Source organism: Pseudorhodobacter turbinis (assembly GCF_005234135.1).
In the GTDB taxonomy this organism is placed as follows: domain Bacteria; phylum Pseudomonadota; class Alphaproteobacteria; order Rhodobacterales; family Rhodobacteraceae; genus Pseudorhodobacter; species Pseudorhodobacter turbinis.
In genome coordinates this window covers 1,952,561-2,067,029 of the sequence record NZ_CP039964.1, presented here as the reverse complement: position 1 = coordinate 2,067,029, position 114,469 = coordinate 1,952,561, and the positions used below count along the sequence as shown (strand labels likewise).

108 protein-coding genes, 1 tRNA gene and 3 pseudogenes (2 of these 112 cut by a window edge) are annotated in these 114,469 nt (G+C 59.0%); 56 read left to right on the top strand and 56 right to left on the bottom strand.

Going from position 1 to position 114,469, the window contains the following annotated elements; all coding sequences use genetic code 11:
* Positions 1 to 497 carry the 5' portion of a tRNA (N6-isopentenyl adenosine(37)-C2)-methylthiotransferase MiaB gene (gene miaB / locus EOK75_RS09940; RefSeq protein WP_137193822.1) on the bottom strand. It extends 811 nt beyond the left edge of the window, so the window shows 497 of its 1,308 coding nt (coding positions 1-497); the start codon lies at positions 495 to 497; its stop codon lies off the left edge, out of view.
* Between the two features lie 147 nt (positions 498 to 644).
* On the opposite strand from miaB, the gene EOK75_RS09935 reads away from it, so the two are divergent.
* The 3 genes and pseudogenes from EOK75_RS09935 (at position 645) to EOK75_RS09925 (ending at position 4,320) form a co-directional block, all read left to right on the top strand.
* A complete protein-coding gene (locus EOK75_RS09935; protein ID WP_137193821.1) occupies positions 645 to 1,514 on the top strand; it encodes a hypothetical protein in 870 nt (289 codons plus the stop codon).
* Positions 1,515 to 2,138: 624 nt separating this feature from the next.
* On the top strand, positions 2,139 to 3,026 hold the full coding sequence (locus EOK75_RS09930) for a tyrosine-type recombinase/integrase (protein ID WP_137193820.1): 888 nt from the start codon (positions 2,139 to 2,141) through the stop codon (positions 3,024 to 3,026).
* A 12-nt stretch (positions 3,027 to 3,038) separates the two neighbouring features.
* Positions 3,039 to 4,320, top strand: a pseudogene (locus EOK75_RS09925) (IS91 family transposase).
* A gap of 429 nt (positions 4,321 to 4,749) precedes the next feature.
* Here EOK75_RS09925 and EOK75_RS09920 read toward each other — a convergent pair.
* A pseudogene (locus EOK75_RS09920) lies at positions 4,750 to 5,128 on the bottom strand (IS3 family transposase); the annotation flags it as partial.
* A gap of 149 nt (positions 5,129 to 5,277) precedes the next feature.
* On the opposite strand from EOK75_RS09920, the pseudogene EOK75_RS09915 reads away from it, so the two are divergent.
* Positions 5,278 to 5,599, top strand: a pseudogene (locus EOK75_RS09915) (hypothetical protein); the annotation flags it as partial.
* A gap of 68 nt (positions 5,600 to 5,667) precedes the next feature.
* On the opposite strand, the gene EOK75_RS09910 reads toward EOK75_RS09915, so the two are convergent.
* On the bottom strand, positions 5,668 to 5,892 hold the full coding sequence (locus tag EOK75_RS09910) for a hypothetical protein (RefSeq protein WP_137193819.1): 225 nt from the start codon (positions 5,890 to 5,892) through the stop codon (positions 5,668 to 5,670).
* A gap of 112 nt (positions 5,893 to 6,004) precedes the next feature.
* Between EOK75_RS09910 and arfB the strand changes: the two genes are divergently transcribed.
* From arfB to EOK75_RS09885, 5 genes are all read left to right on the top strand, one after another.
* Positions 6,005 to 6,427 (top strand): alternative ribosome rescue aminoacyl-tRNA hydrolase ArfB, encoded by a 423-nt coding sequence (gene arfB, locus EOK75_RS09905; RefSeq protein WP_137193818.1) that lies wholly within the window; start codon positions 6,005 to 6,007, stop codon positions 6,425 to 6,427.
* Positions 6,424 to 7,689, top strand: a complete 1,266-nt coding sequence (locus tag EOK75_RS09900) for an aspartate aminotransferase family protein (RefSeq protein WP_137193817.1) — start codon at positions 6,424 to 6,426, stop codon at positions 7,687 to 7,689. Before arfB ends, EOK75_RS09900 begins: the two co-directional genes overlap by 4 nt.
* The gene (locus EOK75_RS09895; protein ID WP_137193816.1) at positions 7,686 to 8,624 is read left to right on the top strand and encodes a phosphotransferase enzyme family protein; all 939 of its coding nucleotides are present in this window, start codon (positions 7,686 to 7,688) and stop codon (positions 8,622 to 8,624) included. The genes EOK75_RS09900 and EOK75_RS09895 overlap by 4 nt, the downstream gene beginning before the upstream one ends.
* The gene (locus EOK75_RS09890; protein WP_137193815.1) at positions 8,621 to 9,076 is read left to right on the top strand and encodes an NUDIX hydrolase; all 456 of its coding nucleotides are present in this window, start codon (positions 8,621 to 8,623) and stop codon (positions 9,074 to 9,076) included. Before EOK75_RS09895 ends, EOK75_RS09890 begins: the two co-directional genes overlap by 4 nt.
* Before the next feature lie 72 nt (positions 9,077 to 9,148).
* Entirely contained in the window at positions 9,149 to 10,621 is a 1,473-nt protein-coding gene (locus EOK75_RS09885) for an inorganic phosphate transporter (protein WP_137193814.1), read from the top strand.
* A gap of 6 nt (positions 10,622 to 10,627) precedes the next feature.
* On the opposite strand, the gene pncB is transcribed toward EOK75_RS09885, so the two are convergent.
* Positions 10,628 to 11,920 (bottom strand): nicotinate phosphoribosyltransferase, encoded by a 1,293-nt coding sequence (pncB, locus tag EOK75_RS09880; protein ID WP_137193813.1) that lies wholly within the window; start codon positions 11,918 to 11,920, stop codon positions 10,628 to 10,630.
* Positions 11,921 to 12,034: 114 nt separating this feature from the next.
* On the opposite strand from pncB, the gene argC reads away from it, so the two are divergent.
* A complete protein-coding gene (gene argC, locus EOK75_RS09875; protein WP_137193812.1) occupies positions 12,035 to 12,937 on the top strand; it encodes an N-acetyl-gamma-glutamyl-phosphate reductase in 903 nt (300 codons plus the stop codon).
* Between the two features lie 6 nt (positions 12,938 to 12,943).
* On the opposite strand, the gene pncA is transcribed toward argC, so the two are convergent.
* Positions 12,944 to 13,540, bottom strand: a complete 597-nt coding sequence (gene pncA / locus EOK75_RS09870) for a bifunctional nicotinamidase/pyrazinamidase (protein ID WP_137193811.1) — start codon at positions 13,538 to 13,540, stop codon at positions 12,944 to 12,946.
* Positions 13,541 to 13,606: 66 nt separating this feature from the next.
* Between pncA and trhO the strand changes: the two genes are divergently transcribed.
* From trhO to EOK75_RS09805, 13 genes are all read left to right on the top strand, one after another.
* Positions 13,607 to 14,512, top strand: a complete 906-nt coding sequence (gene trhO / locus EOK75_RS09865) for an oxygen-dependent tRNA uridine(34) hydroxylase TrhO (protein ID WP_137193810.1) — start codon at positions 13,607 to 13,609, stop codon at positions 14,510 to 14,512.
* A gap of 119 nt (positions 14,513 to 14,631) precedes the next feature.
* Positions 14,632 to 15,072, top strand: a complete 441-nt coding sequence (locus EOK75_RS09860) for a c-type cytochrome (RefSeq protein ID WP_137193809.1) — start codon at positions 14,632 to 14,634, stop codon at positions 15,070 to 15,072.
* 123 nt (positions 15,073 to 15,195) lie between these two features.
* A complete protein-coding gene (locus tag EOK75_RS09855) occupies positions 15,196 to 15,960 on the top strand; it encodes an NYN domain-containing protein (RefSeq protein WP_137193808.1) in 765 nt (254 codons plus the stop codon).
* 96 nt (positions 15,961 to 16,056) lie between these two features.
* Positions 16,057 to 17,040: an acetyl-CoA carboxylase, carboxyltransferase subunit beta gene (accD, locus tag EOK75_RS09850; protein WP_137193807.1), complete on the top strand. Its 984-nt coding sequence runs from the start codon at positions 16,057 to 16,059 to the stop codon at positions 17,038 to 17,040.
* A complete protein-coding gene (locus EOK75_RS09845; RefSeq protein WP_137193806.1) occupies positions 17,037 to 18,302 on the top strand; it encodes a bifunctional folylpolyglutamate synthase/dihydrofolate synthase in 1,266 nt (421 codons plus the stop codon). The genes accD and EOK75_RS09845 overlap by 4 nt, the downstream gene beginning before the upstream one ends.
* A gap of 196 nt (positions 18,303 to 18,498) precedes the next feature.
* Positions 18,499 to 21,354, top strand: a complete 2,856-nt coding sequence (locus tag EOK75_RS09840; RefSeq protein ID WP_137193805.1) for a monovalent cation/H+ antiporter subunit A — start codon at positions 18,499 to 18,501, stop codon at positions 21,352 to 21,354.
* Between the two features lies 1 nt (position 21,355).
* Entirely contained in the window at positions 21,356 to 21,715 is a 360-nt protein-coding gene (locus EOK75_RS09835) for a Na+/H+ antiporter subunit C (protein WP_137193804.1), read from the top strand.
* On the top strand, positions 21,712 to 23,226 hold the full coding sequence (locus tag EOK75_RS09830) for a monovalent cation/H+ antiporter subunit D (RefSeq protein ID WP_137193803.1): 1,515 nt from the start codon (positions 21,712 to 21,714) through the stop codon (positions 23,224 to 23,226). Before EOK75_RS09835 ends, EOK75_RS09830 begins: the two co-directional genes overlap by 4 nt.
* A gap of 4 nt (positions 23,227 to 23,230) precedes the next feature.
* A complete protein-coding gene (locus EOK75_RS09825) occupies positions 23,231 to 23,722 on the top strand; it encodes a Na+/H+ antiporter subunit E (RefSeq protein WP_137193802.1) in 492 nt (163 codons plus the stop codon).
* Entirely contained in the window at positions 23,719 to 23,988 is a 270-nt protein-coding gene (locus tag EOK75_RS09820) for a K+/H+ antiporter subunit F (RefSeq protein WP_137193801.1), read from the top strand. The genes EOK75_RS09825 and EOK75_RS09820 overlap by 4 nt, the downstream gene beginning before the upstream one ends.
* A gap of 10 nt (positions 23,989 to 23,998) precedes the next feature.
* Positions 23,999 to 24,397 carry a Na+/H+ antiporter subunit G gene (locus EOK75_RS09815; RefSeq protein ID WP_137193800.1) on the top strand — a complete coding sequence of 133 codons (399 nt, stop codon included), beginning with the start codon at positions 23,999 to 24,001 and terminating at the stop codon, positions 24,395 to 24,397.
* A 63-nt stretch (positions 24,398 to 24,460) separates the two neighbouring features.
* Complete coding sequence (deoC, locus tag EOK75_RS09810) at positions 24,461 to 25,450, top strand: deoxyribose-phosphate aldolase (protein WP_137193799.1); 990 nt, start codon at positions 24,461 to 24,463, stop codon at positions 25,448 to 25,450.
* 4 nt (positions 25,451 to 25,454) lie between these two features.
* The gene (locus EOK75_RS09805) at positions 25,455 to 27,779 is read left to right on the top strand and encodes an aldehyde dehydrogenase family protein (protein WP_137193798.1); all 2,325 of its coding nucleotides are present in this window, start codon (positions 25,455 to 25,457) and stop codon (positions 27,777 to 27,779) included.
* A gap of 1 nt (position 27,780) precedes the next feature.
* On the opposite strand, the gene ccoS is transcribed toward EOK75_RS09805, so the two are convergent.
* The 9 genes from ccoS to ccoN all read right to left on the bottom strand — a co-directional run bounded on the left by ccoS (position 27,781) and on the right by ccoN (position 36,358).
* Positions 27,781 to 27,939 carry a cbb3-type cytochrome oxidase assembly protein CcoS gene (gene ccoS, locus EOK75_RS09800; RefSeq protein WP_137193797.1) on the bottom strand — a complete coding sequence of 53 codons (159 nt, stop codon included), beginning with the start codon at positions 27,937 to 27,939 and terminating at the stop codon, positions 27,781 to 27,783.
* Positions 27,940 to 27,943: 4 nt separating this feature from the next.
* Positions 27,944 to 30,136: a heavy metal translocating P-type ATPase gene (locus EOK75_RS09795; RefSeq protein WP_137193796.1), complete on the bottom strand. Its 2,193-nt coding sequence runs from the start codon at positions 30,134 to 30,136 to the stop codon at positions 27,944 to 27,946.
* Between the two features lie 2 nt (positions 30,137 to 30,138).
* Complete coding sequence (locus EOK75_RS09790) at positions 30,139 to 30,612, bottom strand: FixH family protein (protein WP_137193795.1); 474 nt, start codon at positions 30,610 to 30,612, stop codon at positions 30,139 to 30,141.
* Between the two features lies 1 nt (position 30,613).
* A complete protein-coding gene (gene ccoG / locus EOK75_RS09785; RefSeq protein WP_137193794.1) occupies positions 30,614 to 32,044 on the bottom strand; it encodes a cytochrome c oxidase accessory protein CcoG in 1,431 nt (476 codons plus the stop codon).
* 219 nt (positions 32,045 to 32,263) lie between these two features.
* On the bottom strand, positions 32,264 to 32,863 hold the full coding sequence (locus EOK75_RS09780; RefSeq protein ID WP_137193793.1) for a uracil-DNA glycosylase family protein: 600 nt from the start codon (positions 32,861 to 32,863) through the stop codon (positions 32,264 to 32,266).
* A gap of 67 nt (positions 32,864 to 32,930) precedes the next feature.
* Complete coding sequence (gene ccoP / locus EOK75_RS09775) at positions 32,931 to 33,809, bottom strand: cytochrome-c oxidase, cbb3-type subunit III (protein WP_137193792.1); 879 nt, start codon at positions 33,807 to 33,809, stop codon at positions 32,931 to 32,933.
* Positions 33,806 to 34,006, bottom strand: a complete 201-nt coding sequence (locus tag EOK75_RS09770) for a cbb3-type cytochrome c oxidase subunit 3 (protein WP_137193791.1) — start codon at positions 34,004 to 34,006, stop codon at positions 33,806 to 33,808. Before EOK75_RS09770 ends, ccoP begins: the two co-directional genes overlap by 4 nt.
* 12 nt (positions 34,007 to 34,018) lie before the next feature.
* Positions 34,019 to 34,744 carry a cytochrome-c oxidase, cbb3-type subunit II gene (gene ccoO, locus EOK75_RS09765; protein ID WP_137193790.1) on the bottom strand — a complete coding sequence of 242 codons (726 nt, stop codon included), beginning with the start codon at positions 34,742 to 34,744 and terminating at the stop codon, positions 34,019 to 34,021.
* Positions 34,745 to 34,756: 12 nt separating this feature from the next.
* Entirely contained in the window at positions 34,757 to 36,358 is a 1,602-nt protein-coding gene (ccoN, locus tag EOK75_RS09760) for a cytochrome-c oxidase, cbb3-type subunit I (RefSeq protein WP_137193789.1), read from the bottom strand.
* 197 nt (positions 36,359 to 36,555) lie between these two features.
* Here ccoN and EOK75_RS09755 point away from each other — a divergent pair, with 197 nt between their 5' ends.
* Positions 36,556 to 37,404, top strand: coding sequence for a universal stress protein (locus tag EOK75_RS09755; protein WP_137193788.1), 849 nt, complete (start codon positions 36,556 to 36,558; stop codon positions 37,402 to 37,404).
* 74 nt (positions 37,405 to 37,478) lie between these two features.
* On the opposite strand, the gene EOK75_RS09750 is transcribed toward EOK75_RS09755, so the two are convergent.
* From EOK75_RS09750 to EOK75_RS09715, 8 genes are all read right to left on the bottom strand, one after another.
* Positions 37,479 to 38,288: a PRC-barrel domain-containing protein gene (locus tag EOK75_RS09750; protein ID WP_137193787.1), complete on the bottom strand. Its 810-nt coding sequence runs from the start codon at positions 38,286 to 38,288 to the stop codon at positions 37,479 to 37,481.
* Between the two features lie 108 nt (positions 38,289 to 38,396).
* A complete protein-coding gene (locus EOK75_RS09745; protein WP_137193786.1) occupies positions 38,397 to 38,876 on the bottom strand; it encodes an RNA pyrophosphohydrolase in 480 nt (159 codons plus the stop codon).
* Between the two features lie 46 nt (positions 38,877 to 38,922).
* The gene (locus EOK75_RS09740) at positions 38,923 to 40,260 is read right to left on the bottom strand and encodes a S41 family peptidase (protein ID WP_137193785.1); all 1,338 of its coding nucleotides are present in this window, start codon (positions 40,258 to 40,260) and stop codon (positions 38,923 to 38,925) included.
* Between the two features lie 8 nt (positions 40,261 to 40,268).
* Positions 40,269 to 41,393 (bottom strand): murein hydrolase activator EnvC family protein, encoded by a 1,125-nt coding sequence (locus tag EOK75_RS09735; protein WP_137193784.1) that lies wholly within the window; start codon positions 41,391 to 41,393, stop codon positions 40,269 to 40,271.
* Entirely contained in the window at positions 41,390 to 42,904 is a 1,515-nt protein-coding gene (gene gpmI / locus EOK75_RS09730) for a 2,3-bisphosphoglycerate-independent phosphoglycerate mutase (protein WP_137193783.1), read from the bottom strand. The genes EOK75_RS09735 and gpmI overlap by 4 nt, the downstream gene beginning before the upstream one ends.
* A gap of 64 nt (positions 42,905 to 42,968) precedes the next feature.
* Positions 42,969 to 43,439, bottom strand: coding sequence for a 23S rRNA (pseudouridine(1915)-N(3))-methyltransferase RlmH (gene rlmH, locus EOK75_RS09725; protein WP_137193782.1), 471 nt, complete (start codon positions 43,437 to 43,439; stop codon positions 42,969 to 42,971).
* On the bottom strand, positions 43,439 to 43,825 hold the full coding sequence (gene rsfS, locus EOK75_RS09720; protein ID WP_137193781.1) for a ribosome silencing factor: 387 nt from the start codon (positions 43,823 to 43,825) through the stop codon (positions 43,439 to 43,441). Before rsfS ends, rlmH begins: the two co-directional genes overlap by 1 nt.
* A 270-nt stretch (positions 43,826 to 44,095) precedes the next feature.
* Positions 44,096 to 45,427 carry a mechanosensitive ion channel family protein gene (locus tag EOK75_RS09715; protein WP_137193780.1) on the bottom strand — a complete coding sequence of 444 codons (1,332 nt, stop codon included), beginning with the start codon at positions 45,425 to 45,427 and terminating at the stop codon, positions 44,096 to 44,098.
* A 321-nt stretch (positions 45,428 to 45,748) separates the two neighbouring features.
* On the opposite strand from EOK75_RS09715, the gene EOK75_RS09710 reads away from it, so the two are divergent.
* From EOK75_RS09710 to EOK75_RS09680, 7 genes are all read left to right on the top strand, one after another.
* A complete protein-coding gene (locus EOK75_RS09710; protein ID WP_137193779.1) occupies positions 45,749 to 46,957 on the top strand; it encodes an ABC transporter substrate-binding protein in 1,209 nt (402 codons plus the stop codon).
* Between the two features lie 63 nt (positions 46,958 to 47,020).
* Positions 47,021 to 47,875, top strand: a complete 855-nt coding sequence (locus EOK75_RS09705; RefSeq protein ID WP_137193778.1) for a branched-chain amino acid ABC transporter permease — start codon at positions 47,021 to 47,023, stop codon at positions 47,873 to 47,875.
* A gap of 3 nt (positions 47,876 to 47,878) precedes the next feature.
* Positions 47,879 to 48,874, top strand: a complete 996-nt coding sequence (locus EOK75_RS09700; protein ID WP_240793957.1) for a branched-chain amino acid ABC transporter permease — start codon at positions 47,879 to 47,881, stop codon at positions 48,872 to 48,874.
* A 4-nt stretch (positions 48,875 to 48,878) separates the two neighbouring features.
* Complete coding sequence (locus EOK75_RS09695; RefSeq protein WP_137193776.1) at positions 48,879 to 49,658, top strand: ABC transporter ATP-binding protein; 780 nt, start codon at positions 48,879 to 48,881, stop codon at positions 49,656 to 49,658.
* Positions 49,655 to 50,359, top strand: coding sequence for an ABC transporter ATP-binding protein (locus tag EOK75_RS09690; RefSeq protein ID WP_137193775.1), 705 nt, complete (start codon positions 49,655 to 49,657; stop codon positions 50,357 to 50,359). The genes EOK75_RS09695 and EOK75_RS09690 overlap by 4 nt, the downstream gene beginning before the upstream one ends.
* A gap of 36 nt (positions 50,360 to 50,395) precedes the next feature.
* A complete protein-coding gene (locus tag EOK75_RS09685) occupies positions 50,396 to 51,883 on the top strand; it encodes a M81 family metallopeptidase (RefSeq protein WP_137193774.1) in 1,488 nt (495 codons plus the stop codon).
* Positions 51,880 to 52,650, top strand: a complete 771-nt coding sequence (locus tag EOK75_RS09680) for a FadR/GntR family transcriptional regulator (protein WP_240793956.1) — start codon at positions 51,880 to 51,882, stop codon at positions 52,648 to 52,650. Before EOK75_RS09685 ends, EOK75_RS09680 begins: the two co-directional genes overlap by 4 nt.
* Positions 52,651 to 52,660: 10 nt before the next feature.
* Here EOK75_RS09680 and EOK75_RS09675 read toward each other — a convergent pair whose 3' ends face one another.
* Positions 52,661 to 54,457: an SLC13 family permease gene (locus tag EOK75_RS09675; RefSeq protein ID WP_137193773.1), complete on the bottom strand. Its 1,797-nt coding sequence runs from the start codon at positions 54,455 to 54,457 to the stop codon at positions 52,661 to 52,663.
* Between the two features lie 289 nt (positions 54,458 to 54,746).
* Here EOK75_RS09675 and EOK75_RS09670 point away from each other — a divergent pair, with 289 nt between their 5' ends.
* The 7 genes from EOK75_RS09670 to EOK75_RS09640 all read left to right on the top strand — a co-directional run bounded on the left by EOK75_RS09670 (position 54,747) and on the right by EOK75_RS09640 (position 62,004).
* Complete coding sequence (locus EOK75_RS09670) at positions 54,747 to 56,363, top strand: peptide ABC transporter substrate-binding protein (RefSeq protein ID WP_137193772.1); 1,617 nt, start codon at positions 54,747 to 54,749, stop codon at positions 56,361 to 56,363.
* Positions 56,364 to 56,424: 61 nt separating this feature from the next.
* A complete protein-coding gene (gene oppB / locus EOK75_RS09665) occupies positions 56,425 to 57,348 on the top strand; it encodes an oligopeptide ABC transporter permease OppB (protein WP_137193771.1) in 924 nt (307 codons plus the stop codon).
* 13 nt (positions 57,349 to 57,361) lie between these two features.
* Positions 57,362 to 58,279 carry an ABC transporter permease subunit gene (locus tag EOK75_RS09660; protein ID WP_137193770.1) on the top strand — a complete coding sequence of 306 codons (918 nt, stop codon included), beginning with the start codon at positions 57,362 to 57,364 and terminating at the stop codon, positions 58,277 to 58,279.
* Positions 58,279 to 59,244: an oligopeptide/dipeptide ABC transporter ATP-binding protein gene (locus tag EOK75_RS09655; RefSeq protein ID WP_137193769.1), complete on the top strand. Its 966-nt coding sequence runs from the start codon at positions 58,279 to 58,281 to the stop codon at positions 59,242 to 59,244. Before EOK75_RS09660 ends, EOK75_RS09655 begins: the two co-directional genes overlap by 1 nt.
* Complete coding sequence (locus tag EOK75_RS09650; RefSeq protein ID WP_137193768.1) at positions 59,241 to 60,242, top strand: oligopeptide/dipeptide ABC transporter ATP-binding protein; 1,002 nt, start codon at positions 59,241 to 59,243, stop codon at positions 60,240 to 60,242. The genes EOK75_RS09655 and EOK75_RS09650 overlap by 4 nt, the downstream gene beginning before the upstream one ends.
* Positions 60,243 to 60,478: 236 nt before the next feature.
* Positions 60,479 to 61,411: a M8 family metallopeptidase gene (locus EOK75_RS09645; RefSeq protein WP_137193767.1), complete on the top strand. Its 933-nt coding sequence runs from the start codon at positions 60,479 to 60,481 to the stop codon at positions 61,409 to 61,411.
* A 71-nt stretch (positions 61,412 to 61,482) separates the two neighbouring features.
* Positions 61,483 to 62,004, top strand: coding sequence for a hypothetical protein (locus tag EOK75_RS09640; RefSeq protein ID WP_137193766.1), 522 nt, complete (start codon positions 61,483 to 61,485; stop codon positions 62,002 to 62,004).
* 4 nt (positions 62,005 to 62,008) lie between these two features.
* Here EOK75_RS09640 and EOK75_RS09635 read toward each other — a convergent pair whose 3' ends face one another.
* The 4 genes from EOK75_RS09635 to EOK75_RS09620 form a co-directional block, all read right to left on the bottom strand.
* The gene (locus EOK75_RS09635; RefSeq protein WP_137193765.1) at positions 62,009 to 63,325 is read right to left on the bottom strand and encodes a TRAP transporter large permease; all 1,317 of its coding nucleotides are present in this window, start codon (positions 63,323 to 63,325) and stop codon (positions 62,009 to 62,011) included.
* Positions 63,318 to 63,788, bottom strand: a complete 471-nt coding sequence (locus EOK75_RS09630; protein ID WP_137193764.1) for a TRAP transporter small permease — start codon at positions 63,786 to 63,788, stop codon at positions 63,318 to 63,320. The genes EOK75_RS09635 and EOK75_RS09630 overlap by 8 nt, the downstream gene beginning before the upstream one ends.
* A gap of 53 nt (positions 63,789 to 63,841) precedes the next feature.
* Positions 63,842 to 64,840 carry a DctP family TRAP transporter solute-binding subunit gene (locus EOK75_RS09625; protein WP_137193763.1) on the bottom strand — a complete coding sequence of 333 codons (999 nt, stop codon included), beginning with the start codon at positions 64,838 to 64,840 and terminating at the stop codon, positions 63,842 to 63,844.
* Between the two features lie 93 nt (positions 64,841 to 64,933).
* Complete coding sequence (locus EOK75_RS09620) at positions 64,934 to 65,461, bottom strand: DUF4304 domain-containing protein (RefSeq protein WP_137193762.1); 528 nt, start codon at positions 65,459 to 65,461, stop codon at positions 64,934 to 64,936.
* A gap of 209 nt (positions 65,462 to 65,670) precedes the next feature.
* Here EOK75_RS09620 and EOK75_RS09615 point away from each other — a divergent pair, with 209 nt between their 5' ends.
* A complete protein-coding gene (locus EOK75_RS09615) occupies positions 65,671 to 66,630 on the top strand; it encodes an acetyl-CoA carboxylase carboxyltransferase subunit alpha (protein WP_137193761.1) in 960 nt (319 codons plus the stop codon).
* A gap of 91 nt (positions 66,631 to 66,721) precedes the next feature.
* On the opposite strand, the gene leuB is transcribed toward EOK75_RS09615, so the two are convergent.
* The 9 genes from leuB to EOK75_RS09570 all read right to left on the bottom strand — a co-directional run bounded on the left by leuB (position 66,722) and on the right by EOK75_RS09570 (position 77,847).
* Positions 66,722 to 67,831, bottom strand: a complete 1,110-nt coding sequence (gene leuB, locus EOK75_RS09610; protein WP_137193760.1) for a 3-isopropylmalate dehydrogenase — start codon at positions 67,829 to 67,831, stop codon at positions 66,722 to 66,724.
* Positions 67,832 to 67,893: 62 nt separating this feature from the next.
* The gene (locus EOK75_RS09605; protein WP_420821928.1) at positions 67,894 to 68,931 is read right to left on the bottom strand and encodes an endonuclease/exonuclease/phosphatase family protein; all 1,038 of its coding nucleotides are present in this window, start codon (positions 68,929 to 68,931) and stop codon (positions 67,894 to 67,896) included.
* 209 nt (positions 68,932 to 69,140) lie between these two features.
* Entirely contained in the window at positions 69,141 to 69,746 is a 606-nt protein-coding gene (gene leuD / locus EOK75_RS09600; protein ID WP_137193758.1) for a 3-isopropylmalate dehydratase small subunit, read from the bottom strand.
* On the bottom strand, positions 69,746 to 71,149 hold the full coding sequence (leuC, locus tag EOK75_RS09595) for a 3-isopropylmalate dehydratase large subunit (protein ID WP_137193757.1): 1,404 nt from the start codon (positions 71,147 to 71,149) through the stop codon (positions 69,746 to 69,748). Before leuC ends, leuD begins: the two co-directional genes overlap by 1 nt.
* A gap of 230 nt (positions 71,150 to 71,379) precedes the next feature.
* Complete coding sequence (locus EOK75_RS09590) at positions 71,380 to 73,368, bottom strand: AsmA family protein (RefSeq protein ID WP_137193756.1); 1,989 nt, start codon at positions 73,366 to 73,368, stop codon at positions 71,380 to 71,382.
* A 69-nt stretch (positions 73,369 to 73,437) separates the two neighbouring features.
* Entirely contained in the window at positions 73,438 to 74,808 is a 1,371-nt protein-coding gene (gene rimO, locus EOK75_RS09585) for a 30S ribosomal protein S12 methylthiotransferase RimO (protein ID WP_137193755.1), read from the bottom strand.
* Positions 74,809 to 74,934: 126 nt separating this feature from the next.
* Positions 74,935 to 75,711 (bottom strand): ATP-binding cassette domain-containing protein, encoded by a 777-nt coding sequence (locus EOK75_RS09580; protein WP_137193754.1) that lies wholly within the window; start codon positions 75,709 to 75,711, stop codon positions 74,935 to 74,937.
* Positions 75,711 to 76,823 carry an ABC transporter permease gene (locus EOK75_RS09575; protein ID WP_137193753.1) on the bottom strand — a complete coding sequence of 371 codons (1,113 nt, stop codon included), beginning with the start codon at positions 76,821 to 76,823 and terminating at the stop codon, positions 75,711 to 75,713. Before EOK75_RS09575 ends, EOK75_RS09580 begins: the two co-directional genes overlap by 1 nt.
* A gap of 73 nt (positions 76,824 to 76,896) precedes the next feature.
* A complete protein-coding gene (locus tag EOK75_RS09570; protein ID WP_137193752.1) occupies positions 76,897 to 77,847 on the bottom strand; it encodes a sugar ABC transporter substrate-binding protein in 951 nt (316 codons plus the stop codon).
* Between the two features lie 187 nt (positions 77,848 to 78,034).
* Here EOK75_RS09570 and EOK75_RS09565 point away from each other — a divergent pair, with 187 nt between their 5' ends.
* Positions 78,035 to 79,033: a LacI family DNA-binding transcriptional regulator gene (locus tag EOK75_RS09565; protein ID WP_137193751.1), complete on the top strand. Its 999-nt coding sequence runs from the start codon at positions 78,035 to 78,037 to the stop codon at positions 79,031 to 79,033.
* Positions 79,034 to 79,036: 3 nt separating this feature from the next.
* Here the strand turns inward: EOK75_RS09565 and EOK75_RS09560 are convergent, their stop codons facing one another.
* The 3 genes from EOK75_RS09560 to EOK75_RS09550 are packed head-to-tail and all read right to left on the bottom strand — an operon-like array spanning position 79,037 to position 82,188.
* Positions 79,037 to 80,170 carry a Gfo/Idh/MocA family protein gene (locus EOK75_RS09560; RefSeq protein WP_137193750.1) on the bottom strand — a complete coding sequence of 378 codons (1,134 nt, stop codon included), beginning with the start codon at positions 80,168 to 80,170 and terminating at the stop codon, positions 79,037 to 79,039.
* 10 nt (positions 80,171 to 80,180) lie between these two features.
* Positions 80,181 to 81,071 carry a TIM barrel protein gene (locus tag EOK75_RS09555; RefSeq protein ID WP_137193749.1) on the bottom strand — a complete coding sequence of 297 codons (891 nt, stop codon included), beginning with the start codon at positions 81,069 to 81,071 and terminating at the stop codon, positions 80,181 to 80,183.
* Between the two features lie 19 nt (positions 81,072 to 81,090).
* Positions 81,091 to 82,188 carry a Gfo/Idh/MocA family protein gene (locus EOK75_RS09550; RefSeq protein WP_137193748.1) on the bottom strand — a complete coding sequence of 366 codons (1,098 nt, stop codon included), beginning with the start codon at positions 82,186 to 82,188 and terminating at the stop codon, positions 81,091 to 81,093.
* A gap of 98 nt (positions 82,189 to 82,286) precedes the next feature.
* Here EOK75_RS09550 and iolD point away from each other — a divergent pair, with 98 nt between their 5' ends.
* From iolD to iolG, 5 genes are read left to right on the top strand one after another with little or no spacing between them, the layout of a single operon-like run.
* Positions 82,287 to 84,152 (top strand): 3D-(3,5/4)-trihydroxycyclohexane-1,2-dione acylhydrolase (decyclizing), encoded by a 1,866-nt coding sequence (iolD, locus tag EOK75_RS09545; RefSeq protein ID WP_137193747.1) that lies wholly within the window; start codon positions 82,287 to 82,289, stop codon positions 84,150 to 84,152.
* A complete protein-coding gene (iolC, locus tag EOK75_RS09540; RefSeq protein WP_137193746.1) occupies positions 84,153 to 85,133 on the top strand; it encodes a 5-dehydro-2-deoxygluconokinase in 981 nt (326 codons plus the stop codon). It abuts the gene before it with no gap.
* A gap of 11 nt (positions 85,134 to 85,144) precedes the next feature.
* Positions 85,145 to 85,984: a 5-deoxy-glucuronate isomerase gene (locus EOK75_RS09535; RefSeq protein WP_137193745.1), complete on the top strand. Its 840-nt coding sequence runs from the start codon at positions 85,145 to 85,147 to the stop codon at positions 85,982 to 85,984.
* Positions 85,981 to 86,823 carry a class II fructose-bisphosphate aldolase gene (locus tag EOK75_RS09530; protein ID WP_137193744.1) on the top strand — a complete coding sequence of 281 codons (843 nt, stop codon included), beginning with the start codon at positions 85,981 to 85,983 and terminating at the stop codon, positions 86,821 to 86,823. The genes EOK75_RS09535 and EOK75_RS09530 overlap by 4 nt, the downstream gene beginning before the upstream one ends.
* A gap of 3 nt (positions 86,824 to 86,826) precedes the next feature.
* A complete protein-coding gene (gene iolG, locus EOK75_RS09525; protein ID WP_137193743.1) occupies positions 86,827 to 87,813 on the top strand; it encodes an inositol 2-dehydrogenase in 987 nt (328 codons plus the stop codon).
* A gap of 1 nt (position 87,814) precedes the next feature.
* On the opposite strand, the gene EOK75_RS09520 is transcribed toward iolG, so the two are convergent.
* Positions 87,815 to 88,486: a DUF2161 domain-containing phosphodiesterase gene (locus tag EOK75_RS09520; protein WP_137193742.1), complete on the bottom strand. Its 672-nt coding sequence runs from the start codon at positions 88,484 to 88,486 to the stop codon at positions 87,815 to 87,817.
* Positions 88,487 to 88,495: 9 nt separating this feature from the next.
* The gene (gene irr, locus EOK75_RS09515; protein ID WP_137193741.1) at positions 88,496 to 88,912 is read right to left on the bottom strand and encodes a Fur family transcriptional regulator Irr; all 417 of its coding nucleotides are present in this window, start codon (positions 88,910 to 88,912) and stop codon (positions 88,496 to 88,498) included.
* A gap of 154 nt (positions 88,913 to 89,066) precedes the next feature.
* On the opposite strand from irr, the gene fabA reads away from it, so the two are divergent.
* The 3 genes from fabA to EOK75_RS09500 are packed head-to-tail and all read left to right on the top strand — an operon-like array spanning position 89,067 to position 91,644.
* Positions 89,067 to 89,576, top strand: a complete 510-nt coding sequence (fabA, locus tag EOK75_RS09510; RefSeq protein ID WP_050527466.1) for a bifunctional 3-hydroxydecanoyl-ACP dehydratase/trans-2-decenoyl-ACP isomerase — start codon at positions 89,067 to 89,069, stop codon at positions 89,574 to 89,576.
* Positions 89,577 to 89,622: 46 nt separating this feature from the next.
* Positions 89,623 to 90,849, top strand: a complete 1,227-nt coding sequence (gene fabB, locus EOK75_RS09505) for a beta-ketoacyl-ACP synthase I (protein WP_137193740.1) — start codon at positions 89,623 to 89,625, stop codon at positions 90,847 to 90,849.
* 3 nt (positions 90,850 to 90,852) lie between these two features.
* Entirely contained in the window at positions 90,853 to 91,644 is a 792-nt protein-coding gene (locus EOK75_RS09500; protein WP_137193739.1) for an enoyl-ACP reductase FabI, read from the top strand.
* A 50-nt stretch (positions 91,645 to 91,694) separates the two neighbouring features.
* On the opposite strand, the gene EOK75_RS09495 is transcribed toward EOK75_RS09500, so the two are convergent.
* Both EOK75_RS09495 and EOK75_RS09490 read right to left on the bottom strand, forming a co-directional pair.
* Positions 91,695 to 91,768, bottom strand: a tRNA-Gly gene (locus EOK75_RS09495).
* A 108-nt stretch (positions 91,769 to 91,876) separates the two neighbouring features.
* Positions 91,877 to 93,394, bottom strand: coding sequence for a bifunctional metallophosphatase/5'-nucleotidase (locus EOK75_RS09490; protein ID WP_137193738.1), 1,518 nt, complete (start codon positions 93,392 to 93,394; stop codon positions 91,877 to 91,879).
* Positions 93,395 to 93,500: 106 nt separating this feature from the next.
* Between EOK75_RS09490 and EOK75_RS09485 the strand changes: the two genes are divergently transcribed.
* Positions 93,501 to 93,857, top strand: coding sequence for a DUF952 domain-containing protein (locus EOK75_RS09485; protein WP_137193737.1), 357 nt, complete (start codon positions 93,501 to 93,503; stop codon positions 93,855 to 93,857).
* Complete coding sequence (locus EOK75_RS09480; protein ID WP_137193736.1) at positions 93,854 to 94,912, top strand: quinone-dependent dihydroorotate dehydrogenase; 1,059 nt, start codon at positions 93,854 to 93,856, stop codon at positions 94,910 to 94,912. Before EOK75_RS09485 ends, EOK75_RS09480 begins: the two co-directional genes overlap by 4 nt.
* Here EOK75_RS09480 and EOK75_RS09475 read toward each other — a convergent pair.
* The 4 genes from EOK75_RS09475 to ccrA form a co-directional block, all read right to left on the bottom strand.
* The gene (locus EOK75_RS09475; RefSeq protein ID WP_137193735.1) at positions 94,909 to 95,145 is read right to left on the bottom strand and encodes an Lrp/AsnC ligand binding domain-containing protein; all 237 of its coding nucleotides are present in this window, start codon (positions 95,143 to 95,145) and stop codon (positions 94,909 to 94,911) included. The two genes, EOK75_RS09480 and EOK75_RS09475, sit on opposite strands and share 4 nt — an antisense overlap.
* A 30-nt stretch (positions 95,146 to 95,175) precedes the next feature.
* Positions 95,176 to 96,699 carry an ATP-dependent DNA helicase gene (locus EOK75_RS09470; RefSeq protein ID WP_137193734.1) on the bottom strand — a complete coding sequence of 508 codons (1,524 nt, stop codon included), beginning with the start codon at positions 96,697 to 96,699 and terminating at the stop codon, positions 95,176 to 95,178.
* 78 nt (positions 96,700 to 96,777) lie between these two features.
* A complete protein-coding gene (locus EOK75_RS09465) occupies positions 96,778 to 96,978 on the bottom strand; it encodes a hypothetical protein (protein ID WP_050527460.1) in 201 nt (66 codons plus the stop codon).
* A 174-nt stretch (positions 96,979 to 97,152) separates the two neighbouring features.
* Positions 97,153 to 98,445: a crotonyl-CoA carboxylase/reductase gene (ccrA, locus tag EOK75_RS09460; RefSeq protein ID WP_137193733.1), complete on the bottom strand. Its 1,293-nt coding sequence runs from the start codon at positions 98,443 to 98,445 to the stop codon at positions 97,153 to 97,155.
* Positions 98,446 to 98,791: 346 nt separating this feature from the next.
* Here ccrA and EOK75_RS09455 point away from each other — a divergent pair, with 346 nt between their 5' ends.
* A complete protein-coding gene (locus EOK75_RS09455; protein ID WP_137193732.1) occupies positions 98,792 to 100,759 on the top strand; it encodes a protein meaA in 1,968 nt (655 codons plus the stop codon).
* 34 nt (positions 100,760 to 100,793) lie between these two features.
* On the opposite strand, the gene lpdA is transcribed toward EOK75_RS09455, so the two are convergent.
* From lpdA to mdh, 9 genes are all read right to left on the bottom strand, one after another.
* Positions 100,794 to 102,179, bottom strand: a complete 1,386-nt coding sequence (lpdA, locus tag EOK75_RS09450) for a dihydrolipoyl dehydrogenase (RefSeq protein ID WP_137193731.1) — start codon at positions 102,177 to 102,179, stop codon at positions 100,794 to 100,796.
* Between the two features lie 74 nt (positions 102,180 to 102,253).
* Positions 102,254 to 102,649, bottom strand: coding sequence for an MAPEG family protein (locus tag EOK75_RS09445; RefSeq protein ID WP_137193730.1), 396 nt, complete (start codon positions 102,647 to 102,649; stop codon positions 102,254 to 102,256).
* A complete protein-coding gene (locus tag EOK75_RS09440; RefSeq protein ID WP_168199203.1) occupies positions 102,646 to 103,071 on the bottom strand; it encodes a hypothetical protein in 426 nt (141 codons plus the stop codon). Before EOK75_RS09440 ends, EOK75_RS09445 begins: the two co-directional genes overlap by 4 nt.
* Before the next feature lie 97 nt (positions 103,072 to 103,168).
* On the bottom strand, positions 103,169 to 104,671 hold the full coding sequence (gene odhB, locus EOK75_RS09435; protein ID WP_137193728.1) for a 2-oxoglutarate dehydrogenase complex dihydrolipoyllysine-residue succinyltransferase: 1,503 nt from the start codon (positions 104,669 to 104,671) through the stop codon (positions 103,169 to 103,171).
* 5 nt (positions 104,672 to 104,676) lie between these two features.
* Positions 104,677 to 107,637 (bottom strand): 2-oxoglutarate dehydrogenase E1 component, encoded by a 2,961-nt coding sequence (locus tag EOK75_RS09430; protein ID WP_137193727.1) that lies wholly within the window; start codon positions 107,635 to 107,637, stop codon positions 104,677 to 104,679.
* A gap of 95 nt (positions 107,638 to 107,732) precedes the next feature.
* Entirely contained in the window at positions 107,733 to 108,617 is an 885-nt protein-coding gene (sucD, locus tag EOK75_RS09425; RefSeq protein WP_137193726.1) for a succinate--CoA ligase subunit alpha, read from the bottom strand.
* 73 nt (positions 108,618 to 108,690) lie between these two features.
* Positions 108,691 to 108,984 carry a hypothetical protein gene (locus EOK75_RS09420; RefSeq protein ID WP_137193725.1) on the bottom strand — a complete coding sequence of 98 codons (294 nt, stop codon included), beginning with the start codon at positions 108,982 to 108,984 and terminating at the stop codon, positions 108,691 to 108,693.
* A 104-nt stretch (positions 108,985 to 109,088) separates the two neighbouring features.
* On the bottom strand, positions 109,089 to 110,282 hold the full coding sequence (gene sucC / locus EOK75_RS09415; RefSeq protein WP_137193724.1) for an ADP-forming succinate--CoA ligase subunit beta: 1,194 nt from the start codon (positions 110,280 to 110,282) through the stop codon (positions 109,089 to 109,091).
* Positions 110,283 to 110,524: 242 nt separating this feature from the next.
* Entirely contained in the window at positions 110,525 to 111,487 is a 963-nt protein-coding gene (gene mdh / locus EOK75_RS09410) for a malate dehydrogenase (RefSeq protein WP_137193723.1), read from the bottom strand.
* 154 nt (positions 111,488 to 111,641) lie between these two features.
* Between mdh and EOK75_RS09405 the strand changes: the two genes are divergently transcribed.
* The 5 genes from EOK75_RS09405 to EOK75_RS09385 all read left to right on the top strand — a co-directional run.
* Positions 111,642 to 112,382 (top strand): sulfite exporter TauE/SafE family protein, encoded by a 741-nt coding sequence (locus tag EOK75_RS09405; RefSeq protein WP_137194356.1) that lies wholly within the window; start codon positions 111,642 to 111,644, stop codon positions 112,380 to 112,382.
* 291 nt (positions 112,383 to 112,673) lie between these two features.
* Entirely contained in the window at positions 112,674 to 113,528 is an 855-nt protein-coding gene (locus EOK75_RS09400; protein ID WP_137193722.1) for an HpcH/HpaI aldolase/citrate lyase family protein, read from the top strand.
* A gap of 10 nt (positions 113,529 to 113,538) precedes the next feature.
* The gene (locus EOK75_RS09395) at positions 113,539 to 114,081 is read left to right on the top strand and encodes an NnrU family protein (protein WP_137193721.1); all 543 of its coding nucleotides are present in this window, start codon (positions 113,539 to 113,541) and stop codon (positions 114,079 to 114,081) included.
* Between the two features lie 4 nt (positions 114,082 to 114,085).
* Positions 114,086 to 114,289 carry a DUF1737 domain-containing protein gene (locus EOK75_RS09390; protein ID WP_137193720.1) on the top strand — a complete coding sequence of 68 codons (204 nt, stop codon included), beginning with the start codon at positions 114,086 to 114,088 and terminating at the stop codon, positions 114,287 to 114,289.
* 24 nt (positions 114,290 to 114,313) lie between these two features.
* A protein-coding gene (locus EOK75_RS09385; RefSeq protein ID WP_137193719.1) for a MaoC family dehydratase crosses the window boundary here: on the top strand, positions 114,314 to 114,469 show its 5' end (the start). 873 nt of this gene lie beyond the right edge of the window; 156 of the gene's 1,029 nt are visible here — the first part of the coding sequence; its start codon is at positions 114,314 to 114,316; its stop codon lies beyond the right edge, outside the window.

Sequence of the window (114,469 nt, the reverse complement as noted above, 5' to 3'; positions counted from 1 at the left end):
ACACAAAAGGCGCAAAACTTGTCACAGCCTTCCTGTACCGTCAGAAATGCCGTCGGTCCGCGCATGGCTTTGCGTTCGGGCAAATGGTCAAACTTGTCCTCGGGCGGAAATTCGGTATCGATCGCACGCTCGCCCTTTTGGATCTTGGCCTCCATCTGCGGCAAACGGTGATAGCTTTGCGGCCCGACGACCAGATCCACCAGCGGCATCCGGCGCAAAATCTCGGCGCCCTCGGCCTGGGCCACACAGCCTGCCACCGCGATTTTAAGGTTCGGATTTGCCTCTTTGGCAGGGCGCAAACGGCCCAGATCGGAAAACAGCTTCTCGGATGCCTTTTCACGAATATGGCAGGTGTTGATCATCACCATATCCGCGCCCTCGGCCGTGTCGGTCTGTACATAACCCGACGCGCCAAGGCTTTCGGCCATGCGCTCACTGTCATAGACATTCATCTGACAGCCATAGGTTTTGATAAACAGCTTTTTCGGCTCGGTCATGGGGGGCACCTTTTGCAAACGCGCCCTTTTACACCGCACAGGCCCCAGCCGCAACGCCATGTGCACAGGGCTTGCCTTTCCGGGCGGCTAGCCCGTACCTTCACGCGAAAGGATAGCCGTCTTTGCAGGCAGGAAACCGGGGACAATATGCGACACGAAAATCTGGCGTCCTATATTGGCAAGAACTATCAAGCCCTTGCCAGGGGGCCAACTGCCGTCATCCTTGCCGATGATCCGGTAGAGCTAGACAGCACCCTGCGCCATCTGCTGAAAATCGGTTTTCACAACGTTGTGTTGCTTGCCGATCCGCAGATCCCGACACCTCCTGCACTAGAGGATGCCGTTCAGCGCGTTGACTACGACAGCTTTCAACCCCAAGCCCTGCAAAACGCCGTGAACCAGTTGATAGAGCCTGCATCCGGCGCCTGGCTCTATTACGGCTATAATGCGGAATATCTGTTCTATCCGTTCTGCGAGTCGCGCAACGTCCACGATCTGCTGGCCTTCCACACCCAAGAGCGGCGCGATGCATTCCTGTCCTATGTGGTTGATCTTTACGCAAAGGATCTGACGGCCCACCCCAACGCCGTCTCGACAGAGGAGGCGATGCTGGACAAATCCGGCTATTATGCCTTGGCCCGCCCCAACCCCGACAATCACAATTACCCCCGTGAGCGGCAGTTGGATTTCTTTGGCGGCCTGCGGTGGCGGTTTGAGGAGCATATCCCCGAACAACGCCGCAAGATTGACCGCATCGCCCTGTTCCGCGCCAAAGCAGGGCTACATCTGCGCGAAAACTACACCCTCTCGGACGAGGAATTTAACACCTACGCCTGCCCGTGGCACAATAATATCACCACAGCCATCGCGTCCTTCCGTACCGCAAAGGCGCTGAAATCAAACCCGGGGTCGCGCTATGATATCCAGGACTTCACATGGCATAATTCCACAAAGTTTCAATGGCACAGCCAACAGCTGATGGATCTTGGGCTGATGGAACCGGGGCAATGGTTCTAAGGCTTCACCGATGTAAGTGTGCTTCGGCCAACGTAACCAGATAGCGTTCGATTAAACGTTAAAAGGAAGACGCGAACAGGGCTATCGTCAGTAAGGCGAGCATCGCCATGCCGTTTGATGGTCTCCACGACTTCTACTCGCTGATCGAACGCACCCCGGTGCGGAGATGCTTCACTTTCTGCAACAGGAGGTCCCGACGGCCACCCATGTCGATCCTTGGCAGGTAGAGACGATCACGCCTGACGCGCAAACGGTTGCGCTGCTTGTGTGCCGCAGGCAGGCAAGTCCTGCGTCCTCGCGACGCGCGATGTGCGTGCGTTGAAGCGCGGCGGCACTATCATCTGCGTTGCTCCAGCGGAACGCCAAACGCGTGAGATCACCCGCAAGGTGCAAGCATAGGCGAGTGCCAATCGCAGAGTAAAAAGAGACCAACTCGCGGCGTAAAACTGGCCCCTTGAGGTATCAGTTTTACAATATCAACACGCCCGGCCCAAGGACGAAGCCGCTCCGCGGCACTGGTGCTTGCCGCTGATGGCGTGAGACACCCATAGCGCTGCGCATTTTGTGATCTGGCTGACCTGCCTGACGATTGGGGTCTTCTCAATCATCAGACAGGAGGTTTCCATGACAGAGGAGAGAGTAACCCCGCTGCGCCAGCGGATGATCGAAGACATGCGCATCCGTGGGATGGGCGACAAGGCACAGAAGTCGCACATTCGGGCGATCAAGGATTTCGCCGCATTCTTGGGCCATGCGCCGGACACCGCAACGCCGGAGGAACTGCGCGCATATCAGCTCCACATGTCGGATACCGGGGTGACCCCGTCGACCTTCAACACGCGCATCGTGGCGCTGCGGTTCTTTTTCGGGATGACCTGCGGGCGCGAAGAGATGAAGCGCTACATGCAATTTCGCGCCGAGCCGCGGAAGTTGCCTGTGGTGTTCAGCGTCGAGGAGGTGTCCGACATCCTGATGGCAGCACCCGGGCCGGGGCTGAAGTATCGCGCGGCCCTCAGCATTTCCTATGGTGCCGGACTCAGGGCTGCCGAGGTCTGCAACCTCAAGATCGGCGATATCGACAGCGACCGGATGCTGATCCATGTCGAGTTGGGCAAGGGTCAGAAGGGCCGCAAGGTGATGCTGTCGCCAGGCTTACTGGAGTTGCTACGCGCTTGGTGGCGCGAGGCGCGGCCCGAGGGCTGGCTGTTCCCCGGCAAGCCAAAGATCAACCCGATCTCACCGCGCCAACTGAACCGCGCCTTCACCTCTGCCAAGCATATGGCCGGAGTCAAAAAAACCGCCACCTTGCACACGTTACGGCACAGCTTCGCCACCCACCTTTTGGAGGCCAACACCGATGTGCGTGTGATCCAGGTGCTGCTCGGCCACGCCAAACTGACGACCACGGCGCGATATACCCATGTGGCCACAAAGACGATCCGCGACACGGTCAGCCCCTACGAGATGCTGGCCAAGTTGCAGGACCAGACGGTGAAGCGAAGTCTGGAGTGACCGGACGCCGGGGTGTCCCGGCCCAAGCTGGAGATCGCTGACATCTTTCGACGATACGGTCCTGCGTGGCGGCAGGCCAATGCGGGGCACGTCAGCCTCTCCCAGCTCAAGGTGATGTCAGCGATTGAAGCCTGCCGAACCGAGGAACTCGGCGGGCATATAGCCGGTTGCACCAAGTGCGGGCACCATCACATCGCCTACAATTCCTGCAAGATACCATTGCCCGGCAGGCGATTGCGAAGCAATCTGCCGAGAGGGGGCACTGCCCCAAATGCCAGGGGCCAGCGGCGCGCGACTGGATGGAGGCCCGCGCCGAGGACCTGTTGCCGGTGGAATACTTCCACGTAGTCTTCACGTTACCGGCTGAGATCGCGCAGATCGCTTATTGGAACAAGAAAGCGGTCTATGGCCTGCTGTTCAAAGCCTCGGCAGAAACGGTGATGACCATCGCCGCCGATCCCAAACGTATGGGCGCGCGGGTGGGCATGACCAGCGTGTTGCACACTTGGGGCTCGGCACTGACCCATCATCCGCACATCCATATGATCGTCCCCGGTGGCGGCCTGTCGCCCGATGGCACAAAGTGGGTCGCCTGCCGCCCCGGGTTCTTTTTGCATGTGCGGGTTCTGTCGCGGCTGTTCCGACGCCTGTTTCTGGACGGGCTGATGGATTTGCACCGGGCCGGGCAACTGGTCTTCTTCGGTGATCTGGCCGGATTGTCGGCGGCAAAGGCTTTCACCACCTGGCTCGCCCCATTTCGCAAATCCGAATGGGTGATCTATGCCAAACCGCCCTTCGGCGGGCCGGAGGCGGTTCTGGCCTACCTGAGCCGCTATACGCACAGGGTAGCGATCTCGAACGCCCGACGGGTCAGCGCGGAGGCCGATACCGTGGCTTTCCGCTGGAAGGACTATCGCGTCAAATCCGGCGATCGCCAAAAGGTCATGCGGCTGACCACGCCCGAGTTCATCCGCCGCTTCCTGATCCATGTCCTGCCCCCCTCTCGGGTCATTGCCACGCAATGCCCTGCCGGGCAACGGACGGCTTCCACCGCATCCGGCATTACGGTCTGCTGGCCAGTTCGACCCGCAAGGCCAACATCACAAAAGTCCGTGCCTTGCTCTGCGTTCAGCGCCCAGAACGGGCCACTGCGTCAGGGCCCGACGCAGAGATCATACCACTCACCCTGCGCGAACCGTGCCCCTGCTGCGGCGGACCCATGCGCATCATCGAGGTCTTCCGTCGCGGGCAAAAACCAATGTCGCGCGCGCCACCACGGGAGTGGGCGGCATGACACACCGTCTATCAAATGCCAGACAACACCGGCTGCACCCCGCAGACCCGGCTCAGCCCGTATGCGCTTATCGCTCCTCAGCGCGAAAACTGACCGCAGGCACGGCAATATGCACAGCAATACCAGCATATTCGACTAATTTAGTGACAGTCTCAGCCGTCATGCGCACCTTCAGCCGAACCCCTGACAAAGCCGTCGCCCCGACCGTCGGCATACTTTCCCCATAGGTCTATCCAAGACCCCCGCGGCTTCCTCCTTGGGAGGTTTTCCAACGCGGGTCGTGGTCGCGCCTGTCCCCAACGTTCCGCCGCGACCCGCATCAGAAAACCTTCACCTGAGCGGGCACTGGCCCACCCTTAGCAATGCCGCAGTGCGGCCTATCAGACCGGACATTCGTTCTTATGGCAAAAACAGCAGGCATAGGCATTCATCTGTTAACCGGTAGGCGATTTTATCGCCGTTAGGACATTTTAGGATCGCTTTTCTGGTGAGCTGGGTGCCGTTCCCCGAGACAATACAGGCTGGTTTTCCATAGAGCCGACCAGTGCATCCAGCGCGCGTGCCCCAGAAATCCTGCTATCAGGCATAGGTTTTCGCGGCAGCAATCATCGTTCACAGCCAGAATGCGGAACCTCCGGCAGGCCCCCGCTGGTTTAGCCGGAGTGGCACAGGTATTGGTGTGCGGCTCCCACCTGCGCCTTTGCGGCCACGCCTGCGCCGAACAGACAGTCCTGCCTTAGCGGTAAATGCGTTAAAGCTTCTTGTCGTTCATAATCATGCCCTTGCGCTCCAGCATCACGCCAATGCGCCCCCTCTCGCCGATTGCGACGCAATCACCTGCCGGGCAACGGATTATCTGCGCATCGGTAAAACGGCTTTTCCTCATTCGTCTGCTCCTTCAGTGCTGGGCTAACTCTACATCAAATTGAGGGAAATTCCGGGGGGAGGCAGGGCACAGATCTGCCGGGGCAAACTGGCCTAGATCAGGAGATCGGCTGTGTCACTGCCCCCTCTCACGGTTTGCAGGCAAACCGTGAGAGGGCAGCGGACGGCGCATGTAACACTCGCAAATGCTATGATGCCATTATCGCTCGCAACGCTCATCCCGTCTTCTCGCCGCGCAAAAACGCCAAGCCCTAGAAGCCTGACACACCCGGTGCAAGGGACAGAAGCTATACGCTCGTGCGACTTCGATAGGCGGGTCGCCGAGGTCCAGATCCATGCGGCCATCCTCAATGGCTTCACCGCTCTTGGTATTCCCCGTGCTGTTACCCTAGGTATATTTCCGTCAGGGGTAAGGGGAAGTCAAACCCAAACCGGATGTACGCAACAAAGTCGGTCTGCTGCCTAAAGCGGCGGGTGCAGGGCGGCATAATCTTTGGCCTGTCTGCCACAATCAGGGGGGAGACCACCTTTGAAGACGGCCACGCACAGCAGCACAATTTCCCCGATTGTGATGCGCTGCGCATGCCCGCCGATCACCCTGCGCATATTGGAAAACGGCACGAAAATTCCCGGGATCGGATAGCCGGGAACAGCCCCCGCACTAGCCAATGCAATCTTTGCGCTCACGGAACAGCGTATCCGCAGCCTGCCGCTAAACAAATCAATCAATTTCGCGTAACCCCCCTTTGGTTTCACGTCCCCCCCTTCCCCCCGCTGCAATTTCGGGTAGGGTCTGCGCATGCTGCGTATAAACGAAAATATCACCCTTGCGGATTGGGAGCTGTCTGAAAGCTTCTCACGCTCTTCCGGGCCGGGGGGACAGAATGTGAACAAGGTCGAAACCGCGGTAGAACTGCGGTTCGAGGCAGAGCGATCCCCCAACCTGCCCGGCCCTGTCAAGACACGGCTGAAACGGCTGGCGGGGCGACGCTGGACCAATGAGGGGGCCATCGTGATCCGCGCCGAGGAAACCCGCAGCCAGATCCGCAACCGCGAAATCGCGCGCGAGCGGCTGGTTGAAATGATCCGCGCCGCCCTTCATGCCCCCAAGCGGCGCATCCCGACAAAACCCACGCTTGGCAGCCAACGCCGCCGCCTCGTGGCGAAATCTGTCCGTGGCACGGTTAAATCCCTGCGCGGCAAAGTGGAGCCTGACGAATGACCGAGACCCTGACCGACCGCCGCGCCCGCCTGATGGGGCCGAATGTCCCGACCTTTTACCGCAACCCCGTGCATATCGTGCGGGGCGAAGGGGTTTGGCTGTGGGATAAGGACGGCAAGCGCTATCTCGATTGCTATAACAATGTGCCCCATGTCGGCCATTGTCACCCCGCGGTGGTCAAAGCAATCGCCGATCAGGCCGCCATTTTGAACACTCACACCCGCTATCACCATGATCTTGTGCTGGATTATATCGAGGCGCTGACCGCCCGTTTGGGCCATGACATTTCACAATGTATCATGACCTGCACAGGGTCCGAGGCCAATGACATCGCCCTGCGGATGGCGCAGGCCGTGACCGGCAAGATCGGGATCATCGCGACCGACAACACCTATCATGGCAACACAACCGCCACATCTGCGCTGTCGTCGCGCCGCCCGCCAATCGGGGGCTATCCCGCCCATGTCCGGCTGGTGCCCGCCCCTGACAGCCTGCGCAGCCCTGACCCGGATGGCAGCATCTTTGCCGGTCACATCAAAGCTGCGATTGAAGATCTGAACGCCTCGGGCATCGGGTTTTCCGGCATGATGCTTTGCCCCGCCTTCGCCAATGAGGGCATCCCCAGCGTCGCCCCCGGCTTTTTCGCCAAAGCCGAGGCGGTGATCCGCGAAGCAGGTGGTTTGATCCTATGTGATGAGGTCCAGCCCGGTTTTGGCCGGATGGGCAGCCATTTCTGGGGGCATGAGTGGCTTGGGCTTACCCCCGATGTCGTGACCTGCGGCAAGCCGATGGCAAACGGGCATCCGGCGGCGGCGGTGCTGGCGCGCCCCGACGTGATGGCTGCTTTCCGCAATGCTTTTGGCTATTTCAACACGTTTGGCGGCAATCCGGTATCGGCGGCGGCCTGTCTGGCCACGTTGAAGGTGATTGACGACGAAGGCTTGCAGGAAAATGCCGCGAAAACCTCGGCCTATGTGATGGACCGCCTGCGCGCATTGCGCCACCCGCTTTTGGCCGAGGTGCGCGGTGTCGGGCTGTTCTTTGGCGCGGAATTCGTGCTGGATGAAAACAACACCCCCGCCACCGCTTTTGTCGAGGATCTGGTAGAGGTGATGGTCGCCAAGGGCTTCATCCTCAACCGGATCGGCCGCGCGGGGAATACCCTGAAAATCCGCCCGCCGCTGCCCTTCGGGATTGAACATGCCGACCTGCTGGTTGATGCGCTGACCGAGGCGTTGGCAACGACAAAGGTGCCCGCATGACCATCACAAACCTGGCCGCCGAGGCTGCCGCCCATTGGCAAGGCACCCCGCAAAACCTGATCTGCGACCGCGAAAACGCGGTGTTTCGCATGACCCTGCCGGATGGCAGTTTGGCCGCCCTGCGCCTGCACCGGATGGGGTATCAGACCGCCGCCGCGATCCGGTCGGAGCTGTGGTTTTGCGGAGCGCTGGCCGATAAGGACCTGCCCGTGCCGCGCGTTCTGACGGCGAAAGATGGCGCACAACTGGTCACGCTTTCGAACGGCCGGATGGCCTCGGCGGTGGAATGGCTGGCCGGATCGCCACTTGGATATGCAGCCGTGCCGCTGGCCGGAAGTCCGGATGATCAGGCCAAACAGCATTACAGCCTTGGCCGCTTGCTGGCCCAAATTCATGACGCAGCGGAAACCCTGACCCTGCCCGCAAATTTCGCCCGTCCCGCGTGGGATCTGGACGGTTTGACCGGCGAGACCCCCTTTTGGGGCCGGTTCTGGGAACACCCCGCCCTACACGATGATGAGCGTGACGAAATGCAAAAAACCCGCGACTTCCTGCGCGCCGCCTTGCAAGACCATGCCGCCAATACCCCGCTGATGCCGGTTCATGCCGATGTCTTGCGCGAAAATATTCTGGTGGACGGCACCGCCATGTCGATCATCGATTTTGACGACAGCGGCCTTGGCTTTCCGCTTTATGATCTTGGCACCGTGATGTCGCAAAACATGTATGAGCCTGCGATGCCAACGCTGCACATGGCGCTGATCGAGGGGTATCAGACCCTTCGTCCGGCTGATCCCCGGATCGTGGACCTTTTCACACTGGCGCGCTCTCTTGCCTCGGTGGGCTGGACAGTGCCCCGGCTTGAGGCGAATGATCCGATCATGCGCAGCCATATCGAACGCGCCTTGATGTACGCCCGGCAGATGATCCAATGAACTCCTTTTTACGCCTGACAGCCAGCCTGTTTTACCGCCCGCCGATTCTCCAGATGGCGGCGCTCTGCCTGCGCGGAACGGGGGAAGACACCGAAGTGTTGCTTATTCGCAGCCTTGACAGCAGACGCTGGATCTTGCCCAAAGGCTGGCCCATGCGCGGCAAGACCCTGGCCGAAGCCGCCGCGATCGAAGCCTGGGAAGAGGCCGGCGTGACCGGCGAGGTAGAGCCCGACTCCATCGGCAGTTTCGCCAGTTTCAAACGCCGCGCCAACGGGTTGCGCCAACGCAGCACCATAGAGGTATTCGTGCTGCATGTGGCCGATGTCGCCAAGGATTTCCCCGAGGCCGATATGCGCGAGTCCCGCTGGTTTCCTGTAACGGAGGCCATGGAAAAGCTGAAAGAGCCGGAGTTGAACGGGCTGATCACTGACTACCTTTCGCGGCCACGTTGAACTTCGTTGTTATCGGCGCAAAAAACCGATAGCAGGCGCGTCAATATATATTCCAAATGACAGGCTGCCAGAATGTCCGACCGCCCGGTGAACCAGTGGAAGACGCTCGACAAGGACCTTAACCGGATCTCGCATCTGGAACGGGCAAACCAATATGTCGCCCGCCCGCTTGTGGCGCCTGGAATGGCATTGGCCTTTATCGTGATCGTGGCGGTGATCGCAGCATTGCTGACAGGGGAATCCTCGGACCGGCTGGTGGTCATCGTGGCGGCGGTATTCGGGGCCTATATGGCGCTTAATATCGGGGCCAATGATGTTGCCAATAATATGGGGCCGGCCGTGGGTGCGAATGCGCTTACGATGGGCGGCGCCATTATCATCGCGGCGGTTTTTGAGACGGCTGGCGCATTGCTTGCAGGCGGGGATGTGGTTTCGACCATCTCGGGCGGGATCGTGGCCCCCGAAAGCCTTGCCGACCGCGAGACCTTTATCTGGGCGATGATGGCGGCCCTGCTTTCGGCGGCTTTGTGGATCAACCTTGCGACATGGCTGGGCGCGCCGGTTTCAACCACACATTCCGTCGTGGGCGGCGTTATGGGCGCGGGGGTTGCGGCAGCCGGGCTTGCGGCGGTCAACTGGCCGACGATGGCACAAATCGCGGCAAGCTGGGTGATCTCTCCAGTGCTTGGCGGCGCGGTTGCGGCCATGTTCCTCGCCTTTATCAAGGCACGACTGGAAGATGCCGAAGATAAAATCGCCGCTGCGCGCTTTTGGGTGCCGATCCTGATTGCTATTATGGCGGGCGCGTTTGCCGCCTATCTGTCGATCAAGGGCCTGAAAAAGATCATGTCGATCAACATGCCCGTCGCCTTGCTGATCGGGCTTGGCGTGGCCGTTTTGACACAAATGATCACCAAGCCGATGATCCGCCGCCAATCCGAGGGGCTGGAAAACCGCAAGAAATCACTGAAAAAACTGTTCGGGGTTCCGCTGGTCGTCTCGGCCGCGCTGCTGTCCTTTGCGCATGGCGCGAATGATGTGGCCAATGCGGTCGGCCCATTGGCAGCGATTGTCCATGCGGTGCAGGATTTTGACGCCGCCAGCAAAGTGCAAATCCCGCTGTGGGTTATGATCGTGGGCGCGGCGGGGCTTTCGTTCGGGCTGATGCTGTTTGGACCGAAACTGATCCGTATGGTGGGCAGCCAGATCACCAAGCTTAATCCGATGCGGGCCTATTGTGTGGCGCTTTCGGCCGCGATCACGGTCATCGTTGCCTCTGGTCTGGGGCTGCCGGTCAGCTCCACCCATATTGCTGTTGGTGCGATCTTTGGGGTCGGATTTTACCGCGAGTGGCATGCCGAACGCCGTGCGCGCCGCCTTGGCATCCTCAAGGGTAAACCCGTCGCCCCCGAGGAGCGCAGCCGCCGCAAACTGGTGCGGCGGTCGCATTTCCTGACCATCATCGCCGCTTGGGTGATCACGGTTCCGGCGACCGCGCTGCTGTCTGCGGGCGTGTTCTTCGGCCTGTCGTTTTTGGCGCTGTAGGGCGGGTTAAACCACCACGTCCATTGCGGATTGTTCTCCCACACCGAACACCCGCTTGTAGCGCGCGATTTCATCTGCCGGACCCATCGCCTTGTTCGGGTTGTCCGACAGCTTGACCGTCGGGTGGCCATTGGCCGAAACCGCCTTGCACACAAGGCTGAACGGCAGCAGCGCATCATCGGCCACCAGCCCGCGAAAATCGTTGGTCAGCATGGTGCCCCAACCAAAGGAAACCTTAACCCGGCCTGAAAACTGCCGGTGCAGGGTTTCGATCACATCCACATCCAGCCCGTCCGAGAAAATCACCAGCTTTTTACGCGGGTCCTCACCCTGCGATTCCCACCATTTGATCGCGTTTTCCGCACCTGTCGCCGGATCGCCACTGTCGATCCTGATCCCCGTCCATGTTGCCAGCCAGTCCGGCGCATGGGCCAAAAAGCCTTCGGTCCCATAGGTATCGGGCAGCATGATGCGCAGATTGCCCTCATGTTCCTCATGCCAATCGGCCAGAACTTGGTAAGGGGCTTGGGCAAGGGCTTCATCATTTTCTGCCAAAGCGCTGTAAATCATCGGCAGCTCATGGGCATTGGTGCCGATCGCCTCTACCTCGCGGCGCATCGCGATCAGGCAATTGGAGGTGCCGGTAAAAGCATCGCCCAAACCCTCTTGCATCGCCTGCACACAACGGTCCTGCCACAGGAAAGAGTGACGCCGACGGGTGCCGAAATCCGCGATCTTCAGCCCCTCAATAGTGCGCAGCCGCTGGATTTTCTCCCATAGCTTGGTCATGGCGCGGGCGTAAAGCACCTGCAATTCAAACCGCCCCATATCGCCCAGAACCGCACGGCCACGCAGTTCCATTATCACGGCAAGTGCTGGGATTTCCCACATCATCACCTCGGGCCATTTGCCCTCAAACGTCAGCTCGTACTGGCCATCGCGTTTTTCAAGGTGATAGGGCGGCAGCTGCAACCCCTCGAACCATTCAAGGAAATCGGGACGAAACATCTGGCGTTTGCCGTAAAACGTGTTGCCGCGCAGCCAAGTGCTTTCCCCACGCGACAGGCGCAGGGTACGGATATGGTCAAGTTGTTCGCGTAGCTCCCCCTCATCCACGATATCGGCGAGGCGGATGGATTTGGTGCGGTTGATCAGGCTGAAGGTGACATTCGTATCGGGTTTGTTGCGAAACACCGACTGGCACATCAACAGCTTGTAGAAATCCGTATCGATAAGCGACCGCACAATCGGGTCAATCTTCCATCTGTGGTTATAGACCCGCGCCGCAATATCAACCATGTTCCACCCCTGTTACCTCGGCTGCCGTTAAATCAAGCCCTTGGCCCCTTGTCCAGCTTGGCGAACCCTTCGGCAGGGTGTAATAGGGGCGTTCACTGACAAAGGGAGTGTGCAATGGCTGCGAAGGTCTTTATCGATGGCGAGGTTGGAACCACCGGGCTGCAAATCCGTGACCGTCTGGTCGGGCGCGCGGATATCGCCCTGATTTCCCTGCCCGAGGACCGGCGCAAGGATGCGGGCGCGCGGGCCGAGGCCTTTGCGCAGGCGGATCTTGCGATCCTTTGCCTGCCCGATGACGCCGCGATTGAGGCGGCCGCAATCTGTGCCACCCTGCCCACACGCCTGATCGATGCCAGCACCGCACACCGCGTGAACCCCGATTGGGTCTTTGGCTTTGCCGAGATGGCTGCAGGACAACGCGCCGCGATTGCGGGTGCCAAACGGGTTTCCAACCCCGGATGCTATTCCACCTGTGCTATCGCGCTTTTGCGCCCCTTGGTGGAGGCGGGGCTTGTGTCCGGCGAGGCCGATCTGTCGATCTTTGGCATTTCCGGCTATTCGGGCGGCGGCAAGGCGATGATTGCCGAGTTCGAGAAAGGCGAGGCCAACGGAGCCTTCCTTTACGCCACCGGCCAGAAACACAAACATATGCCCGAGGTGATGGCCTACGGCAAACTGTCCCGCGCGCCGGTCTTTGTACCTGCGGTGGGGCAATATGCCCAAGGGATGATCGTGCAAATCCCGGTTTTTGATGTCGATGCGGGTGCCGTTCACGCAGCCCTGCAAGCGCATTACGCGGGCAGCCAGTTTATCTCTGTGCGGCCATTGGATCAGGTGCAGCCCCGCGAAAACCCGCAAGCCCTGAACAACACCAACAAGCTGGAGCTGTCGGTGCTGGGCGATAGCGGCCATGTCGTGGTCTCCGCGATACTGGACAACCTTGGCAAAGGGGCCTCGGGCGCGGCGGTGCAAAACCTCAACATCATGCTGGGGCTGGATGAAGGCGCGGGGCTTTAGGCCCCGTTACGCCAGCACCACCCCCGCCCCGCGCATTTTCTCAACCATCGCATCCAGCGATCCATCAAGATCAATGGCGCGGCACAGGTCCATCCGCACGGTCACGCCAAAGCCCAGCTTGGCCGCATCCAGCGCCGAAAATGCCACGCAAAAATCAGTGGCCAAACCCGCCAGCACCAGATCGGTGACCCCACGGCTGCGCAGATACCCCTCCAACCCCGTTGGCGTTTTCTGGTCATTCTCAAAAAACGCGGAATAGCTGTCGATCAGCGCACGAAAGCCCTTGCGGATCACCATATCGGCGCGGTCACTGTTCAGATCGCCATGAAAAGCCGCGCCCTGCGTCCCTTGCACACAATGGCGTGGCCAAAGAACCTGCGGACCGTAAGGCATTTCCACCATGCTGAAAGGCGCCGCCCCTTGGTGGTTATCGGCAAAAGAGGAATGATCCACCGGATGCCAATCTTGGGTCAGGACCACCGCCCCAAACCCCTCCATCACCTCATTGATCCCCGCCACAATCGCATCGCCCTCTGTCACGGCCAAGGCGCCACCGGGGCAAAAGTCATTCTGTACATCGATCACGATCAGCGCGTTTGTCATGGTAATCCCTTCCCTGCGTCATCTGGCACCTTGCCTTTTTAGCCGTCACACGGCAAGACATGGCGCATGTTTACCATTGCAGCACTCTATCACTTCACCCGTTTTCCCGACCATGCGGCGCTTCAGCAGCCGCTCTTGGCACTTGGCCGCGAGCATGGCATCCGTGGCTCGCTTCTATTGGCAGCCGAGGGGATCAACGGCACAATCGCAGGGGATCGCGCCGGAATTGACGCGATGCTTGCCCATATCCGCGCCCTCCCCGGCTGCGCCGAGCTGGAGCATAAGGAAAGCTGGTCCGAGGTTCAGCCCTTTGGCCGCTTCAAGGTCCGCCTCAAGCGCGAGATCGTAACGATGGGCCAGCCCGACATCGACCCGCGCGCGCAGGTTGGTCACTACCTGAACCCCGAGGAATGGAACGAATTGATCGCCGCACCCGATGTGGCGGTGATCGACACGCGCAATGATTACGAGGTCGGCATCGGCACCTTTGAAGGGGCGATCGACCCGGAAACCAAATCCTTCCGTGAGTTTCCCGCATGGTGGGAGGCGAATAAGGATCGTTTCCACAACAAGCGCATCGCGATGTTTTGCACCGGCGGAATTCGCTGTGAAAAATCAACGAATTACTTGATCGGGCAAGGGATAGAAGATGTCTATCACCTGAAAGGCGGCATCCTGAAGTATCTTGAGGAAATGCCCCCCGAGGAAAGCCGGTGGAACGGTGAGTGCTATGTTTTCGACAACCGCGTTTCGGTCGGTCACGGGCTGGTTCCCGGCCCCTATTCCAATTGCCACGCCTGCCGCCGACCGCTTGCCCCCGAGGACCTGACGCACAGGGCCTATGAAGAAGGCGTGTCCTGCCATCAGTGCATTAACGAGCATACGGATGCCGACCGTGAACGGTTCCGCGAACGCCAAAAGCAAATCGCCCTTTCGCACGCACGTGGTGAACGGCATTTGGCCGACGGCTAGTCCATAGCCCTCGCCGCTATGACATTGGCGTGACAATTTGGCATTAAGTCGTGTTCACGGCTATTCTGACAGAATGTCGCAGCTATACTGCCTCTCAGAAACGAAAAGGAGCGACAAATATGCGATTCGTAGCCAAAGCCTTAATCCTCGGCCTGACCCTGACCGCAGGTGCCGCCATCGCCAAAGAAGGCGTCGAGAATCCAACTGTCAAAGCGCGGATGGATGTGATGGGCATTGTCGGGGCAAACACCAAGGTTCTGGGCGATATGGCCCAAGGCAAAGCCGCCTTTGATGCAAGCGCCGCATCGGCTGCACAGGCCGCTCTTGCCGCCGCCGCCGCCGAAATCCCCGCCGTGTTCGAGGAAGAGGCCGACGACCCTGTGTCCGAGGCCCGTCCCGACATCTGGATGAACATGGAAGGCTTTGTTGAAAAGGCAGAGGCACTGGAAACGGCTGCGAACGCAATGGATGTCTCCTCGGTCGAAGGGGTCCAGGCTGGCATGGGCGCGATCGGTGGATCTTGCAAATCATGCCACAGCGATTTCCGCGCCAAGAAATAAGCCTTTGAGGCGATAAAAGGGGGCTGGCACCGTTTGGCGTCGGCCCTTTTTGCTGTGCTCCCCCCTGTCTAATCCATGCGGGCCTTGATAGGGTTGCCACAACTGCGAAAGGATCTTTTTTCCATGACCAACATGCGTGCCCCCCGTCTTGCGGTATTGATTGATGCCGATAACGTACCCGCCTCCTATGCCGAGGCAATCTTTGAAGAAATTGCCGGCCTGGGCGAGGCCTCAGTGCGCCGCATCTATGGCGATTGGTCGGCGCAACGGCTGGGCGGTTGGGCGCGGCAGGTGGCGGCATTGGGGCTTGTTGCGGATCAGCAGTTTTCCAACACGCGCGGCAAGAACGCCAGCGATATCGGCCTTGTGATTGCCGCGATGGATTTCCTCCATTCGGGGCTATTTGACGGCTTTGTTCTGGTCAGCTCTGACAGTGATTTCACCCGGCTTGCGGCCCGTATCCGTGAACAAGGGCTGGATGTTTACGGCATCGGCGAAAAGAAAACCCCCGAGGCGTTCCGCATGGCCTGCAAACGGTTTATCTATGTTGAAAACCTTGGCGATGATGATGAGCCCGAAGAAACACCGGCACAGCCCGCCCCCAAGCCGGACCGCGATGTGATGCACGAACAGCCCGCCCCCGCACGCCCGCCAAAAGAATCCCCGATCAAGGCCATCCCCCTCATCATCGCCGCCATGCGCGCGATCGAGCAAGAGGGCGAATGGTATTCTTTGGGGCAGATCGGCCAGTATATCACCCAAGGCGCGCCCGATTTCGACACGCGCACCTATGGCAGCGCCAAGCTTTCCGACCTGATGCGCAAGATCAGCCGCTTTGAGGTGAAATCCGGCCCCGGCGGGCAACTTTTGGCGCGGGATGTGGCCTAAGCCCCACATGCAATTCGTTGCGCCATCCTATTTGCATTTCCACCTCTATGCGCTTATCTGAACGGTAAGCTAGAGTGACCAAAGGGCATAGCACCGATGAACTGGATTACCAATTACGTTCGCCCCACTATCAACTCCCTCTTTTCGCGCCGTGAGGTGCCGGAAAACTTGTGGACCAAATGCCCCGAATGCGGAACGATGCTGTTTCACCGGGAGTTGAAGGATAACCTGAACGTTTGCACCTCTTGCAATCACCATATGGCGATCACGCCGCGCGAACGCTTTACCGCGCTGTTTGATGGCGGGATTTTCACCGAGCTGAAAGTGCCAGAGCCGGTCACCGACCCGCTGCACTTCCGCGACCAGAAGAAATATCCCGAGCGCTTGAAAGCGGCGCAAAAAGCCAGCGGTGAAAAAGATTCGATGCTGGTGGTCGAGGGCGAGATTGCGCGCACGCCTATTGTTGCCATAGGGCAGGATTTCTCGTTTATGGCGGGATCGATGGGGATGTATGTCGGCAACGCCATGCTTGCCGCCGCAGAACGCGCGGTAAAGTTGAAGCGGCCCTTGGTGCTGTTTTCCGCCTCGGGCGGGGCGCGGATGCAAGAAGGAATCTTGTCCCTGATGCAGATGCCGCGCACCACTGTCGCCGTGCAAATGCTGAAAGAGGCGAACCTGCCCTATATCGTGGTGCTGACACATCCGACCACAGGCGGGGTCACGGCCTCTTATGCCATGCTGGGCGATGTGCAGATCGCAGAGCCGAACGCGCTAATCTGTTTTGCAGGCCCCCGTGTGATTGAACAAACCATCCGTGAAAAGCTGCCCGAAGGGTTCCAGCGTGCGGAATATCTGCTGGACCATGGGATGCTTGACCGCGTGACCCACCGCAAGGATCTGCGCGATGAGCTGACAACCGTTCTGCGGATGCTGACCAAACAGCCCCCCGCCGTGCGCGGAGAGCTGCCCGCACCGGAACCCGAATTGGCCCCTGCCGCCCCCGAGGCCCCTGCGGTTGAGCCCGAGGCCCCCGAGGCAAAGCCGGAACCAAAACCGGAAAAGAAGGCCGACAAAGCATGAGCCAGCCCGGCTCTGACGTGCTTTTAGAACGGATGATGACGCTTCATCCGAAGATCATCGACCTGACGCTGGACCGGATGGAACGCCTGCTGGCGGCCCTCGGCCATCCCGAACGCAACCTGCCGCCGGTGATCCATCTGGCCGGAACCAATGGCAAGGGCAGCACCCAGGCCATGATCCGCGCGGGGCTGGAGGGGGCGGGCCTGCGTGTCCATGCCTATACCAGCCCGCATCTGGCGCGCTTTCATGAACGCATCCGGCTGGCGGGGGAACTGATTGGCGAGGACGCGCTGTCGGCCCTGCTGGATGACTGTATTTCCGCCAACGGCCCCGATCCGATCACCTTCTTTGAGGCAACAACCTGCGCCGCCATGCTGGCGTTTTCGCGCACGCCTGCGGACTATCTGTTGCTGGAAGTCGGGCTTGGCGGGCGCTTGGATGCGACCAATGTCATTGAGGCACCTGCGCTGACCATCATCACGCCGGTATCTTTGGACCATCAACAATATCTGGGCGACACCCTGCCCCTGATCACCGCTGAGAAAGCCGGCATCATGAAGCGCCGCGTGCCTTGTGTGGTCGGCCCCCAAGAGGATGAGGCCTTGGCCGTGATCGAGGCCCGCGCCACCCGCCTATCAGCCCCACTTTATGTTTATGGTCAACAGTGGCACTGCTTTGAAGATCGTGGCCGCATGGTGTTTCAGGATGAAAACGGCTTGCTCGACCTGCCCTTGCCCAAGCTTCCCGGCCCGCATCAGGTGCAAAATGCCGGTGCGGCACTGATGGCCTTGCGCGTTTTGGGCGTGGGCGATGCCGAGGCCCTGACCCGCGCCGAATGGCCCGCCCGCATGCAACGCCTGCGCAAAGGGCCATTGGTTGAGGCCGCCCCGAATGCCGAGATCTGGCTTGATGGCGGCCATAATCCGGCAGGGGGCAACGCGATTGCCGCCACGCTGGGGGCAATGCCAAAACGTCCCACACACCTGATTTGCGGGATGCTCAACACCAAGGATATCAGCGGCTATCTGCGCCCTCTTGTGCCGCATGTCGCCAGTCTGTCGGCAGTCTCTATCCCCGGAGAGGCGGCAACCTTGCCCGCAAGCGTCACCAGTGACGCCGCCGCGCAAACCGGTATGGTGGCGGTGGAAAAAGCCTCGGTTCTGGATGCGCTGCGTGCAATTGTCGCGGCTGAACCGGGCGCAAGGGTTTTGATTTGCGGATCCCTTTACCTTGCGGGACAGGTCTTGCGCGAAAACGGATAAACCGCGGCCTAGCAAAGCGGATTTTCCGAAATAAAAGCCGGGGTTGCGGCAAATTGACTTTGGTTTTCGTGGCTTTCGGTTCCGGTTTGGCTTGACAGGCGGCGGGCAGTCCCACAGTAAAAGAGGGGAGAACGGTCGCGCAGTTTGTGACCGTATTTTCATATTTGACGACCCGAGCAAAGAACGGAACAAAACAATGTCCCTTGCCCTGATCGCCGCACTGCCCTTTCTTGGCGCACTGCTTCCCGGCCTTTTGATCCGTGCGGGGCGTAATGCCTGTGCCACTGTTACGGGGCTGGTGACGGCCCTCGCGTTACTAGGCATTCTGATGCACGCCCCTGCCGTGATGCGCGGTGAGGTGATCACCACCCAGATCGAGTGGCTGCCCGTATTGGGGCTGAATGCGACGTTTTTCCTTGACGGGCTGGGGCTGCTGTTTGCGGGGCTGATCCTTGGGATCGGCTTGTTGATCATCCTTTATGCGCGGTTCTACCTGTCCTCTAAGGACCCGATGGGACAGTTCTACAGCTACCTGCTGATGTTCCAAGGCGCGATGGTCGGGATCGTTCTTTCCGACAACATATTGCTTTTGCTTGTCTTCTGGGAGCTTACATCGCTTTCGTCCTTCTTGTTGATCGGCTATTGGAAGCACCTTCCCGAGGGTCGCCAAGGCGCGCGTATGGCCCTTACGGTGACAGGTGCAGGCGGGTTGGCCATGATCGCGGGGATGATGATCCTTGGCCATATCGTCGGGTCGTATGAGCTGACGGTGATTTTGGAGAACAAGGACCTGATCCAAGCATCCGACTGGTATTTGCCAGCGTTGATCCTGATCTTGATCGGGGCTTTCACCAAATCGGCACAGTTCCCGTTCCATTTCTGGTTGCCCCATGCGATGGCCGCGCCGACGCCGGTTTCGGCCTATCTGCACTCTGCGACCATGGTGAAGGCGGGGTTGTTCCTGATGGCGCGCATGTGGCCGGTTCTGGCCGGTACGCCCGAGTGGTTCTATATCGTCGCCACCACGGGCCTTATCACCATGGTGATGGCCGCCAAGATCGCGCTGTTCAAGGATGATCTGAAGGCGCTTCTGGCCTATTCCACCGTGTCGCACTTGGGCCTGATCACCATGCTTTTGGGCTTTGGCACACCTGCGGCGGCGGTGGTTGCGGTGTTCCACATCATCAACCACGCCACCTTCAAAGCCGCTTTGTTCATGAGCGCGGGGATCGTGGACCATGAAACCCACACACGCGATATCAAACGGCTTGGCGGGCTGCGGCATCTGATGCCGATCACCTTTACCATTGTTTGCGTGACCGCACTGTCGATGGCAGGGATTCCGCCGCTCAACGGGTTCTTGTCCAAAGAGTTGATGCTGGAGGAGGCCTCGCACACCCTCTGGATGGGTAATGCATGGCTGATGCCGGTTCTGGCGACCATCGGGGCGGTGTTCTCGGTTGCCTATTCCTTCCGGCTGATCGCCCATACCTTCCTTGGGCCAGTGCGCGATGATTACCCGTCCAAGCCGCATGACCCGGGCTTTGGCATGTGGGCGGCGCCGGCACTTCTGGCGGCTTTGGTAATTGCGATTGGCATCATGCCGATGACCACGGTTGGCGATTTGGTCCGCACCACCGCCAGCGCCGTGATCGGCGCCGAGGCCGAGGTTTACATCAGCCATTGGCACGGCTTTGTGCCCGCCCTCTGGATGTCGATGATCGCGGTTGGCGGCGGCTTGTTGCTGTTGGCCCTGCACCGTCCGATGGATGCGGTTTGGCTGTCCACCCCGCGCCCTGAGGCGAAGGCAATCTTTGACGGGCTGATGGAACCTTTTGCCCGGCTGTCCCGCAGCATCACCGACAAAATGCACGACGGCTCCTTTGCCCGTTATGCCGCAATTGCAACGGTAACTATTCTGCTGGCGGGCTATTATGCCTATGCAACCGGCACTCATAGTGTCGGCACGCGGGCGATGACCCCGATTCACGTGGTCCCCTTTATCGGCTGGGTTTTGTTGATGGGGGCGACGGTTTCGCTGTTCACCTTCCACCGCAACCGTTTGCTGGCGCTGGTGCTGGTGGGCGTGATCGGCCTGATGGTTTCTGTCGGCTTTGTGTACCTTTCGGCACCCGACCTTGCGCTGACCCAGATCAGCGTTGAGGTTGCGACCGTCATGCTGCTTTTGCTGGCGTTGAACTTCCTGCCCAAGGAAAGCCCTGTCGAAAGCACCGCAGGGCGGCGTGGGCGTGACGGGTTGATCGCAGCGGTGGCGGGGCTTGGCATCGGCGCGTTGATCTATGGCCTGATGATGCGCGATTTCGCCTTTCCGACGATTTCTGATTTTCACCTAGCCAATGCCAAACCCGGCGGCGGCGGGACCAATGTTGTCAATGTAATCCTCGTCGATTTCCGTGGCTATGATACCTTTGGTGAGATCACCGTGCTGGGTATCGCAGGCCTTGTGATTTACGCGCTGGTCGAGGCGCTTCTGCGTGGCGGTCCGGCCAATGACCGGCTGCTGGCTTGGATGCCCGATCAGAAACGCGCGGGCGACCGGCACCCCTTGATGCTGGTGGTGGCAACGCGGATGATCCTGCCGATTGCGATCCTTGTCGGGGTGTACATCTTTCTGCGCGGCCATAATGAGCCGGGCGGCGGGTTTGTCGCGGGGTTGGTCGTGGCGATTGCGACGATCATGCAGTATATGGCGTCCGGTTACGGTTGGGCGGCGGCACGGCAACGGATTGATTACCACGCGCTGATTGGCTGGGGTGTGACGATTGCGGGGCTTTGCGGCGTTGGTTCATGGTTTGCGGCGCGGCCGTTCCTGACCTCCAGCTTCGGCTATGTCAAACTGCCCTTCATTGAAAAGTTCGAGCTTGCGACCGCCGCGATATTCGATCTGGGCGTGTTCCTGACGGTGGTTGGGGCGGTGATGCTTGCGCTTGCCTCTATCAGCCGTATCGCGATCCGGGCCGGTGAAACGGTGAATATCGAGCCTTTCGATATCCAGCCCGATGAAGATGAGAAAACCGAGGGGGCGCACTGATATGGAACTTCTAGTAGCCTCTGCCGTAGGGATGTTGACCGCTTGCGGGCTGTACCTGATCTTGCGCAAGCGCACCTTTCCGGTGATCGTTGGGTTGGCCGTGCTATCCTATGCGGTGAACGTGTTTATCTTTGCCTCGGGACGCTTGGCGATTGGCATGCCGGGCATCATCTCAGCGGACGCGGCGGGTTATACCGACCCGCTGACACAGGCCTTGGTGCTGACCGCGATTGTTATCAGCTTTGGCATGACCGCGCTCATCGTGATGATGGCGCTGGGGTCCTTTTTGGAAACCGGCGACGATTATATCGCGATGGAGGATGACGAAGCATCCGATGAAGAAAAGGAGGGCGCGAAATGAACCATTGGATCATCGCCCCCGTCATCTTACCGGCCATGCTGGCGCCCTTTATCGTTTTGGTGATGCGCCACGATCTGTCGTTGCAGCGGATCTTTTCAACCTGCGGCACCGTGGTTTTGGTCGGTATCTCCTTGATGCTGCTTTACACCGCCGCAACCAACCCGCCAGAGGTCTATTTCCTCGGCAATTGGGATGCGCCCTTTGGCATCGTGTTGGTGCTGGACCGTCTGTCGGCGATGATGGTCGCCCTTACTGCGATTTTGGCATTATTGGTGCAGCTCTACGCCATTGGCACCAACTGGGATGCCCGCGGTAACCATTTTCACGCATTGTTTCAGTTTCAGTTAATGGGCCTCTTTGGCGCCTTTCTGACGGGGGATGCCTTTAACCTCTTTGTATTCTTTGAGGTGCTCTTGATCGCAAGCTATGGTCTGATGATCCATGGCGGCGGGGCAAAGCGGCTCAAGGCCGGCGTGCAATATGTCGCCTTTAACCTTGTCGGCTCGACCCTGTTTTTGTTCGCGCTGGCCACGGTTTATTCGGTGATGGGCACATTGAACATGGCCGATCTGGCAGTGAAAATGCAGACGCTGCCCGCAGGGGACGCCGCCTTGATGCGCGTCGGGGCGGTTCTGCTGCTGCTGGTCTTTGCGGTCAAAGGCGCGTTGGTGCCGTTGCAATTCTGGCTGCCCGCAACCTATAGTTTTGCGCCCGGTCCGGTGGCAGCCCTCTTTGCGGTGATGACCAAGGTGGGCGCATATGCCGTGATCCGCGTTTATACGCTGATCTTCCCGCCAGATACGCCCGCAACCGGCATGTTCTTTGCCGATCTGTTGCTGCCAGCCGCGCTTGTCACGCTGGTCGTGGGCGCGGTGGGCGTGATGGGCGCCACGGGGCTTGCGCGGCTTGTGGCCTTTGCTGCCATCGGGTCAATGGGGACGCTGTTTATCGCAGTGTCGCAATTCACCCCCGAAGCGATGAGTGCCGCACTTTACTATATGATCCATTCGACGCTTGCCACGGCTGCCTTGTTCTTGATCGTTGACATGGTCCAAGACCGTCGCGGCACCGATAGCACCCGCGGATCCTTCCCGCCCTTTGCCCAGCACGGGCTGCTATCGGCGCTGTTCTTTGCCGGTGCCATCGCAATGGCCGGTATGCCGCCGCTCTCGGGCTTTTTAGGCAAGCTGTTGGTGATGGATGCCACACGCGGGCCGGATATGGCAATGATCTGGGGCGCGATCCTTATCACCTCGCTGATCACCATCGTCGGGTTTTCGCGCGCAGGGTCGCAAGTGTTCTGGAAGGCCTATGCCACCACCACAGGTCAGGCCCGCCCCGAGGCCAAGCCCGAGGGGCTGGCTTTTGCCATGATCTTTGCACTGCTGGCGGGTCTTGTGGCCCTGACCGTGATGGCCGGGCCGGTAACCGATTGGCTGGGTGAAACCAGCGCCGAATTGTTTGATCGGGCGGCTTATATCGATGCTGTTCTTCCAGCGGTAAAGGAGTAGGCCGATGCTGCGCAAGCTTTTCCCCCACCCCTATCTGACGCTGCTGCTGGTGATCTCATGGTTGCTGTTGGTCAATGAATACAAGCTCGGCTCGCTGGTATTTGCGCTGATCCTTGGCATCATCATTCCGATGATAACGGCCCCCTATTGGCCTGACAGACCGGTGTTGCGCAATCCGATGGCGATCATCGGCTATGTGTTGATCGTGCTTTATGATATCGTAAAGTCGAACTTCATCGTGGCGGGTGTCGTACTGTTTACGCCCAACAAAAAGCTGCAATCCACATGGATCACCGTCCCGCTGGAATTGCGCTCCCCCGAGGCCATCACCGTGCTGGCCGGCACCATCACCATGACGCCGGGTACCGTAACCGCAGATATGTCTGGCGACGGGCGCGCGCTTTTGGTGCATTGCCTGCACGCGCCTGATCCCGATGCCGTCCGAGACGAGATCAAGACCAGATATGAAGCCCGTTTGATGAGGATTTTTGAATGATCCAATATGCCTTGACCTTCGCCTTTGCCTGCTTTGGCATCGGTCTTTTGTTCAACCTCTACCGCATTTTCCGCGCACCGGGCGTGGTGGACCGTGTTCTGGCGCTTGATACGATGGTGATTAACATCATCGCCCTCTTGATCCTTTACGGCATCACCTCCCATTCCGGCGTTTATTTTGAGGCAGCCTTGCTGTTTGCCATGACCGGATTTGTGTCCACCGTGGCTTATTGCAAGTTCATCCTGCGCGGCGACATCATCGAATAAAGGGGCTGTCATGACTTTACTCTCTGAAATCATCGTGTCCGTATTGCTGGTTGCAGCAGGGTTGTTCGGGCTGGTCGGCAGCTTTGGCCTGTTGAAGCTGCCCAATACCATGACGCGTCTACATGCGCCGACTAAGGCGACAACATTGGGTGTTGGCAGCACGCTGCTGGCCTCGATGCTGTATTTTCTGCTGTTTCAGGGTCGGTTAAGCTGGCATGAGCTGCTGATCACCATGTTTTTGCTGCTCACTGCGCCGATCACCGCCAATTTCATCGCCAAGGCGCATTTGCACCGCTTTCGGGACCAAGAAACCTTGCCCGATACCGGCACCCCCGATGATTGGGCAACATTTGAGGATGAAGCCAAAGAGATGGAACCGGTGATGACACGGACCACCCCACCCCGCTAAGCGCCCTTGCCGTTTGCCGGTTTGCATGCGAGCTTTGGCAGGTCGGTGCAGTCGGAGGCCATCTTGCAAACCATCACCCCAACCAAGACGCAAAACCTGCCGCAGCTTACCCATGCCCGAAATGAGGGCATGGCGCTTGATCTCGATTGGGTCGCGGGCGTGCAGGCCAATACCTCGGCCATTGAGCGGCGTGCAGCCACCTTGCCAGGGCGGCGGTCGGTCAAGAAGGACTATCAGGCGGCATGGCTGTGCAAGGCCATTTCCTGCATCGATCTCACCACGCTTTCGGGCGATGATACCGCGGGCCGCGTGCAGCGCCTTTGCGCAAAGGCCCGCCAACCCGTGCGCCCCGATCTGCTGGCAGCCTTGGGGATGGAGGGGCTGACCGTCGGCGCCGTTTGCGTTTATCACGACATGGTGGAAACGGCAGTTCGCGCGCTTGATGGCTCGGGGATACCTGTCGCCGCAGTCTCTACCGGCTTTCCGGCGGGGTTGTCGCCCCTACATCTGCGCCTGGCCGAAATAGGCGAGAGTGTCGCGGCAGGCGCGCGGGAAATCGATATCGTGATCTCTCGTCGGCATGTGCTGACGCAAAACTGGCAGGCGCTTTATGATGAGACCCGCCAGATGCGTGCGGCCTGCGGTGCCGCCCATATGAAGGCGATCCTGGCCACCGGAGAGCTGGGCACCCTGCGCAATGTCGCCCGAGCCTCATATGTTTGCATGATGGCGGGGGCGGATTTCATCAAGACCTCGACGGGCAAGGAGCCGGTAAACGCCACGCTGCCTGTCACTCTGACCATGATCCGCGCGATCCGCGATTACCGCGACCGGACCGGCATCAAGGTTGGCTACAAACCCGCAGGCGGGATCTCCAAGGCCAAGGATGCCTTGGTTTACCTGTCGCTGATGCGCGATGAGCTGGGCCTGCCATGGGTGCAGCCCGATCTGTTCCGTTTCGGGGCCTCATCGCTTTTGGGCGATATTGAGCGGCAGCTGGAACATCACGTCACCGGCGCCTATTCCGCCGCCAACCGCCATGCGATGGGATAACACCATGACCGTCAAAGAGATTTTCAATTCCATGTCCTATGGCCCTGCCCCCGAATCCAGAACTGAGGCAATGGCGTGGATCACGCAAAACGCCCCCTTTGGCCATTGGATCAACGGCAAGTTCACCGATCCGGCTGACGGCTTTGCCACCAAAAACCCCGCGACCGGCACCCAATTGGCGCAAGTTACCCAAGGCACCGCTGCCGATATCGATGCCGCCGTCAAAGCCGCCCGCAAGGCCCAGCCGAAATGGGCGCGGCTGCCGGGGCACAAGCGTGCGGCCTATCTCTATGCGCTGGCGCGATTGGTGCAAAAGCACAGCCGCTTGTTGGCGGTGACCGAGACGCTGGATAACGGCAAACCGATCCGCGAGGCGCGCGATATCGACATCCCGCTGGTGGCACGGCATTTCTATTATCATGCGGGGCTGGCACAGCTTTTGACCTCCGAGCAGCCGGAGATGGAGCCCTTGGGCGTTTGCGGCGCGGTTATCCCGTGGAACTTTCCGCTCTTGATGCTTGCATGGAAGGTGGCGCCTGCGCTGGCCGCCGGCAATACCGTGGTGCTGAAACCGGCCGAATATACCCCGCTTACCGCGCTTTTGTTTGCGCAGATCAGCCGAGAGGCGGGCCTGCCCCCCGGTGTGCTGAACGTGGTGACCGGCGATGGCGCGACGGGGGCGGCGCTGGTCGATCATGCGGATGTCAACAAGATCGCCTTTACCGGCTCTACCGAGGTGGGGCGCAAAATCCGCGCGGCCACGGCGGGCACGGGCAAGGCCCTGACATTGGAGCTGGGCGGGAAATCCCCCTATATCGTCTTTGATGATGCCGATCTGGATTCCGCGGTTGAGGGTCTCGTTGATGCGATCTGGTTCAATGGCGGGCAGGTGTGCTGTGCCGGCTCAAGGCTTTTGGTGCAAGAGGGCGTGGCGGAACGGTTCCATGCCAAGCTGCGCGCACGGATGGACGGGCTGCGCATTGGCGACCCGATGGATAAATGCATCGACGTGGGCGCGGTCGTGGACCCGGTGCAACTGGCACAAATCACCGCGATGGTCGATGCCAGCGCGGGTGAGAAATACCAGATCCCCTGCCCCGAGGGCTGCTTTTACCCGCCAACGCTGATCACCGGCCTTGGTGCGGCCGATCCCTTGATGCAAGAGGAAATCTTTGGGCCGGTTCTGGTCTCCATGACCTTCCGCACGCCTGCTGAGGCCGTGGAGCTGGCCAATAACACCCGCTACGGGCTTGCCGCCAGCATCTGGACCGAGACCCTCAACCTTGCGCTGGACATGGCCCCCAAGGTCAAGGCCGGCGTGATCTGGATCAACGGCAGCAATATGTTTGACGCCGCCGCCGGTTTTGGCGGGGTGCGCGAAAGCGGCTTTGGCCGTGAGGGTGGCTGGGAAGGCCTGCTGGCCTATCTGCGGCCCAAAGGCACCGCGCGGGCGCTGCGCCCTGTTGCGGCCATGGCGGAGCCCGCAACGCCTGAGGTATCGGGTCTGGACCGCACCGCCAAGCTCTATATCGGCGGCAAACAGGCGCGGCCGGATGGAGGCTATTCGCGCGCGGTCTGGTCGTCCAAGGGCAAGCTTTTGGGGCATACCGGCCTTGGCAATCGCAAGGATATCCGCAACGCGGTTGAGGCCGCGCATAGTGCAAAGGGCTGGGGCAACGCCTCGGCACATCTGCGCGCACAAATCCTTTACTATATCGCCGAGAACCTCTCGGCACGCGCCGATGAATTTGCCACCCGCCTGAAAGATATGACCGGAAAATCCGGCACGGATGAGGTAGAGGCCAGCATCGCGCGGCTCTTTAGCTATGCCGCTTGGGCCGACAAATTTGATGGTGCGGTGAAATCAGTGCCGATCCGTGGCGTGGCCATGGCGATGAATGAACCCTGCGGCGTGATCGGCGCGATCTGTCCTGATGAGGCACCGCTTTTGGGGATGATCAGCTTGATGGCCCCTGCCATTGCGATGGGCAACACTTGCGTTCTGGTCCCGTCACAGGCCTATCCGCTGGCGGCCACTGATTTTTATCAAGTGCTTGATACATCCGACGTGCCTGCGGGCGTGGTGAACATCGTGACCGGCCCGCATGAGGAGCTGGCCAAACCGCTGGCCGCGCATCTGGGTGTGGATGCCATGTGGTGCTTTGGCGCAAAACCCCTGTCAGAAGTGGTGGAGCGTGAAGCCGCAGGCAACCTGAAACGCACATGGGTCAACAATGGTCTGGCCACCGATTGGACCAATGCCGAAGGTCGGCCCTTCTTGCGGGCTGCGACCGAGGTAAAGACGATCTGGGTACCCTACGGCGAGTGACCTAGCTTTTGGGGCGATCGTCGTAATCGGTTTTCAAAATGCGGGCGGCGTCGCCTTGCGGGTCGTCATATTGCTTGCTTTTCAGCGCCCAGAAAAACGCCGCCAAGCCAGCCCCGCCAAGCAGCAGGGAGACCGGAATAAGGATCGTCAGAATTTCCATGGGATCACCTTAACCGCAATGCGTTCAGCGATACTGTAATCGAAGACAGCGACATCGCCAAGGCCGCAAGCAAAGGCGTGGCCAGCCCCATCAGCGCCAGCGGCACCGCGATCACGTTATAGGCGGCCGAAAGCGCAAAATTCTCACGGATCCGGCGGGTTGATTGTTTGGCGATCCGCAGGGCATCGGCCACCGGTGCCATATCCTGCCCCAAAAGCACGATATCGGATGCGGTGCGCGCCGCATCCAGCGCCGTCGCGGGGGAAATCGACACATAGGCCTGCGCCAAAGCGGCGGTATCGTTCAGGCCATCGCCGATCATCAAAACCTTATGGCCCTGATCTTGCAAAGCTTTGACATAATTTGCCTTTTCAGCCGGAAGCTGCCCCGCCTGCCATTCCGAAATCCCGATCCGCGCGGCAAGATCGGCCACCGGCACCGCGGCATCCCCCGAAAGCAACGTCAGCTTCAGTCCCGCCGCCTTCATTGCGGCCACGGCAACCTCGGCACCTGGACGCAGCTTGTCGGCAAAGAGGATCGCATGGGTTTGCCCACCCAGCGAAAGATACGTCGCCGTTTCCGGCGCTGGGGTCGCCCCCACCCATTCAGCACGGCCCAGACGAACCAATTCGCCGTCAAGCCGCCCCTCGATCCCGTAGCCCGGAACTTCTTGCACGTCTGAAAGCTGTGCCGGGGCAATGTCTGATGCTTTGGTCAGCGCCACCGCCAAAGGATGCGCCGATGCCCCTGCCAACCCCAGCGCCACCTTCAGCGCGGCGGGGGGCAAGACATCAAGGTTCACCGGCTTGGGCGTGCCAAGCGTTAGCGTGCCGGTCTTGTCGAACACAACATGATCCACCTCGGCCAGACGCTCTAACGCGGTGCCGTCCTTGATCAGCAAGCCCTTACGAAACAGCCGCCCACTGGCCGCCGTCACCACCGCAGGCACGGCCAGCCCCAAGGCACAGGGGCACGTGATGATCAGCACCGCCGCCGAGATATTGACCGCGTAACGCAAATCGCCCCCTGTCCGCCACATCCAAAAGCCAAATGCGGCAAAGGACAGGATATGCACAAGCGGCGAATAGGCGCGGGCGGCACGCTCGGCAAGGCTGGTGTATTTCGTCTTGGCGCTTTCGGCCACGGCAACCAGATCGGCCATACGGTGCAGGCTGCTGTCACGGCCCGCCGCAGTGACGCGCACCAAAAGCGGGCCAGTCAGGTTAATTTCCCCCGCCGCGACCGGCATGCCCGGCGCCACCATCGACGGCAGGCTTTCGCCCGTCAGCAAAGAGCGGTCAACCTCGGACGTGCCTTGCGTGACCACACCGTCCACCGGCATCCGGCCACCGGGGCGCACGCGCACGATATCGCCGACGGCAAGGGCGGAAATGGCAACCTCTTCCTCGACGCCGTCCACCGCACGCGTGGCGCGCGGCACCTCTAGCGCGGCCAGTTCCTCGGCGGCGGAGCGGGCGACGGCGCGGGTGCGATGATCAAGGTAACGCCCGCCCAGCAGGAAAAACGTCAACATCACCGCGGCATCGAAATAGGCGTGATGACCGGAATTAAAGGTTTCAAACAGGCTGATCGAAGACGCCAGAACAAGCGCCAGCGAGATCGGCACATCCATGCCCAACCGCCCAACCCGCAAGCTGGCCCATGCCGATTTGAAAAACGGCTGGCCTGCGAAAACCACCGTTGGCAGGGCAATCGCGGCAGAGATCCAGTGGAACAGATCGCGCGTCGCATCGCCCGCCCCCGACCAGACCGCCACCGAAAGCAGCATGACGTTCATCATGGCAAAACCGGCAACGCCCAACCGCATCAGCAAATCGCGGCCCTGCTTGTCGGTTTCCGTGGCCGAAAGCAGACCGGGGTCCAGCTCATGCGCCTCAAATCCAAGGCTGGCAAGAACGGGGATCAGGCTTGCGGCGGTCACATCCGGATCGGCATCCACGCTGACGCGCCGCTGGGTCAGGTTGACCCGCGCCGATTGGACCCCCGGCAAGGCCTGAAGCCCGTTTTCCACCGTGGACATACAAGCCGCACAATGCGCCGTGGGCAAGGACAGCATCAGGCGCGCGTGGCTTGGGCGGTTCAGCTCTGCCAGACGCTCGGCCGAGGGGGCAACGGCGCAGGCCGGACAGGCCGACGGGCTGACATGGCCTGCGTCATATTCCTCCGCCAATGTCATTTCTAACCCCTGACGCTTAGGTCAATACGCTGGCGAAACACCGTGCCATCGGGGGCTGTCGCCTCAATCTGCATCATCCATTTGCCCATCGCCAGATCAAGCGAGGCCACGAAAACGCCGGACTCACGGACGAACTCTGGGTGCATGTCATCGCTTGCCTCGGTTGTGCGCCCGATCAGCACCGACAGCGCGGACACCTCGGCCGGATAACCGGCCTCATCGGTGAAGGCGAGCCGCAGTTGCTTGGCCTTCGCGTCATATTCAGGTGCCAAGGTCCACCCCAGACCGATCTGCGCGCTGCGGTCGGCATCAAAGGTCTGGCTGGCAACGTAAGAGTTTTTCACCTCCAGCCCCGGAAAGGTGCTGATCGCCTTATAGGCCATCAACAGATTGACTGCGATGATGATGCCAAAAGCCCCGACGGTAAAAAACAGCACCTTGCGGCCGGTGATACGAAAACCCTGATCATCCGTCATGCTATTTGCCTTTTCCGTTGAAAATCGTGTCGTGGTGGATCCGGTTGGTTCCATCATTATCTTCGACCCACAACCGCAGATCGGTCCGGTCATTCAGCGCCGCCTCAGAGCCCGGCGTGGCAAAGACATAGACCCGCTGGGTCTGTTGTTCATTCGCAGGCACCGAAATCGTCGTTTCATCCGTACCTTCCAATGCAATCCGAAGATCAGCATCCGAGGTCAGCGAGACATTCAAGTCCATATCATGTCCAAGCTTGTTCAACACACGGATATCATAGGTGTTGCGAATCGTGCCATCCGATAGCGTCACAAAGGTTGGATTGCGCACCGGCGTCACGTTCAGGTCAATCGAGCTACGCAGGAACAGGGCGACAACAAGGGCAAGCCCAACCCCCGACCACAGAACCGTATACATGATCGTGCGCGGACGAAAGACGTGCTTCCAAACCGATTTCGGCTCTTTCCCCGAGATTTCAGCAACCTCATCCGTCAGCGCCATATAACCGATCAGGTCCCGCGGCTTGCCGATCCGGTCCATCACATCGTTGCAGGCATCAATGCACAAACCGCAAGTGATGCAGGCCATCTGCTGCCCGTCGCGGATATCAATCCCCATCGGGCAAACGTTGACGCAGGCCATACAATCAATGCAATCGCCGTTCGTGGCAGTGACTTCACCCTTTTGCAGCTTGCCGCGCGGCTCTCCGCGCCAATGACGATAGTTGATGGTCAGCGTGTCTTCGTCAATCATCGCGGCCTGAATGCGCGGCCATGGGCAGGCGTAAATACAGATTTGTTCACGGAAAAACCCGCCGAAAAAGAAGGTCGTCGCGGTCAGCACCAGAATGGTCATATAGGCCATGAAATGCGCCTGCCCGGTGACCAGATCAACGGCCAATGTCGGCGCATCGGTAAAGTAAAACACCCAAGCCCCGCCCGTGGCGACCGCGATCAAAAGCCATGCAGCCCATTTGGTCGCGGTTTTGCGGATCTTCTCGGCGGTCCACTTGCTGCGATGCAGGCGCAGGCGCGCGTTGCGGTCGCCCTCAACCCAACGCTCCACCAGAATGAACAGATCGGTCCAGACCGTTTGCGGGCAGGCATAGCCACACCACACACGCCCCGCAGCCGAGGTAAACAGAAACAGCCCCAAACCCGCCATGATCAACAGGCCCGCGACGAAATAGAACTCATGCGGCCAAATCTCGATCATCAAAAAGAAGAACCGGCGGTTGGCCATATCAACCAGAACCGCCTGATCGGGCAGGCTTGGCCCGCGATCCCAGCGCAGCCATGGCGTGATGTAGTAAAGGCCCAAGGTAAAGGCCATAATCCACCACTTGAGGTTTCGAAACGCACCCTTGACGCGGCGCGGAAAGATCGGCTCACGTTTGGCATATAGGCTTTGGGGTTCGGTATCTGGGCTGCTCACGGCAATACTCCGGCTTCGGTTTAGGCGCTGGTATCCCGCATTGGTATCACCGTTGCTTTGACCTGCATCAACTCCATATCACAGATACAGATTTTGGGGCTTATTCCGCTGCGACATCTGCGCACGGCAGGCGGATTTGTCGCAAAAATGATGCCCCGACACCCATTAGGAAAGCTGCGGCGGTGGCAAGCCGGGAAAACGACCCAACCAGGGCGCAGGTTAGCATATTGTCCTGCCGTCGCTCTGCGGCAAATCAACCCATAGGCTGGCGATGGTTTCCCTAAGTTTAGGCAGGACCCGCGCCTCGAACCACGGGTTTTGTGCCAGCCACCTGTTGTTGCGGGGGCTGGGATGGGGAAGCACAACCACGCCTTGCGGCAGATCAACGGCCTGCGCCAAATCCGCCAAGGACCGTTTGCGCGCAGCAGGCAGGTGCCACGCCAGGGCATAGCGCCCGATGACCAGCGTCAGCGCCACATCCGGCATGGCATCTAACAGCGGGCGACGCCACTGTGGCGCACATTCCGCGCGCGGCGGCAAATCGCCGCCCGCCCCCGAGCCCGGAAAGCAGAATCCCATCGGCAGAATCGCAACCTTCGCCGGATCATAAAACACATCCGGTGCCAGCCCCAGCCACGCACGAAGCCGCCGCCCCGAAGCATCATCAAAGGGGATCCCCTTGATATGGGTCGCGCGCCCCGGCGCCTGCCCCGCGATCAATAGCCGCGACGTGGCGCTTGCCTGTACCAAAGGGCGCGGCCCCAGTGGCAGGCCTTTGCACAACGTGCAGGCCCGTACCTTGGTCAATAGCTGTTCCATAACCCCATCAAAACGCAAAAAGCCCCCCGGCGCAAACCGGAGGGCCCTGATTTCCAAACACGAAGGCTTACTCGCCGCCGCCCAAGCCGTGGACATAGATCGAGACAGACCGGATATCCGCCTCGGACAGGCGTGGCGCCCAGTTTGGCATCACACCGCCACGGGCGTAAAAGACCGAATCGGTCAGCGCCGCGACGTCGCCACCATAAAGCCAGATCGCATCCGTCAGGTTCGGCGCGCCCAAGTCGCGATTGCCGGTGCCGTCTTCCATGTGGCAGGCGGCACAGTTGTCTTCGAACACCACGGCACCGGCCGAGGCCAGTTCCGCGTCATGCTCTTGCCCCGAAATGGCCAGAACATGCTGCACAACCTGCGCGATCTCTGGTTTCTCCAACAGTTCATCCGCACCGAAACGCGGCATGTCGGAAAGACGGGCGTCATCGTCAGTGGTGTTGCGGATACCATGGGTGATCGTGGTGTGGATCGCCTCAATATCGCCACCCCACAGCCAGTCATCATCCAGCAAGTTCGGATAGCCAGAAGCCTGAACCCCCGCCGCCCCCGAACCGTGGCACTGCGCGCACCAAGTACGGAACACGGCCGCACCGGCATTATTGGCATAGCCCACCAGTTCCGGATCAGCAGAAATCTCGGTCAGCTCGGTGGCTTCCAACTTGGCGCGGATCGGGGCCAGACGGTCCGAAAACTCTTGAATTTCCGCAGCGACATCCGCCCGCGTTGAGGCACCAAGCAAGCCCGGTGTCGCGCGGCTGATCATTGGCCATGCCGGATAGGCGATCGAATACAAAATCGCCCAAAAGATGCAGACGTAGAAGGTCCACAACCACCAGCGTGGCATCGGGTTGTCAAACTCTTCGATCCCGTCCCAGCTGTGGCCAGTGGTTTCCGGATCGCCCTCTTGGTGACGTATGGATTTTTTGCTCATTTCCGCGCCTCATTGGGTCGGTCCGCCGTGTCGATGGCGGGTTTGTCATCGTTGCGAAAGATGGATGCAGCAACGTCCTTGTGGATCGCGCGGCTACCGGGCCGGAAGGCCCAAAAGATCACGCCGGTAAACACCAAAGTCAGAAGAAGCAGCATCCAGCTGTCGGCGAATTCGCGCAATATGCTATAGGTATCCATAATCGGCCCCCCTTAGCGGCTTGCGTCGGGTTGGAAGGTCGAGAAGTCGACCATCGTCCCCAACACTTGCAAATAACCCACCAACGCATCCATCTCGGTCAGTGCGGGTGAGCCATCAAAGTTGCGCACAGTCGCCTTGCCATAGCGTTCCACCAGCCCGTCATAATCGGAATCCGGATCGGCCTGTGCCTGGAAATCCGCAACTGCGTTTTCCATCATATCGTCGGTATAGGGCACGCCCACAAAACGGTGCACCTTCATCGTATCGCCGATATATTCGCCGTCGATCACCTTGCGCGACAAGAAACCGTATTTCGGCATGATCGATTCGGGCACCACCGATTGCGGATCGGTCAGGTGATCCACATGCCAAGCGTCGGAATAACGCTCCCCCACACGGGCAAGATCGGGACCCGTCCGCTTGGAGCCCCATTGGAACGGGTGGTCATACATCGATTCCGCAGCAAGCGAGTAGTGGCCGTAACGCTCCACCTCGTCGCGCATGGGGCGGATCATCTGGCTGTGGCAGTTATAGCAGCCCTCGCGGACATAGATATCACGCCCCGCCAGCTCCAGCGGGGTGTAGGGGCGGACCCCTTCCACCTTTTCGATTGTGTTCTCAAGATAGAACAGCGGTACGATTTGCACCAAGCCGCCAATACTTACCACCAGAAAGGACAGAACCAGTAGCAAGGTCGCGTTGGTCTCGATGACCTTGTGTTTGTCAAGAAAAGCCATTGTTCCCTCCGGTTATTCAGCAGGAACGAACGCGTTGTCGCTCGCCCGTTCGGGCTGCGCTTTCACGGTCATCCACAGGTTATAGCACATGATAAGCGCACCGGTCAGGAACATAACCCCACCCAATCCACGCACCACAAGCATCGGGAACTTCGCAACAACAGTGTCGGCAAATGCGTTCACAAGGAAGCCGTTCGCATCCACTTCGCGCCACATAAGGCCTTCCATGATGCCCGTCACCCACATCGAGGATGCGTAAAGAACGATCCCGATCGTAGCGAGCCAGAAATGCCAGCTAACGAGCTTCAGGCTATAAAGCCCTTCGCGGTTCCACAGTTTTGGCGTCAGATAGTACAGCGCGCCAAAGGTGATCATACCATTCCAGCCAAGCGCACCGGAGTGGACGTGACCAATGGTCCAGTCGGTGTAGTGGGACAAAGAGTTCACCGCCTTGATCGACATCATCGGACCTTCAAAGGTCGACATGCCGTAAAAGCCGATGCTGACCACCATCATCCGGATGATCGGATCGGTGCGCAGCTTGTCCCATGCGCCCGAAAGCGTCATCAGACCGTTGATCATCCCACCCCAGCTTGGCATCCAGAGCATGATCGAAAAGACCATCCCAAGGGTCGAAGCCCAGTCAGGCAGCGCCGTATAGTGCAAGTGGTGCGGACCGGCCCAGATATAAAGGAAGATCAGCGCCCAGAAGTGGATGATCGACAGCTTATAGCTGAACACGGGACGTTCGGCCTGCTTTGGCACAAAGTAATACATCATGCCAAGGAAGCCCGCCGTCAGGAAGAAGCCCACGGCATTATGGCCATACCACCATTGCACCATCGCATCCTGCACGCCGGAAAAGACCTGCACGGATTTGGACCCGAACATGGACACAGGGATGCTCAGGTTGTTGAACACATGCAGCATCGCCACAGTGATGATGAACGCAAGATAGAACCAGTTGGCGACGTAGATATGCGGCTCTTTGCGCTTGATAAGCGTGCCAAGGAACGCAGCCAGATAGGCAAGCCAGACAACGGTCAACCACCAGTCGGTCAGCCACTCAGGCTCTGCATATTCTTTGGACTGGGTTGCACCAAGCAAGTAACCGGTTGCCGCCAGAACGATAAACAGCTGATAACCCCAAAAGACGAACCAACCAAGGTTGCCGCCCCAAAGACGGGCCGCACTTGTACGTTGCACCACATAAAACGACGTTGCGATCAACGCGTTGCCGCCAAAGGCAAAGATAACAGCCGAGGTATGCAAAGGCCGCAAACGACCAAAGTTGGCGTAGCCCTGCGCCCATTCAAAGTTGAGTACCGGAAAGGCCAATTGGAAGGCGATAATCACCCCCACCAAGAACCCGACCACACCCCAAACGGCGGTCGCGATCACGCCTGCACGCACGACCCCGTCAAAATATTCATTTTGCGGTGCTGCCGCTTTCGGCTCATCGGCGTGGCGCAAGGTCCACAGAAATACAGCCCCCGCAGCCAACATGATTGTTAGCGCATTGACCATATAGGCCGGATCGCGCGCGTAGTTGGCAGCAATCGCGGCAAGTACCGCGATTACGCCAAGCGCAATCAATTTAATATAATCCCACATTTTGCGTCCCTTCGTCCTCTCCCAGTTTGGGTGCAATGCCCAACCGGGTATTCGTTCACACTTTGCCTTCTAGATGCCAAGCGCGCTACCGCCTTGATCCATGTCAATGAGTTCATTGTAATCGCTTGACCCGTATCAATGCACTAGACAATTATCTTCGTTAAGGTGGTGTGATGTCACAGCAGGAGATTTCTATCATGGCTTACAAATCCCTACTCACTATTTGTGCCGATCCTTCGCGCGCGCCGCAAACATTTGCAACCGCCGCGTCCCTCGCCGTTGCCCAAGACGCGCATCTGGACGTTCTGGCTTTGGGCGTTGACCGCACACAGATCGGCTATTCCTATGTGGGCGCCGGTGCAATTGTCATGCAGGCGGCGATCGATAACGCGACAAACGACGTAAAAGTAATCGAAGATGCGGTGCGTACCGCCGCCGGTTCTGCCAGCCCGACATTGCGTTGGTCGTCAGAAGGTGCCGTGGCAATGGTCGGCGGTCTGGCCGATCTGGTCGCGCTTCGGGCACGCTTTGCCGATCTGGTGGTACTTGGCAAACCCTACGGCGAGGACCGCGGCGATGAAGAAGCGGCCATCATCGAATCAGCAATGTTCGAGGGGCAGGCCCCCGTTCTGGTGGTCCCTGATGTGCCACTTGATGCCAGCAATATCGGCAAGCGCATCGTTGTTGCATGGAACCAAAGCCGCGAGGGGCTAATTGCCATTCGCCGCGCGCTGCCCTTCTTGAAAAAGGCCGACACCGTCTGGATCACCATTGTCGATCCGCCAAAGCATGGTGCCGAACGGTCCGACCCCGGCGGGGCGCTTTGCCAGATGCTGGTGCGCCACGGTGTAAAGGCCGAGGTTTCGGTTCTCGCCCGCACGATGCCACGCGTCTCGGATGTTTTGGCGCGGCATGTGAATGATATGAACGCCGACATGATGGTGATGGGGGCTTATGGTCACTCTCGCTTCCGCGAGGCGATCTTGGGCGGGGCAACGCGCAACATGCTGGAAACAGCTGAAGTGCCCGTCTTTATGGCCCACTAGCCTTTATAGCCCACTAACGAAATTGGCCCGCGTCCCATTACGGGGCGCGGGCCAACACTATCAGCTTTACGCGATCATTCAGCGTAATCGGGCATCGCTTCCAGCTGCTCTTTGGTTTGCGAGACATAGACGCGGATGTCATCACCCTCGTCAGCCCGCAGAATTGTCAGCTCGGCCAGATCCATCGAGACCGGCTTTTCGCCCATCCCCAGAAAACCACCGACATCAATTACAGCAGCATTCACCTGACCGTCAGCGTTTAGCACCAACTCGCTAATTTCGCCCACGTCGTCATCATTCGCATCATAGACACGCGCACCGGTCAGCCGCTCGGCGGTCAAAATTTCAGGCTCGGCTGTCATATAGCCATCCCGCGCAAAGGGATCGGCGCCGGTCATACCCGTTTCAGCCGGTGCCATAGCCGTCCCCGTGGTTTGGTCATGCGGGGTCATTGTCTGCGACATGCGGTCATATTCCGGGGCTTCCTGAATATTTGCATCCGCTGCCGTCATCACCAGAAAGTAGTCATCCGGGTCCTCGCCAGTCGCATCATCCGATACAAACTTCAGCGCGCTCATGTTCACCGCGACCTGACGCTCGCCCATTCCAAGGAAGCCGCCGATATCAACCAAGACAGCCTCAACCTTGCCGTCGCGGGACAGGATCACATCGTTGATCTCGCCAATATCATCCCAGCCATCCTGCACGCCATTGGCCATGTTGCCCTCAACGTCAGCCTCGGAGGCATAGACACGTTCACCGATAAATTCCGATGCGTAGACTTCACCAACGACAGCCCCGGTCCGGAACATATCTGTAGTTTGCGCTTGTGCAGCCACAGTTGAGAAAGCCACCAAAGCGGTTGAAATCATAAGATTTTTCATTGCAGTTCTCCGTTCGTTGTTTCACTCAGCGCAATTTCCACGCTCTGCAAACACAACAATCGGACGGCCGCTTTGGTTCCGCGAAATTATAAAAGTTTCAACCGACCCTTACCCAAGATGCGGGCGAAAGGCCTCGGCAACCTGCGTATAGACCGCGCGCTTGAACGGCACGATAGAGGCAATCATCTCATCGACACCAATCCAGCGCCACTTTGAAAACTCGGGGTGTTCGGTCGCGATGTTGATTTGATCGTCACGGCCGGTAAAACGGTACAAGAACCACTTCTGCCGCTGGCCGCGAAATTTGCCGCCCCAGACCTTGCCCAGCAATTCCGGTGGCAGGTCATAGGTCACCCAATCTTCGGTCTTGGCGATTTTCTCCACCAGATCGGCTGTCACACCGGTTTCTTCCCACAGCTCCCGCAAGGCCGCGACACGGGGCTTTTCGCCATCATCAATTCCGCCTTGTGGCATCTGCCACGCGGCAATTTCGGAATCCAGCCGCTGGCCCGCAAAGATCAACCCCTCGGCGTTGATCAGCATCACCCCCACACAAGGGCGATAAGGAAGAAGGGATGCATCTGTCATATCATAGCCTTTGGTAAGGGGGCAAAATGCCCCCTTGGTACTGAAATCAGGGTTGCACGGACAGGGCGCTAATACCCTTCAAGATATCCACCGCATAGGCCAGCTGGTAATCTTCCTCACGCAGCTTCGCGGCCTCTTCTTCGCGGGCACGATCCTCTTCCAGCTGCTTACGCTCATCTTCCGTCATGGAATCATTGTCCAAAGCGCCACGAAGCGAGGCTTCGGTACGGGCCTGAACGGCGGAAAGCGGCTCTGCTTCTTCCTCCAGCGGTTTGCGCGGGGGTTGTTTCACGATAATATCAGGTGCCACACCAAGCGCCTGAATGGAGCGTCCCGATGGCGTGTAATAACGCGCCGTCGTCAGGCGCATCGCGCCCTCGCCCCGCAATGGGATAATGGTTTGCACCGACCCTTTGCCAAAGCTTTTGGTCCCCACAACAATCGCGCGGCGGTGATCCTGCAACGCCCCCGCAACAATTTCAGATGCCGAGGCAGAGCCGCCATTAATCAACACAACCAAGGGCTTACCCCCCGTCAGATCGCCGGGCACAGCGTTGAAACGTTCGCCGTCACCGGCCTCACGGCCACGGGTGGAAACGATCTCACCTTTTTCAAGGAAGCCGTCCGACACCTGGATCGCTTGGTTCAGCAGGCCACCCGGATTGTTGCGCAAATCAAGCACAACACCGGTTACGTTGTCCCAGCCGCCTAGCTCTTCGGAGGATTCTTTCAGCCCCGATTCCAGCCCCGGATAGGTTTGGTCATTAAAAGTGGTCATCCGCACCACGATGGTGCTGCCGACAGTGCGGGTGCGCACAGCGGTCAGTTTAATGGTGTCACGGATGATCGACACGTCGAACGGTTCGGCTGAACCTTCGCGCACCACGGTGATGATGATCTCGGAACCAACCGGCCCGCGCATCAGGTCAACCGCCGCATCCAACGTCAGCCCCAGCACCGACTCACCGTCGACATGGGTGATGAAATCACCGGCCTCGATCCCGGCGGCATCCGCAGGTGTGTCATCCATAGGCGAGACGACTTTGACAAAGCCCTCTTCTTGCGTGACCTCAATGCCCAGCCCGCCAAATTCGCCACGCGTCTGCACGCGCATGTCATCAAAATCCTTGGGCGCAAGGTAGCTGGAATGCGGATCAAGCGAGGTCAGCATTCCGTTGATCGCCGCCTCGATCAGGTCATTGGTGTCTGTCTCCTCGACATATTGGCCGCGAATGCGTTCAAAGATGTCGCCAAACAGGTCAAGCTGCTCATATACGCTTGTGTTTTTCTTGACCTCTTGCGCCAGCAAGGGGCCTGCAATCTGTGTTGTCAGCAAAATACCTGCAACAGTGCCGCCCAAAGCGGCCATAGCGAATTTCTTCATTGCCCGTGTCAATCCTTTGTTGCGGCGAACCATGGGGCCGGGTTGACCGGTTCGGTGCCTTGTCTGATCTCAATATAAAGCGTTTCTGTCTCGCGTATACCACCCACATCAGATGCGCTGGCCAAAAACTCTGTACTATTTTCCATGGTGCTACCGCCCATCAAGCCCAAGGGTGCGCCAATGCCCACCACTTCGCCAACCTCTCCGTAAACTGTTTCTAGCCCTGCCAACACCAAAAGATAGCCGCCACCGGGTTCAAGGATGATCACGTTTCCGTAGTCAAGCAGCGGCCCAAGGTAGCGGATGGTACCCGCCCAAGGCGCCGTCACTAAGGCCTGCGAGCGTGTGGAAAGGGTAATACCGGGGCGGCGCGTGCCACTTGCATCGGCCTCATTCGCGCCGCGCAACAGGCTGCCGAGCGTCGGCAGCACCAGATTGCCCTTGGCCGAAGCAAAGCTGCGCAGGGCATCGCTGCCGGCAAGATCAAGATCCAACCCGTCCACAAAAGCGCCCAAAGTGTCGGCGCTCTCCAACAGGCTGCGCAGGGCATCAGGGTCTTCGGTAAAGCGGCGTGGAAGGGCTGTGCGTTCCGAGATCGCCTGTGACAGCGTGCTGCGCGCGGTTTGCGCCACCGACAGCCCGTTTTCAAGCACCGTTCCCGCCGCGATCTGCAAGGCCCGCAAGTCCCGCAGCTCGGTCACCTCGGCCTGCAACTGTGCCACCTCGGCTTGCAACGCGGGCGTCACCTCGGCGAGGATCATCCCTGATCGGGCCGTGCCCAAAGGCCCCGAGGGATGCAACAGCAACAAGGGCCCCGGTGTTGCCTCCAACTGCCCAAGCACGCCAAGCAGTTGGCCCACGCGGTTCCGTTCAGCATCAAACTGGATCAACAAAGAGGCCTCGCGCACCTTGGCTTGGCGCAATCCCTCGCGCAGCGCGCCCAACCCCTGCTCATAGGCCTGAATAGTATCGGTCAGGGCCGACACACGGTCGCGTTTGGTTTGCGCTTCTTCCATCGCGGTAACAGCCTCTGCCAGCGCGGCAGAGGCCTTGGCCGCCTGCTCCCCCACGGTTTGCGCAGGGGCGGCCCCGGCAAAGACCATGGCGGCAGCAAAGGCGGCAGCGCGGATCATTGGATCAGGCTTGTCCCCGTCATTTCCTCGGGTTGCGGCAAGCCCATCAGCTGCAAGATGCTTGGCGCAAGATCGGCCAAACGGCCATCGCGCAGCTCTGCGCCCTTTGGTCCGCCATAAAGGATCACCGGCACAAGATTGGTCGTATGTGCCGTATGCGGCCCGCCGGTCACGGGGTCCACCATCGTTTCGCAATTGCCGTGATCGGCAGTGATAATCATCGCGCCGCCCGCCTTTTCCAGTGCCGCAATCGCCAACCCAAGACCGCTATCCACCGCCTCGCAGGCCTTCATCGCCGCTGCCAGATCGCCGGTATGGCCGACCATATCGGGGTTGGCAAAATTCACCACGATCAAGTCATAGCCATGCTCGATCGCCTGCACCAATTCGGCCGCCACCTCGGGTTCTGACATCTCGGGTTGCAAATCATAGGTGGCGACCTTTGGCGATTTCGGCATGGCGCGATCCTCGCCAACATTCACCGCCTCGGAACCACCATTCAGGAAAAACGTCACATGCGGGTATTTTTCCGTTTCCGCCAAACGAAATTGCGTGCGGCCCTGTTTGGCCACCCATTCACCCAGCGTGTTTTGCAAGACCGGTTTGGGATAGGCCGTCGTCATATAGGCGTTATGGTTGACCGAGTAATCTACCATCCCCAGCATCGCCGCCCATTCGGGGCGCGCGGTGGCATCAAACCCGTCAAATGCCGGATCGCCAAGAGCGGCCAGAATTTCGCGCGCGCGGTCGGCGCGGAAGTTGAGGCAGTAAAACCCGTCCCCTGACTTGGCGCCCGCATATCCGGCAAGCACCGTAGGGGCGATAAACTCATCCGTTTCGCCGCGCGCATGGGCGGCGGCAATCGCGGCTTGGGCATCGGATGCGTTTTCCCCCTGCCCTGCAACCATCGCATCAAAAGCACGTCCCACACGTTCCCAACGATTGTCGCGGTCCATCGCCCAATAGCGCCCGATCACGGTGCCAACGCGCGCGCCTTCGGGCAAACCGTCCATCAGCCGCGCCATATGCTCGGGGGCTGAGCTGGGCGCCACATCGCGTCCATCGGTAATTGCATGGATCACCACGGGAACGCCCGCATTTGCAACCGTCCGCGCCGCCGCGATCACATGGGCGACATGCCCGTGCACCCCGCCATCCGAGATCACGCCCATCAGATGCGCCACCCCGCCCGAGGCCTTCAACCGTGCGATAAAATCCAGAAGCTGGGGGTTTTGGCCAAAACTGCCCTCCTCAATCGCCAGATCAATCGCGCCAAGGTCCATCGCCACCACGCGGCCCGCGCCGATATTGGTATGGCCCACCTCGGAGTTGCCCATCTGCCCGCGTGGCAAGCCAACATCGGGACCATGGGTGATCAGCGTCGCATGGGGGCAGTTTGCCATCAAACGGTCAAAATTCGGCGTATCGGCAAGAACCGGCGCGTTTGCGCTGCGGTCATCATTCAACCCCCAGCCATCAAGAATGCACAGAACTACGGGTTTCACGGTCATTTTAGTGCCCTTTTCGCTGATGTTACGCAGGTTTTACGCCCAGCCTACGCATAGGGCAACCGCCTCACTCACGGTGATAGGGGCTTCCCGCCAGAATTGATGCCGCGCGGTACAATTGTTCCGCTAACATCACCCGCACCAACATATGCGGCCAGACCATCGCGCCAAACGACAGCGCAAAATCGGCGGAATCGCGAAAAGCAGGCGCAAGACCATCGGCACCGCCAATACAAAAGGCCACATCCTGCCGCCCTGCATCGCGCCATTTCGCAAGCTGGTCGGCAAATTCGGGGCTGGTCAGCTGACGCCCACGTTCATCCATCACGACCGTCAGCGCACCGGCAGGCACGGCGCGCGACAGCAACGCAGCCTCAGCCTCCATCCCGCCACCTTTGCGGTCTTCGACCTCGGTCAGCGCAAAAGGGCCAAGCCCCAAGGCCCGGCCCGTCCGGTTGAATCGCGTCACATAGTCGTCGATCAATTCGCGCTCTGGCCCGGCACGCAGCCGGCCCACGGCACAAAGATGCACCCGCATCAGTCTTCCTCGCGCACACCTATGCCCATATGGCCACCCGGTTGCCACATTTTCTCAAGGTCATAGAATTCCCGCACTTCGGGGCGGAAAATATGAACGATAACATCGCCCGTATCGACCAGAACCCAATCGCCGGTTTCCTTGCCTTCCATCTTGCACAAGATGCCGTAATCTTGCTTGATCCGGTCGGCCAGACGCTCGGAAATCGAGGCAACCTGACGCGAGGACCGGCCGGAGCAGATGACCATATAGTCAGCCATATCGGACCGACCGCGCAGATCGATCTGTACGACCTCCTCGGCTTTGTCATCTTCGACAGAGGCCAAGACAGTGGCCAAAAGCTTTTCAGGGGTAGGATGGTTTTCAGTATTGGCCGCAGTTGTCATACGCGCGGCCCTTGGTCCGACCGGAAGCCCGGTCGCAGGATCAGAATGAGACAGGACATTGTCCTCCAGAATTTCACGCGCCGGACATAAGGCTTGATGCCAACACGCCCCCGACGCAGGGCGGTACATGCAGAATATCACCCTGCGGCGCAAATCTCAATCACAGGCAGCCGGTCTGTGCAAGGGAACAGTGGCGGTTTGGCGCGTTGCGACGGGGCTAAATCACAAAAACACGCCCGATTGCGCCAATGGACCGCGAATCACCCCAAGTCATCGATGACTGCGGCGCGCGCGTGTTGTCAGCTTAGAACCTTCCAGAACCTTTACCTCGCGCTGCGGGAAAGGGATGGAAATGCCGTTGGTCTTGAACGTATCCCAAAGCGCCAGATAGACGTTGCCACGAATATTCGTCAGCCCCGCTGTCGGGTCCGCAATCCAGAACCGCAAAATGAAATCAACCGAGCTATCGCCAAAACCGACGATATGGCACACCGGCAAGCGGTCACCCAGCACCCTATCCACGCCCAGCGCCGCCTCTATTGCCAGTTTGCGCACAAGATGGGGGTCATCATCATAAGCCGTGCCAAAGAACAGATCGAGCCGTACGAACCGGTTGCTATGCGACCAGTTCACCACTTGGCCCGTGATAAGATCCTCATTCGGGATCAGGTATTCCTTACCGTCCCGCGTAACCACCGACACATAGCGCGCGCCCAGCGCCTCGATCCAGCCGAAGGTGGTGCCAAGGCTGATGACATCGCCGGGTTTGATCGACTTATCCAGCAGGATGATGATGCCAGACACAAGGTTTGACACCACCTTTTGCAACCCGAACCCAAGGCCAACACCAATCGCACCGGACAGGACCGCAAGCCCCGTCAGGTCAAAGCCCACCGCCTTCAGCCCGATGTAAAACGCGCCCCCAAACAAGAAAAGCTGTGTCGCCTTGATCGCCAGAACCTGCATTGAGGGGCTGATATCGGCATTGCCCTTGATCCGTCCCGTGGCACCGCGCGTCAACATCCGTGCGCCCGCCACCAAAAGGCCCGTCACAATCAGCGCCTTTATCACCGTCAGCGCCGTCAGCCGGAAATCGCCAAAGCTGATGGCAAGGCTGTCGAGGAAGGAAAGCACCTCGGCATCAAAACCAAGGATCACCGCGACCACCCAAAATCCGGCACCCCAAGTCACCACACGTGACAAGAACCGGTTGCCGATCAGCTTAGCCGCAAAATTCACGAACAGCAGCATGACGCCGATGGTGCCCGCCACCTCCAGCAACTGGATGCGCGACGGCCATGTGACCTGGCTCAACCCCCAGAACGCCAGCCAGTTAAGCACCGTAAAGATCAACAGCGTCAGGTTCCGGTCCAGCGTGACCACCAAGCGCAACTGCCATTTCTGTAAACCCTCATGCGCGCGCGCCCTCGCCGATAGACGCCGTGACAATGGCACGCGCAACAGCCTGGCAAACAGCAAAATCGCGATAATGCCCGCAACCTGATAAAGCCGTCTTGGCAACAACAAAGACCGTATAAATGCCTCTGCTTGGACCAGCAGGCCTTGGGTCGCATTCACGATCTCTTGGTTAAGCGGGTCCATAGGCGTTTTACGCGCTCCTTACAGGTCTGGCGGGAAAGCAAGCTTAGCGGGGCTTGGGGGCCTTGCATATCCTATTTCAACGGCAAACGCATGGGCCGGCGTCCCACCCTGTGGGGGGCAGCAGTCGCGCTGGAAATTGACGCAGCGTTAGCTTTCTTTACTGTCGGGCAGCATGTCCCGCGTAGTGCCCCCCGCGCAGGTGGTCGAAAACTTCTGGACAGAATCGTATTTATGATGATGGTTATAATAATACGGCTCTTAAGGGCCGCGGTTCGACAACGATAAAAAAGACTATCAACCAATAAAACAACAGGGTGACATATGACCAGCAGACGCAATTTTCTAAGGTATACTGCCGCATTGGGCGCAACCACGGCGCTTCCGGGCATCATCGGGCGCGCATCGGCAGCCACCGGTGCTATGACCGTCGGCATTCCGGTTCCGATCTCGGGGGCCTTTGCCGCCAACGGAAAATTCGCCAGCATGGGCGCGATCATCGCCGCCGAAGAGGCCGCCGAAAATCTGGGCATCGACATCTCGACCTTGGATATGGACACCGAAGGCAAGCCCGCAACCGCCGTGCGCCGCGTCCAGGACGGGATCGCGCAAGACGGGGTCAAACTTTTTGCCGGCGGTATCCTGTCCTCGGAATCCCTTGCGATGGGCAAGGAAATCGAGCGTGGCGGCGGCGTCTTTATGACCACTGCGGGCGCGGATGAGATCACCGGCAGCGATTGTAATTCCGCCACCTTCCGGTGGAGCGTGCCAACCTTTGGCGCGATTGAGCAAACCCTGCGCCCGATCATCGACGCCATTCCCGACGCCAAGCGCTGGTACACCATCACCCCGCAATATGTCTTTGGTGAGGGGTTGTTGAGCGCGACAACCAACCTACTCGCGGAAAAAGGGTTGGAGCATGTCGGTAACAGCTATCACTCGCTGGTCGAGAAAGAGTTCAGCGGCTATATCACCAATGCTATTGCCGCCAAGCCCGATGTTTTGCTGCTGCTCAACTTCGGCTCGCAATCTTCGGATACCTTGCGGCAGGCGATCAGCTTTGGCCTGAAGGAACGCATGACCATCGTGATCGCTTGGGCCTCGGGTCTGGAGCAGTTCGAAGGTCTGGGCGCGGATGTTTGCGAGGGCGTTTATTTCGGCGCGCAATATTGGCACAGCGTCGATGCGCCGCTGAACAATGCGCTGCGGGCCAAGGTGCGGGAAAAATATGGCGCCAACCCGAACTACTCGCTGGCGGGTTCCTATATCTGTACCAAATTGCTGCTGGATGCGGCGGCCAAGGCAGGCACCACTGACGGCCCCGCCGTGGCCGCAGCCCTTAGCGGGATGGCCTATGACGGCCTGACCGGCCCTGAGACAATCCGCGCCGAGGATCATCAGGTGATGAAGGATTATTACCTGCTCAAGGGCAAAGCCAAGGCCGATATGCAAGACGAAGACGATTATGCCGAGGTGGTCAGCGCCGGGCAGTCCTTCCTCTCACCGGCCGATTCAGGCTGCAAATTGGGCTGATGCCCCTTCGGGTGCCGCGCAATTGCGGCGCCCGACCCTTATCCCGTCATAGGAGAGCAATCGGTGATCTACCTTTTTCAGGTGCTTAACGGCATCGGACTTGGCATGTTGTATTTTCTGCTTGCCGTCGGGCTGAGCATTATCTTCGGCTTGCTGCAATTTGTTAACTTCGCACATGGTGCGTTCTATCTGCTGGGCGCCTATTTGACCTATGATTTGGTCGAACGTGATGTCAGCTTTTGGGTGGCGATGCCTGCAGCGGCGATCATCGTGGCTTTGGTCGCGGGGTTGACCGAGGCGTCACTGTTGCGGCGGATCTACAAGCTGCCCCATACGTTCCACATTCTGGTGACCGTCGGCCTTGCGCTGATCATCCAAGAGTTTGTTATCGTGGTCTGGGGCCCGTTGGGCGGCAGCGTGGCCACGCCGAAATCCTTGGCCGGTGTGATGATCATCGGGGATTTCATCTACCCCTATTACCGTATTTTCGCGATCTGCTTTACGGCGGTTCTGGCCTTCGTGCTCTATTGGGCGCTGGAGCGGACGCGGCTTGGCGCAATCGTGCGGGCCGGCTCGGAATCGACCGAGACCATGGCCCTTCTGGGTTATGACACGCTGCGCATCAACACTGCCGTCTTTGCCTTTGGGGCGGGGTTGGCAGGGCTTGCGGGCGCGCTGGCCGCCCCCATTCGCGGGGTGGAACCCTTCATGGGCGTCGAGGCCCTAAGCGTTGCTTTTGTCGTTGTCGTCATCGGCGGCATGGGCAGCTATGTCGGCGCATTAGCGGCCGGTTTGCTAGTCGGCGTGATCCAAAGTTTGATGGCCACGATCTGGCCCGAGGGCGCGCGGTTGATGATCTATGTCGCCATGGCTTTTGTCATTATCACAATGCCTCGCGGCCTTTTTGGAAGGGTCTGAATGATGTTGATCAACAAACCGTTTTTCCAATTCGGCCTTGTGGTGCTGACCGTCCTTGCCCTGCCGTTCTTTCTGCGCTCGGGCATTATGGCCAGCGAGATTTTGATCTATGGCATGGTCGTTGCCGCCAGCAACCTGTTGCTGGGCTATACTGGGCTTTTGTCCTTTGGGCAGGGGATCTTTTTCGGCGCGGGCAGCTATCTGGCGGGGATTGTCCTGACGCGGACAGGGGTGCCGGTGGGGCTGATGCTGCCGATGGCGGCGGTGCTTGGCACGGTAATCGCGACGCTGGTCGGCGGGTTCTCTATCCGGCGTCAGGGGGTCTATTTCGTGATGCTGACGCTGGCCTTTTCGCAGCTGTTCTACTTTCTCGCCTATACGTTCAGTGATCTGACCGGCGGCGATAATGGGCTGTTGGATCTGCCACGCCCAACGCTGAACGGGGTGCAACTTGTCGATCCGTGGTCCTATTACGCTTACGTCGGGGTCTGTTTCGTGCTGGTCTTTGCGGCGATGCTGATGGTGACGCAATCCACCTTCGGGCGGACCTTAATCGCCGTGCGCGAGAATGAAGAACGCGCCGCCGCCATCGGCTTTCCGGTGCGGGTGTTCAAGATCGCAGCCTTTGCAATTTCCGGCGCGGTCACGGCCTTTGCGGGCGCGCTTCATGCGATGCTGATCGGCGTGGCGCCCTTGTCCTCCATCGAATATCACACCAGCGAGATCATTCTGGTGATGACCATCATCGGCGGCAGCTCCTCGCTTTATGCGTCCGTTCTGGGGGCAAGCTTTTATCTGCTGATGGCAGATACGCTGTCTTCGATCTGGCCGCGCTGGCTGTTGCTTTTGGGGCTGATGCTTGTGGTTGTGGCCTTGTTCTTGCAAAAAGGCCTGTGGGGATTGGTCGAGAAGGTCTATGCCCTGCTGACCCACAGCCGCGTCCCGCCAGAGGTCGATCCGGCAAACCTTGGCACCGACACACCGGCAAAGGGGGAGTGAGAGCATGACACAAACAACTTCCAAAGATGCGCTTGTCACGAGCGGGCTGGGCGTCACCTATAATAAATTCGTGGCCTTGGCCGATGTCGACCTCAACATCCGCGAAAACAGTGTGCATTCGATTATTGGCCCGAATGGCGCGGGCAAGACCACATTGTTCCATGCGCTGACCGGACGCGTGCGCCCCTCTAGCGGAAAGATCACGTTGGGCGGGCGCGACATCACCAACCTGTCGGATAACGAACGGGTAAGGCGCGGCATTGCGCGGTCGTTTCAGGTCACCAGCTTGTTTCCCGACCTGAGCGTGCATGAAAACCTGCGTCTGGCCGCACAGGGCCGCACACCTTGGCAGGCCCTTGCGATGTGGCGTCGTGCCGAAAGCAACCGTAATGCGATGGCCACCGCGGACGAGATGCTGACGCGGCTGTCGCTGACCCGCGTGGCGCACCGCGCGGCCGGCGAATTGGCACATGGTCAGCAGCGCAGGCTGGAGGTGGGCATGGCAATGGCCGCCCGCCCCCGCGTGATCTTGATGGATGAGCCGACCTCGGGGATGGGCATCGACGATATCGAGACGATGAAGGACCTGATCCAAGGGCTGGCAACCGATCATACCGTTCTGTTCATCGAGCATAACATGGGCATCGTGATGAACATCAGCGACACCGTGACCGTGCTGCGTCTTGGGCGCAAACTGGTCGAGGGGCCGCCCGCCATGGTGCGTGACGACCCCGAAGTGAAAAAAGCCTATCTTGGCAATATGATAACCGGAGACATCGCATGAGCGAGGCGCTGCGCATCGAGGATATTCACAGCTATTACGGCAAAAGCCATATCATTCAGGGCGTTTCCCTGAAGGTAGAGGAGGGCGAGATCGTCACCCTTCTGGGGCGCAATGGCGCCGGCAAAACCTCTACGCTCAAGAGCATCAGCGGGCTGTTGGCCCCCAAACGCGGGCATGTCTGGATTTCGGGAGAGGAGACCACCGGCTGGCCCGCCTACCGCGCGGCACAAAACGGGCTGGCGCTGGTGCCGGAACATCGCGGCATCTTCGGGCTGCTGACGGTAGAGGAAAACCTGCGCATCTCGCAGCGGCGGGGCGCGCAATGGTCGCTTGCCGATATTTACCAGATCTTTCCCCGGCTGGAGGAACGGCGCAAGAACAGCGGCGGGCAATTGTCGGGCGGGGAGCAACAGATGCTGGCGATTGCGCGGGCCTTGCTGGGCGGCCCAAAGGTTTTGATGCTGGACGAACCGGTCGAAGGGCTTGCCCCGATCATCGTTGAGGAAATCGTCGCCCAGATCAAAAAGGTCCGTGACGCGGGTGTCTCTATCTTGCTGGTCGAACAGAACCTTGCCGTTTGTGCCGAACTGGCCGACCGGCACTATATTATCGAGCTTGGCAAGGTGGTGCATCACGCCACAGCGGCGGAATTCATCGCCGATCACACGGTGCGCGACCGCTATCTTGGCGTCAATGCCTGACACCGGTCGCTGTAACACGAAATGAAAGGCCATCTGATGCGTATTCTTGCGGCACGGCTCAACCATGAAACCAACACCTTCTCACCGGTGCCCACACCCCTTGCGTCGTTTGAGCCGAAATACGATGGGGACGCGCGCACTTTCGGCACCGGATCAAACACCGCATTCGGGGCTTTTGTCGATTATGCCACCAAGCGCGACGCCGACCTGATCACCCCGCTGGCGGCAACTGCCAACCCCAGCGGCCCCTGCCCCGATGATGTCTTTGAGGCGCTGATCGCCCCATTGCTGCGCGCGGTTGCGGGCGGTGTGGATGTGATCTTGCTGGACTTGCACGGCGCGATGGTCAGCCAGGGCCATGAGGATTGCGAGGGGGAGCTGCTTGCCCGTATTCGCGCGTTGGCCCCCGATGTGCCTTTGGGCGTGGCGCTGGATCTGCATGGCAATATCAGCGCGAAAATCGTTGAAAACTGTGATTGCATCGTCGGGTTCAAGACCTATCCCCATATCGATATGTATGCCACCGGCGCGCATGTGACCCGCATCATCGAGGCAATGCTGTCCGACGGGCTGCGCCCACACATGGCGCTTTCGCATCCGCCGATGCTGCCGCATACGTTGAAGATGAATACCGAGGTCGACTGCGCGATGACCGATCTGATTGCACAGGCGCGCGCCGCCGAGGGCAAGAACGGCGTTCTGGCCGCCACGGTATTCGGCGGCTTTGGCCTGTCCGATATTGCCGTTGCGGGGCTGTCGATCGTGACGGTCGCCACGGCCACCGATAAGGCCACCAGTCTCGCAAATGAACTGGCCCGCAGCGCTTGGGACCGGCGCGAGGATTTCGTCTATGTCGAACAGCCCTTGGCCCAATCCCTGCAAGAGGCGCGCAGTGCCGCCGATCAACCCGGAACCGGCCCGGTGCTGTTGCTTGATCATGGCGATAACTGCATGTCGGGGGGCAGTTGTGACAATATGGATGTGCTGGCCGCCGCGCTGGCAGAGGGGATGGACGGGATCATCGCAGGACCGATATGTGACCCTGAACTGGTCGCAACCCTGACCCAAGCAGGCCCCGGCGCCACAGTAGATGTGACGCTTGGCAATAAGGCCATCGCCAAGGGCTTCATCGCGCCACAGCCCCCCCTGCCCCTGCGTGGCAAGGTTACGGGATGCAGCGACGGACGCTATGTGGTCACCGGCCCGATCTATACCGGACAGACCTGTGACATGGGGCGCGCCGTGGTGCTGCAAACGCCGCAAGCGACCATCCTGATCACCGAGCGCCCGCATGAGCCGTGGGATCTGGGGGTATTCACCTCGGCGGGGATCGACCCGCTAAAGGCACGTTACCTGATCCTGAAATCGCGGATGTACTGCCGCCCGGTGTTCTCGCCCCTGTCTCGCGCAATGATCGAATGCGCCAGCGGCGGGATAACCAGCTCTGACTACAGCCTGTTTTCCTTTGAACGGCTGACAAGGCCGATCTACCCCTTGGACAGTATCACAGGGTGGCCCGCGTGAGCCGCACACTGCCCACATCCTCTGCACCCAAGATGCGCAGGGTCAAACTGTCGGACCAGATCGCCGAAGATCTGCGCCGCTGGATTGTGCGGGAAAACCTTGGCCCCAAGGACCGACTTCCGAATGAGCGGGCGCTACAAGACCACTACGGCTGCTCTCGCGGGACCATGCGCGAGGCGCTTAAGGCGCTTGAGGTGGAAGGGCTGCTGATCATGCATTCCGGCCCCAATGGCGGCCCCGAGGTGCAGCAAACCTCGGCCGAGATCGCATCGCGGCAATTGCGCCAATTCCTGCATTTCCAAAAGCTCGATTTCAAGCATGTCTATGAGCTGCGCCGATCCATGGAAGTGGCGCTGGCGCTGAATGTGGTGGACCGACTGACCGCAGAGCATCTGACCGCGCTGGAGGACAACATCCGCCTGTGCGAAAACGCCAACAACGAACAAGAGCGTGAGCTGGCGCGGCAAGCCGAGGTCGAATTTCACGACATTCTTGCCGAGGCCAGCGACAATCCGATTTTGGTCTTCATTTGCCAGTTCCTTAACGGGCTTATCCGCGATCTGGTGGATTACCGCGCCGGCAGCCTGCAAGAGCACGAAGCCTTTGGTGCACGCAATGTCGCCTATCACAAAGAGATCCTAGCCGCCTTCAAGGCCCGTGACCGTGATGCCGTCGCCAAGGCGATGGATGAACACATGTGCTGTGCCGAGACCTCTATGCAACAGCTGGACGCAGCGTTTTACTCGGACCTGCTAAGCCGTCGCTGATCCGTTGTGATCAGAACGGAAAGAAGATCGGGATTACCAACACACTTGCCGCCCCGACAATCAGGTTCATCGGCACCCCGATGCGCAGAAAATCCGAAAAGCGGTAGTTGCCCGCGCCATAAACCAGCGTGTTGGTTTGATAGCCGATGGGCGTGGCAAAGCTGGCACTTGCACCAAACATCACCGCCACAACAAAGGGTCGCGGATCAACCCCTGCCGCCGTTGCAAGGCTGATGGCGATGGGGGTGACGATAATGGCGACGGCATTGTTGCTGACAATCTCGGTCAGGATAGAGGTCATCAAATAGAACGCGGCCAGCATAACAATGGGCGGCAACCCCTCCACAAAGGGGGCCATAGCGCCCACGACAAGCGCAACCGCGCCGGTTTCTTGCAAGCCAAAACCGATGATTAGCATCGAGAAGATCAACACCAAAATCCCGCCGTCCAGAAAGCCCCAAGCCTCATCGCTGTCCATGCAGCGGGTGATGAGCAGAATCGCCACAGCGATCAGCGACAGAATGGCGATATCCGCCACGTTCAGCGCAGCCAGAACAATCACCAACAGCATGGCCAAAGCGGCAATCGGGGCATGGCTGCGGCGGTAGGGGCGGATCGTGGGGCGACTGATCGACACCACATCGACCGAACGCTCCAGCCGCTCAAACCCTGCGCGGGGGCCTTCGACCAGCAAGACATCGGCAGCGCGCAGCGTGGCGGTTTCCAGATCGGGGCCAAACTTATGGCCCGGCCGGAACGCCCCCAAGACCTGCAAGCCGTAGCGGTGGCCCAGCGACAGGCTTGCCAAAGTACCCTCACGCCGGTGGCGATTGGGCTTTACCATCACCTGCCCCAGGATCAGCTCCTCTTCGCCCTCCGCATCCTTGACCGGTGCCGCGCCGCGTATCGCCCCCAAGGCAAGCTTTGGCAGGCTTTTGAGGGTCAGCAACTCTGCCGCATCGACGCGCAGGATCACCTCATCCCCCGCCGCAAGGATATGATCCTCCATCACATCGCGGCGCAATACGCCCTGATCACGCAGGGCGACAATTTTAACCCCTGCACGCTTAAAGGCCGTCACCGAGGCAAGCACTGTGCCGATACCGTCAAAGCCCTCTGCGATCTTCACCTCCGTCATATAAACCGTGTCATGTTCCGAAAGCGCCGTGCCACCGCTGTGCCGCTTGGGCAAAAGAAACGGGCCAAGCACGGCCAAAGCGCAGAGCCCGACCACAACAACAACCATGCCGATCGGCGTGATCTCGAATATCGAGAACGGCTCCAGCCCCTCATTGCGGGCAACACCGGCCACGAGGATATTGGTCGAGGTGCCAACCAGCGTCAGTGTGCCCCCCAAAATTGCCACATAGGACAGCGGGATCAGCACCCGCGTTTCCGCCAATCCCAGCTTTTGCGCCAGCTTGATCACAATCGGGATCAGCACCAAAACAACCGGCGTATTATTCGCCATGCCGGAACTGATGATAATCGCCAGCACAAACCCCAGCGCCGCCCCAACCGGCGACACCTCGGCCCAAGCCAATATCCGCCCCGCCAGCGCATCCAAAAGCCCCGTACGCACCAAAGCGCCGGAAATGACAAACATCGCCGCAATCGTCAGCGGGGCCGGATTGGAAAACGCCAAAAGGGCGGCGTCATGGCTGACCAGTCCAAGGATCAGGAACATCGCCGCCACGCCGGCCGCCGTGACCTCGGGCGGATAACGTTCAAGGATGAACAGCACAAACAGGCAACCGACAAGGAAAAGCGCGACAAAAGGCGTGTATTCAACGGGGAGTGAGATCACTTTAAGGGCTTCCTCTTGGGGGTACGGGTCGTGCGGCCTTGTTAAGACGCGTGAGAACGGGTGGGGCTGGCTGTCTCGTTGGAAACCTTACTCCTCAACGCTTTGGACCCGCAATGCGTTCCCGTCCCCCGCAACCTAAAACAGCACAAGCCCGCAAAACGACGAGACATAAAAGTGGCGTCGCGTAACCACTTCACAATACTTGCAAAGTGGTTAAAATCCACCATGATGGTCAAGTTTATGTCGTCGGCACGCGAACTGCGTGACGACCCATCTTAGGAGGATTTCAATGCAACGCCGCACCATTCTTGCCATGACGACCGCGTCCATACTTGCCCTGGGTTTCTCGACGGCCACCGCCGCGACCGTTGCGGAGGGCGATACGCTGGCTGAAAAACAGGTCTTTTCTTATCGCTTGCTGGACCAGTTCCCCACGCTGGACCCACAGTTGAACGAGGAAACGGCCGGCAGCCATGTGTTACGCCAGATCATGGAAGGGCTGATGACCCAAGATGCCGATGGCAACCTGCGCCCCGGCGTGGCCACCGGGTTTGAGGCGAGCGAGGGCAATACCGTCTATACCTTCACCCTGCGCGACACCGCCAAGTGGAGCAATGGCGACCCCGTCGTCGCACAAGACTTCGTCAACGGCTGGCGCCGCGCCGCCGATCCGGCAACCGCCTCGCCCTATGCGTGGTATGTTGAATTGACCCAGATGAAAAACGCCGCCGAGATTGTCGCAGGCACTATGGACCCGACCGAGCTTGGCGTTGAAGCGGTGGATGATCACACCCTTAAAGTGACGCTGAACCAGCCGGTTCCGTATTTTCCGGCGATGACATCCTATGCAACGCTGTCCCCGATCCATATGCCAACGGTTGAAGAATTCGGCAGCGACTGGACCGCGCCGGAAAACTATGTCGGCAACGGGGCCTATACGCTTAAGGAAATGGCGCTGAACGAATATTTCACGCTGGTCAAAAGTCCGACCTATTGGGACGCCGACAGCGTGATTATTGAGGAGGTCACCGGCCTTGTTATCAATGACGTGAACCAGGCGTTGACCCGCTACGAATCCGGCGAATATGACATGCTGGAGCCGCTTCCCGCAGGCACCTATCCCCGCCTGAAAACCGAGCGCCCGGATGAGGCGAAATCCGTGCCACGTCTGTGTTCCTATTACTATGCGATCAACCAGCGCGCCGACGCCCAGCCCGAGTTGCGCGACCCCCGCGTGCGTCAAGCGCTCAGCTATGCCGTCGACCGCAATGTGATCGTCGATCAGATTTTGCAGGGTGGCGAACTGCCCGGCTATAACTTTGCCCATGCCGCAACGGCGGGCTTTGAGATGCCAGACATCGAATATGCAGGCTGGACACAGGCAGAGCGTGACGCCAAAGCCAAGGAATTGATCGCGGAGGCAGGCGTTGAGGATCTGGAGCTCAAGCTGATCTATAACACCGATGAGAACCACAAGAAGATCGCAACCGTCCTGAGCCAGATGTGGAAACAAAAGCTGGGCATCACGGTGACCCTGTCCAATATGGAGTGGTCCACCTATCTGGACGTGCGGCGCGGTGGCAACTTTGATCTGGCGCGGGTGGCATGGTGTGGCGATTACAACGAGGCCTCGACCTTCCTTGATATCCTGACCACCGATCAGGAACAAAACGATGGGAAATGGTCCAATGCCGAATATGACAAGGTGATCGCGGCGTCGAAAACCTCAGACCATCCGGCGACGGAATATAAGGCGGCCGAGCAGATCTTGTCGGACGATATGGGCATCATTCCGGTGTACCACTATGCCAACACTTTCTTGTTGGATCCGGCAATCAAAGGGTTCCCGATGAACAACGTGGAAAACAACTGGTACGCCAAAGACTTCTACCGCGTCGCTGATTGACACTTGATATGACGGGGGGGCGGTATGCCGTCCCCCTTGCTTTTACGTAAAGGGAAACGCCATGACCGCATTCATCCTCAAACGGCTTGCCATCGCCGTGCCGACGATTCTGTTGCTGATCGTGTTTTCCTTTTTGTTGATGGAGGCCGCACCCGGCAGCCCCTTTGCCACCGAGCGCGGTGTGCCCCCGGCCGTTCTGGCCAACCTAGAGGCGAAATACGGGCTGGATAAACCCTTGTTTCAGCGGATGGGGATTTATGTCTGGGATGTGGTCGCGCATTTCGACTTTGGCCCCAGTTTCAAGTTCAAAGACCGCACGGTGAACGACCTGATCGCGCAGGGCTTTCCAGTCACTTTGACCTATGGGTTCTGGTCCTTTGTGGTGGCCGTGGCGGTGGGTGGCAGCTTGGGCGTCATGGCGGCGGTGTTTCACAATTCATGGCTGGATTATCTGGCCGTGGGCATCAGCATCGGCGCGCAGGTTTTGCCCAACTTCGTGATGGCGCCGATCTTGGTGCTGATCTTTACGCTCTGGCTGGGCTGGTTGCCGGGGGGCGGTTGGCGCGGCGGGCAAATCGAGTATCTGATCCTGCCGGTGATAGCGCTTTCGACATCCTATATGGCCAGCATCGCGCGGATCACGCGGTCCTCGATGCTGGAGGTACTGAATGCGGGCTTTATCCGCACCGCACGGGCCAAGGGGCTGCCGATGCACCGCGTTATTTTGCGCCACGCGCTCAAGCCTGCGATGCTGCCGGTAATCTCATATCTGGGGCCGGCATTTGTGGGGATGATCACCGGATCGGTGCTGATTGATGTGTTCTTTTCAACCGGCGGGATCGGGCAGTTCTTTGTCAACTCCGCATTGGCGCGGGATTATTCGGTGATTATGGGGATCACCATCCTGATTGGCGCGCTGACGGTTCTGTTCAACCTTTTGGTCGATGTGATCTATGCTTGGATCGACCCCAAGATCCGTTATTAAAGGGGGCAAGCCAATGATTGCAGGACGCGCAACAGTCGAGGCCGCAGCCCAGATCGAACCCGTCAAGGGCCGGTCATTATGGGAAGACGCGCGGGTACGGTTTTTCCACAATAAGGCCGCCGTGGTTAGCATGGCGATACTGGTGCTGGTGGCGCTTTTCGCCACCCTTGGCCAATTCGCAACCCCGTGGAGCAATGAAGAGATTGACTGGTCCATGCTTGGCTCTATCCCCGAGGTGGGCGGGCCGTCATGGGAAAACCGGCATTACTTCGGCGTCGACGAATCCGGTCGCGACCTTTACGCCCGCGTTGTGCAGGGTACGCGGATTTCCTTGATGGTGGGGATCGTGGGGGCGCTGATCTCGGTCGTGGTGGGCACGGCATGGGGGGCGGTTGCGGGCTATGTCGGCGGGCGCACCGATACGGTGATGATGCGGATCGTCGATCTGATGATGTCGATCCCCTATATGTTCGTGCTGATCCTTTTGCTGGTGGTGTTTGAGCGGTCGATCGTCATGCTGTTCATCGGCATCGGGATGATCTCATGGCTGGATATGGCGCGGATCGTGCGCGGCCAGACCCTAAGCATCAAGAACAAGGAATTCGTCGAGGCGGCCATCGCCACCGGCGTCAGCACCCCGCGCATCATCGCGCGCCATATCGTGCCGAACCTTTTGGGGGTGGTGATCGTCTATGCCACCTTGCTGGTGCCACAGATGATTATCTTTGAATCCTTCATCAGCTTTCTGGGCCTTGGCGTGCAGGAACCCAGCACCTCTTGGGGGGCGCTGATCAACATGGGTGCGGATAACATGCGCAACAAAACCCCTTGGATGCTGGGCTTTCCGCTGGCGTTCTTTGTGGTGTCGCTGTTTGCGTTTTTCTTCATTGGCGACGGGCTGCGCGATGCCCTCGATCCAAAGGACAGATAATGGCTTTGCTTGACGTAGAAAACCTTGCGGTGACCTTTCGCACCGCTGATGGCACGGTGAATGCCGTGAACGGGCTGTCGCTTTCCATTGAGGCGGGCGAGACCTTGGCCATTGTTGGCGAATCCGGTTCGGGCAAAAGCCAGACGGCCTTTGCGGTGATGGGGCTGTTGGCGCGCAACGGCTTTGCCACCGGCTCTGTTCGCTTGGACGGGGATGAGCTGTTGGGCCTGTCGCAATCGGCGCTGAACAAGCTGCGGGCGCAGCAGATGGCGATGATCTTTCAAGATCCGATGACCTCGCTAAACCCCTACCTGAAGGTCGGTGACCAGATGGCCGAGGTCTTGACCCTGCACAAAGGCATGTCGAAACGTGACGCGCTCAAGGACTGTGTCGCCATGCTGGATGCGGTGCGCATCCCCGATGCGGCGGGGCGTTTGCGCATGTACCCGCATGAGTTTTCCGGCGGAATGCGCCAGCGGATCATGATCGCCATGGCGCTTTTGTGCCGCCCGCGCCTGTTGATCGCGGATGAGCCGACGACCGCGCTGGATGTCACCGTTCAGGCCCAGATCATGGAGCTTCTGGCCGAGGTCCGCCAAGAGTTCGGCACCGCGATGATCCTGATCACCCATGACCTTGGTATCGTCGCCGATACCTGCGAACGCACGGTTGTGATGTATGGCGGGCGGGTGATGGAACAGGGGGCGACGACCGACCTGTTTGCCAATCCTTCGCACCCCTATACCCTTGGCCTTTTGCGCGCCGTGCCGCGGCTGGATATCGATCAGGATGAGCTGGCAACAATCCCCGGCGATCCGCCCGATATGTCGCGCCTGCCCAAAGGGTGCCCCTTTACCCCGCGCTGTGCCTTCCGGTTGGACCATTGCGGCGATGTGCAGCCTGAACTGCTGCCCTACCGCGATGTGCGCCGCGCCTGCCATGCTGATCCTGAGGTGGTGAAATGACCCTGCTGCAAGTGCGTGATCTGGATGTGACCTTTGACGTGACCCCGCGCGGCGCTTGGCCGTGGACCAAACCGGGCAAATTGCAAGCCGTCAGCAAGATGAGTTTTGACCTTGAAGAAGGCCAAACGCTGGGCGTGGTCGGGGAATCCGGTTCGGGAAAATCAACGCTGGCCCGTGCGATTGTCGGCACCATTCCGACCACCGGCGGGCAGATTTTGTGGAACGGCGACGACCTGCGCGCCATGTCGCCACGCGACCGGCGTACCCACAGGCGCGATGTGCAAATGGTATTCCAAGACCCGCTTGCCGCCCTTAACCCGCGCATGACCGTGGGTGAGATTATCGCCGAACCCCTGACCACCCATCAGCCTGACGTCAGCAAAAAAGACGCCCGCACCCGTGTCGGTGAGATGATGGAACGGGTGGGCCTGCTGCCCAATCTCCTCAACCGCTATCCGCATGAGTTTTCGGGCGGGCAGTGCCAGCGCATCGGTATCGCCCGCGCCCTGATCCTGAACCCGAAACTGGTCATCTGCGATGAGCCGGTCAGCGCGCTGGATGTCTCGGTGCAGGCGCAGGTGGTGAACCTGCTTAAACAGTTGCAGCGCGAGATGAAGCTGTCGATGATCTTTATCGCCCATGACCTTAGCGTGGTGAAGCATATCAGCGACCGCACCTTGGTGATGTATCTGGGCCGCCAGATGGAACAGGCCGAGGCGCGCCAACTGGTCCGCGAACCGCGCCATCCCTATACGCAGGCGCTGATTGCCTCGGTGCCGATCCCCGACCCATTGCGCGAAGCCGCCCGCAAACGCCCCGTTCTGGGCGGAGAGCTGCCCTCCCCCCTCGCGCCGCCCTCGGGCTGCGTGTTCCGCACCCGCTGCCCCAAAGCGCAGACCGATTGCGCCACGGACCGTCCCGCTCTGCAAGAGGCCACGCCGGGGCATCTGGTGGCTTGTCCCTATCATGAGGTAATCTCCCCCCTCGCCAACGCTTAAAGGACCGGTGATTGCATGCGTTGATCCTTGGGGTGATTGACCTAAGGGCAGCCCCAAAATGTGCATTTTGGCGCCCATAAGTCGCGACTTTTAGTCAAATCTTCTTGAAGTTGTAACAATACCGTGATTACGTAATTCAGCCGTCAGCAAGAAAATTAACCAGCAGGCTATTTTAGGTCGCAGCAGGTCTTTGCGGGGGGGCGAGGGGCACGACCCTGATAACAAAGGTATAAAATATGAAAAAAATCGTCTTAACTGCATTTAGTGCGGTCCTTGCAATGAACGCCGGTTCTGCAAATGCCGCCACCTTCGACCTGATTGTTAACTACCTGCCGGCCGGCGTCATCATAGACAGTGACGGCGACGGAAACACCGCAACTGGCGCGCAAAACCCGACCGAAGCTTTCTCGGCACGTCAAATCCAGCTTTTCGGCGCGGCAGAGACATTCTGGGAAACCGTTCTGACCGGCTTCACCGGATTGACCAACGCGGTCTATACGCTTGATGCTTGGATGACCTATGAAGACGGCTCCGACGGGTCGCTTGCTTTCGCTGGTCCTCGGTCCTTTGCAACGCAGTCCGGCTTTGATCGCGCTATTGGCGGGTTCATGCAGTTCGACTCGGCTGACTTCGGTGCTGATGCCGAATTCCCGCAGTCCGAGCAGCTTTTCCTCGATTCCGCCATCCATGAGGTTGCCCACGCCCTCGGCTTTGGCACCCAGTTTGAGTTCAACGATCTGGTCGATGCCACAGGCAACAACTACATCGGCGAAAACGCGTTGGCTGTGTTCAACGCTGTAAACGGCACATCTGTTTCGTCCATCTTGCTTGAAAATGGCGGCGGGCATTGGAACGAATGCTGGGTTGCAGGTCTGGACGGCGCGGCATGTTTGCCCGAAGATGGCACCCCCGCTTTGGGCCTTTTTAACGACCCCGAGCTGATGACACCCTTTGCCGTGGATATCCCTGCAACGCTTTCGCCAACGACCATCGCTGCATTCCGGGACCTTGGCTACGAAACCATCGACCCATACGCTGCCGTGTCGATCCCGCTGGCTGCCAATATCGGCACCACACCAAGCCCGGTTCCATTGCCTGCAAGCGGTCTGTTGCTGCTTGGCGCCCTTGGGTTTGTACCGGCCCTTCGCCGCAAGTCCAAACGTGCGTAATAACATATAGACGCGTTTCGATTTACGGGCGGTGCCATCAGGCATCGCCCTATTTTATTCAGGAGGCAGGAATGCGATTTCTTTTGATGCTGGTGTTGGTATGGCAGGGATTGACGACAAGCGTCCAAGCACGGGATTTCGGCATGACACCTGACGCAATTGTTCTGACCTTCAACATGAGCGGGGGCCAAAAACCCCGCACTGGCGAAGCGCCCATTCTGGCCATTGCAGCAGATGGCACCATCACCGCGCGCGCCACACGGCCCGGGGACCCACCTGTAATTTCCCATTTGGATGAGGCTGCCAGAAACGCACTTTTCCAAGAGCTGATTGACGATGACGCTGCGTTGGCGATCACGACCAAGGCAATTGAGGCAGAGGTTGCCGACAGCGGTTTGCGCTTGCGCACTGTTCCCGGTGCCCCCACCACAAGCCTTACCGTTGACCTTCCCGAAGGACATACCGCCGTAACCTTAAAAGGTGTCTCTGCCATGGCAAGGCAACTTCCCGAGGCCGCCACATTGCACAGGCTTTTCAGGATTCAAACACGCCTGCTGGATATTGCGGCGGGTTTGACCAAACCCGCACCATAAGTCGCTATTTCAGCAATGCCGGCAGGACCAGCGACAGGCTTGGGAAGGCCGCCACAAGGCCAAGCCCCACAATGCTGACCAGCAAGAACGGAAGGCTGGCACGCGCGATGCGTTCGATCGGCAAGCGCGTGACATTGGCGGCCACATAAAGGTTGATCCCGACCGGAGGCGTAATCAGGCCGATGGCAAGGTTCACCATGACCAGCACGCCGAACCAGACCGGATCCCAGCCCAATTCGCGCACCACCGGCAAGATGATCGGCAGGGCGATGAACATCACCGTAACAGGGTCCATGAACATCCCTGCGATCAGGAAAATCAGCATGATCACGGCCAAAATTACCGCAGAATTATCGCTTAGCCCCAAAAGCTGGCCCGAGTATTGGCCGACCAGATCCTCTACCGTGACCACCCATCCGAACAGGCTGGCATAGGCAACCACCAGCATCACCACCGCAGATGACGCAGCTGCATCCGTCAGCGCATCATAAAGCCCGCGCAGGGTTAGGGTGCGGTAAACCAAGCCCCCCACCGCCAGCGCGTAAACGGTGGCCACCAGCGCCGCCTCGGTCGGGGTGAAAATACCGGAATAGATGCCGCCCAAAATAACCACGGGCGTCATCAAGCCCCAAAAGGACTCTCGGAAACTGCGCCAAAGGTCTGGGAAATAGCCCGCCGAGGTCGGTGGAGGGGCAAGCCGGTCAAGACTGCTGCGGCCTTTGGATTTGATGAAAGGCAGCACCAAAAGCATCAACAACCCCATGAAAAGCCCGGGGATAATGGCGGCAATAAACAGCGAGGAAATCGAGGTCTCGGCAATCACCCCGTAGATCACCAAGCCAATAGAGGGCGGAATGACAATAGAAAGTGCGGCCCCCGTACAGACCAACGCGGCAGCGGCAGCACGCGGATAGCCGTCCTCTTCCATCCCGCGAATGATCATCGGGCCTATGGCCGCCACAGAGGCCGGCCCCGAGCCCGAAACCGCGCCCCAAAACAGGCACACAACCGTGCCAACCACGCCCATACCGCCGGGCAAATCCCCGATCAGCACACGGAAAAACCGGATCATACGTTCGGCAATGCCCAGCGACCCCATCAAGGTTCCGGCCAGAATAAAGAAGGGGATCGCAAGCAGCGCATATTTGGCAATGCCGGTTGCGATCAGATCACCCGCCAGCTCAAACCCGAAACCGATTTGCCACATCGCATAGAGCGCTGACAGCCCAAGCGCAAAAGCCACGGGCACCCGCAATGCCATGAACAGGAAAAACACCGCAATCATCTGGGTTCCGGCACCCATGCCAAACACCTCAGACATCGGAACTTGCCCCGAATACCTCTGCGGCATGTTGCAAGTAGCGGACAATCACCAGCGCGAAACCAAAAGGCAGCGCCGCCTGATACCACCACGCAGGCACCCCCAGCGCATAGCTGCGCATACCGTTATCCATCAGGTTCATCAGCGACGCCCACGAAAACCATGCCGAGGCCGCCAGAAGCCCCACGCTCAGCACCACCGACAGCATAAAAACCACCTGCGCCACCCGCTTGGGCAAGAGGTCATGGATCAGCGTCACGGCCAGATGTTCACCGCGACGCGCCGCGATGGCCGCCCCGAACACGGTCAGCAGCAAAAAACCGTTGGTCAGAATTTCCTCGGTCGCAGCAAAGGAGAAGTTGCTGCCATAACGGACCAGCACATTCGTAAAACCAAGCAGCGTCATGCCCAGAAAAAGCACGGCGCAGACAATTTTCTCAAAGTCTCGCAGAATGAACCGCAAGGCGTTCCCCTTTGTGTGACGGGTGGCGCGGCAGGGTGCCGCGCCAGTTTCAATCAGCCAGCTTCGTCAATCGCCTTGCGGAAGGCGCCTACGATCTCATCGCCAACCTTGGCGGCCCATTCGTCAAAGGCAGGTTTGGTGGCATCGCGGAACGCCTGCAGCTCTGCTTCGGTCGGCTCATATACTTCCATGCCCTTTTCACGCAAGAAGGCGACGCCTGCATCTGTGCCTTCACGGGTGATCTGGCGCTGATATTCCATCGCCTCAACTGCGGCTTCGCGCATTTGGCCTTGGGTCTCGGCATCCAATGACTCCCAGCGTTTTTTAGAAACGCCAAGGAAAATCGGGTCATAGGAATAGTGCCATGTGGTCAGATATTTCTGCATCTCATAGACCTGCTGCGGGATGATCACAGCACCGATCGGGTTTTCCTGCCCGTCAACCACGCCTTGTTGCAGGGCCGTCAGGGTTTCGCCCCATTGCATCTGCTGCGGGTTGGCACCAAGGGCATTCATCACGTCGATATACATCGGGCCCGCAACACGCATGTTCAGCCCCTCCATATCGGCGGGTGATTTGATCGGACGGGTGTTGTTGGTCACCTCACGAAAGCCGTTTTCGCCCCAAGCCAGAACCTCGATCCCCTTTTCGCGCAGGATATCTTCCAGCAAACCGGCCGCAGGGCCTTGCGTTGTCGCGTCAACCTGATCGTAGCCGCCATAAAGATAGGGCAACGAGAACACGGCCATTTCCGGCACCAAGGGGGTTACGTTAATCGCCGAGGTCACCACCAGATCAAGCGCACCGCGCCCTACCATTTCGGCCTGACGCATCTGGTCGCCACCCGAAAGCTGCGCATTCGGGAAAACGCGCACATCAAAAGCGCCGTCGGTTTTCTCGGAAAGCAGCTCTCCGAAGCGGACCGCGCCTTGCTGCCAAGTGGTCGTATCGCCGACGTTATGCGAAAGGCGCAGGGTTTCTGCCATTGCAGCACCTGACAGGATCGTCGTTGCAAATATGGCGGCTAAACCGGATTTCAGGGCAATATTCATTCGTTTCTCTCCCATTAGTTTTGCGATATGGACCAGAAATCGAATTGGAGGACAAGATAATTCTTTTATTGCACCCCCTGCCGTCCCTATAAATCAGGGCCGCATCGGCCTGTTATGCGCCTCAACATCAGTCAGATGCGCCACAAGCCACGGCAGGGCGAGATCGTCCAAAACCCGCATGGTCGGGGCTAGGCTGGCCTCATCCTTAAAGATATCCAGATAGGTGATGGTGCCACGCTCTTCCATCAGCGAGGGGTCGGGCGGGAAAAACAGGCCAAGCAGCACGAAATCATCTTGTGCCCAAGGCCCCTCGGCCCTGTGTGAAGCCGGTTGAAAACCAAGGTTGATCTGGCAGTAAAACCCGAAACGGCTGCGTTGCAGGTGAATAGAGACAAGCCCCAGCGCACCCTTCTTGGCCCAGGACTTCGGCTTTTTATCAAACCCATGATGCAGGGCCACCTCATCAATCGCGGCAATAACGGCGCTAACGGCAGCCTCTCGTTTTGCCGGAAAGTCCGGGTCACTGGCGGCGATATGCATGCGAACAGCATTATCCACGCCGGGCGGCGCGGGTGGCGAAGGCCGCCCGATAAACGCGCGCAGCCATGAAGGAAGATGCATGGGGGAACCCCTTGTCAATCGCTTGGCCGTAAGGTCGCACGGACGGCACGGCAAGGAAAGGCTTTGCATGGGCAGTTTAAGGCGCACACCGACAGGCCGAACCCTTGATAACCATATTTTTACGCCATACGCCCTTTTCGTAAATCTTGCCGAGTTGCAATCGCCCCCTACTACGTTCATATATCCTTTGGTCCGATCAGGAGTATGCAATGAACTATCTCGAGTTTGAAAAGCCTTTGGCAGAGATTGAAGGCAAAGCCGAAGAGCTGCGCGCGATGGCGCGGTCTAACAAAGAGATGGATGTGGAAAAGGAAGCGGCGGCCCTTGATGCCAAAGCCGCAACCATGCTGCGCGATCTGTATAAAAGCTTGTCACCATGGCAAAAATGCCTTGTGGCACGTCACCCCGACCGGCCCCATTGCAAAGATTATATCGAGGCGCTGTTCACCGAGTACACGCCGCTTGCGGGCGACCGGAATTTTGCCGACGATCATGCCGTCATGGGCGGTCTGGCCCGCTTTAATGATGTGCCCGTTGTCGTGATCGGCCATGAAAAGGGCAATGACACCAAAAGCCGGATTGAACGTAATTTCGGCATGTCGCGCCCCGAAGGCTACCGCAAGGCCGTGCGCTTGCTGGATCTGGCGCATCGGTTCGGCCTGCCCGTCGTGACGCTGGTGGATACCCCCGGCGCCTATCCTGGCAAGGGCGCAGAAGAGCGTGGCCAATCCGAGGCGATTGCCCGCTCTACCCAGAAATGTCTGGAAATCGGCGTGCCATTGATTTCGGTTGTTATCGGTGAAGGTGGCTCTGGTGGGGCGGTGGCTTTTGCGACGGCGAACCGCATCGCGATGCTGGAACATTCGGTCTATTCGGTGATCAGCCCCGAAGGCTGTGCAAGCATTCTGTGGAAAAACTCCGAGAAGATGCGTGAGGCGGCCGAGGCCCTGCGCCTGACCGCGCAGGATCTGCAAAAGCTGGGTGTGATTGACCGCATTATCTCAGAGCCGATGGGCGGTGCGCAACGCGATTTGACCGCCCAGATCGCCGCTGTGGGCACTGCCATCCAGACCATGCTTGATGAGATGAAGGATATGAAGCCCGATGCCCTGATCAAGGATCGTCGACAAAAGTTTATCTCTATGGGCTCCAAGGGGCTGGCGGCATAACGCTGGTTTATTGCGGGCCTGAAGCCACAATTCGTTATCCGCATTGGCGGAAAAGTGACAAGGCGCGGGACATCCCCGCGCCTTGATGCATTTATAGGCTGGCGTCCAACGCGCCCAGAATAGCATCGCCCATCTGACCAGTGCTGATCGGGGTGCCGCCTTCTTTGCCCATCAGATCGGCGGTACGTGCGCCATCGCTAAGCACTTTTTCCACGGCCTGCTCCAGACGTGTTGCCTCATCGCCCTGATCAAACGAATAGCGCAGCGCCATCGCGAAGGAGAGGATGCAAGCAATCGGGTTTGCCTTGCCTTGGCCCATGATGTCAGGCGCGGAACCGTGTACCGGCTCATACATCGCGCGTGGGCGACCATTTTCCCGCGGCGCACCAAGGCTGGCCGAGGGCAACATGCCAAGCGAACCGGTCAACATCGCAGCGCAATCCGACAGGATATCGCCAAAGAGGTTGTCGGTCACGATCACATCAAACTGCTTGGGCCAGCGCACCAACTGCATCGCGCCATTGTCGGCGTACATATGCGACAGCTCCACCTCGGGGTATTCCGTATCATGGATGAATTGCACCTCTTCGCGCCACAGAATGCCGGATTCCATCACATTGGCCTTCTCCATCGAGCAGACCTTGTTGCCGCGACGCTTTGCCAGTTCAAAGGCAGAGCGTGCAACGCGGCGGATTTCGCTGGTGGTATAGCGCTGGGTGTTCACGCCAACCCGGCCGCCTTCGTTATCGGGGAAAATCCCGCGCGGTTCACCGAAATAAACCCCCGAGGTCAATTCGCGGACGATCATGATATCAAGATCCGCGATGATATCTTTCTTCAAGCTGGAAAAATCAGCCAATGCGTCAAAGCACTGGGCCGGGCGCAGATTGGCAAAAAGGTCCATTTCCTTACGCAGGCGCAGCAGCCCCCGCTCCGGCTTGACCGAGAAGTCGAGGTCGTCATATTTCGGGCCACCAACGGCACCCAAAAGCACCGCGTCCACTTCCAGCGCGCGGGCCATCGTATCGTCATGCAAAGGCGTGCCGTGCTTGTCATAGGCGCAGCCACCGACCAGATCTTCGGTGACGTCGAACTGCATGTCACGTTTGTCGCCGAACCATGTGATGATCTTTTTGACCTCGGTCATGACTTCGGGGCCGATGCCGTCACCGGCAAGGATTAGAAGGGAAGGATTGGCCAAAATACGCTCCTGCAATTCAAGGGAAAAGGGTATGTTTGGCCTAGCGTTTTGGTCATGCATGGTCAAGGTAAAGGCAGGGTGATATCCACCCAAACCGGTCGATGACGCGATGCGCGGGCCAAGGTTTCTGCATTTGGCGCGTCATCCTCGGGCCAAAGAACACCGGCGTCGCGGACGGTCAGTTCCGCCGAGGGTAAAACATAATCCACCCGCAGCCCGCCAAAATCATAAAGCGCGGTATCCAGCGCGGCGGGGCCTTTATGGTCCGGTTCCGTCCGGCCATGTTGGCCTTTGGGGGACGGATCTTGCAGCTTGGGGTGGGCCAGCAGCGCGTTGATCGCGCCATTGCGGCCATCGCCGTCAATCGGGTCCAGCTTGGCCTCCCCCAGCAGTACGAAAGGCGCGTCCGGCAGGGGGTGGGGCAGCGTTCCATCCAGCATACGCAACCAAAAAGCGCTTTCATCATGGTTGCGGCGACCATTGCGATCTTTTGGGCCGTCAAAGATCGGCGGCGTGGCGTGCCAGATCAGCAAGTGAAGCGGCGTGCCATCGGGCAGGACCACCGGCACATCCCAATGCGCGGTATTGGACAGGCGCTGAATGGCGCGAACGGGTTCTGCCAAGCTGCCGTCGATGATATTTCCCGGCAGGTCCTGCCATAGAAAGTTACTGAAATCGCGCACCCCCGCCTCATCTATCGGCAGGCGAGACAGCACCGCCAAGCCCCCCCTGCCCGCGAAAAAGCCAAACCCCTGCGCATCCCCCGGCCCGCCCAAGCGCCCGTCCCCATCCAGATCGAGGCCGGTGGCCATGCCACCGTTGGGCCGCGCGGTAAAGCGGTGGGGGTAGGCGATACCAGCCGCGTCCAGCGCACCCGCCAAGGCCGTCAGGGCCGCGCGCCCGTGGTCGTAATCCACATCCGTCAGCACCAGAATATCGGCATCTAGGTCAACCAAAGTGGCAATCACCGCTTCGATCTGCTTGTCCTTGCCCGCAAGGATATCGCGCAAAAGCAACCCCGGCCCCTTACGGCTCAGATCCGGGTTATAGGTGGCGATGCGTAGCGATGCGGGATCTTGCGCTTGGGCAGATGTTGCCAAAAACGCCAGACAACAGATCAATGTACAAAGAGGTTTTGACAGCACTGCGGGCCTTCCCATGTTCGGGGTCCAGTTTGTGGCGTCTTTCAGCGGTTCAGGCAATCCCCGAGGTATGGAATGCCCGCATGTGTCGCCCGCCTGCATCAACCTGTGATTGCAAAAGGGCCGCCCGATGTGGGCGGCCCTGAATGCAGTGCGGTCTCGCTAAATCAAACCCAAGGGCGGGAGGTTGCTGCCTTGGTCTCATAGCTGTCGATGCTTGCGGCTTTTTCCATCGTCAGGCCGATATCGTCCAAACCGTTCATCAGACAATGCTTTTTGAAGCTGTCCACGTCAAAGCTGAACACCTCACCATCCGAGGTGGTGACGGTCTGCGCCTCAAGATCCACATCCATCCGCGCGTTCGCGCCTTTTTCAGCGTCCTGCATCAACACATCCACCACATCTTGCGGCAGCACGATGGGCAGGATGCCGTTCTTGAAGCAGTTGCTGTAAAAGATGTCCGCGAAAGAGGTGGAAATAACCGCCTTGATCCCGAAATCCGCCAGCGCCCAAGGGGCATGTTCGCGCGACGACCCGCAGCCAAAGTTATCGCCGGCCACAATGATCTGCGCCTCGCGGTAGGCGGGCTTGTTAAGCACGAAATCAGCGACCTCATTGCCTTCACGATCAAAGCGCATTTCATCAAACAGGTTCGCGCCAAGGCCCGAACGCTTGATGGTTTTCAAGAACACCTTAGGGATAATCATATCGGTGTCGATATTGACCAAAGGCATAGGGGCCGCGATGCCCGAGAGCTTTTCGAACTTTTCCATTACATCATCTCCCGTACATCTGTCAGCTTGCCGGTGATCGCCGCAGCGGCCGCCATTGCAGGCGACACCAGATGCGTGCGCCCCTTATAGCCCTGACGCCCCTCAAAGTTACGGTTGGAGGTGGCGGCGCAACGCTCGCCTTCCGAAAGCTGGTCCGGGTTCATCGCCAAGCACATGGAACAACCCGCAAGCCGCCATTCAAATCCGGCCTCTTTGAAGATATCGGCAAGACCCTCTTCCTCGGCCTGTGCGCGCACAAGGCCGGAGCCGGGCACGATCATCGCCCGCAGACCGTCCTTGATCTTCTTGCCTTTCAGGATCGCCGCCGCGGCGCGCAGATCCTCGATCCGGCCATTGGTGCACGACCCAATAAAGACGGTGTCAATCTCGATATCCGTCAGCTTCATGCCGGGTGTCAGGCCCATATAGTCAAGCGCGCGTTGCACAGCCTCTACCTTGCCACCTTTGAAATCGGAAGGCGCAGGGACGGTTGCGGTGATTGGCAGCACGTCTTCGGGGCTGGTGCCCCATGTGACCGCAGGGGCGATATCTTCGGCGCGGATGGTGACGACCTTGTCGAAATGCGCATCCTCATCGGTGAACAGCGTTTTCCAATGGGCAAGTGCTGCCTCCCATTGTGCGCCTTTGGGGGCGTGGGGGCGGCCCATGCAATAGGCAAAGGTCGTTTCATCCGGCGCGATCAGGCCCGCGCGTGCGCCGCCTTCAATGGCCATGTTGCACACGGTCATGCGGCCTTCCATCGACAGGTCGCGAATGGCCTCGCCGCAATACTCGATGACATAGCCGGTGCCGCCCGCGGTGCCGGTTTTGCCGATCACGGTCATGGTGAGGTCTTTGGCGGTCACACCATGCGGCAGCTTGCCGGTGATCTCGACCTTCATATTCTTGGATTTTTGCTGGATCAGCGTTTGGGTGGCCAGAACATGCTCCACCTCCGACGTGCCGATACCATGCGCCAGCGATCCGAACGCGCCATGTGTGGCGGTATGGCTGTCGCCACAAACCACGGTCATGCCGGGCAGGGTCCAGCCTTGTTCGGGGCCGACGATATGCACGATGCCTTGGCGCACATCCGACACGGGATAGTAATGCACGCCGAAATCACGCGCGTTCTTGTCCAGCGCATCGACCTGAATGCGGGATTCCTCATTCTCGATGCCTTTGGCACGGTCCAGCGTGGTGGGGACGTTGTGGTCCGGCACCGCGATGGTTTTTTCCGGCGCGCGCACTTTGCGGTTAGTCATCCGCAGCCCTTCAAAGGCTTGCGGGCTGGTGACCTCATGCACCAAATGCCGATCGATATACAAAAGGCAGGTGCCGTCTTCGGCTTGATGGACGACATGGTCATCCCAGATCTTGTCATACAGGGTACGAGCAGTCATGGCTCTGATCTCTCATCTGGCTAGGGGAATAGACGCGCAAGGGACAGCCCTGCGCAAAGACATTGGGGCGCGATCAAAGTCGCGCAAGCACAGACCGGCACTGGCCGAAAAACCGCCAAGGCAAGCGTGCGCGATCATCAATGTCGAAAAAGCGTATCATAGCGCGGACATTACGCCCTTCTTGCGGTTGAAGCAATCTGATTTGCGCCCAACAGCGCGCTGCCCGGCGATCAATTCCCGCCCAGCAACCGTTTCAAGGCGCGGGCGGCCTCTGCCTCCAACGCTTCTTGCGCACGGCGTTTAGCGGCATCCTCCAGCCGCTCGCCTTCCTCGCGCTGGATGCCCAGCTCCTTCTCCAGCTTGGCCTTGGCACGAACCTCCTCGGCGCGGGCTTTTTCTTTCAGGCGTTCCTTTTCCTCGGCAAGGTTCTGATCAATCAAGCCCTGCATATCCAAGCGGAATTTCGGCTTCGCCCAAGGGCCGGAAATCAGCAAAGGCACGGTCACACCACCAGTGCCATCGCTTTTGGCCAAGGCCGTCGCTGTCAATCGGTAATCCAGATCGCGCGCGCCAATGCCAACCCGACCTGTCCCAGCAGCCGTGATATAAGGCGCGCTGAACTGCAAATCATCATTGCGCAAAACACCGTCTTTCATCGTGAATGATCCGGTGATCGCATCAAAGATCGTCTTTTGCCCCTCTCCGACATAGCCCACATCCAGCGACCGCAGCATCCCCGCCAGATCAAGCCCCCGCAGCTCCCCCTTGCCAAAGCGCAAAGAGCCGTCGCCGGAAAGCGAATTCATGATATCGGACATGCGATTGCCAACACCCAGAAATTTCAGGCTAATATCACCGGTGCCGATCAGCCGGTCAAAATCAGCCACATCCTGCAACAAGGGCTGCATCGCGATTCCGGCAAGCCGAAGATCGCCGCCGACCGATAGGCCACCGCGCCCGTTGACCACGAAATTGCCGGTGACATTGCCGCCGTAAGCCTGCAACTCTTGCGATTCAATCACCATCCGGGCGCGGTCCAGCGTGACCAGCAAACGCGTGCGCCCCAGCTTGGCAGTTCCCAGATCAATGCTATCGGCCGTCAGGGCCACAGAGGCATCCAGCGCACCAAGGCCGCTTACATCAATCAGATCACGCGACCACCCCGAGGCCGCGCCACCTCCGCTGCCACCTGCGGATGTGTCACCCGCCAATCCCGAGAAATCCAAAGCACCCGCAGTGATCTTGGCTGTCAGCTTGGGGCGCGCCCCGTCAAAGGTCATGTCTAGATCGCCAGAAAAACGGTTGCTGTCCAGCTCGATCAAACCGCCGCGCAGATGCAGCGACCCCGCCTCGGCCAGGGTGACAGTGCCCGAGACCTTGCGCACCGTTGCCCCCAAACCCTGCGGAAGCGCGGGGGCCGCCTGACCAGCCACGCCCGCAACCGCCGCCAGATCGGCAAAATCAGCCGTCAACGCGCCCTCGGCCACCAAGGGGGCCGTGCCGATCCGGCCGTCAAAACCGACCTCGGATCCGCCGATCTGTGTGTTCAATGTCACATCGCTAATAGTGCCCGCGAGAAACGTATCAAATGCCGCAACGCGGGCATCCATCACCACCTTCACGCCGTCCTTCACCCCCGAAAGGTTAAGGGTGGCCGGACCAGCAAAATCGGGCAGACGCGCCTCGGCGGCGATATCACGCAGCTCCATCCGTGTGCCGTAGCTATGGTCCAGAAAAAGCACCGACCCGCCCTCGATCACGCCATGATCCAGCGTGATCACCTGCGCGGTGGTCTCATTTCCGGTTGCGGGCGTGTCTGGCGTGGTCGCACCGGCCACCGCAATTTCCCAATTGCCGGCCCCGTCTTTGTTGCGCTCCAGAATAATCTGCGGGCGGATCGCCTCAATCTTGGTGATCTTGATATCGCCCTTGAACAATGAGGCCATATCGACGCCGATCGCCAGCGCCTCTGCCTCTAGCATCGGGCCTTCGCGCGACCAGTCGGCATTGGCGATGCGCACCAGCCCGGTTTTGACGCCCAGCACTGGCCAGACCGAGGGGCTTACGCCGCCCTCAACCGTCAGGGTGCGTCCCGTGGCTTTGAAAAACTGCGCGGCGGCAACATCGGCAACCTTTTCCGACGGGATCAAAAACACCACGCCCACCAGCGCCACGATGAGCATCAACAGACCCGCACCTATCCGAACCAACCACCGCATCATGCGCCCTTTCCCGTTGCTATTACGGGATTTCTACGCGTGCTTGATCGGTTCGGCAACCGGCCAGTCCTAAACCAGCCGTCCCCAAAGGTCGTATTCGCCCGCCTCTTCGACCTCGACCGCCACCATATCACCTGGGGAAAGCCCGTCGAAACCCTCATCGATAAACAGGTTGCCGTCAATTTCCGGCGCATCTGCTTTGGTGCGGCAAGTGGCGCCCTCTTCGTCGACCTCATCCACGATCACTTGAATCGTGGTGCCGACCTTGGCTTCCAGCTTGGCCTCGGAAATCGCTTGGGCCTTTTCCATAAAGCGGTTCCAGCGGTCCTGCTTTACCTCATCCGCAACATGATCGGGCAGCGCATTGGATCGCGCACCATTCACGTTTTCATATTGAAAACAGCCGACGCGGTCGAGCTGCGCCTCATCCAGCCAATCCAGCAGGGTTTGAAACTCTGCCTCGGTCTCACCAGGATAGCCGACGATGAAGGTCGACCGCAGGGTGATATCAGGGCAGACGTTACGCCACGCGGCGATCTCATCCAGCGTTTTGGCCGCCGCCGCCGGACGGGCCATCCGTTTCAGCACATCGGGATGCGCATGTTGGAACGGAATATCCAGATACGGCAGGATCAACCCTTCGGCCATCAGCGGGATCAGGTCGCGCACATGCGGATAGGGATAGACGTAATGCAGCCGGATCCAAGCGCCAAGCGAGCCAAGATCGCGCGCAAGGTCGGTGATATGGGCGCGATGCCCCTTGTCAATTGCATGTTTGATATCAACGCCGTACGCGCTGGTATCTTGCGAAATCACCAAAAGTTCGCGCACACCGGCATCGACCAGCTTTTCCGCCTCGCGCATCACGGCATGGGCCGGACGGCTAGCCAGTCGGCCGCGCATATCGGGGATGATGCAGAACTTGCACTTGTGGTTACAACCCTCCGAGATTTTGAGGTAGCTGTAATGCCGCGGCGTCAGCGTAACGCCAGACGCAGGCAGCAGATCGATAAACGGATCGGGCGACGGCGGCACGGCAAGATGGACCGCATCCAGCACCTGCTCATATTGATGCGGGCCGGTGACGGCCAGAATTTTGGGATGATGTTCGCGGATGTAATCAGGTTCCGCCCCCAAGCAGCCCGTCACAATCACACGACCGTTTTCCTTCAACGCCTCGCCAATCGCATCCAGGCTTTCGGCCTTGGCACTGTCAAGAAAGCCGCAAGTGTTCACGATCACCGCATCCGCACCAGTATAATCGGGCGAGATGGCATAGCCTTCGGCACGCAGACGCGTCAAAATCCGTTCGCTATCCACCAGCGCTTTGGGACAGCCAAGGCTGACCATGCCGATCATGGGCTGCCCCTCACGACGAGGGGCGGAGATCCGCGCTTTGGGGGCAAGATCGGGGCGAAGGCTGGGTGGGTTCTGGGACATATGCGCCCTATATCTGCGAATCAGGGCCGAGGAAAGAGGTTGAAACCATGGGGCGCATGTCATGTGGCGCCCTGCCGCGCGTTTTTTTCACCCGCGACAGGTGTTGATGGTACTTGGGCTGCGGACCTAAACCGTCCCGCCGAGCGAGCCTTCCAGAACGGCAAGCTCTTGCCCGCCCGCCATCATATCTTGCAGCTCTTCGGGGGTGATCTCGCCCTTCTTGGCCGTGCCAAAGGTTTTGCCACGGTTCAGCACCGTAAAGCGGTCCCCCACAGCCATCGCATGACGGACGTTATGGGTGATGAAAACCACCGAAATGCCCTGCTTGCGCACCTTATCCACCGTGGCCAGAACATTGGCCGTCTGGCGTACGCCCAAGGCCGAGGTCGGCTCGTCCAAAATCAGGACCTTTGCCCCGAAATGCACCGCGCGGGCGATGGCAACGGTCTGGCGCTCCCCGCCTGACAGGGTTCCGACGGCTTGATCGGGACCGCGAAGGTTGATGCCCATCGCGCGCATCTCGCGCATTGTCACCTCATTGGCATGATCGTGATCGAAAAACGGGATGCCTGCGATTTTCTTGATCGGCTCATTGCCCATAAAGAAATTACGGCTTACGGACATCAAGGGGATCATCGCAAGGTCTTGATAAACCGTGGCAATACCTGCCGCGATACTGTCGCGCGGGTCCTCGAAATGCATCGGCTTGCCTTCGAACTTGATCTCGCCATGGGTCGGTTTATGAACGCCGGACATGGTTTTGATAAAGGTCGATTTTCCCGCGCCGTTATCGCCCAACAGGCAATGGCATTCACCGGGGAAAAAGTCGATCGTAACCCCCGCCAGCGCGATAACAGACCCGAAATGCTTTTGGATATCGGTCATTTGAATGATCGGTTGCATCAGCGCTCTCCTGTGATCAGGCGACGAATATAGGTGTTCAAGATAACCGCAAGCAGCAAGATCACACCAAGGAAGACGCGGAAAAGCGAGCTTTCGACATTGGCGAAAAACAGCCCCTGCTGGACCACGCCAAAGATCAACGCCCCCAAGGCCGCCCCGATCACCGAGCCATAGCCACCCGTCAGCAACGCGCCGCCGATAACCACGGCGATAATCGCCTCAAACTCTTTCAAGATACCGCGATCCGCACCGGCAGAGCCGAATTCCATCACCTGACACACCGCAAAAACCGTGGCGCAAAAAGCGGTGAACATGAACATCAAAATCTTGACGCGGTCCACCGGCACCCCGGCATAGCGCGCAGCTTGGGCATCGCCGCCAGCCGCGAAAATCCAGTTGCCAAAGCGTGTGCGCGTCAGGACGATATGCCCGATCACAACCAGAACCACCGCCCAGACGATCAACATGGGGATGCCGTCAACAACCGGCTGCCCCTCGCGGTTGCCGCGCGTGAAAACGCCGATCCACCCATTATCGCCAAGCCATTGAAAGAACGGCCCGCCGATTTTTGCCCCGAACAGCGCACCCAGCCAATCGCCTTCCGCAGCCTCGCGGATACCGCCGATGATGGTTTTGCTTTCGACCGTCTGGGGAATAAAAATCGTAAAGCCACGCAGGATGAACAACGTGGCAAGCGTCACGATAAAGCTTGGCAGCCCCGTCTTGACGACGATGTAGCCATTGAGCGCGCCGAAGGCGATGCAAATCGCAAAGGTCACCAGAATCGCAAGCCACATCGGCCAGGCCAGAACCACGCCGAAAATCGCGACCATCATCCCCGCAAAGCCGATCATCGACCCAACCGAAAGGTCAAACTCCCCCGCGATCATCAAAAGGCAGGCCCCAACGGCGATAATCATGAACTGCGCGGAAACCGTGGTCCAGTTCAACACACCTTGCGGGCTGAACATGCCGCTATCAAAGGCGAACAGCAAAAAGAACGTGAAAACGGCGATCGTGCCAACGATGCCGCCCAATTCGGGGCGGATCAACGCCCGGCGCAGGCCGGACATCTCTTTGACGCGTTCGTCATTGGTGGAAGTGTCTGTCATGGTCGTATCAACCCCTGTAGATGCGGACAAAAGAGGCGGTCCGGCTTACCAGACCGCCCCTCGGGTTTTTGCTCTAGCGATATTCACCCGCGTATTTTTCGACTTTCTCCAGCGCATCAGCCGTCACGAAACCGGGACCGGAGTTGATGTTATTGCCGGGCAAAACGCCGTAGCGGTCATAGTTGGACAGGATCACAACTGGCAGATACGCCTGCAAGAACGGCTGTTGGTCGATGCCCCACTGGATGATGCCCTCTTTGATGCCTTTCACGATCTCATCCCCAAGATCGAAGGTGCCAAAATAAATATCGCCCGCGATGCCCATCTCCTGCACCGCCAAAATCGTCGGATCGGCAGAGGTCGGCCCCAAGGTCAGGATCGCATCCGTTTCGGGATTGGCCGTAAGATACGCGATAACGCGGTTCTTGATCTCGGCAGGGTCCTGGCCCGTGTCGATCATGCTATCGCCAAGCTCTATGCCCAGACCATCGGCAAAACCTCGGCAACGCTCGGCCACAACGGTATTGGAGATAACGTGGTTCACGCAAACAAAGCTGCCCACCCCGTCGCCTTTTGCCCGGACACCCGCCGCAAACCCTGCGTCATATTCGGGCTGGCCGACAAACATAAGCGCACCCACGTCGCGGGCCTGCTCTGCCGTGCCGGAATTGATGATGATGACATCGATCCCCTGATCCACAGCATTGCGGATCGGGCCGGCCAGCACGTCAAAATCGGCCAGCGTGGTGATGATGCCGTCAGGCTGCGAGGCGGCGGCTTGTTCAATGATGCGCGCCATATCGGCAAGGTCACCGGTGGGCGGGTTGCGGTATTCAACCGTAACGCCCATCTGCTTGCCACCAAGGGCGATGCCGTTTTTGATCGTATTCCACCAGCTGTCGGAATCGGGCGCATGGCTGACCATTATGTAGGTCAGGCTATCGGTGTTTTCCTGCGCAGAGACCATAAGCGGGGATGCGATGACGGCAGCCGTCAACGTCAAATTCTTCACAATCAATTTCATTTATTCCTCCCTAAGATGCCATTTTTTTTGACACGAGAGTTGGGCTGACCCCTCTCCCGCATTAACCAAAGCACGGTTCCAATTAATTTGCAACCGGTTGCAAAATGAATCAATACGTTTTCTACTGCACAGGTATCTTGCACAGGGTATTCATACCCAACCAAAAGCCGGAAAATGGAATAAAGACATGGCAGTGACGCTAAAAGATGTGGCAAACAGGGCGGGCGTCTCTACCTCGGCGGTATCACGGACCTTTACCGACGGCGCATCGGTTTCCGTAAAGATGCGGCGCAAGGTACAAAAAGCCGCCGCCGAACTGGGGTATAGCCCGAATTTTCTGGCCCGCAGCCTGACCACCCGCCGGACCAAACTTATCGGGCTTGTGTCCAACAACTTCCACAATCCGATTTTTCTCGAGGTGTTTGATCTGTTCACCCGCAGCCTTCAAGATCGAGGATTGCGCCCGCTTCTGGTGAACCTCAGCACGGAAACCGACCCCGAAAACTCGGTGCGCATGTTGCAGCAATATTCGGTGGACGGGGTGATTGTCGCCTCCTCAACCTTGCCCCCCGCGTTTTCCAAAGCGTTCCGGGACAAGATGATTCCCGTGGTAAATACCTTTGGCCGCTATTCCAGCAGCCCGCAGGTGCATGTGGTCGGAATCGACAATATCGAGGCCGGACGGATGGCCGCGTATGAGCTGGTCGCGCGGGGCCATAAAACGGTCGGGTTTCTGGGCGGGCCGGAATCTGCCACCTCTACCCAAGACCGCCTGCAAGGGTTTCGTGACGGCATCGCTGCCCATCCTGAAATTACCATGCAGCACAGTTTTGCCGAGGCGTATTCCTTCAAGGCCGGCCGCATGGAAATGCTCCGCCTGTCAAAGGCACCGCTGGCAGAAGCCTATTTCTGTGGCGATGATGTGCTGTCCATCGGCGTGTTAAGCGCATTGCGCGACATCGGCAAAAAGGTGCCGCAAGACATTGGCATCATTGGGCTTAATGATATGGAAATGGCCGGTTGGGAAAGCATATCCTTGACCACGGTTGCCCAGCCGATCAAGCAGATCATCACCTCCTCGGTGGAGCTGATGGTCGCAATGTTGGATGAACCCGACCGCTATCCCGAAGCGCGCCTGTTCCCCTGCCATGTGGTAGAACGCGGGACACTTCGGCCCCGCGCCTGACGTTTAACGGAACATCGGCGGGCGGGCATCGACCCAGGCGCCATGCTCTTTGGCCGAGGCGACAGCGGCATAAACCGCCGCCATCGACCGCACGCCATCAGCCGCATTTGGCAATCCGTCACGCAGCTCACCACGGATCGCATCGGCAAGGTCGCAATAGATATTCGCCACCGCCAGCGGGAACCCTTCGGGGTGTGCGATTGACACACGCGACAGCCGCTGCGCATCGGCGTGCAAGCCGCCCTCGCCCTTTTCGATAATCTGCGTGCGCCCGCCAACGGGGGTATAGATCAACTGGTTTGGTTGCTCGGATGCCCAGCGAAGGCCGCCGGTTTCGCCAAAGATCTGGATATCAAACCCGTGCTGACGCCCGATCGCCACCGAAGAGGTCCAAAGCCGCCCGACGGTGCCCCCCGCCATGCGGAAATTGACCATCGCGTCATCCTCCAGCACGCGGCTGGAAATTGTCGAGGCAAAATCGGCAGACAGAGTTTGCACCTCATCATCGGCAATGAAACCAGCCATATGCAGCGCATGAATACCGCAATCGGCAAATTGCCCGGACACCCCCGCCATCGCCGGATCATAGCGCCAGCGCACACGCGGATTGTCGGCATCCGTGGCATCGCCGTGGTGCCCATGGCTAAAGTTAGTGACGACCAGCCGGACCTTGCCCAGCTCACCGGCGCGGACCATCGCGCGGGCTTGGCGCACCATGGGATAGGCCGAGTAACAGTAGTTCACCGCGCAGATCTTGCCGGTCTTTTCGGCCACGCGCACGATCTCTTCGCCTTCCTCAACGGTCATGGTCATCGGCTTTTCACACAGCACGTTGAACCCAGCCTCAAGGAAGGCTTTGGTGATCTGGAAGTGGGTCGCGTTGGGCGTTGCCACGGTCACAAGATCCACCCGATCGGCACGGTCTTTTTCGCCCGCGAGCATCTCTTGCCAGTCGCCATAGGCGCGGTCCGGCGCGATGCCCAACGTCTGCGCATAGGCACGGCCTGCATCGGCACGGTGGTCCAGCGCGCCGGCGGTAAATTCAAACAACCCATCGGCCTGCGCGCCCAAACGGTGGGCCGGGCCAATCTGGCTGCCTTCACCGCCACCGATCATGCCCCATTTCAGCTTTGTCATGTTATATTCCTTAGAAACCAATAGATTGCAGATATTCACGGTTCGCGCGCGCATCTTCTAACGGGGTGCCGGGAACGGATGGGTCGCAGTCTTGTTCGACCGTGCACCATCCCTCAAACCCGGCATCCAAAAGCACTTGCCGAACGGCTGCAAAATCAACATCCCCCTGCCCGAGGTTGCAGAAAATACCCTGACCGCAAGCCTTATAAAAACCGGTGCGGCTGGCCACGACATCGGCCTTCACGACAGGGTCAATATCCTTGAAATGCATGTAGGAAATCCGGTCGATGTGACGCTTCATAAACGCCACCGGATCATAGCCCGCATAGGAATGATGGCCGGTGTCGAAGCAGATTTTCAGGATGCGCTCGTCAACCTCGTCCAGCAGGCGCTCCAGCTCCGGCTCAAAGTCCATGAAGCCCGCGGCATGGGCGTGAATGCCGACGGTCAGCCCGTATTCCTCAGCGCCTATTTTGGCGATGGTGGCGATGCGGTCGCGGTAGGCAGCCCACTCTGCGGCGTCCATCTGCTCGGCCTCATCGGCGCGTCCGGCAGTGGGGGCGCGGCGGGGTGAGATGCTGTCAATCAGCACCAAATGCTGCGCGCCATGCGCCACAAGCGCCTTGCAGGTCCGAAGGCTTGCATCCTTTACGTCATCCCACATCGAAGGGTCGTGAAAGGCGCGAAACACAACGCCGCCGATGATCTGCAAATCACGTTCGGCCAAGGCGGGCGCAAGGATTGCAGGGTCCTCGGGCATGAAGCCGATGGGGCCAAGCTCTATCCCCTTATAGCCCGCGCCAGCACATTGATCCAACACGCTTTGCCACGTGGGATAGGCCGGGTCGCTGGGAAACTCGATACCCCATGAGCAGGGGGCATTACCAATTTTAATGGTCATTAAACTGCCTTTCACAATGTCAGAAGGAAGTGACATCAACCCATGCCTTCGCATGGGACGACGCCATTGCCGCCGCAATAACCTGATTTACATCCAAGCCGTCCTTGAAGGTTGGCCAGACCGGGGTTCGGGTTTCTATTGCGCGCAAAAAGTCATGTGCCTCGATGATAATCTGGTCCTGATATCCGGTACCGTGACCGGGCCCTTGGCAAAAGGCCGCGTAATCGGGATGCGCCGGGCCGGTTAGGATTTTCGAAAATCCGCGTGTGGCCTCGGGCTCATCTGCACGGTAAAGCCACAGCGCATTCTGATCTTCCTGATCAAAGCGGATCGCGCCTTTTGTGCCTGTAACCTCATAGGCATAGCCCATTTTCCGTCCATGTGCGACGCGACTGAAATACATCTGCCCCATTGCACCATTGGCAAAACGGCACATCATCTGCCCGTGATCGTCATTGGTCACAGCGCCGCCGGGACGCGCCGCATGAACGGTTTCCACCTCGGCCACAAGCGCGGCAATCGGGCCGATCAAGGCCAGCGCACCATTTATCATATGGGGGGCAAGATCGCCCATCGTGCCATTTGCTGCACCATCCGTGCGCCATGTCGCGGGGCTTTCGGGATCGGCCAGAAAATCCTCGGTATGCTCGCCGCGAAACCATGTGATATCGCCGATGACTCCATCAGCAATAAGCTGGCGGGCAAATTGGCTGGCCGGGGTGCGAATATAGTTAAAGCCAACCATATTGACCTTCCCCTCGGCGGCCAGAACCATGGCACGGCTATCCTCTAGCGATGCGCCAAGCGGCTTTTCACAAAACACCGGCTTGCCCAGCGCAAAGGCGGCCTGCGCAATCTGGCAGTGGGTGCCTTGGGGCGAGGCAATCACAATCGCTTCGACCTTCGGATCTTGAACCAACACCCGCCAGTCATCCGTACCGCGCGCAAATCCGTAAGCTGCACGGTAGCGTTCGGCCGAGGCAGCCGTGCTGGCGCAGATCATCTCCAGCCGTGGGCGCAAAGTCGTATTAAAGGTTGCGCCAACGGCCGACATGGCCACGGCATGCGCCTTACCCATATAGCCGCCACCAATGATGCCGATCCCGATTTCCGTCATATTCCCCCCCGACACTAAAAATTTGGTTTGCAACCGGTTGCAAAATTTGTATCCTGAGATTCGAAAACGCGCAAGCGGCTTTAAGAAAGATTTACAAAATGGCGGACAGCACCCTTCGGTTGACGACAGCGCAGGCGATAATCAAATATCTTGCAAATCAATATATCGTCGTGGACGGGCAAGAGATGCGCGTCTGTGGCGGCGGCTTTGGCATTTTCGGCCACGGCAATGTCACCTGTCTGGGCGAGGCGCTTTATGATGCCCGCGATGCCCTGCCGCTTTATCGCGGCCAGAACGAGCAGAGCATGGGCTTTGCCGCCGCGGGATATTCCAAGCAATGGCTGCGCCAGCGGTTCATGTTTTGCACCGCAAGTGCGGGGCCGGGAACGACCAACCTTTTGACCAGCGCCGCCCTTGCCCACGCCAACCGCCTGCCGATGCTGCTGCTGTGCGGCGATGCCTATGTCACCCGTCTGCCCGATCCGGTGCTGCAACAGATGGAGCATTTCGGCAACCCGACACTTGGGGTGAATGACGCCTTCAAGGCCGTCACCCGGTTTTGGGACCGCATCACCCATCCGGCGCAGATATTGCAGTCCCTGCCCGCAGCACTGGCAACCATGCTGGACCCCGCCGATTGCGGCCCCGCCTTTATCGGCTTGCCCCAAGACGTTCAGGGCTGGACCTTTGATTACCCCGAAAGCTTCTTTGCCAAACGTGTTCACCGCATCCGCAGGCAAGCCCCCGATCTGGCCGAGGTTGCCGATGCCGCTGCCCTGCTAAAATCGGCCAAACGCCCCATGATCATCGCAGGCGGGGGCGTGCAATATTCCCGCGCGGTGGCAGAGCTTACAGATTTCGCCACCACCCATAACATCCCCGTCGTGGAAACCATCGCGGGCCGTGCGAACCTGCATCAGGACCATCCACTTAATATCGGGCCGGTCGGCGTAACAGGCTCCGACAGCGCCAATGCGATTGCCGAGCGTGCGGATGTTATTTTGGCCGTCGGCACCCGCTTGCAAGATTTTACCACCGGTTCGTGGACCGCATTTGCCAAGGACGCGCAGATCATCGGGCTGAATGTGGGGCGGCATGATGCGATGAAGCACCTCTCGATGCCCGTAATCGGGGATGCCAAGCTGGGCCTGACCGCAATGGCCGAGGCCATCAAAGGCTACGGTGCGCCGGATGACTGGACGGGTTTTGCCAAGGCAGAACGCGGAAAATGGGTGGGTTATACGGACGAGATTACCACCGCTGGCAACGGCCCCAATTCTTATTGCCAAGCCATTCGCGCCGTGAACGACCTTTGTGATCCGCGCGACAGGGTCGTTGCCGCCGCAGGGGGCCTGCCCGCCGAGGTAACCGCACATTGGCAAACCAAAGACATCGGCACCGTCGATGTCGAATTCGGCTTTTCCTGCATGGGCTATGAAATCGCAGGCGGCTGGGGCGCACGCATCGCACAACATGAGCGGGAACCGGAACAGGATACTATCGTCTTTACCGGTGACGGGTCCTATCTGATGCTTAACTCCGATATTTATTCATCGGTTCTGACCCAGCGCAAACTGATCGTTCTGCTGCTGGATAACGGCGGTTTCGCGGTCATCAACAAGCTGCAAAACAACACCGGCAACCACAGCTTCAACAACCTGATCGCCGACAGCCCGACCGTCCCCGCCCCCTTTGCCGTGGATTTCGAATCCCATGCGCGGGCCATGGGGGCCAATGCTGAAACCGTCTCTAATGCCACCGAACTGGGGCAGGCGTTCTTGCGCGCCAAAGCCGCCGATAAGACCAGCGTTATCGTCATGCAGGTCGACCCTTATGACGGCTGGACAACCCAAGGCCACACTTGGTGGGAGGTTGGCACACCGCACATCACCAACAACCCGAAAGTCGCCGAAAAGCACCTTGAGGTCGAATCCTCGCGCAGCAAACAGCGGAAGGGCGTCTGAATGGACCTGATCGCCGCCATCAAGAAGAACCGTTTCGTCGTCGTCGGCCGCGTCGGCATGGATCTCTTTCCCGGCCCCGGCATCGCGACCGAGGATGCCGATACCTTCACCGCCGATATGGGCGGATCATCGGCCAATATTGCGGCGGGGATTGTCAAACTGGGCGGTCAGGCCGCATTGGTGACACGTGTGTCTGATGATGCGGTTGGCCGGTTCTGCATCAACAAGCTGCGTCATTACTGCGTTGACACCACCTATGTCACCCCCGTGGGCGGCGAGGCGCGCAACTCGCTGGCGCTATATGAAAGTCGTGTGGCGGGGCATCAATCCGTGATCTACCGCAACGGTGCCGCTGATTTTGAAATGACCGCAGAAGACGTCGAGGCCGTGGATTACAGCCAGTTCTGCGCGCTGATTACGGCAGGCACCGTCTTTGCCGCTGAACCCTCGCGCAGCGCCACCTTCCGCGCGTTTGAGCTGGCCCGCGCGGCAGGCCTTCCGATCATCTTTGACGTCGATTACCGCCCCTATAGCTGGCCCAGCCGCGAAGTCGCTGCCGAGGTTCTGTCCAAGGCGGGGGCGATGTCGGATGTGATCATCGGCAATGACGACGAGTTCGGCTTTATGGCCGGTGACAAGGATAAGGGCCTTGCGATGGCCCGCGAATTATCCCTCAGCAGCGCGGGGATCGTCGTCTATAAAATGGGCGAGCATGGCGCGGTGACATTTCGCGACGGCGAGGCCCTGCGCACCGGCATTTACCCCGTAACCGCCCTTAAACCCACCGGCGCGGGCGACAGCTTTATGGCCGGTTTCCTGACCGGGCTTGCAGGCGGCCATGACCTGAAAACGGCTGTGCTGCGCGGTTCGGCCTGTGCAGCGATTGTGGTGGCCAAGCCAGGCTGCGCCCCCGCTATGCCCTACCCTGCCGATCTCGATCACTTTCTTGCCGGTCATCCCGGCCCAACTGATGCCATTTAAAGGAACGTCCAATGCATATTGCGCCCCATGACAATAAGAACAAACCCATCGTGGATGCCGACGATCCGACAGTCCCGCTCAATTACTTCAACATCGTGACGCTCAAGGCGGGGGAGGCCTTTGAATATCAGGTGCCCGGCTATGAAACCTGCATCGTCCCCGCCACCGGCACCGTCGATATCGATGTTGAGGGCGTGACGTTCCAAGCAATCGGAAACCGCACGCAAGATGTCTGGGACGGAGAGCCCGAGGGCGTTTATGTGCCCGTCGGCGCCAAGGTGACGATTGTGGCCACCCGTGACACCGAAACCTTCATCGCCGGCGCAAGATATGACAAGGTACTGGACCCCTTCGATGTGCGCGTGGCCGAGCTGGACAAGGTGCAATACGGCAGCGATGACACCAAAACCCACCGTAAAATCAAGCACATCCTTGGCCAGAAACAGCACGACAAAGTCGGCCGCCTGCTGGTCAGCGAATTGTTCACCGTTGGCCAAGGCGGCTGGTCCGGCTTTCCGGCGCATAAGCATGACACCGACCGGCTTCCGCATGAAACCCGTCACGATGAAACCTATAACTTCCGGTTCAAGCCCAACCACGGTTCGGGCGTGCAAATCCTTCAGCGCGAAGAGGGCAAGCCCGGCGACGCCTATCAGCTTATGGACCGCTCCACCGTTTGTATCGACAAGGGCTATCACCCCTGCGCCGTGATGCCCGGCTATGAGATGTATTATTTCACCATCCTCGGCGGTCTGAGCCAGCGGTCCTTGGTGCAATATTTCCAGCCCACCCACGCCTATCAGATCGAAACGATCCCCGGGATCAAAGACATGGTGGCCAAGTTCAAATGAGCCTTGTCACATTATCAGAGGCGCTTCAGCCTGCGCTCAAAGGTGGCTATGCGGTGGCGGGGCTGGTGACCCTTGGATGGGAGGATATGCGCGCCTATGTGGCCGCCGCCGAGGCAGAGGGCTGCCCCGTCATTTTGCAGGCAGGCCCCTCATGCCGCGCCCACACCCCTTTGCCGATCTTGGGCAAGATGTTCCGGCATCTGGCCGAGGGTGCCAGCGTTCCGGTCGTCGCCCACCTCGATCACGGATACACGATGGCCGAATGCCGCGAGGCACTTGATGCGGGATTTACCTCGTTGATGTATGACGGGTCGCGCAAACCCTTGCAGCAAAACATCGATGAAACGGCGGCAGTTGCGGAAATGGCCCATGCTGCCGGCATTTCATGCGAGGGTGAGATCGGCTTTGTCGGCTATGCCAGTGGCGAACATTCCACCGGCACCGACCCCGAAGAGGCCGCGATCTTTGCGCGCGATTCCCGGGTTGATGCCATGGCGATCTCGGTCGGGAATGTGCATTTGCAGCAGGACAAGGAGGGCGGGCTGGACATGGCCCGCATCCGCGCGATCGAGGCGGTGACAACCGTGCCGCTGGTTATTCACGGTGGCTCTGGCGTGCCGCTGGCGCAGCGTATCGCGCTTGCCCAAGGGTCCAAGATCTGCAAATTCAACATCGGCACCGAATTGCGCATGGCCTTCGGGGCCGCCCTGCGCGAGGCGGTCAACAGCGACCCGAACCGCTTTGACCGGGTGCAGATCCTGTCGGAAACCCATGCGCCGCTGGTCGCCGCCACCCGTACCGTCCTGCGCGCCTTCGGCGCCGCAAAAGCAAAGGTTTGAACCATGATAAGAATCGGTCTCTTGGGCTGTGGCCGCATCGGGCAAGTGCATGCGGAGTCCATCATGCGGATCCCCGATGCGCAGCTGGTCGCGGTTGCCGATGCCTTTCCGAATGCCGCACAGGCCTTGGCCGCAAAGACCGGTGCCGCGGTGCTTTCGACCGATGAGATCATCGGTCATGAAGGCATTGACGCCATCATCATCGGCACCCCCACCGACACGCATTACGACATCATCCAAGCCGCCGCCCGCGCCGGCAAAGCGATCTTTTGCGAAAAGCCGGTTGATATGTCGGCTGCCCGTATCCGCGATTGCATCGCCGTGGTGACCAAGCATAACACCCCTTTCATGACCGCGTTCAACCGCCGGTTCGATCCCAGCTTTGCGCATTTGCAGGCAAGGATCGCGGCGGGCGATATCGGCGCGGTGGAAATCGTGACCATCCTATCACGCGACCCTGCTCCGCCGCCGCTGTCCTATATCAAATCTTCGGGCGGGATTTTCCGCGATATGATGATCCACGATTTCGACGTGGCGCGCTTCTTGCTGGGGGAAGACCCGGTCACCATCTTTGCCACCGGTGCCGCCCTTGTTAATCCGGAAATTGCCAAGGCGGGGGATGTTGATACGGCGGCGGTAGTGCTGACCACGGCCACCGGCAAGATCTGCCAGATCAGCAACTCGCGCAGGGCCAGCTATGGCTATGATCAGCGTATCGAGGTGCATGGTGCAAAAGGTATGCTGCGGGCCGAAAACCAGCGCGAGCATATGGTGGAACTTGCGACCGAGGCCGGTTTTCGCACCGCGCCAGCGCAGCATTTCTTTTTGCAACGCTATCAAGCGGCCTATATGGCCGAGCTGCTGCAATTTATCACGGCGCTACAGACAAGCACCGCACAATCGCCCTCAATCTTGGATGGTTTACAGGCACAGCTTCTGGCCGATGCCGCGACAGAGTCGCTTGCATCCGGGCTTCCGGTCAAGCTTTGACCTAGAGGTCGGCTTCAACCGCCTGCCCTGCATAATCGTGCAGGGCGGCGCTGCCCTTTGGCGTCAGTGTATAAATCCCCAGCGAAACACGTTCGAACCAGCCATAGTGATCGTGGCGCATCAAATTACCCGCCCGCGTCACGCCGGTGGCCTTAGCCACATGCGCCGCCTTGCAGGGCCCCGCGCGCAAATGCCGCGCACAGCGGATCGCATCCTGACGGTAAGCGGTCATCTTTTTGACACCGGTGATCCCGCCCTCATTCGGATCGCCCACACGGCGGTCAAATTCGCGCAGCAGTTTTGCAGCGGCTTTGGTCTTGATCTTGGGCGCATAGGAGGCGGGGTCCAGATGTGCCTCTACCCCCTTGGGACCAACGGCAAGCAAGCCCAGCGACAGCCTGCGGCACAGCGTGATGATATCACGGTAGCGCAGCTTCCACCCCTTGGAGACCGGCACCGCCAGATAGACATGGTCGAACATCCCCTGCCGCGCCACCCCCTGCATCACCAGTTGCAGCGAGAACGTCAGCTTCATCTCCACCACCACCGGCGGCTCATCGCCGCGCCGTGCCATGATATCGCAATCGCCGATCTCGGCTTTTACGTCATAGCCCTGCTGTATCAGATAGGCCTTGAGGGGGGCGTAAAGATCTGCCTCGCGTTTGGGCACCATTGCCGCGCATTATACCTTGCGCAGGCGGATCACCACGTCGACCTTGGCAATCTCTGTGCCCGCGGGCAGGTCGGGCAGGCGCGTGATCTCAAGCTGGTCAACAGGGGCATCGGTCAGCTCGCAGGTGTCTTCCCAATAGAAATGGGGATGATCATCCATCCGCGTATCGAAATAGCTTTTCGACCCGTCCACGACGACTTCTTGCATCAACCCCGCCTCACAAAAGGCGCGCAGGGTGTTGTAAACCGTGGCAAGGCTGACCCCTTCGCCCGACTTGGTAGAGGCGGCAAACAGGCTTTCGGCGGTGACGTGACGATCCTCGCCATCGCCCACAAGCAGGCTGGCCAGTGCAACGCGCTGACGTGTCGGACGCAAGCCGCCAATGGCCAGCCATTCCGTTCCGCGTTTCAGTGCCAGTTCATACATGGGTCAATTACCTTATTTTCAACCCCTATATAGGGCGCTTCTGCACCAATTTTCAAGCCGATACCGCATTCCCACGGCCTACCCGCACTTGCCAGTCGGTAAATCCGGATGATAATGGAGTACAAAGACCAGTCACAGGGAGGGACGTTGCCGCATGACGCAATATCCAACAAGTTTCGATAAAGAAGACCTGCTGAAATGCGCACGCGGTGAATTGTTCGGCCCCGGCAATGCACAATTGCCTGCACCCCCCATGCTGATGATGGACCGCATCACCGAGGTTTCGGGCGATGGCGGCGAACACGGCAAGGGCCATATCGTGGCGGAATTCGACATCACCCCCGACCTGTGGTTCTTTGATTGCCACTTTCCGGGCAACCCGATCATGCCCGGCTGTCTTGGCCTTGATGGCTTGTGGCAGTTGACCGGCTTTAACCTTGGCTGGCGCGGCTGGCAGGGGCGCGGCTATGCGCTTGGCGTCGGTGAGGTCAAGCTGACGGGCATGGTGCGCCCAGAGCGTAAGATGCTGCGCTATTACGTCGACTTTACCAAGGCCATCCAGACCCGTCGCCTGACCATGGGTGTCGCTGATGGCCGCGTCGAAGCGGATGGCGAGGTGATTTACCTCGTCAAGGATATGAAGGTCGCCCTGTCCGAGAGCTAACGGTCCAAGAGCTGATCCCAAACGATTTGAAATAAGGAGAGCGCCCATGCGTCGCGTCGTCATCACCGGTCTCGGTATCGTGTCATCCATCGGCAATAACGCGGCCGAGGTCGAGGCCTCCTTGCGGACCGGAAAATCCGGCATCGTTGCGGCCCCCCAATATGCCGAACATGGCTTTCGTAGCCAGATCCACGGCATGCCGCAGATCACGCTCGAGGATCATATCGACAAGCGTGACCTGCGCTTTATGGGCCCCGGTGCGGCCTATAACTTCATCGCGATGGAACAGGCGATTGCGGATGCGGGGCTTGAAGCCTCGGACGTATCGAATGAGCGTTCCGGCCTGATCATGGGGTCCGGCGGGCCGTCGACCTCGAATTTCTTCCAGGCGCATAACATTGTGATCGAAAAGGGCGCGCCCAAGCGGATGGGGCCGTTTATGGTCACCCGCTGCATGTCCTCGACCAACTCGGCCTGCCTTGCCACGCCGTTCAAGATCAAGGGCGTGAACTATTCCATCACCTCCGCCTGCTCCACCTCGGCGCATTGCATCGGCAACGGCACCGAACTGATCCAGATGGGCAAACAAGACATCGTCTTTGCCGGCGGTGGTGAGGAACTCGACTGGACGCTGTCCTGCCTCTTCGACGCCATGGGCGCGATGAGCAGCAAGTATAACGACACGCCAGAGCTGGCCGCCCGCGCCTTTGACGCCACCCGTGACGGCTTTGTCATTGCCGGCGGTGGCGGTGTCGTTGTGCTTGAGGAACTGAACCACGCGCTGGCCCGCGGTGCCAAAATTTACGGCGAAGTGACCGGCTATGGTGCCACATCCGACGGAGCCGATATGGTTGCGCCGTCAGGTGAGGGCGGCGAACGGTCAATGAAGCTGGCGATGTCCACCCTGCCCGAGGGCCGCCGCGTTACCTATATCAACGCGCATGGCACCTCGACCCCTGCGGGCGATGTGACCGAGGTAAAGGCCATCCGCCGCGTCTTTGGCGACGGCTCGGTTCCGCCGATCTCTTCGACCAAATCGCTGACGGGGCATTCGCTGGGTGCGACCGGCGTGCATGAGGCGATTTATTCGCTCTTGATGATGCAGGGCGGCTTTATCACCGCATCCGCCAATATCACCCAGCTGGACCCCGAGCTGAAGCCCGAGGAAATCGCCACCGAATATCGTGACGCAGATCATGATAGCATTATGTCCAACTCTTTCGGGTTCGGCGGCACCAATGCCACGCTTTTGATGAGCAAATACAAGGGTTAATCCATGGCCGATCTGATGAAGGGCAAGCGGGGCCTTGTGATGGGCGTCGCCAATGAGCGATCCATCGCTTGGGGCTGCGCGCGCGCGCTGGCGGCCGAGGGGGCAGAGCTTGCCTTCACCTATCAAGGCGAGGCCTTCGGCAAGCGGTTGGAGCCGCTGGCCGCAAGCGTCGGGTCCAACCTGATGGTGGATGTTGATGTCACCGATGATGCCTCGCTTGATCTGGCATTCCAGCGGATCAAGGACGAATGGGGCAGCATCGACTTTCTGGTCCATGCCATCGCCTATTCCGACAAGAACGAGCTGACAGGCCGGATCAGCAACACCAGCCGCGCGAACTTCAAGCAATCGCTGGATATCAGCTGCTTTTCCTTCATCGACGTGTCGCGCCGTGCGGCGGAGCTGATGCCTGATGGTGGTTGCCTGATGACGATGACCTATGGCGGTTCCAACCGTGTGACGCCAAATTACAACGTCATGGGTGTGGCCAAGGCGGCGTTGGAGGCCTCGGTGCGCTATCTGGCGGCTGACCTTGGGTCGCAAAAGATCCGTGTAAACGCGATTTCCCCCGGCCCGATGAAAACGCTGGCGGGGGCGGCCATTGGCGGTGCACGCGCAACTTACCGGCACACCGAGGCGAATGCGCCCCTGAAAACCAACGCCACCCTCGATTCGGTTGGCGGTACGGCGGTGTTTCTGGCGTCCGATTACGGAATGCACACCACCGGCGAGATTGTTCGCGTTGATGGCGGTTATCACGTCTTGGGCATGCCCCGCGCCGAAAACATCAGCTAACGACCTTCGCGTGGCCGCGTAAAGCGGCTGCGTGATCAAAGTTTCAGGATTGGAGCGGGTGACGGGAATCGAACCCGTGTCTCTAGCTTGGAAGGCTAGGGTCTTACCATTACACAACACCCGCGCTGGGGTAGATATAATCAACCCGCCAGCCCTGTGCAAGCACACATTGGGAAAACACGCATCCTAAAAAGCACAGGCCGCAATATCTGCGCGGCCTGTGCGACACCTGTTACTGGCCCAGTTGCTTTACCCGGCCCTCGACCTTGCTGTTCACACCGCCCATCTTGGTGATGTAATCCATCACGTCATTCGCCATCAGATTGCCGTTACCGGCATTGATCAGCACTTTGCCGCCGCCCAAGGCGTCAAACCCGTCACCGCCATCCAAGATGTAATCATTGGCCGCAACCTTATAGAGCTTGTCGACATCCAAAGGCGCACCATCCACAAGCGCCTCGACAATGCGCGAACCGGCGGGGGCGGTCGGATCAAACACAATCGATGCGCCCGAAAGCTGCAAGAAACGCCCTGCCCCTTTTTCAAACTGGCTTACGCCGTTTTCAAAGGCGGCAAGCACCTGACTGCCCGGAAGCTCGGTCAAAACGGTCACATTGCCAAAGGGTAGCTCTGTCAAGATATCACGGCGGGTCAATTCTTTGCCTGCCTCATGGGTCGTATCGCCACGAATACCGCCCCCATTGGCCAGCCCGATATCGGCCCCAGTCGCATCGCGGATCGCATCTGCAATCAGGTTTCCCATCGCGGATTCCTCTCCGCGGATCACGTTGCGGCGGGAATCGAGTATATTCTCGGTCGTGCCCAAGGCAATGTTGAGACTGTCGTCAAGCTGCGCCTGAAAGGCCTCTACCATCGCTTGGCTTTCGGGATCGGGTTCGACATTCACCGTGTCGATAAAGCGAAAGATCGGCGTCCAGGACACGGTCCGCTTGCCGTCCTTCTCGGTCACATCGACGTAAAGGTCCAATGGCGCCACAAACCGCGCATCGATCGAGGTTTCGACATAGGCCGTGATCCCGTCATATGAGGTGCCATAGCTATGATCATCGCCCGACAGGATCACGTCAAAAGCCTTGGAAGCAATCAACAGCTCATCATTGCGCTTGTCGGTCTGAACCACACCGATCACCAGATCCGCGCCATCCTCCCGCGCCTGACGCGCCGCATCGACACCCATATCCACCGTTGGCCCAAAGATCAGATCACCGGTCGAGGCAACCGTGGGCGAGGTATCCTGCGCCACCGGAATAAGCGCGACCGTCAGCCCCGCCACCTCCTTCATCATCACACCGCCCAGACCGGGCAAAGGCGAGCCATCCGCCTGCGAGATATTCACCGCCGCCCAAGGGTAGTTCGACGCCTCCATCTTGGCCGAGAAATTTTCTGGCCCGAAATCAAACTCATGGTTGCCGGGAACCGCCAAATCGAAGGGCTCTAGGTTGGTCAGCTCAATCGTGTTTTGCCCCTTGTCGAACCCCGAAAGGATCGAGGGCGACAGCATATCGCCGTCAAACACATAGATCGTATTGGGGTTGGCCGCGCGTTCTGCCTTTGCCACCGCGTTCAGCCGCGCAAAGCCGCCGCGCCCGTTGTCATCGGAAAAGTTGTAAATATCGCCCACGCCCAGCAGCGTCAGTTTTACCGTCTCGGCCAGCGTGGCCTGCGGAAGCGCCACCAAAGCGCTCGCCCCCAGTGCCACTGTTAAAAAGCCCTTGGTCAGGATGGTCATAGCCGTACTCCTATCGGTTTATGCCCGTATCTTTACGCCCGCATCCCCTTCTGTCAAAGCCTTCCGCGCCTTGACGCTGATTTCGCGGCAGTGCATGAACGCAGCCATGCTTATATTCAAAATCCTCCGCCGCGCTGAATGGAACGCCTTACAAGCTGCGGGCGAAACCGCTGGCGCACCGATTGACCTGATCGATGGTTATGTGCATTTCTCCACCGCCGCTCAGGCCGCCGAAACGGCCGCCAAGCATTTCGCCGATCAGTCCGATCTGGTTTTGCTTGCGATCGAGTCCGATAGTTTGGGTGATGACCTGAAGTGGGAACCTGCGCGTGCGGGGGCGCTGTTTCCGCACCTTTATCGCAATCTGCGCATGACGGATGTGCTGTGGGACAAGGCGCTGCCACTGGGCGCGTCGGGCCATATTTTCCCCGAAGGCCATATGTTTGCCGGGGGCAAATCATGACACCACTGGAACGGATCGCGCTCAAATCCCTGCATCTGCTTGATCCCGAACGTGCGCATACGCTTTCGCTTTTGGCGCTGCGTGCCGGATTGGTGCCGACACCGGGGCCGTTTACGTCACCGCGATTGCAGACCACGTTGGCGGGCATGGCCTTGCCGAACCCGGTGGGTCTTGCGGCGGGCTATGACAAAAATGCAGAAAGTCTGCCCGCCCTGATGCGCGCGGGTTTTGGCTGGCTGGAGGTGGGGGCCGCAACCCCCCTTCCCCAGCCCGGCAACCCCAAACCGCGCCTGTTCCGCCTGACCGAGGACCGCGCCGCCATCAACCGTTTCGGCTTTAACAACCAAGGGATGGGGCCGATCGCAAAGCGTCTGGCCGCACGTCCCAAAGGGGTGCCGGTCGGCCTCAACCTTGGCGCAAATAAAACCTCGGATGACCGCGCTGCCGATTTCGCAAAAGTGCTGGCGCATTGCGGGCCGCATGCCGATTTTGCAACGGTCAATGTCTCTTCGCCCAACACCGAAAAGCTGCGAGACCTGCAGGGGGCGGCGGCGCTGACGGGCCTTTTGGCCGGTGTGATGGAGGTGCGTGCGGGTCTTGCAACCCCGATCCCCGTGTTCCTGAAAATCGCGCCGGACCTGACCCCGGATGAGCTGGCACAGATCGCCGAGGTTGCGCTGACCACCGGCATTTCCGGCATCATCGCAACCAATACCACCCTGTCGCGCGAAGGCTTGCAAAGCGCCCATGCGCATGAGGCCGGCGGGCTGTCGGGGGCGCCGCTCTTTGAACGCTCCACCCGTATTCTGGCGCAATTGTCCAAGCTGACCGAGGGCAAGATCCCCTTGGTCGGGGTTGGCGGGATCAGCAATGCAGATCAGGCCTATGCCAAGATCCGCGCCGGCGCATCGGCGGTGCAGCTTTATACGGCGATGGTTTATCAAGGGATCAGCATCGCGGGTGAGATCGCGCAAGGTCTTGATGCGCTGCTGCAACGTGATGGTCACAGCAGCATCAATGACGCCGTAGGGACAGCGCGCGAAAGCTGGCTTTAGAACGCCTTGAAGGTCATCGTGGTTAGGGTGCGCACGATGCCCGGAATGTCGAACAAGGCCTTGGACAGGTAATGTCCCACATCCTGACCGTCAGGGATATAGATCTTGGCGATCAGGTCATATTCGCCACTGGTGGAAAACAGCTCTGACACCACCTCACGGTCATAGATCGCATCGGCCACCTCATAGGTCTTGCCGGGGGTGCAACGAAACTGGACAAAAACGGCGGTCATAACATTCTCCTATCTGGGCCAACGGTAGCCCTATTCCTCTGCTTGCAATTTCAACGGCGCGGGTTTGGCGGACAGATCCGATACGCCCAATACCCCTACGGGACGGGCCAAGCGGTTTCGCACCACCCAAAGCAGCCGGTTTTGTGCGCGGGTGATCGCAACATAGGCCAAACGTTTCCACAAAGGCACCCCGGCCTCGGTGCGGCCCGCTTTTGCAGCGGCCCATAGATCGGGCGCAAACACCTGTACGGTATCCCACTGGCTGCCCTGCGCCTTATGGATGGTCACCGCTGCCCCGTGCAAAAACGCAGCCCCCATCGTGGCGGCCGAGGGGATAAACGGCTCCTCCTCATCCGGCTTTTCGATCTTGATGATGCTGGCGGCCGAGACCTGCGGCTCCTCTGCGCCGACCACATGCAGGCGGGCAAAGCCGTCACGGTTGCCCGGCCCCATATAGATCACCTGAGCGCCCTTAATCAGGCCCCGCGCCTCCAGATCAATGCGTTTCTTGCGGTGTTTCACCGGCAGCTCAATCCCGTCGCAGATCAGCGGCTCACCGGGGATCAGCGCAAATTCCGGCGCGCTATGGGCGGCACGAAAGGCGGTTATCAGGCGGATGCGCGTTGCATTGCGCCACACCAGAACCGGAGAGCGCGCCATCAGATCACTGTCCACACGCTGTGCCACCTCGACACGCGGATCGCGGGCGGCGGCCTCTTCGACCATCCGCTCAAAAGCCTCAAAGGTCAGATCGGGGTCCGCCAAAGCATGGGCCAGATCAAGGATCGGGTTGCCCGCAGTTTGGCGGTGGATACGGCTCAGCTCCAACCGCCGTGTCGCGCCGAGTTTATCAAAGACCATCTCACCGGAGTTGCCAACGGGGGCAAGCTGTGCCGGATCGCCAAACAGCACCAATGTTGGAAAAATCTCACGCAGGTCATCGAACTGGCGTTGGTCGAGCATCGAGGATTCATCAACGAAGCCCACATCCAGCGGCTCTTCGCGCCGTTTCCAGCCCTTGATGAAATCGGACCCACGCAGGCCGGCCGCCGCCAAGGCACCGGGAATAGAAGCAACCGTATCGTAAAACGCCTTTGCGCGGTCCAACGCCAGCTCACTCAGCCCCTCCACCTCGGGTCTTGGGCCGTTGCCTGCCAGCCATTCAGCAATCTTTTCGTATTCCGGATCATAGAGCGGGGTATAAAGAATACGGTGGATCGTGGTCGCAGGCACCCCGCGCAACCGCAACACCGATGCGGCCTTATTCGTTGGCGCCAGAATGGCCAACGTGCGACGGTCCTTGCGCTTTTTACCCTCATAATCGCCCGAGACGATATCCACGCCCGCCGCGACCATCGCCTTATAAAGGCTGGCCAAAAGCATGGTTTTACCCGACCCCGCCTTGCCGATCACGGCCGTGACACTGGCCTTGCCCTCCATCGCGGGAACAAGCACTTCGCCTTGCAGATCAATGCCCATCCCCCGAAGCTGGTCGGAAAGCCTGTCCCAAGCCTCTGCCTGATCGTCGGAGAATGTCAGCGCGGTATTTTCCATCACGCGACCATAGCTGCGCCCGCACGCCAAGACCAGCGAGCAAGGCAGGTTTTCACACCGGCCACAGCGAAAATCGTATTAATGCGCGCGACGCCGCTTTTCAGCAATGACCGCAGCCACGACATCCAATGCTGGCGGCGCTTGCCCAGCCTCCGCACCGATTTCAAGCTCTGCTATCTGCAATGCCGTTACAACCTGCGCCGCAAGGGCGGGAAGGTCGTTTTCACTCGCATAGACCTGCAGATCGGCCAATACGTCAAAGATCCAATCATGGCGCATTGCGCCCCCAATGTAAGACGTTGAAATTGTCACCCAAGACGTAGGCGGCTCTCCCAACACTAATCACCCATCCGTCAATAAATAGTAACCACAATAAGGCCCCCCCTGCGCAAGCAAAAAAAAGCCGCGCTTCCATAATGGAAGTCGCGGCTATCTTAATTAATAAATCACTAATTAGCGGTTTTTGCTTGCCTCAAGGGTATCTTCAAAGGTGCGCAGGCCCGTACGGGGTGCCTGCACCAGCACCGACATGTTGCCCGGCTTATGCTGATTGCGCAGCATTTTCATATGGGCCGCCGGAATATCCTCCCAAGGGAAGACCTCGGACATGCAAGGATCCAGCCGCCGTTCCAGCATCAGCTTATTGGCCGAGGATGCCTGCTTGAGATGCGCGAAATGGCTGCCCTGCACACGTTTTTGGTGCATCCACAAATAGCGCACATCAAAGGTGCAGTTAAAGCCGCTGGTGCCCGCACAGATAACCACCATACCGCCTTTTTTGCAAACCAGCGTCGACACGGGGAAAGTCGCCTCGCCCGGATGCTCGAACACCATATCGACGTTATTGCCCTTGCCGGTGATATCCCAGATCGCCTTGCCGAATTTGCGCGCCTCGGTGAACCACTCCTTATACTCGGGCGTGTTCACCGTGGGCAGCTGGCCCCAGCAGGTGAAATCCTTGCGGTTGATAACGCCCTTCGCGCCAAGCCCCATCACAAACTCTCGCTTGTCCTCTTCCGAGATCACGCCAATCGCGTTGCCCCCCGCCGCGTTGATCAACTGGATCGCAAAGGAGCCGAGCCCCCCCGAAGCGCCCCAAACCAGCACGTTCTGGCCCGGTTTCAAATCATGCGGCTCATGGCCAAACAGCATCCGGTAGGCGGTGGCGAGGGTCAGCGTATAGCAAGCGCTTTCCTCCCATGTCAGATGCTTGGGGCGCGGCATCAACTGTTGCGCCTGCACGTTGGTGAACTGCGCAAAAGAGCCGTCTGGCGTCTCATATCCCCAGATCCGCTGACTGGTCGAGAACATCGGATCACCGCCGTTGCACTCTTCATCATCGCCGTCGTCCTGATTGCAGTGGATCACCACTTCGTCGCCGACTTTCCAGCGTTTCACCTTGTCACCCACGGCCCAAATGATGCCTGCCGCATCGGACCCGGCAATGTGGTATGGCTGCTTGTGGCCGTCAAACGGGCTGATCGGCTTGCCCAACGCGGCCCAGACCCCGTTGTAATTCACACCGGCAGCCATCACCAGAACCAGCACTTCGTGGCTGTCGATCTTGGGGGTGTCGACCGTTTCGACCAGCATTGCCTTGTCAGGATCGCCGTGGCGTTCGCGACGGATGGTCCAAGCATACATCTGCTTTGGCACATAGCCCAAGGGCGGCATTTCACCGACTTCGTAAAGGTCCTTTTTCGGTGCATCATAGGCAACGATATCGTGCTGCGTATCCAGTGCCATGCGGGCCTCCTTTTGGCGTGATCATGCCGCGTCGCAGAATCGCGCGGCCTTGGGGCAAGAGATAAAAGGACTGACGCAATATTGCAATGCCAAACGGCCCTATTTTGTAATTTTATGTCCGCCGCGTTGCAGCACGTTCTTTTGCAAAAACCAACGCGTGCGAAACCCATCAAGCCCCACCTGCACAAGACAGGCTTGGGTTTTCAGCCGAGGCATCATCCTGCAAAATCGCAAAGCAACCGGTCAAATTCACACTGCTGCGCTGCGGCGAATTGACAATGACGCAATATGTCGCTTATCAATCCTTCTAGGTAATAAAATTGCGCGCAAGATTTAAGGAGGCCCTATGACCGCCCCGACCAAAGACAAGCCCTGGCTGTTTCGGACCTATGCAGGCCACTCTACGGCCAAGGCCTCCAATGCGCTTTATCGCGGGAACCTTGCCAAGGGGCAAACCGGGCTTTCGGTCGCCTTCGACCTGCCCACGCAAACCGGATATGATTCCGACCATGAGCTGGCACGCGGCGAAGTGGGCAAGGTAGGCGTCCCCATCTCTCATCTGGGCGACATGCGGGCGTTGTTTGCGAATATCCCGCTGGAACAGATGAATACCTCGATGACGATCAATTCCACCGCACCGTGGCTTTTGTCGCTTTATATCGCGGCGGCCGAGGAACAGGGCGCGGATATATCCAAGCTGAACGGCACCGTGCAAAATGACATCATCAAAGAGTATCTGTCGCGTGGCACCTATATCTGCCCGCCCGCACCCAGCTTGCGGATGATCACCGATGTGGCCGCCTATACGCAGAAACATCTGCCAAAATGGAACCCAATGAACATCTGCTCTTATCACCTGCAAGAAGCGGGGGCGACGCCAGAGCAGGAACTGGCCTTTGCGCTGGCCACGGCCTGTGCGGTGCTGGATGACCTGAAGGGCAAAGTGTCGGCGGATGATTTTCCAAATATGGTCGGCCGCATATCCTTCTTTGTGAACGCAGGCATCCGCTTCATCACCGAGATGTGCAAAATGCGCGCCTTTGTTGACCTTTGGGATGAGATTTGCCTGACCCGCTATGGTGTGCAGGATGCGAAATATCGCCGGTTCCGCTATGGCGTGCAGGTCAACTCGCTGGGCTTGACCGAGCAGCAGCCCGAAAACAACGTCTACCGGATTTTGATTGAGGCGCTGGCCGTCACGCTTTCCAAAAAGGCCCGCGCGCGCGCCGTGCAGCTGCCTGCATGGAATGAGGCGCTTGGCCTGCCGCGCCCTTGGGATCAGCAATGGTCGCTTCGGATGCAGCAGATTCTGGCGTACGAATCCGATCTGCTGGAGTACGACGACCTGTTTGACGGCAACCCCGCCGTGGACCGCAAGGTAGAGGCCTTGAAAGAAGGCGCGCGTGAGGAGCTGGCCCGCATCGACGATATGGGCGGGGCCGTGGCGGCGATCGGCTATATGAAGGGGCGGTTGGTTGAGGCGAACGCAGAGCGCATTGGCCGGATTGAGACCGGCGAGACCACCGTCGTCGGCGTAAACCGCTGGACCGAGACCACCCCAAGCCCGCTAACGGCAGGGGACGGTTCGATTATGGCCGCCGATCCAGAGGCCGAGGCGGATCAGCTGGAACGGCTGGCCGAATGGAAAACAGCCCGCAGCGCGGCGGCCATCGAGGCCGCTCTTGCTGCGCTGCGCAGTGCCGCGCAGAGTGGCGCCAATATCATGCCCCCCTCTATTGCTTGCGCGAAAGCAGGGGTGACGACCGGCGAATGGGGAGCCACGATCCGCGCGGCTTTTGGCGAATATCGCGCGCCAACGGGCGTTTCACAAAGCCCATCGAACCGTACCGAAGGGTTGGAACCGATCCGCGAGGCCGTGCAAGCGGTTTCATCGAAACTGGGGCGGCCCTTGAAGTTTCTGGTGGGTAAACCCGGGCTTGATGGCCATTCAAACGGGGCCGAGCAAATCGCCGCACGTGCGCGTGATTGCGGCATGGACATTCACTATGAGGGTATCCGCCTGACACCATCCGAAATCGTGAACGCTGCAATTGAACAAGATGCCCATATCGTGGGGCTGTCGATCCTGTCGGGATCACATCTGCCGTTGATTACCGAGACATTGCAGATGATGCGCGAACACGGCCTCGCAGAAATTCCGCTGGTCGTTGGCGGTATCATCCCCGAAAATGATGCGGAGGCGCTTCGCAAGATGGGCGTGGCCGCAGTCTATACGCCCAAAGATTTTGAACTGAACAAGATCATGATGGATATCGTGGTCTTGGTGGACCCCAGCCCAGTTCCAGCGGAATGAAAAAAGGGGGCCATTGGGCCCCCTTATATTGCCTTTAGGCGTGGATCGCCCCATCGCCACAAGCAAGGGCAGCTTCGCGCACCGCCTCACTGTAGGTTGGGTGCGCATGGCAGGTTAGCGCCAGATCCTGTGCCGAGGCGCCAAATTCCATCGCAACGCACACCTCATGGATCAGATCACCCGCCATTGGCCCGATGATATGCGCGCCCAGAATGCGGTCGGTATCTTTGTCGGCAAGGATTTTCACAAAGCCTTCTGCCTGAAAAATCGCCTTGGCCCGCGCGTTCCCCATAAAGGAGAACTTGCCAACCTTATAGGCGCGACCCGCCTCTTTCAGCTGCTCTTCGGTTTTGCCAACCGATGCAACCTCTGGCGTCGTATAGACCACACCGGGGATCACATCATAGTTCACATGACCCGCCTTGCCTGCCAGAATCTCGGCCAGCGCCATGCCTTCATCTTCGGCCTTATGCGCCAGCATAGGCCCGACAATCGCATCGCCGATCGCATAGATGCCTTTGATGTTGGTGGCGAAATGATCGGTCTTGATTTGGCCACGTGGCTCCATCTCTACGCCCAACGTATCGAGGCCAAGGCCATCGAGGAACGGCTTGCGCCCCGTGGCAACCAGCACGCAATCGGCATCCAGAACCGCCTCGGAATCGTCTTTGCGCAGCTTGTAGGTAACCTTGGCCTTGCCGCCTTTGGTCGTTACGCCCTGAACCGCAGCCCCGAGTACGAATTTGATCCCTTGCTTGGTCAGAATCCGCTGGAAGGTTTTGGCGACATCGCCATCCATTCCCGGCGTGATGGCGTCAAGATATTCCACCACCGTCACCTCGGACCCCAATCGCGCATAGACCGAACCCATCTCCAGCCCGATCACGCCAGCCCCGATCACCACCAGCGACTTTGGCACCTTATTCAACACCAAAGCGCCGGTCGATGTGACAACCGTCTTTTCATCGACCTCGACGCCCGGCAGGCTGGACGGCTCTGAACCCGAAGCGATCACGATGTTTTTGGCTTCATGCACCTCATCGTTGACCTTGACCTTGCCCGCCTCAGGGATGGAACCCCAACCTTTCAGCCAGGTTACCTTGTTCTTTTTGAACAGGAATTCGATGCCCTTGGTGTTGCCGTCAACAGTTTCCTGCTTGTAGGCCTTCATCTGGTCCCAATCGACCGAGGGCGACTTGCCCTTCAGGCCCATCTTGGCAAAGTTATGCTCTGCCTCATGCAGGGAGTGGGTCGCGTGGAGCAGCGCCTTGGACGGAATACAGCCCACATTCAAGCAGGTGCCGCCCAGCGTTTCGCGCCCTTCAACCACAGCCGTTTTCAGGCCGAGCTGTGCACAGCGGATGGCGCAAACGTAGCCGCCGGGACCAGCACCGATGATGATGACGTCAAAACTTGCCATGGATAGGGTTCCTTATTGTTGTTTCGTCGAGGGCTGTTTGCCCCCGAACCCCGAGGAGTTTTCGGGCGGATAAATTACAAGAGCGCGGCCACGATCATGGCCACAGTCGCAAAGAAGCCTACGCCCCAAATCGCAGAACGCCAAGGGCGCCACGCAAAGGCATAGGCGGGAATGAACAACACCCGTGCCGCTAGGTAAACCCACGCGCAGGCGGCGGTGAAGCCGGTCGACTTATCACCCAACGTGACCACGACCACGGCGATGGTGAACAAGATCAACCCCTCAAAGTGGTTATTCAAGGCGCGCTGCAGCCGTCCGGTGCGGGCCGAAAGCTCGCGGGTAGGTGGGCGGTCACGAGAGGAGGAGGTGTAGCCGGTGCCAAGCTCCCTGTTCGCGGGGATGGCGAACAGGATGAATTGGACGGCTTGGAGCAGGGCCGCTAGGGCGAGGGTGGTGAGTTCAGGGGTCATGTGTATTTACAATAAAACCTAAACTGAGAGCGTTGAGTGTCGATTTCTGGGGCGACCCGCGCAACGATTAAGCCCATCCATTGTGATCTCTTATCGTTTTTGTATACGGAAGCTAGTATAGGATCGGGATGCAATGGCACCCATATTACGATATCACCATCCACTAATCTGTCCCCTTTGCCATTCGCTGTTTGACTAAAAGTTTCAAAACCACCATCGCGCGAAGCTATTTGGAGAGTTGCATTCTGAATATTAGTTTCGGGCTCCAGTGAAACCTTTTTTACAAGGCCAACAATACCTTGCTTCGGCTTTAGATCTACAATCCCAACCTCACACTGATATTCAAAGAATGCTTTTCCGCTTTTAAACGGTAAAATAGCGCTGCCTGCAAAGGAAGTTTTTTTCGTTGTGAATGGCCACATCATCAAATCCTTCTCGGCAAAAAAAGCAGGGTAAAACCCCGCCCTTCGCACATTCCTTAGGCAAGCGGAAAGCGAGGGGCGGGAAAACCGCCCCCGTTCACAGATCCATCAACAACCGGCGTGGATCTTCCAGTGCTTCTTTAACACGCACGAGGAAGGTAACGGCGCCTTTGCCGTCGACGATCCGGTGGTCATAAGAAAGCGCCAGATACATCATCGGACGGATAACGATTTCACCATTCACCACAACAGGGCGGTCCTGGATCTTGTGCATCCCCAAGATACCCGACTGCGGCGGGTTCAGGATGGGCGAGGACATCAGCGAGCCATATACACCACCGTTGGAAATGGTGAACGTGCCGCCCTGCATCTCTGCCATGGTCAGCTTGCCATCACGGGCGCGCAGACCCTTTTCGGAGATCGCTTTTTCAATCTCGGCAAAGGACATGCTGTCGGCGTCGCGGATCACCGGCACGACGAGCCCCGAAGGTGTACCGGCCGCCACGCCCATATGGACGTAGTTTTTATAGACAACATCGGTGCCATCAATCTCGGCGTTTACCTCAGGCACTTCTTTCAGCGCGTGGCAGCAAGCCTTGGTAAAGAAGGACATAAAGCCCAAACGAACTTTGTGCTTCTTTTCGAACTGGTCTTTGTACTGGTTGCGCAGCGACATCACCTCGGACATATCCACCTCATTATAGGTGGTCAGCATGGCGGCGGTGTTCTGGCTTTCTTTCAGGCGGCGCGCGATGGTTTGGCGCAGCTTGGTCATCTTGACACGCTCTTCGCGGCTAGCATCATCTGCCGCAACAGGCGCACGCGGGGCGGCCGCGACAGGGGCCGGGGCAGCCGCAGCTTTGGCCACGTCTTCCTTCATCACACGACCATCACGGCCAGAACCCTGAACCTGATCGCGGTTCAAACCGGCCTCTGCCATCGCTTTTTTGGCCGAGGGTGCATCCTCGACATCCTTGGTTTTGACGGTGTCCTCAGCCTTGCGTGGTTTCGTCTCTTCCGGGCCTGCGTCAATCGCGACGGTGCCCGCTTCGCCTTCGGCGATAATGGCCAGTTTCGCATTGGCGGAAACAGTTTCGCCCTCGGCGGCGACGATCTCTTTCAGCACGCCTGCGACGGGGCTTGGAACCTCAACCGAGACCTTGTCGGTTTCCAGCTCACACAGCATCTCGTCTTGGGCAACCGCGTCGCCCACCTTTTTAAACCAAGTGGAAACGGTAGCCTCGGAAACGGATTCGCCAAGGGTCGGTACATTTACATCGGTCATTTTACCCTCTTTCACGCTGGCCTCGGCCTTTGCGCCTTTGTCATTGGTTGTCGGGGCGCTGGCCCCGGTATCTGCGGATTGCGCGCCGATTTGGGCCAGAAGGGCCGCAACGCCCACGGTCTCTCCAACAGCGGCGACAATCTCTGTCAGGGTGCCGGCAACGGGGCTCGGCACCTCAACGGTGACTTTATCGGTTTCCAGCTCACACAGCATTTCATCGACTGCGACCGTGTCACCCAGCTTTTTATACCAAGTGGCGACCGTCGCCTCCGACACGCTTTCACCCAGAGTTGGAACCCGTACTTCGGTAGCCATGCGCCCTATTCCCCCGTCAGCGCATCAGCAATCAGCGCCTCTTGTTCCGTTTTATGGCGACTGGCCAGCCCCGTAGCGGGCGAGGCCGAGGCCGCACGACCGGCATAGCGCGCGCGGCTGCTTTTCGCATTCACCTTGCCCAAAGCCCATTCAAGGTTAGGCTCCACAAAGGTCCAATAGCCTTGGTTTTTCGGCTCTTCCTGACACCAGATCACCTCGGCGTTCTTGAAACGCTCCAGCTCTTTAACCATCGACATTGCGGGGAACGGATAGAACTGTTCCAAACGCAGCAGGTAGACATCGTCCAAATCTTGCGCGTCACGCGCGGCCAACAGATCAAAATAAACCTTGCCAGAGCAGATGACGACACGTTTTATTTTGTCATCTGCCTTCAACGTCAGGTCCGAATGGCCCTGTTGTGCATCATCCCACAACACGCGGTGGAAGCTGGACCCCGTAGTGAATTCGGCGGCAGTTGAGACGCACATCGGATGGCGCAGCAAGGATTTCGGCGTCATCAAGATCAACGGTTTGCGGAAATCGCGGTGCATTTGGCGGCGCAGAATGTGGAAGTAGTTGGCCGGGGTTGAACAGTTCGCCACGATCCAGTTGTCATTCGCCGACATCTGCAAGAAACGCTCTGGACGGGCGGAGGAGTGTTCCGGCCCCTGCCCCTCATAGCCATGCGGCAGCAGGCAAACGAGGCCCGACATCCGCAACCATTTGCTTTCACCCGAGTTGATGAACTGGTCAAACATGATCTGCGCGCCATTGGCAAAATCGCCAAACTGCGCTTCCCAAATCGTCAGGGCATTCGGCTCGGACAAAGAGTAGCCATACTCAAAGCCCAGCACCGCATATTCCGACAGCATGGAATCGATCACCTCATACCGCGCCTGACCCGGCTTGATGTGGTTCACCGGATAATGACGGTCTTCGGTCACCTGATCCACAAAGGCGGAGTGGCGTTGGCTGAATGTCCCACGGGTACAATCCTGCCCGGAAAGGCGCACGGGATATCCTTCGGAGACAAGGCTGCCAAAGGCCAGTGCCTCGGCCGTGGCCCAATCAAAGCCGACGCCATCCTCGAACATCTTGGCCTTTGCTGCCAATTGGCGGCCAACAGTCCGATGCAAATTGAATCCGTCAGGCACGGCGGTCAGGGCAGCGCCGACCTCTGCCATCGTCTCTTTGCTGATCGCGGTTTGGCCGGATTGGTAATCATCCCCCTTATGGGTCATGTTTTTCCAGCGACCGTCCAACCAGTCGGCCTTGTTCGGCTTATAGTCTTTGCCCGCATCGAATTCCGCGTTCATATGCGCTTGGAATGCGGCCTTCATATCCTCGATCTCACCTTCGGGGATCAGGCCATCTTTGACCAACCGCTCGGTGTAAAGCGACAAGGTCGTCTTGTGCTTTTTGATCTGCGTGTACATCGCCGGGTTGGTGAACATCGGCTCATCGCCTTCGTTATGACCAAAGCGGCGATAGCAGAAGATATCCAGAACCACGTCCTTGTGGAACTTCTGCCGGAATTCGGTCGCCACTTTCGCAGCATGGACCACCGCCTCCGGATCATCGCCGTTGACGTGGAAAATCGGTGCTTCCACCATCATCGCAATATCCGTCGGATAAGGCGAAGAGCGGCTGAAATGCGGCGCGGTGGTAAAGCCGATCTGGTTGTTCACCACCACATGGATGGTGCCGCCCGTCCGGTGCCCACGCAGGCCCGAAAGACCGAAACATTCCGCAACAACACCTTGGCCCGCAAAGGCGGCATCGCCGTGCAGCAAAATTGGCAGCACTTTTTCGCGATCGGGGTCGTTCAACTGGTCTTGCTTGGCGCGGACCTTGCCCAGAACGACGGGGTTTACCGCCTCAAGGTGGCTCGGGTTTGCGGTCAGCGACAGGTGAACCGTATTGCCATCAAATTCCCGATCGCTTGACGCGCCGAGGTGGTATTTCACATCGCCGGAACCGCCAACATCTTCGGGCTTGGAGCTACCGCCCTGAAACTCGTTGAAAATAGCGCGGTAAGGCTTTTGCATCACATTCGCCAGAACCGACAAACGGCCCCGGTGCGGCATGCCGATCACGACATCCTGCACGCCCAACGCCCCACCGCGTTTGATGATCTGCTCCATCGCGGGGATCAGGCTTTCGCCGCCATCAAGACCAAACCGTTTGGTCCCCATGTATTTCACATGCAGGAATTTCTCAAAGCCCTCGGCCTCGACCAGCTTGTTCAGGATCGCCTTGCGCCCTTCACGGGTAAACGCGATTTCCTTGCCGTAGCCCTCAATCCGCTCTTTCAACCAAGCGGCTTGCTCGGCGTCCGAGATGTGCATGTATTGCAGCGCAAATGTACCGCAATAGGTCCGCTTCACGATCTCGACGATCTGACGCATGCTGGCCACTTGCAGCCCCAAGACGTTGTCGATGAAGATAGGGCGGTCCATATCGGTATCAGTGAACCCGTAAGAGGCCGGGTCCAGTTCCGGGTGGTTGGCCTCATCGCGGATGTTCAGCGGGTCAAGATCGGCGGCCAGATGGCCACGGATACGGTACGCGCGGATGATCATCAACGCGCGGATGCTGTCCAAAACGGCGCGCTGAACCTGTGCATCCGACAAGGAAACACCAGCCTCGGCGGCTTTGGCGACGATCTTTTGCCCTGCGGCCTTGCCTTCCTTGGAGGGCATCACCGGCCATTCGCCCGTCAGCGCGCCAGTCAGATCATCCGACGGCACAGGAGGCCAATCGTTGCGGGCCCATGACGGACCGGCAGCAGCGGCCTCGGCAACGTTATCTGATTCCGCGATCTCCGCGAAAAATGCAGCCCAGCTTGCATCGACCGACGTCGGGTCCACCGCGTGCTTTGCCGCCATTTGATCGATATATTCGGCATTCGCCCCATCAAGGAAATCTTGGGCACGGAATTGGGCGTTCGGGGATTGTTCAGTCATTGCTGGACCTCACTAGGGTTTCGGCCGGGTGGATGGCGGAGAAAACCCACCATTGTCTGAAAAGTATGAAGGCGGGGTTTCCCCCGCCCAAAAGTTTATGCCTTGATCGCGGCCATAACGGCCTCACCAAGGTGGGCAGGGCTTTCGGCCACAACGATACCGGCGGCTTGCATCGCCTCGATCTTGCTTTCCGCATCGCCTTTGCCACCGGCAACGATCGCGCCGGCATGGCCCATACGACGGCCGGGAGGGGCAGTGCGGCCCGCGATAAAGCCTGCTGTCGGTTTCCAACGGCCTTTCTTGCGCTCATCAGCCAAGAACTGTGCAGCTTCTTCCTCGGCAGAGCCACCGATCTCACCGATCATGATGATCGACTGGGTTTCGGGATCGGCAAGGAACATCTCCAGAATATCGATATGCTCGGACCCTTTTATCGGGTCGCCGCCGATGCCCACAGCCGAAGACTGGCCAAGACCAAGATCGGATGTCTGCTTTACAGCCTCATAGGTCAGCGTGCCGGAGCGCGAGACAACACCAACCGAACCGCGGCGGTGAATATGACCCGGCATGATGCCGATTTTGCAAGCGTCAGGCGTGATAACGCCGGGGCAGTTTGGCCCGATCAGACGGGATTTCGAACCCTCAAGCGCACGTTTCACGCGCATCATGTCCAGAACCGGAATACCTTCGGTGATGCAAACGATCAGCTCCATCTCGGCGTCAATCGCCTCAAGAATGGAATCGGCAGCAAAGGGTGGCGGCACATAGATCACGCTTGCATTTGCCTGCGTGACCGCGCGGGCCTCATGCACCGAGTTGAACACAGGCAGGTCCAGATGCGTTGTGCCGCCCTTGCCGGGGGTTACGCCACCAACCATCTTGGTGCCATATGCGATTGCTTGTTCACTGTGGAACGTGCCTTGGCTCCCCGTCAGGCCTTGACAGATCACACGGGTGTTTTCGTTGACGAGTACGGCCATCCGGGCCTCCTTAATTGGGTCGCAGCGTTGCGCTGCTATCTGAATACCGGGGCCGCAGCCCCGGCGGATTGCGTTATTTTGCGGTGTAGACTTTCATGAAGCCATCCCAACCGGCGCGATAGATTTCGGCGTTACGGTTGTATTCGTTGTGATGTGCAGGGACTGCGGTGCCATTGGCGGGGCGGGTGCCCTCGGGGCAGGTGATGGTTACGTTCCCACCGCCAACCTTGCCGCTGTGCGCCCAATCGGATTGCTCACCACACACCTGCGCCTCATTGCCAGTGCTGCTAGTGCCACCGGACATCATGCCACCACTACAAGCCGAAAGCGCCAGCAATACCGCCGATCCGATTACAAATTTCTGCATGGCACAACCTTTCACCACTATTGCTACTGACCACGACACCGTCGCGGGGCTTGTGTTGCGCAGGGGGCCGCTTGGCCCACCCGCTTGTTCCATCAGCTCCGGCTTTAGCCTTTGACGGCCTGCACGATTTTCTGTGCGCCCTCTTTCAGGTTTTCCGCAGCAATGACGTTGAGGCCGGAATTGTTGATGATGGCCTTGCCTTCTTCAACATTCGTACCTTCAAGACGCACCACCAATGGCACCTGCAAGCCGACTTCTTTTACCGCAGCAACAACGCCCTCGGCGATCACGTCGCAGCGCATGATACCGCCAAAGATATTCACCAAGATGCCCTTAACATTGGGGTCGGAGGTGATGATCTTGAAGGCCTCTGTGACTTTTTCTTTGGTGGCACCGCCGCCAACGTCCAGAAAGTTTGCAGGCTCGGCGCCGTAGAGCTTGATGATGTCCATCGTTGCCATCGCAAGACCGGCACCGTTGACCATGCAGCCAATCTCACCGTCCAGCGCGATATAGTTCAGGTCGAACTTGGAGGCTGCCAGCTCTTTGGGGTCTTCTTCGGTCTCGTCGCGCAGGGCGGCGATATCACCGTGGCGATACATTGCGTTATCGTCAAAGGAGACTTTGGCATCCAACACCTTAAGCTGACCATCGGGCGTGACGATCAACGGGTTGATTTCCAGCATCTCCATGTCTTTTTCGATGAAGGCTTTATAGAGCAGCTTGACCAAAGCCACGCACTGCTTGACCTGCGCGCCTTCCAGGCCCAGCGAAAACGCGACGCGGCGACCGTGGAAATCGGACATGCCCGAAGCGGGATCAACCGAGAAAGAGACGATCTTGTCGGGCGTATTGGCCGCAACCTCTTCGATGTCCATCCCGCCTTCGGTGGAGGCAACAAAAGACACACGGCTGGTTTGACGGTCCACCAGCAGCGCAAGATACAGTTCGCGCGCGATGTCGGAGCCGTCTTCGATATAGATGCGGTTCACTTGCTTGCCAGCAGGACCAGTCTGATGCGTCACCAGTGTGCGACCCAGCATCTGCTTGGCCATCTCGGCGGCTTCCTCTACGGATTTGGCAAGACGCACACCGCCTTTTTCACCGGCTTCGGCCTCTTTGAAGTGGCCTTTGCCACGGCCGCCCGCATGGATCTGCGCTTTCACAACCCAAAGCGGGCCGTCCATTTCGCCGGCAGCGGTCTTGGCTTCTTCCGCCTTCAGAACAGCGCGGCCATCGGACACAGGCGCCCCATAACTGCGCAACAGGGCTTTGGCTTGGTATTCATGAATGTTCATCGGCTGTCCTATCGGTAAGGAATTTGCCCCTTGATGACATATTATCAGGCCAGTTCAAAAGGTATTTCTTCAAAGAACTACTTTTGATTGGAAATACCGACTTTTGTGATCACAGCCCCGAAACGTGTGATCACAAACACCGCCCGTCGGATTTCAAAGTGATTCGCAGCGCCACAACCGGACGCGAAACAAAAAAAGGGCGCCCCAAAAGGGCGCCCCCTAAAACGCGATCAAAACAGGCCTTAGGCCAGTGATGGATCGATTTCTTTACAGGCCGCAACCAAGCCCTGCACAGCAGCTACCGACTTGTCGAACATCGCCTGCTCTGCCGCATTCATCTTGATGTCGGCGATGCGTTCAATGCCGCCAGCGCCGATGATGGTTGGAACGCCAACATACATGCCCTTCACGCCCAGCTCACCGTCGCAATAGGCCGCACATGGCAGCATACGCTTTTGGTCTTTGAGGTAGGCTTCGGCCATCTCGATCGCCGAGGTCGCAGGTGCATAGAAAGCGGAGCCGGTTTTCAACAGGCCAACGATTTCCGCACCACCATCACGGGTCCGCTGGATGATCGCATCCAGTTTATCCTGCGTAGTCCAGCCCATCTCAACCAAGTCAGGCAGCGGGATGCCGCCAACGGTCGAGTAACGCGCCAAAGGCACCATCGTGTCGCCATGGCCGCCCAAAACAAAGGCCGTCACATCGCGCATGGAACAGTTGAATTCCACCGAAAGGAAGTGGCGGAAACGCGCGCTGTCCAAAACGCCGGCCATGCCGACGATCTTGTTGTGCGGCATGCCCGAAAACTCGCGCAAGGCCCAAACCATCGCGTCCAACGGGTTGGTGATGCAAATCACGAACGCATTCGGCGCGTGCTTGGCAATGCCTTCGCCCACGGATTTCATAACCTTGAGGTTGATGCCCAGCAGGTCATCGCGGCTCATGCCGGGTTTGCGAGCAACACCTGCGGTGACGATGCAGACATCCGCGCCTGCGATGTCGGCGTAGTCATTGGCGCCTTTCATCACGGCATCGAAGCCCTCGGAAGGGCCGGATTGCGCGATATCCAGCGCTTTGCCCTGCGGGGTGCCTTCAGCAATATCGAACAGGACGATATCGCCCAATTCCTTGATCGCGGCGAGATGGGCGAGTGTTCCGCCAATCTGCCCCGCGCCGATAAGTGCAATCTTGGGTCTGGCCATGATTTCAATCTCCGGGTCGGGTTGATTTGAATGCGCGATGCGTAGACCCTTGAGGCGCATTAGGCAAGGGCACAGCACAGTTGCCCTGCCCTTTGCGCTGTTGCACGCCGCACTGTTTGCGCTAAAGCTGCGGCAGAATAGCAAAGGGACGGATATGGAAGGGTTTGGCTTTTGGGCGGCGGCCGTGTTGGCGTCGGTTGCGGTCGGGCTTTCCAAGGGCGGTTTGCCCGTGATTGCCATGATGTCCGTGCCGATTCTATCGCTGGCCATGCCGCCAATGCAGGCAGCTGGGCTGCTTTTGCCAATCTATATTGTATCGGACTGGTTCGGTGTTTGGGCCTACCGGCGCGCCTATGACTTGAGCGTGCTCAAGATCATGATCCCCGCAACGGCCATTGGCGTTGGTATCGGCTGGGCCACGGCCAGTCTGGTATCCGAGGCGATGGTCGGCGGGGTGATCGGCCTTGTGGGCAGTAGCTTTGCCATCAGCCGCCTACTGGGCAGGGGCGCACATTCCGAGGCAAAACGCCCCAAGGTTCTGCCGGGCGTGTTTTGGGGGGCCGCCGCCGGCTTTACCAGCTTTGTCAGCCACGCGGGCGGCCCGCCCTACCAGATTTACGCAGTGCCGTTGCGGATGCCAAAGGCGGTTTTTGCAGGCACGTCCACCTTGTTGTTCACTTGGGTGAATACTGTGAAACTGCCTGCCTATTGGTCTATCGGGATATTACAGTTTGACAATCTGGCGATCGCTGTCTGGCTGATCGCTCCGGCCACGCTGGCGGTGTTCGCCGGTGTGCGGCTGGTGCGGATCCTTCCAGAAAAACTGTTTTATACCTTGGTGCTATGGGCCTTGCTGCTGCTGTCGCTACGGATGCTCTGGGTCGCCGTGGCATAGCAGGCAGCCTGCTGACCTGTGTCAAACGGCTGCGCATGCGCCTTGGTGAAAAGGATCAGCGCGGCAAACCCGAATGAGAGCGCAAAAAGTTTATCTTTCATAACCATCCCCTTTATTCCAATCCATCACACCGCGCCTCTTGGGTCAGCGGCATAAGGCAAACCCTGCACCGCAAATGCGGATAAAAGGTTAACGCTTCGTTCAGACGTTGCTGCGGTGCGGCAAATATCTACTTGCCGAATGTGCCAAAAAAGGAAACCATAACGCAACATTATTGCTTGGGAGAGAATCATGACCACCACACGCCCCTATCGTTCCGCACTTTACATCCCCGGATCAAAGGAGCGGGCGCTGGAAAAGGCCAAGACCCTTGCCGCAGATGCGATCATCTTTGATCTGGAGGATGCCGTCGCCCCCGATGAAAAAGCCGCCGCCCGCGCGCTTTTGGTCGAAACGCTGGCCACGGCGGATTACGGGAACCGCACCCGCATCGTGCGGGTAAACGGGCTGGATACCGAATGGGGCGCGGATGACATTGCGGCCTTTAAGGGCGCCAAGATTGACGCGCTGCTGATCCCCAAGGTGTCCTCGGCCAAGGATCTGGATGCGGTGGCCGCCCTTATCCCCGATGTGCCACTTTGGGCGATGATGGAAACCGCGCTTGGTATGCTCAACGCCGCCCAGATTGCCGCCCATCCGCGACTGGCGGGGATGGTCATGGGGACCAATGATCTGGCCAAAGAGCTCAATAGCCGTTTCCGCGCCGACCGTTTGCCGATGCAGGTGGGGCTTGGCCTGTGCCTTTTGGCCGCCAAGGCGCAAGGGCTGACGATTGTCGATGGCGTCTATAACGCCTTCAAGGATGAGGACGGGCTGCGCATTGAATGTGAACAAGGGCGCGACATGGGCTTTGACGGCAAAACCCTAATCCACCCCGCCCAGCTTGATATTGCCAATCAAGCCTTTGCCCCTAGCGACGCCGAGGTTGAAACTGCACAACGCCAGATCGATGCCTTTAACGCCGCCAAGGCCGCCGGTCAGGGTGTGGCCGTTGTCGATGGCAAAATCGTTGAGAACTTGCATATTGTCACCGCAGAGGCGACTCTGGCCAAAGCCGCGGCCATCAAGGCCATGAGCCAAACTTAAAAGGCGATTTATGCTTCTGATCCTTCTTGGGCTGCTGTTGTGGTCTGGCGTTCACTTCTGGAAACGCATCGCACCCGATCACCGCGCCCGCTTTGGCAATAAGGGCAAGGCGATTGTGGCCATCGGTTCGGTGGTCGCGATCGTGCTGATGACGATTGGCTACCGCGCCGCCGAGGGCACCTTCTTTTGGGGCCGCAGCCCGATGCTGACGGGGATCAACAACCTGTTGATGTTGTTTGCGTTCTATCACTTTGCGGCCTCGGGCGCCAAAACCCGGATCACCAAATGGGTGCGCAATCCGCAGCTAACGGCGGTCAAGATCTGGGCCTTGTCACACCTTTTGGTCAACGGCGACACGCCCTCATTCTTGCTGTTCGGCGGCTTGTTCGCTTGGGCGCTGGCCGAGGTGATCGTGCTGAACCGTGTCGCCCCGCCCGCCCCCTATCACGCCGTTCCGGTGAAAAAAGAGATCACCGCGCTGATCGCGACCGTGGTCGTATTTTCAATCACTGCTGCCATCCATATCTGGCTTGGCTATAACCCCTTTGGATAATCCCATGAAACTTTACCGCCTACTGACCGAAGAAGACACCTCGGCTTTTTGCCACAAAGTGACCGACGCGCTGAACAAGGGCTGGGAGCTGCACGGTTCCCCCACCTATGCATGGGATGCGGCCAAGGGTGTGATGCGCTGTGGGCAGGCCGTGATCAAGGACGCCCCCGGCACCTATTCACCCGACATCAAACTGGGCCAACACTGACCCTCGCTGCCAAGGACCGATGCCATGAAAACCAATCCCGGCCGTTTTTTCGAAGATTACACTTTGGGTGAGGTGATCCAACATGCCGTCCCCCGCACCTTGGCCGAGGGTGAGCGTGCGCTTTACCACGCGCTTTATCCCGCCCGCCATGCGCTTTATTCCTCGGATGATTTCGCGGGG

Coding starts and splice junctions, on each gene's coding strand:
- EOK75_RS09935 (WP_137193821.1), top strand. CDS start 645: ATGCGACACGAAAATCTGGCGTCCTATATTGGCAAGAACTATCAAGCC.
- EOK75_RS09930 (WP_137193820.1), top strand. CDS start 2,139: ATGACAGAGGAGAGAGTAACCCCGCTGCGCCAGCGGATGATCGAAGAC.
- arfB (WP_137193818.1), top strand. CDS start 6,005: ATGCTGCGTATAAACGAAAATATCACCCTTGCGGATTGGGAGCTGTCT.
- EOK75_RS09900 (WP_137193817.1), top strand. CDS start 6,424: ATGACCGAGACCCTGACCGACCGCCGCGCCCGCCTGATGGGGCCGAAT.
- EOK75_RS09895 (WP_137193816.1), top strand. CDS start 7,686: ATGACCATCACAAACCTGGCCGCCGAGGCTGCCGCCCATTGGCAAGGC.
- EOK75_RS09890 (WP_137193815.1), top strand. CDS start 8,621: ATGAACTCCTTTTTACGCCTGACAGCCAGCCTGTTTTACCGCCCGCCG.
- EOK75_RS09885 (WP_137193814.1), top strand. CDS start 9,149: ATGTCCGACCGCCCGGTGAACCAGTGGAAGACGCTCGACAAGGACCTT.
- pncB (WP_137193813.1), bottom strand. CDS start 11,920: ATGGTTGATATTGCGGCGCGGGTCTATAACCACAGATGGAAGATTGAC.
- argC (WP_137193812.1), top strand. CDS start 12,035: ATGGCTGCGAAGGTCTTTATCGATGGCGAGGTTGGAACCACCGGGCTG.
- pncA (WP_137193811.1), bottom strand. CDS start 13,540: ATGACAAACGCGCTGATCGTGATCGATGTACAGAATGACTTTTGCCCC.
- trhO (WP_137193810.1), top strand. CDS start 13,607: ATGTTTACCATTGCAGCACTCTATCACTTCACCCGTTTTCCCGACCAT.
- EOK75_RS09860 (WP_137193809.1), top strand. CDS start 14,632: ATGCGATTCGTAGCCAAAGCCTTAATCCTCGGCCTGACCCTGACCGCA.
- EOK75_RS09855 (WP_137193808.1), top strand. CDS start 15,196: ATGACCAACATGCGTGCCCCCCGTCTTGCGGTATTGATTGATGCCGAT.
- accD (WP_137193807.1), top strand. CDS start 16,057: ATGAACTGGATTACCAATTACGTTCGCCCCACTATCAACTCCCTCTTT.
- EOK75_RS09845 (WP_137193806.1), top strand. CDS start 17,037: ATGAGCCAGCCCGGCTCTGACGTGCTTTTAGAACGGATGATGACGCTT.
- EOK75_RS09840 (WP_137193805.1), top strand. CDS start 18,499: ATGTCCCTTGCCCTGATCGCCGCACTGCCCTTTCTTGGCGCACTGCTT.
- EOK75_RS09835 (WP_137193804.1), top strand. CDS start 21,356: ATGGAACTTCTAGTAGCCTCTGCCGTAGGGATGTTGACCGCTTGCGGG.
- EOK75_RS09830 (WP_137193803.1), top strand. CDS start 21,712: ATGAACCATTGGATCATCGCCCCCGTCATCTTACCGGCCATGCTGGCG.
- EOK75_RS09825 (WP_137193802.1), top strand. CDS start 23,231: ATGCTGCGCAAGCTTTTCCCCCACCCCTATCTGACGCTGCTGCTGGTG.
- EOK75_RS09820 (WP_137193801.1), top strand. CDS start 23,719: ATGATCCAATATGCCTTGACCTTCGCCTTTGCCTGCTTTGGCATCGGT.
- EOK75_RS09815 (WP_137193800.1), top strand. CDS start 23,999: ATGACTTTACTCTCTGAAATCATCGTGTCCGTATTGCTGGTTGCAGCA.
- EOK75_RS09805 (WP_137193798.1), top strand. CDS start 25,455: ATGACCGTCAAAGAGATTTTCAATTCCATGTCCTATGGCCCTGCCCCC.
- ccoS (WP_137193797.1), bottom strand. CDS start 27,939: ATGGAAATTCTGACGATCCTTATTCCGGTCTCCCTGCTGCTTGGCGGG.
- EOK75_RS09795 (WP_137193796.1), bottom strand. CDS start 30,136: ATGACATTGGCGGAGGAATATGACGCAGGCCATGTCAGCCCGTCGGCC.
- EOK75_RS09790 (WP_137193795.1), bottom strand. CDS start 30,612: ATGACGGATGATCAGGGTTTTCGTATCACCGGCCGCAAGGTGCTGTTT.
- EOK75_RS09780 (WP_137193793.1), bottom strand. CDS start 32,863: ATGGAACAGCTATTGACCAAGGTACGGGCCTGCACGTTGTGCAAAGGC.
- ccoP (WP_137193792.1), bottom strand. CDS start 33,809: ATGAGCAAAAAATCCATACGTCACCAAGAGGGCGATCCGGAAACCACT.
- EOK75_RS09770 (WP_137193791.1), bottom strand. CDS start 34,006: ATGGATACCTATAGCATATTGCGCGAATTCGCCGACAGCTGGATGCTG.
- ccoO (WP_137193790.1), bottom strand. CDS start 34,744: ATGGCTTTTCTTGACAAACACAAGGTCATCGAGACCAACGCGACCTTG.
- ccoN (WP_137193789.1), bottom strand. CDS start 36,358: ATGTGGGATTATATTAAATTGATTGCGCTTGGCGTAATCGCGGTACTT.
- EOK75_RS09755 (WP_137193788.1), top strand. CDS start 36,556: ATGGCTTACAAATCCCTACTCACTATTTGTGCCGATCCTTCGCGCGCG.
- EOK75_RS09750 (WP_137193787.1), bottom strand. CDS start 38,288: ATGAAAAATCTTATGATTTCAACCGCTTTGGTGGCTTTCTCAACTGTG.
- EOK75_RS09745 (WP_137193786.1), bottom strand. CDS start 38,876: ATGACAGATGCATCCCTTCTTCCTTATCGCCCTTGTGTGGGGGTGATG.
- EOK75_RS09740 (WP_137193785.1), bottom strand. CDS start 40,260: ATGAAGAAATTCGCTATGGCCGCTTTGGGCGGCACTGTTGCAGGTATT.
- EOK75_RS09735 (WP_137193784.1), bottom strand. CDS start 41,393: ATGATCCGCGCTGCCGCCTTTGCTGCCGCCATGGTCTTTGCCGGGGCC.
- gpmI (WP_137193783.1), bottom strand. CDS start 42,904: ATGACCGTGAAACCCGTAGTTCTGTGCATTCTTGATGGCTGGGGGTTG.
- rlmH (WP_137193782.1), bottom strand. CDS start 43,439: ATGCGGGTGCATCTTTGTGCCGTGGGCCGGCTGCGTGCCGGGCCAGAG.
- rsfS (WP_137193781.1), bottom strand. CDS start 43,825: ATGACAACTGCGGCCAATACTGAAAACCATCCTACCCCTGAAAAGCTT.
- EOK75_RS09715 (WP_137193780.1), bottom strand. CDS start 45,427: ATGGACCCGCTTAACCAAGAGATCGTGAATGCGACCCAAGGCCTGCTG.
- EOK75_RS09710 (WP_137193779.1), top strand. CDS start 45,749: ATGACCAGCAGACGCAATTTTCTAAGGTATACTGCCGCATTGGGCGCA.
- EOK75_RS09700 (WP_240793957.1), top strand. CDS start 47,879: ATGTTGATCAACAAACCGTTTTTCCAATTCGGCCTTGTGGTGCTGACC.
- EOK75_RS09695 (WP_137193776.1), top strand. CDS start 48,879: ATGACACAAACAACTTCCAAAGATGCGCTTGTCACGAGCGGGCTGGGC.
- EOK75_RS09690 (WP_137193775.1), top strand. CDS start 49,655: ATGAGCGAGGCGCTGCGCATCGAGGATATTCACAGCTATTACGGCAAA.
- EOK75_RS09685 (WP_137193774.1), top strand. CDS start 50,396: ATGCGTATTCTTGCGGCACGGCTCAACCATGAAACCAACACCTTCTCA.
- EOK75_RS09670 (WP_137193772.1), top strand. CDS start 54,747: ATGCAACGCCGCACCATTCTTGCCATGACGACCGCGTCCATACTTGCC.
- oppB (WP_137193771.1), top strand. CDS start 56,425: ATGACCGCATTCATCCTCAAACGGCTTGCCATCGCCGTGCCGACGATT.
- EOK75_RS09660 (WP_137193770.1), top strand. CDS start 57,362: ATGATTGCAGGACGCGCAACAGTCGAGGCCGCAGCCCAGATCGAACCC.
- EOK75_RS09655 (WP_137193769.1), top strand. CDS start 58,279: ATGGCTTTGCTTGACGTAGAAAACCTTGCGGTGACCTTTCGCACCGCT.
- EOK75_RS09650 (WP_137193768.1), top strand. CDS start 59,241: ATGACCCTGCTGCAAGTGCGTGATCTGGATGTGACCTTTGACGTGACC.
- EOK75_RS09645 (WP_137193767.1), top strand. CDS start 60,479: ATGAAAAAAATCGTCTTAACTGCATTTAGTGCGGTCCTTGCAATGAAC.
- EOK75_RS09640 (WP_137193766.1), top strand. CDS start 61,483: ATGCGATTTCTTTTGATGCTGGTGTTGGTATGGCAGGGATTGACGACA.
- EOK75_RS09635 (WP_137193765.1), bottom strand. CDS start 63,325: ATGTCTGAGGTGTTTGGCATGGGTGCCGGAACCCAGATGATTGCGGTG.
- EOK75_RS09625 (WP_137193763.1), bottom strand. CDS start 64,840: ATGAATATTGCCCTGAAATCCGGTTTAGCCGCCATATTTGCAACGACG.
- EOK75_RS09620 (WP_137193762.1), bottom strand. CDS start 65,461: ATGCATCTTCCTTCATGGCTGCGCGCGTTTATCGGGCGGCCTTCGCCA.
- EOK75_RS09615 (WP_137193761.1), top strand. CDS start 65,671: ATGAACTATCTCGAGTTTGAAAAGCCTTTGGCAGAGATTGAAGGCAAA.
- leuD (WP_137193758.1), bottom strand. CDS start 69,746: ATGGAAAAGTTCGAAAAGCTCTCGGGCATCGCGGCCCCTATGCCTTTG.
- leuC (WP_137193757.1), bottom strand. CDS start 71,149: ATGACTGCTCGTACCCTGTATGACAAGATCTGGGATGACCATGTCGTC.
- EOK75_RS09590 (WP_137193756.1), bottom strand. CDS start 73,368: ATGCGGTGGTTGGTTCGGATAGGTGCGGGTCTGTTGATGCTCATCGTG.
- rimO (WP_137193755.1), bottom strand. CDS start 74,808: ATGTCCCAGAACCCACCCAGCCTTCGCCCCGATCTTGCCCCCAAAGCG.
- EOK75_RS09580 (WP_137193754.1), bottom strand. CDS start 75,711: ATGCAACCGATCATTCAAATGACCGATATCCAAAAGCATTTCGGGTCT.
- EOK75_RS09575 (WP_137193753.1), bottom strand. CDS start 76,823: ATGACAGACACTTCCACCAATGACGAACGCGTCAAAGAGATGTCCGGC.
- EOK75_RS09570 (WP_137193752.1), bottom strand. CDS start 77,847: ATGAAATTGATTGTGAAGAATTTGACGTTGACGGCTGCCGTCATCGCA.
- EOK75_RS09565 (WP_137193751.1), top strand. CDS start 78,035: ATGGCAGTGACGCTAAAAGATGTGGCAAACAGGGCGGGCGTCTCTACC.
- EOK75_RS09560 (WP_137193750.1), bottom strand. CDS start 80,170: ATGACAAAGCTGAAATGGGGCATGATCGGTGGCGGTGAAGGCAGCCAG.
- EOK75_RS09555 (WP_137193749.1), bottom strand. CDS start 81,071: ATGACCATTAAAATTGGTAATGCCCCCTGCTCATGGGGTATCGAGTTT.
- EOK75_RS09550 (WP_137193748.1), bottom strand. CDS start 82,188: ATGACGGAAATCGGGATCGGCATCATTGGTGGCGGCTATATGGGTAAG.
- iolD (WP_137193747.1), top strand. CDS start 82,287: ATGGCGGACAGCACCCTTCGGTTGACGACAGCGCAGGCGATAATCAAA.
- iolC (WP_137193746.1), top strand. CDS start 84,153: ATGGACCTGATCGCCGCCATCAAGAAGAACCGTTTCGTCGTCGTCGGC.
- EOK75_RS09535 (WP_137193745.1), top strand. CDS start 85,145: ATGCATATTGCGCCCCATGACAATAAGAACAAACCCATCGTGGATGCC.
- EOK75_RS09530 (WP_137193744.1), top strand. CDS start 85,981: ATGAGCCTTGTCACATTATCAGAGGCGCTTCAGCCTGCGCTCAAAGGT.
- iolG (WP_137193743.1), top strand. CDS start 86,827: ATGATAAGAATCGGTCTCTTGGGCTGTGGCCGCATCGGGCAAGTGCAT.
- EOK75_RS09520 (WP_137193742.1), bottom strand. CDS start 88,486: ATGGTGCCCAAACGCGAGGCAGATCTTTACGCCCCCCTCAAGGCCTAT.
- irr (WP_137193741.1), bottom strand. CDS start 88,912: ATGTATGAACTGGCACTGAAACGCGGAACGGAATGGCTGGCCATTGGC.
- fabA (WP_050527466.1), top strand. CDS start 89,067: ATGACGCAATATCCAACAAGTTTCGATAAAGAAGACCTGCTGAAATGC.
- fabB (WP_137193740.1), top strand. CDS start 89,623: ATGCGTCGCGTCGTCATCACCGGTCTCGGTATCGTGTCATCCATCGGC.
- EOK75_RS09500 (WP_137193739.1), top strand. CDS start 90,853: ATGGCCGATCTGATGAAGGGCAAGCGGGGCCTTGTGATGGGCGTCGCC.
- EOK75_RS09490 (WP_137193738.1), bottom strand. CDS start 93,394: ATGACCATCCTGACCAAGGGCTTTTTAACAGTGGCACTGGGGGCGAGC.
- EOK75_RS09485 (WP_137193737.1), top strand. CDS start 93,501: ATGCTTATATTCAAAATCCTCCGCCGCGCTGAATGGAACGCCTTACAA.
- EOK75_RS09480 (WP_137193736.1), top strand. CDS start 93,854: ATGACACCACTGGAACGGATCGCGCTCAAATCCCTGCATCTGCTTGAT.
- EOK75_RS09475 (WP_137193735.1), bottom strand. CDS start 95,145: ATGACCGCCGTTTTTGTCCAGTTTCGTTGCACCCCCGGCAAGACCTAT.
- EOK75_RS09470 (WP_137193734.1), bottom strand. CDS start 96,699: ATGGAAAATACCGCGCTGACATTCTCCGACGATCAGGCAGAGGCTTGG.
- EOK75_RS09465 (WP_050527460.1), bottom strand. CDS start 96,978: ATGCGCCATGATTGGATCTTTGACGTATTGGCCGATCTGCAGGTCTAT.
- ccrA (WP_137193733.1), bottom strand. CDS start 98,445: ATGGCACTGGATACGCAGCACGATATCGTTGCCTATGATGCACCGAAA.
- EOK75_RS09455 (WP_137193732.1), top strand. CDS start 98,792: ATGACCGCCCCGACCAAAGACAAGCCCTGGCTGTTTCGGACCTATGCA.
- lpdA (WP_137193731.1), bottom strand. CDS start 102,179: ATGGCAAGTTTTGACGTCATCATCATCGGTGCTGGTCCCGGCGGCTAC.
- EOK75_RS09445 (WP_137193730.1), bottom strand. CDS start 102,649: ATGACCCCTGAACTCACCACCCTCGCCCTAGCGGCCCTGCTCCAAGCC.
- EOK75_RS09440 (WP_168199203.1), bottom strand. CDS start 103,071: ATGTGGCCATTCACAACGAAAAAAACTTCCTTTGCAGGCAGCGCTATT.
- odhB (WP_137193728.1), bottom strand. CDS start 104,671: ATGGCTACCGAAGTACGGGTTCCAACTCTGGGTGAAAGCGTGTCGGAG.
- EOK75_RS09430 (WP_137193727.1), bottom strand. CDS start 107,637: ATGACTGAACAATCCCCGAACGCCCAATTCCGTGCCCAAGATTTCCTT.
- sucD (WP_137193726.1), bottom strand. CDS start 108,617: ATGGCCGTACTCGTCAACGAAAACACCCGTGTGATCTGTCAAGGCCTG.
- EOK75_RS09420 (WP_137193725.1), bottom strand. CDS start 108,984: ATGCAGAAATTTGTAATCGGATCGGCGGTATTGCTGGCGCTTTCGGCT.
- sucC (WP_137193724.1), bottom strand. CDS start 110,282: ATGAACATTCATGAATACCAAGCCAAAGCCCTGTTGCGCAGTTATGGG.
- mdh (WP_137193723.1), bottom strand. CDS start 111,487: ATGGCCAGACCCAAGATTGCACTTATCGGCGCGGGGCAGATTGGCGGA.
- EOK75_RS09405 (WP_137194356.1), top strand. CDS start 111,642: ATGGAAGGGTTTGGCTTTTGGGCGGCGGCCGTGTTGGCGTCGGTTGCG.
- EOK75_RS09400 (WP_137193722.1), top strand. CDS start 112,674: ATGACCACCACACGCCCCTATCGTTCCGCACTTTACATCCCCGGATCA.
- EOK75_RS09395 (WP_137193721.1), top strand. CDS start 113,539: ATGCTTCTGATCCTTCTTGGGCTGCTGTTGTGGTCTGGCGTTCACTTC.
- EOK75_RS09390 (WP_137193720.1), top strand. CDS start 114,086: ATGAAACTTTACCGCCTACTGACCGAAGAAGACACCTCGGCTTTTTGC.